Source organism: Zhihengliuella flava, assembly GCF_015751895.1.
Classification (GTDB): Bacteria; Actinomycetota; Actinomycetes; order Actinomycetales; family Micrococcaceae; genus Zhihengliuella; species Zhihengliuella flava.
On sequence record NZ_JADOTZ010000001.1, the window covers coordinates 1,206,564 to 1,319,645 of the forward strand.

107 protein-coding genes (2 of these 107 running past the window's edge) are annotated in these 113,082 nt (G+C 69.2%); 52 read left to right on the forward strand and 55 right to left on the reverse strand.

Translation table 11 applies throughout. From position 1 onward, the window contains the following. On the reverse strand, window positions 1-244 hold the 5' portion of the coding sequence (locus IW252_RS05515) for an amidohydrolase family protein (RefSeq protein WP_196835644.1). It extends 1,082 nt beyond the left edge of the window; only the first 244 of its 1,326 coding nucleotides appear in the window; the start codon lies at window positions 242-244; its stop codon lies off the left edge, out of view. Window positions 245-363: 119 nt separating this feature from the next. Between IW252_RS05515 and IW252_RS05520 the strand changes: the two genes are divergently transcribed. Continuing rightward, entirely contained in the window at window positions 364-735 is a 372-nt protein-coding gene (locus IW252_RS05520) for an RNA-binding S4 domain-containing protein (RefSeq protein ID WP_196835645.1), read from the forward strand. Window positions 736-768: 33 nt separating this feature from the next. Here the strand turns inward: IW252_RS05520 and IW252_RS05525 are convergent, their stop codons facing one another. Further along, window positions 769-1,272, reverse strand: coding sequence for a ferritin (locus IW252_RS05525; protein ID WP_196835646.1), 504 nt, complete (start codon window positions 1,270-1,272; stop codon window positions 769-771). Window positions 1,273-1,480: 208 nt separating this feature from the next. Here IW252_RS05525 and IW252_RS05530 point away from each other — a divergent pair, with 208 nt between their 5' ends. Next, window positions 1,481-3,085 (forward strand): cation:proton antiporter family protein, encoded by a 1,605-nt coding sequence (locus IW252_RS05530; RefSeq protein ID WP_331271455.1) that lies wholly within the window; start codon window positions 1,481-1,483, stop codon window positions 3,083-3,085. A 31-nt stretch (window positions 3,086-3,116) separates the two neighbouring features. Here the strand turns inward: IW252_RS05530 and IW252_RS05535 are convergent, their stop codons facing one another. Then, window positions 3,117-5,657, reverse strand: a complete 2,541-nt coding sequence (locus tag IW252_RS05535; protein ID WP_196837129.1) for a Tex family protein — start codon at window positions 5,655-5,657, stop codon at window positions 3,117-3,119. A 66-nt stretch (window positions 5,658-5,723) separates the two neighbouring features. On the opposite strand from IW252_RS05535, the gene IW252_RS05540 reads away from it, so the two are divergent. Further along, a complete protein-coding gene (locus IW252_RS05540) occupies window positions 5,724-6,071 on the forward strand; it encodes a hypothetical protein (RefSeq protein WP_196835647.1) in 348 nt (115 codons plus the stop codon). A gap of 48 nt (window positions 6,072-6,119) precedes the next feature. Next, complete coding sequence (locus tag IW252_RS05545; protein WP_196835648.1) at window positions 6,120-7,124, forward strand: LacI family DNA-binding transcriptional regulator; 1,005 nt, start codon at window positions 6,120-6,122, stop codon at window positions 7,122-7,124. On the opposite strand, the gene IW252_RS05550 is transcribed toward IW252_RS05545, so the two are convergent. Genes IW252_RS05550 through IW252_RS05560 form a run of 3 tightly spaced genes read right to left on the reverse strand, consistent with a single transcriptional unit; the run spans window position 7,121 to window position 10,460 of the window. Further along, a complete protein-coding gene (locus IW252_RS05550) occupies window positions 7,121-7,894 on the reverse strand; it encodes a TIM barrel protein (RefSeq protein ID WP_231365917.1) in 774 nt (257 codons plus the stop codon). The two genes, IW252_RS05545 and IW252_RS05550, sit on opposite strands and share 4 nt — an antisense overlap. Then, window positions 7,891-8,925 carry an inositol 2-dehydrogenase gene (iolG, locus tag IW252_RS05555; protein ID WP_196835649.1) on the reverse strand — a complete coding sequence of 345 codons (1,035 nt, stop codon included), beginning with the start codon at window positions 8,923-8,925 and terminating at the stop codon, window positions 7,891-7,893. Before iolG ends, IW252_RS05550 begins: the two co-directional genes overlap by 4 nt. A gap of 29 nt (window positions 8,926-8,954) precedes the next feature. After that, on the reverse strand, window positions 8,955-10,460 hold the full coding sequence (locus IW252_RS05560) for a sugar porter family MFS transporter (RefSeq protein WP_196835650.1): 1,506 nt from the start codon (window positions 10,458-10,460) through the stop codon (window positions 8,955-8,957). Between the two features lie 231 nt (window positions 10,461-10,691). On the opposite strand from IW252_RS05560, the gene IW252_RS05565 reads away from it, so the two are divergent. Together IW252_RS05565 and IW252_RS05570 are read left to right on the forward strand one after the other, a co-directional pair. Continuing rightward, entirely contained in the window at window positions 10,692-11,864 is a 1,173-nt protein-coding gene (locus IW252_RS05565; RefSeq protein ID WP_196835651.1) for a Gfo/Idh/MocA family protein, read from the forward strand. Then, on the forward strand, window positions 11,861-12,856 hold the full coding sequence (locus IW252_RS05570) for a sugar phosphate isomerase/epimerase family protein (RefSeq protein ID WP_196835652.1): 996 nt from the start codon (window positions 11,861-11,863) through the stop codon (window positions 12,854-12,856). The genes IW252_RS05565 and IW252_RS05570 overlap by 4 nt, the downstream gene beginning before the upstream one ends. Window positions 12,857-12,880: 24 nt before the next feature. On the opposite strand, the gene IW252_RS05575 is transcribed toward IW252_RS05570, so the two are convergent. After that, the gene (locus tag IW252_RS05575; RefSeq protein ID WP_196835653.1) at window positions 12,881-13,447 is read right to left on the reverse strand and encodes a TetR/AcrR family transcriptional regulator; all 567 of its coding nucleotides are present in this window, start codon (window positions 13,445-13,447) and stop codon (window positions 12,881-12,883) included. A 113-nt stretch (window positions 13,448-13,560) separates the two neighbouring features. Between IW252_RS05575 and IW252_RS05580 the strand changes: the two genes are divergently transcribed. Beyond that, window positions 13,561-15,111 carry an MFS transporter gene (locus IW252_RS05580; protein ID WP_196835654.1) on the forward strand — a complete coding sequence of 517 codons (1,551 nt, stop codon included), beginning with the start codon at window positions 13,561-13,563 and terminating at the stop codon, window positions 15,109-15,111. A 4-nt stretch (window positions 15,112-15,115) separates the two neighbouring features. Then, window positions 15,116-15,643 (forward strand): DUF1697 domain-containing protein, encoded by a 528-nt coding sequence (locus IW252_RS05585; RefSeq protein WP_196835655.1) that lies wholly within the window; start codon window positions 15,116-15,118, stop codon window positions 15,641-15,643. 90 nt (window positions 15,644-15,733) lie between these two features. Here IW252_RS05585 and IW252_RS05590 read toward each other — a convergent pair whose 3' ends face one another. The 3 genes from IW252_RS05590 to nirB are packed head-to-tail and all read right to left on the reverse strand — an operon-like array spanning window position 15,734 to window position 20,606. Next, on the reverse strand, window positions 15,734-16,849 hold the full coding sequence (locus IW252_RS05590) for a uroporphyrinogen-III synthase (protein ID WP_196835656.1): 1,116 nt from the start codon (window positions 16,847-16,849) through the stop codon (window positions 15,734-15,736). After that, a complete protein-coding gene (gene cobA, locus IW252_RS05595; protein ID WP_196835657.1) occupies window positions 16,846-17,901 on the reverse strand; it encodes a uroporphyrinogen-III C-methyltransferase in 1,056 nt (351 codons plus the stop codon). Before cobA ends, IW252_RS05590 begins: the two co-directional genes overlap by 4 nt. Then, window positions 17,901-20,606, reverse strand: coding sequence for a nitrite reductase large subunit NirB (nirB, locus tag IW252_RS05600; protein ID WP_196835658.1), 2,706 nt, complete (start codon window positions 20,604-20,606; stop codon window positions 17,901-17,903). Before nirB ends, cobA begins: the two co-directional genes overlap by 1 nt. Window positions 20,607-20,976: 370 nt before the next feature. On the opposite strand from nirB, the gene nirD reads away from it, so the two are divergent. From nirD to IW252_RS05620, 4 genes are all read left to right on the forward strand, one after another. Then, entirely contained in the window at window positions 20,977-21,345 is a 369-nt protein-coding gene (gene nirD / locus IW252_RS05605) for a nitrite reductase small subunit NirD (protein ID WP_196835659.1), read from the forward strand. Between the two features lie 17 nt (window positions 21,346-21,362). Continuing rightward, window positions 21,363-22,142, forward strand: coding sequence for a sirohydrochlorin chelatase (locus IW252_RS05610; protein WP_196835660.1), 780 nt, complete (start codon window positions 21,363-21,365; stop codon window positions 22,140-22,142). Window positions 22,143-22,413: 271 nt separating this feature from the next. Then, complete coding sequence (gene cspE / locus IW252_RS05615; RefSeq protein ID WP_196835661.1) at window positions 22,414-22,617, forward strand: transcription antiterminator/RNA stability regulator CspE; 204 nt, start codon at window positions 22,414-22,416, stop codon at window positions 22,615-22,617. A 180-nt stretch (window positions 22,618-22,797) separates the two neighbouring features. Continuing rightward, window positions 22,798-23,796, forward strand: a complete 999-nt coding sequence (locus IW252_RS05620; RefSeq protein WP_331271456.1) for an LLM class flavin-dependent oxidoreductase — start codon at window positions 22,798-22,800, stop codon at window positions 23,794-23,796. An 18-nt stretch (window positions 23,797-23,814) separates the two neighbouring features. On the opposite strand, the gene IW252_RS05625 is transcribed toward IW252_RS05620, so the two are convergent. Genes IW252_RS05625 through IW252_RS05650 form a run of 6 tightly spaced genes read right to left on the reverse strand, consistent with a single transcriptional unit; the run spans window position 23,815 to window position 29,197 of the window. After that, window positions 23,815-24,636, reverse strand: coding sequence for an IclR family transcriptional regulator domain-containing protein (locus tag IW252_RS05625; protein WP_196835662.1), 822 nt, complete (start codon window positions 24,634-24,636; stop codon window positions 23,815-23,817). Between the two features lie 16 nt (window positions 24,637-24,652). After that, window positions 24,653-25,306: a 3-oxoacid CoA-transferase subunit B gene (locus IW252_RS05630; RefSeq protein ID WP_196835663.1), complete on the reverse strand. Its 654-nt coding sequence runs from the start codon at window positions 25,304-25,306 to the stop codon at window positions 24,653-24,655. A gap of 10 nt (window positions 25,307-25,316) precedes the next feature. Next, the gene (locus IW252_RS05635) at window positions 25,317-26,015 is read right to left on the reverse strand and encodes a 3-oxoacid CoA-transferase subunit A (protein ID WP_196835664.1); all 699 of its coding nucleotides are present in this window, start codon (window positions 26,013-26,015) and stop codon (window positions 25,317-25,319) included. 8 nt (window positions 26,016-26,023) lie between these two features. Then, window positions 26,024-27,259 (reverse strand): thiolase family protein, encoded by a 1,236-nt coding sequence (locus tag IW252_RS05640; protein WP_196835665.1) that lies wholly within the window; start codon window positions 27,257-27,259, stop codon window positions 26,024-26,026. Between the two features lie 53 nt (window positions 27,260-27,312). Then, complete coding sequence (locus IW252_RS05645) at window positions 27,313-27,936, reverse strand: hypothetical protein (RefSeq protein WP_196835666.1); 624 nt, start codon at window positions 27,934-27,936, stop codon at window positions 27,313-27,315. A 49-nt stretch (window positions 27,937-27,985) separates the two neighbouring features. After that, window positions 27,986-29,197, reverse strand: coding sequence for a glycerophosphodiester phosphodiesterase family protein (locus IW252_RS05650; RefSeq protein WP_331271457.1), 1,212 nt, complete (start codon window positions 29,195-29,197; stop codon window positions 27,986-27,988). Window positions 29,198-29,350: 153 nt separating this feature from the next. Between IW252_RS05650 and IW252_RS05655 the strand changes: the two genes are divergently transcribed. Both IW252_RS05655 and IW252_RS05660 read left to right on the forward strand, forming a co-directional pair. Further along, window positions 29,351-30,139 (forward strand): alpha/beta fold hydrolase, encoded by a 789-nt coding sequence (locus IW252_RS05655; RefSeq protein ID WP_196835668.1) that lies wholly within the window; start codon window positions 29,351-29,353, stop codon window positions 30,137-30,139. Window positions 30,140-30,188: 49 nt separating this feature from the next. Then, the gene (locus IW252_RS05660) at window positions 30,189-31,286 is read left to right on the forward strand and encodes an enoyl-CoA hydratase/isomerase family protein (protein ID WP_196835669.1); all 1,098 of its coding nucleotides are present in this window, start codon (window positions 30,189-30,191) and stop codon (window positions 31,284-31,286) included. A gap of 6 nt (window positions 31,287-31,292) precedes the next feature. Here the strand turns inward: IW252_RS05660 and pcaDC are convergent, their stop codons facing one another. The 6 genes from pcaDC to IW252_RS05690 all read right to left on the reverse strand — a co-directional run bounded on the left by pcaDC (window position 31,293) and on the right by IW252_RS05690 (window position 36,953). Next, complete coding sequence (pcaDC, locus tag IW252_RS05665; RefSeq protein WP_196835670.1) at window positions 31,293-32,552, reverse strand: bifunctional 3-oxoadipate enol-lactonase/4-carboxymuconolactone decarboxylase PcaDC; 1,260 nt, start codon at window positions 32,550-32,552, stop codon at window positions 31,293-31,295. Continuing rightward, entirely contained in the window at window positions 32,545-33,984 is a 1,440-nt protein-coding gene (locus IW252_RS05670) for a lyase family protein (protein ID WP_196835671.1), read from the reverse strand. Before IW252_RS05670 ends, pcaDC begins: the two co-directional genes overlap by 8 nt. Before the next feature lie 18 nt (window positions 33,985-34,002). Next, the gene (gene pcaG, locus IW252_RS05675; protein ID WP_196835672.1) at window positions 34,003-34,581 is read right to left on the reverse strand and encodes a protocatechuate 3,4-dioxygenase subunit alpha; all 579 of its coding nucleotides are present in this window, start codon (window positions 34,579-34,581) and stop codon (window positions 34,003-34,005) included. Beyond that, window positions 34,582-35,394, reverse strand: a complete 813-nt coding sequence (gene pcaH, locus IW252_RS05680; protein ID WP_196835673.1) for a protocatechuate 3,4-dioxygenase subunit beta — start codon at window positions 35,392-35,394, stop codon at window positions 34,582-34,584. Window positions 35,395-35,557: 163 nt separating this feature from the next. Further along, window positions 35,558-36,307, reverse strand: coding sequence for an IclR family transcriptional regulator (locus tag IW252_RS05685; RefSeq protein ID WP_196835674.1), 750 nt, complete (start codon window positions 36,305-36,307; stop codon window positions 35,558-35,560). A gap of 22 nt (window positions 36,308-36,329) precedes the next feature. Further along, window positions 36,330-36,953 carry a helix-turn-helix domain-containing protein gene (locus IW252_RS05690; protein WP_196835675.1) on the reverse strand — a complete coding sequence of 208 codons (624 nt, stop codon included), beginning with the start codon at window positions 36,951-36,953 and terminating at the stop codon, window positions 36,330-36,332. Between the two features lie 102 nt (window positions 36,954-37,055). Between IW252_RS05690 and IW252_RS05695 the strand changes: the two genes are divergently transcribed. Next, entirely contained in the window at window positions 37,056-38,006 is a 951-nt protein-coding gene (locus IW252_RS05695; RefSeq protein WP_196835676.1) for an NAD(P)/FAD-dependent oxidoreductase, read from the forward strand. 319 nt (window positions 38,007-38,325) lie between these two features. Here IW252_RS05695 and IW252_RS05700 read toward each other — a convergent pair whose 3' ends face one another. After that, window positions 38,326-38,841: a thioesterase family protein gene (locus tag IW252_RS05700; protein ID WP_231365922.1), complete on the reverse strand. Its 516-nt coding sequence runs from the start codon at window positions 38,839-38,841 to the stop codon at window positions 38,326-38,328. A 144-nt stretch (window positions 38,842-38,985) separates the two neighbouring features. On the opposite strand from IW252_RS05700, the gene IW252_RS05705 reads away from it, so the two are divergent. Next, window positions 38,986-40,458, forward strand: coding sequence for an MFS transporter (locus tag IW252_RS05705; protein ID WP_196835678.1), 1,473 nt, complete (start codon window positions 38,986-38,988; stop codon window positions 40,456-40,458). Here the strand turns inward: IW252_RS05705 and IW252_RS05710 are convergent. Then, window positions 40,455-42,296, reverse strand: coding sequence for a glycoside hydrolase family 15 protein (locus IW252_RS05710; RefSeq protein ID WP_196835679.1), 1,842 nt, complete (start codon window positions 42,294-42,296; stop codon window positions 40,455-40,457). The genes IW252_RS05705 and IW252_RS05710 overlap by 4 nt on opposite strands. Before the next feature lie 340 nt (window positions 42,297-42,636). On the opposite strand from IW252_RS05710, the gene IW252_RS05715 reads away from it, so the two are divergent. From IW252_RS05715 to IW252_RS05735, 5 genes are read left to right on the forward strand one after another with little or no spacing between them, the layout of a single operon-like run. Then, window positions 42,637-43,419 (forward strand): DeoR/GlpR family DNA-binding transcription regulator, encoded by a 783-nt coding sequence (locus IW252_RS05715; RefSeq protein ID WP_196835680.1) that lies wholly within the window; start codon window positions 42,637-42,639, stop codon window positions 43,417-43,419. Continuing rightward, window positions 43,416-44,396: a 1-phosphofructokinase family hexose kinase gene (locus tag IW252_RS05720; RefSeq protein WP_196835681.1), complete on the forward strand. Its 981-nt coding sequence runs from the start codon at window positions 43,416-43,418 to the stop codon at window positions 44,394-44,396. The genes IW252_RS05715 and IW252_RS05720 overlap by 4 nt, the downstream gene beginning before the upstream one ends. 2 nt (window positions 44,397-44,398) lie before the next feature. Further along, the gene (locus IW252_RS05725) at window positions 44,399-46,474 is read left to right on the forward strand and encodes a PTS fructose transporter subunit IIABC (RefSeq protein ID WP_196835682.1); all 2,076 of its coding nucleotides are present in this window, start codon (window positions 44,399-44,401) and stop codon (window positions 46,472-46,474) included. Further along, complete coding sequence (locus IW252_RS05730; RefSeq protein ID WP_196835683.1) at window positions 46,471-48,180, forward strand: phosphoenolpyruvate--protein phosphotransferase; 1,710 nt, start codon at window positions 46,471-46,473, stop codon at window positions 48,178-48,180. Before IW252_RS05725 ends, IW252_RS05730 begins: the two co-directional genes overlap by 4 nt. 59 nt (window positions 48,181-48,239) lie before the next feature. Beyond that, window positions 48,240-48,518: an HPr family phosphocarrier protein gene (locus IW252_RS05735; protein ID WP_196835684.1), complete on the forward strand. Its 279-nt coding sequence runs from the start codon at window positions 48,240-48,242 to the stop codon at window positions 48,516-48,518. Between the two features lie 75 nt (window positions 48,519-48,593). Here IW252_RS05735 and IW252_RS05740 read toward each other — a convergent pair whose 3' ends face one another. Together IW252_RS05740 and IW252_RS05745 are read right to left on the reverse strand one after the other, a co-directional pair. Next, window positions 48,594-48,926, reverse strand: a complete 333-nt coding sequence (locus IW252_RS05740; RefSeq protein ID WP_196835685.1) for an AzlD domain-containing protein — start codon at window positions 48,924-48,926, stop codon at window positions 48,594-48,596. Then, window positions 48,919-49,662: an AzlC family ABC transporter permease gene (locus IW252_RS05745; RefSeq protein WP_331271458.1), complete on the reverse strand. Its 744-nt coding sequence runs from the start codon at window positions 49,660-49,662 to the stop codon at window positions 48,919-48,921. The genes IW252_RS05740 and IW252_RS05745 overlap by 8 nt, the downstream gene beginning before the upstream one ends. 79 nt (window positions 49,663-49,741) lie before the next feature. On the opposite strand from IW252_RS05745, the gene IW252_RS05750 reads away from it, so the two are divergent. After that, on the forward strand, window positions 49,742-50,218 hold the full coding sequence (locus IW252_RS05750) for an Lrp/AsnC family transcriptional regulator (protein ID WP_196835686.1): 477 nt from the start codon (window positions 49,742-49,744) through the stop codon (window positions 50,216-50,218). A gap of 84 nt (window positions 50,219-50,302) precedes the next feature. Here the strand turns inward: IW252_RS05750 and IW252_RS05755 are convergent, their stop codons facing one another. Next, window positions 50,303-53,905 (reverse strand): proline dehydrogenase family protein, encoded by a 3,603-nt coding sequence (locus IW252_RS05755; RefSeq protein ID WP_196835687.1) that lies wholly within the window; start codon window positions 53,903-53,905, stop codon window positions 50,303-50,305. 95 nt (window positions 53,906-54,000) lie between these two features. On the opposite strand from IW252_RS05755, the gene IW252_RS05760 reads away from it, so the two are divergent. The 7 genes from IW252_RS05760 to IW252_RS05790 all read left to right on the forward strand — a co-directional run bounded on the left by IW252_RS05760 (window position 54,001) and on the right by IW252_RS05790 (window position 61,343). Further along, entirely contained in the window at window positions 54,001-54,936 is a 936-nt protein-coding gene (locus IW252_RS05760) for a LysR substrate-binding domain-containing protein (protein WP_196835688.1), read from the forward strand. Window positions 54,937-55,016: 80 nt separating this feature from the next. Next, on the forward strand, window positions 55,017-56,510 hold the full coding sequence (gene putP, locus IW252_RS05765; RefSeq protein WP_196835689.1) for a sodium/proline symporter PutP: 1,494 nt from the start codon (window positions 55,017-55,019) through the stop codon (window positions 56,508-56,510). A 207-nt stretch (window positions 56,511-56,717) separates the two neighbouring features. After that, window positions 56,718-56,972, forward strand: a complete 255-nt coding sequence (locus IW252_RS05770; protein WP_196835690.1) for a hypothetical protein — start codon at window positions 56,718-56,720, stop codon at window positions 56,970-56,972. Window positions 56,973-57,097: 125 nt separating this feature from the next. Next, a complete protein-coding gene (locus IW252_RS05775) occupies window positions 57,098-57,361 on the forward strand; it encodes a GlsB/YeaQ/YmgE family stress response membrane protein (protein WP_196835691.1) in 264 nt (87 codons plus the stop codon). Between the two features lie 50 nt (window positions 57,362-57,411). Continuing rightward, window positions 57,412-59,130: a DUF1731 domain-containing protein gene (locus tag IW252_RS05780; protein ID WP_231365923.1), complete on the forward strand. Its 1,719-nt coding sequence runs from the start codon at window positions 57,412-57,414 to the stop codon at window positions 59,128-59,130. A 212-nt stretch (window positions 59,131-59,342) separates the two neighbouring features. After that, window positions 59,343-60,422 (forward strand): fatty acid desaturase family protein, encoded by a 1,080-nt coding sequence (locus IW252_RS05785; RefSeq protein WP_196835692.1) that lies wholly within the window; start codon window positions 59,343-59,345, stop codon window positions 60,420-60,422. A gap of 57 nt (window positions 60,423-60,479) precedes the next feature. Then, on the forward strand, window positions 60,480-61,343 hold the full coding sequence (locus tag IW252_RS05790; protein ID WP_196835693.1) for a Cof-type HAD-IIB family hydrolase: 864 nt from the start codon (window positions 60,480-60,482) through the stop codon (window positions 61,341-61,343). Between the two features lie 60 nt (window positions 61,344-61,403). Here IW252_RS05790 and fdhA read toward each other — a convergent pair whose 3' ends face one another. The 8 genes from fdhA to IW252_RS05830 all read right to left on the reverse strand — a co-directional run bounded on the left by fdhA (window position 61,404) and on the right by IW252_RS05830 (window position 68,916). After that, a complete protein-coding gene (fdhA, locus tag IW252_RS05795) occupies window positions 61,404-62,621 on the reverse strand; it encodes a formaldehyde dehydrogenase, glutathione-independent (RefSeq protein ID WP_196835694.1) in 1,218 nt (405 codons plus the stop codon). A gap of 148 nt (window positions 62,622-62,769) precedes the next feature. After that, the gene (locus tag IW252_RS05800; RefSeq protein WP_196835695.1) at window positions 62,770-64,353 is read right to left on the reverse strand and encodes a molybdopterin-dependent oxidoreductase; all 1,584 of its coding nucleotides are present in this window, start codon (window positions 64,351-64,353) and stop codon (window positions 62,770-62,772) included. Between the two features lie 45 nt (window positions 64,354-64,398). After that, a complete protein-coding gene (locus IW252_RS05805) occupies window positions 64,399-65,271 on the reverse strand; it encodes an anti-sigma factor (protein ID WP_196835696.1) in 873 nt (290 codons plus the stop codon). Further along, window positions 65,271-65,849, reverse strand: coding sequence for an ECF RNA polymerase sigma factor SigK (gene sigK, locus IW252_RS05810; RefSeq protein ID WP_196835697.1), 579 nt, complete (start codon window positions 65,847-65,849; stop codon window positions 65,271-65,273). The genes IW252_RS05805 and sigK overlap by 1 nt, the downstream gene beginning before the upstream one ends. 169 nt (window positions 65,850-66,018) lie before the next feature. Next, a complete protein-coding gene (locus IW252_RS05815) occupies window positions 66,019-66,705 on the reverse strand; it encodes a fasciclin domain-containing protein (RefSeq protein WP_196835698.1) in 687 nt (228 codons plus the stop codon). Between the two features lie 53 nt (window positions 66,706-66,758). Continuing rightward, entirely contained in the window at window positions 66,759-67,214 is a 456-nt protein-coding gene (locus IW252_RS05820) for a DUF4383 domain-containing protein (protein ID WP_196835699.1), read from the reverse strand. 209 nt (window positions 67,215-67,423) lie between these two features. Then, window positions 67,424-68,359: a DMT family transporter gene (locus tag IW252_RS05825; RefSeq protein WP_196835700.1), complete on the reverse strand. Its 936-nt coding sequence runs from the start codon at window positions 68,357-68,359 to the stop codon at window positions 67,424-67,426. Further along, window positions 68,356-68,916 carry a TetR/AcrR family transcriptional regulator gene (locus IW252_RS05830; RefSeq protein ID WP_196835701.1) on the reverse strand — a complete coding sequence of 187 codons (561 nt, stop codon included), beginning with the start codon at window positions 68,914-68,916 and terminating at the stop codon, window positions 68,356-68,358. The genes IW252_RS05825 and IW252_RS05830 overlap by 4 nt, the downstream gene beginning before the upstream one ends. Window positions 68,917-69,045: 129 nt before the next feature. Here IW252_RS05830 and IW252_RS05835 point away from each other — a divergent pair, with 129 nt between their 5' ends. Then, window positions 69,046-70,068 carry an LLM class flavin-dependent oxidoreductase gene (locus IW252_RS05835; RefSeq protein ID WP_196835702.1) on the forward strand — a complete coding sequence of 341 codons (1,023 nt, stop codon included), beginning with the start codon at window positions 69,046-69,048 and terminating at the stop codon, window positions 70,066-70,068. Between the two features lie 96 nt (window positions 70,069-70,164). Further along, entirely contained in the window at window positions 70,165-70,749 is a 585-nt protein-coding gene (locus IW252_RS05840; RefSeq protein WP_196835703.1) for a P-loop NTPase family protein, read from the forward strand. A gap of 326 nt (window positions 70,750-71,075) precedes the next feature. Here IW252_RS05840 and IW252_RS05845 read toward each other — a convergent pair whose 3' ends face one another. Beyond that, window positions 71,076-72,647: a GMC family oxidoreductase gene (locus IW252_RS05845; protein WP_196835704.1), complete on the reverse strand. Its 1,572-nt coding sequence runs from the start codon at window positions 72,645-72,647 to the stop codon at window positions 71,076-71,078. A 192-nt stretch (window positions 72,648-72,839) separates the two neighbouring features. Between IW252_RS05845 and IW252_RS05850 the strand changes: the two genes are divergently transcribed. After that, window positions 72,840-73,322 carry a hypothetical protein gene (locus IW252_RS05850; RefSeq protein WP_196835705.1) on the forward strand — a complete coding sequence of 161 codons (483 nt, stop codon included), beginning with the start codon at window positions 72,840-72,842 and terminating at the stop codon, window positions 73,320-73,322. Between the two features lie 7 nt (window positions 73,323-73,329). On the opposite strand, the gene IW252_RS05855 is transcribed toward IW252_RS05850, so the two are convergent. Then, window positions 73,330-74,595: an MFS transporter gene (locus IW252_RS05855; protein ID WP_196837134.1), complete on the reverse strand. Its 1,266-nt coding sequence runs from the start codon at window positions 74,593-74,595 to the stop codon at window positions 73,330-73,332. Window positions 74,596-74,786: 191 nt separating this feature from the next. Then, on the reverse strand, window positions 74,787-75,302 hold the full coding sequence (locus IW252_RS05860; RefSeq protein ID WP_196835706.1) for a hypothetical protein: 516 nt from the start codon (window positions 75,300-75,302) through the stop codon (window positions 74,787-74,789). Window positions 75,303-75,441: 139 nt separating this feature from the next. Between IW252_RS05860 and IW252_RS05865 the strand changes: the two genes are divergently transcribed. The 4 genes from IW252_RS05865 to IW252_RS05880 all read left to right on the forward strand — a co-directional run bounded on the left by IW252_RS05865 (window position 75,442) and on the right by IW252_RS05880 (window position 78,307). Beyond that, on the forward strand, window positions 75,442-75,969 hold the full coding sequence (locus IW252_RS05865) for a hypothetical protein (RefSeq protein WP_196835707.1): 528 nt from the start codon (window positions 75,442-75,444) through the stop codon (window positions 75,967-75,969). 108 nt (window positions 75,970-76,077) lie between these two features. Further along, a complete protein-coding gene (locus tag IW252_RS05870) occupies window positions 76,078-76,569 on the forward strand; it encodes a GNAT family N-acetyltransferase (protein WP_196835708.1) in 492 nt (163 codons plus the stop codon). 89 nt (window positions 76,570-76,658) lie between these two features. Further along, entirely contained in the window at window positions 76,659-77,708 is a 1,050-nt protein-coding gene (locus tag IW252_RS05875; protein ID WP_196835709.1) for a saccharopine dehydrogenase family protein, read from the forward strand. Next, window positions 77,708-78,307 (forward strand): TetR/AcrR family transcriptional regulator, encoded by a 600-nt coding sequence (locus tag IW252_RS05880; RefSeq protein ID WP_231365924.1) that lies wholly within the window; start codon window positions 77,708-77,710, stop codon window positions 78,305-78,307. Before IW252_RS05875 ends, IW252_RS05880 begins: the two co-directional genes overlap by 1 nt. A 22-nt stretch (window positions 78,308-78,329) precedes the next feature. Here IW252_RS05880 and IW252_RS05885 read toward each other — a convergent pair whose 3' ends face one another. The 7 genes from IW252_RS05885 to IW252_RS05915 all read right to left on the reverse strand — a co-directional run bounded on the left by IW252_RS05885 (window position 78,330) and on the right by IW252_RS05915 (window position 85,136). Continuing rightward, window positions 78,330-78,533 carry a hypothetical protein gene (locus IW252_RS05885; RefSeq protein WP_196835710.1) on the reverse strand — a complete coding sequence of 68 codons (204 nt, stop codon included), beginning with the start codon at window positions 78,531-78,533 and terminating at the stop codon, window positions 78,330-78,332. A gap of 161 nt (window positions 78,534-78,694) precedes the next feature. Further along, window positions 78,695-79,861 carry a Gfo/Idh/MocA family protein gene (locus IW252_RS05890; protein WP_231365925.1) on the reverse strand — a complete coding sequence of 389 codons (1,167 nt, stop codon included), beginning with the start codon at window positions 79,859-79,861 and terminating at the stop codon, window positions 78,695-78,697. After that, a complete protein-coding gene (locus tag IW252_RS05895; protein ID WP_196835711.1) occupies window positions 79,858-80,646 on the reverse strand; it encodes a ThuA domain-containing protein in 789 nt (262 codons plus the stop codon). Before IW252_RS05895 ends, IW252_RS05890 begins: the two co-directional genes overlap by 4 nt. A 35-nt stretch (window positions 80,647-80,681) precedes the next feature. Further along, window positions 80,682-81,569 (reverse strand): carbohydrate ABC transporter permease, encoded by an 888-nt coding sequence (locus IW252_RS05900; protein WP_196835712.1) that lies wholly within the window; start codon window positions 81,567-81,569, stop codon window positions 80,682-80,684. Between the two features lie 15 nt (window positions 81,570-81,584). Next, a complete protein-coding gene (locus IW252_RS05905; RefSeq protein ID WP_196835713.1) occupies window positions 81,585-82,568 on the reverse strand; it encodes a carbohydrate ABC transporter permease in 984 nt (327 codons plus the stop codon). A 12-nt stretch (window positions 82,569-82,580) separates the two neighbouring features. After that, the gene (locus IW252_RS05910; protein ID WP_196835714.1) at window positions 82,581-83,822 is read right to left on the reverse strand and encodes a sugar ABC transporter substrate-binding protein; all 1,242 of its coding nucleotides are present in this window, start codon (window positions 83,820-83,822) and stop codon (window positions 82,581-82,583) included. 90 nt (window positions 83,823-83,912) lie between these two features. Further along, the gene (locus IW252_RS05915) at window positions 83,913-85,136 is read right to left on the reverse strand and encodes a Gfo/Idh/MocA family protein (RefSeq protein WP_331271459.1); all 1,224 of its coding nucleotides are present in this window, start codon (window positions 85,134-85,136) and stop codon (window positions 83,913-83,915) included. A 143-nt stretch (window positions 85,137-85,279) separates the two neighbouring features. Here IW252_RS05915 and IW252_RS05920 point away from each other — a divergent pair, with 143 nt between their 5' ends. From IW252_RS05920 to IW252_RS13635, 4 genes are all read left to right on the forward strand, one after another. Further along, window positions 85,280-86,302, forward strand: coding sequence for a LacI family DNA-binding transcriptional regulator (locus IW252_RS05920; RefSeq protein WP_196835715.1), 1,023 nt, complete (start codon window positions 85,280-85,282; stop codon window positions 86,300-86,302). A gap of 1,500 nt (window positions 86,303-87,802) precedes the next feature. Then, on the forward strand, window positions 87,803-89,158 hold the full coding sequence (locus IW252_RS05925; RefSeq protein WP_331271460.1) for an adenine-specific methyltransferase EcoRI family protein: 1,356 nt from the start codon (window positions 87,803-87,805) through the stop codon (window positions 89,156-89,158). Next, window positions 89,155-90,342: an HNH endonuclease family protein gene (locus IW252_RS05930; protein ID WP_196835717.1), complete on the forward strand. Its 1,188-nt coding sequence runs from the start codon at window positions 89,155-89,157 to the stop codon at window positions 90,340-90,342. The genes IW252_RS05925 and IW252_RS05930 overlap by 4 nt, the downstream gene beginning before the upstream one ends. Before the next feature lie 860 nt (window positions 90,343-91,202). Further along, window positions 91,203-91,901, forward strand: a complete 699-nt coding sequence (locus IW252_RS13635) for an Ltp family lipoprotein (protein ID WP_196835718.1) — start codon at window positions 91,203-91,205, stop codon at window positions 91,899-91,901. A gap of 168 nt (window positions 91,902-92,069) precedes the next feature. On the opposite strand, the gene IW252_RS05940 is transcribed toward IW252_RS13635, so the two are convergent. The 6 genes from IW252_RS05940 to IW252_RS05965 form a co-directional block, all read right to left on the reverse strand. After that, window positions 92,070-93,716 (reverse strand): sulfatase family protein, encoded by a 1,647-nt coding sequence (locus IW252_RS05940; RefSeq protein WP_196835719.1) that lies wholly within the window; start codon window positions 93,714-93,716, stop codon window positions 92,070-92,072. Then, window positions 93,713-94,495 (reverse strand): ABC transporter ATP-binding protein, encoded by a 783-nt coding sequence (locus IW252_RS05945; protein ID WP_231366290.1) that lies wholly within the window; start codon window positions 94,493-94,495, stop codon window positions 93,713-93,715. Before IW252_RS05945 ends, IW252_RS05940 begins: the two co-directional genes overlap by 4 nt. Window positions 94,496-94,563: 68 nt before the next feature. After that, window positions 94,564-95,340, reverse strand: coding sequence for an ABC transporter permease (locus tag IW252_RS05950; protein WP_331271461.1), 777 nt, complete (start codon window positions 95,338-95,340; stop codon window positions 94,564-94,566). After that, window positions 95,337-96,161, reverse strand: coding sequence for an ABC transporter permease (locus tag IW252_RS05955; protein WP_196835721.1), 825 nt, complete (start codon window positions 96,159-96,161; stop codon window positions 95,337-95,339). The genes IW252_RS05950 and IW252_RS05955 overlap by 4 nt, the downstream gene beginning before the upstream one ends. Further along, the gene (locus tag IW252_RS05960; RefSeq protein WP_196835722.1) at window positions 96,133-97,119 is read right to left on the reverse strand and encodes an ABC transporter substrate-binding protein; all 987 of its coding nucleotides are present in this window, start codon (window positions 97,117-97,119) and stop codon (window positions 96,133-96,135) included. Before IW252_RS05960 ends, IW252_RS05955 begins: the two co-directional genes overlap by 29 nt. A gap of 16 nt (window positions 97,120-97,135) precedes the next feature. Beyond that, on the reverse strand, window positions 97,136-98,905 hold the full coding sequence (locus IW252_RS05965; RefSeq protein WP_196835723.1) for an amidohydrolase: 1,770 nt from the start codon (window positions 98,903-98,905) through the stop codon (window positions 97,136-97,138). Window positions 98,906-99,070: 165 nt separating this feature from the next. On the opposite strand from IW252_RS05965, the gene IW252_RS13715 reads away from it, so the two are divergent. After that, window positions 99,071-99,691 (forward strand): TetR/AcrR family transcriptional regulator, encoded by a 621-nt coding sequence (locus tag IW252_RS13715; RefSeq protein ID WP_196835724.1) that lies wholly within the window; start codon window positions 99,071-99,073, stop codon window positions 99,689-99,691. A 42-nt stretch (window positions 99,692-99,733) separates the two neighbouring features. Here the strand turns inward: IW252_RS13715 and IW252_RS05975 are convergent, their stop codons facing one another. Beyond that, window positions 99,734-100,687: a formylglycine-generating enzyme family protein gene (locus IW252_RS05975; protein WP_196835725.1), complete on the reverse strand. Its 954-nt coding sequence runs from the start codon at window positions 100,685-100,687 to the stop codon at window positions 99,734-99,736. Between the two features lie 56 nt (window positions 100,688-100,743). Further along, entirely contained in the window at window positions 100,744-101,478 is a 735-nt protein-coding gene (locus tag IW252_RS05980; protein WP_196835726.1) for a M50 family metallopeptidase, read from the reverse strand. Window positions 101,479-101,548: 70 nt separating this feature from the next. Here IW252_RS05980 and glsA point away from each other — a divergent pair, with 70 nt between their 5' ends. Further along, entirely contained in the window at window positions 101,549-103,348 is a 1,800-nt protein-coding gene (glsA, locus tag IW252_RS05985; RefSeq protein ID WP_196835727.1) for a glutaminase A, read from the forward strand. 12 nt (window positions 103,349-103,360) lie between these two features. On the opposite strand, the gene IW252_RS05990 is transcribed toward glsA, so the two are convergent. Beyond that, entirely contained in the window at window positions 103,361-104,020 is a 660-nt protein-coding gene (locus tag IW252_RS05990) for a pentapeptide repeat-containing protein (RefSeq protein ID WP_196835728.1), read from the reverse strand. A gap of 60 nt (window positions 104,021-104,080) precedes the next feature. Between IW252_RS05990 and IW252_RS05995 the strand changes: the two genes are divergently transcribed. The 6 genes from IW252_RS05995 (at window position 104,081) to IW252_RS06020 (ending at window position 110,275) form a co-directional block, all read left to right on the forward strand. After that, the gene (locus tag IW252_RS05995; RefSeq protein ID WP_196835729.1) at window positions 104,081-104,455 is read left to right on the forward strand and encodes a PH domain-containing protein; all 375 of its coding nucleotides are present in this window, start codon (window positions 104,081-104,083) and stop codon (window positions 104,453-104,455) included. Window positions 104,456-104,507: 52 nt separating this feature from the next. Next, entirely contained in the window at window positions 104,508-106,520 is a 2,013-nt protein-coding gene (locus IW252_RS06000) for a penicillin-binding transpeptidase domain-containing protein (protein WP_196835730.1), read from the forward strand. Window positions 106,521-106,786: 266 nt separating this feature from the next. Beyond that, the gene (locus tag IW252_RS06005; RefSeq protein ID WP_196835731.1) at window positions 106,787-107,539 is read left to right on the forward strand and encodes a hypothetical protein; all 753 of its coding nucleotides are present in this window, start codon (window positions 106,787-106,789) and stop codon (window positions 107,537-107,539) included. Further along, window positions 107,536-108,699 (forward strand): hypothetical protein, encoded by a 1,164-nt coding sequence (locus tag IW252_RS06010; RefSeq protein WP_196835732.1) that lies wholly within the window; start codon window positions 107,536-107,538, stop codon window positions 108,697-108,699. Before IW252_RS06005 ends, IW252_RS06010 begins: the two co-directional genes overlap by 4 nt. 154 nt (window positions 108,700-108,853) lie before the next feature. Next, the gene (locus IW252_RS06015; RefSeq protein WP_231365926.1) at window positions 108,854-109,309 is read left to right on the forward strand and encodes a DUF4190 domain-containing protein; all 456 of its coding nucleotides are present in this window, start codon (window positions 108,854-108,856) and stop codon (window positions 109,307-109,309) included. A 6-nt stretch (window positions 109,310-109,315) separates the two neighbouring features. Then, window positions 109,316-110,275, forward strand: coding sequence for a ribokinase (locus IW252_RS06020; protein ID WP_196835734.1), 960 nt, complete (start codon window positions 109,316-109,318; stop codon window positions 110,273-110,275). Here the strand turns inward: IW252_RS06020 and IW252_RS06025 are convergent. Beyond that, the gene (locus IW252_RS06025; RefSeq protein ID WP_196835735.1) at window positions 110,272-110,847 is read right to left on the reverse strand and encodes a TetR/AcrR family transcriptional regulator; all 576 of its coding nucleotides are present in this window, start codon (window positions 110,845-110,847) and stop codon (window positions 110,272-110,274) included. The genes IW252_RS06020 and IW252_RS06025 overlap by 4 nt on opposite strands. A 94-nt stretch (window positions 110,848-110,941) precedes the next feature. On the opposite strand from IW252_RS06025, the gene IW252_RS06030 reads away from it, so the two are divergent. The 4 genes from IW252_RS06030 to IW252_RS06045 all read left to right on the forward strand — a co-directional run. Further along, the gene (locus IW252_RS06030; protein ID WP_196835736.1) at window positions 110,942-111,325 is read left to right on the forward strand and encodes a DUF1304 domain-containing protein; all 384 of its coding nucleotides are present in this window, start codon (window positions 110,942-110,944) and stop codon (window positions 111,323-111,325) included. Window positions 111,326-111,351: 26 nt separating this feature from the next. Next, window positions 111,352-112,374 carry an NADP-dependent oxidoreductase gene (locus tag IW252_RS06035; RefSeq protein ID WP_196835737.1) on the forward strand — a complete coding sequence of 341 codons (1,023 nt, stop codon included), beginning with the start codon at window positions 111,352-111,354 and terminating at the stop codon, window positions 112,372-112,374. Window positions 112,375-112,451: 77 nt separating this feature from the next. Further along, window positions 112,452-112,889, forward strand: a complete 438-nt coding sequence (locus IW252_RS06040; protein ID WP_196835738.1) for a DoxX family protein — start codon at window positions 112,452-112,454, stop codon at window positions 112,887-112,889. 173 nt (window positions 112,890-113,062) lie between these two features. Then, window positions 113,063-113,082, forward strand: the 5' portion of a protein-coding gene (locus IW252_RS06045) for a DUF4352 domain-containing protein (protein ID WP_196835739.1). It continues 847 nt past the right edge of the window; 20 of the gene's 867 nt are visible here — the first part of the coding sequence; its start codon is at window positions 113,063-113,065; its stop codon lies off the right edge, out of view.

Genomic DNA, 113,082 nt, shown 5'->3' on the forward strand with positions numbered 1-113,082 from the left:
CGTCTTCGACCGCGTCCCCGGTGTCCGGGTCCACCAACGTGCCGCCCTCAATGATCATCGGAGCCGGGGACTGCGGCTGGCCCTTGTAATGCGCCGATTCGGGCGCGCGCGAGCGCGAGTCAGCGGCGGCGGCCGAGGCGGGCAGGAGTCCGATCCCGGCGAGCGCCGCGGCTCCGGCGATCACACTGCGGCGGGCCAGCGCGGCGTCGGGGGCGGGCAGGGCGTCGTGATCATGGGTGCACATAGGGGTGTCCTTGTTCTCGGGGCAGTGAAGTGTCCCGTCAACGTAGCACCGATCACACCATTTTGGTATCCCATATTTCGTGGCTCGTCATGTGCCGCGCACCACTAGAATGGTGCGCCATGAGCGAGCAGGTTCGAATCGACGCATGGCTGTGGGCCGTGCGCCTCTACAAGACGCGGTCGGCCGCCACCGCGGCCTGCCGGGCTGGCCACATCCGGCGCAACGGTGACCCGGTCAAGGCCTCCCAACCCGTGGTCCCCGGGGACACGATCCGGGTCCGCCAGCACGGGTTTGACCGCATTCTCGAGGTCACCCGCACCCTCGCCAAGCGAGTCGGGGCGCCCGTGGCCCACACCTGCTACATCGATCACACGCCCGCCCGGCCACGGGAGGTGGTCCCGCAGGTGCCGGTACGGGATCGCGGCACGGGCCGGCCCACAAAAAAGGACCGCCGCGAGATGGAGAAGCTCAAGAAGAACTTCAACCTCTAGCGCGGCGGCCCTCAGCGGTTCGGTCTGGGCGACCTACTGATCCGCTCCGTCACGCGAGCCGAGCTCGGCGTCGAGGCGGAGCAGGCCGTTGCCGTCCTCGCCGATCAGCTTGACGCGGCCGATGATCTCCCCCACGCTCGCTTCCTCTTCCAGCTGCTCGTCGATGAACCAGTGCAGCAGCGGCACCGAGTCGATGTCCCCCACCTCGTGCGCCAAGCGGTAGAGGCCGCGGATGGATTCGGAGACCTTTTCCTCGTGCGCCAGCGATGCCTCGAAGGCTTCGAGGACCGTGTTCGCGGTGACCTTCGGCGCGGCGATGTCGCCGATCTGCGCCTGCGCCGAGCGATCGGACATATGGGCGATGAACTTCTCGGCGTGGACGATCTCCTCGTCCGACTGCGCGCGGAACCAGCCGGCAATGCCGGGCAGGTCCTTGGCGTCCATGGCAATCGCCAGCTGCCGGTACACCACAGAGGCCTCCAGCTCCAGCGTCACCTGTTCGTTGAATGCGGTTTCAAGCTTTCCTGTCAGTTCCATGGTCCTAAAGTAGACCCGTTGTTTTACCTTGTCACCGCAGTTTGGCCTCACTGACCCACGGTGGCCCCAAATGTTCATGGAGACGTTTCCTTTTCCTTTTATGGCAGGCTCACCAAAGCTCGAACGGCCCACCGCATAGAGTGGGGCACAGACCACGTCGTCCCCCGCGGGGCGCGCGCGGCGCTCCTGGGACGGAACTGAAGGATCGGTGACACTCGTGCAAGACATCGCCGTCACGCTGCTCACGGCCGCCGGTTTGGGCTGGCTGGCCATGCTGTGCCGCGTTCCCCCGCTCGTGGGCTTCCTCGGGGCCGGGTTCCTCCTCGGTGGCCTCGGCGTTCAACCGTTTGACGGGCTGCAGTCACTGGCGGACATCGGCGTGACCCTGCTGTTGTTCACCATCGGCCTGAAGTTCAATATCCGCTCCCTGCTGCGGCCGGAGGCCTACGGCACGGCCACCGTGCATATGGCCCTGACCACGCTGCTCGGCATGGGGGTCGTCGGCCTGCTGGGGGTGCTCGGTTTCGTCGTCTTGGGAGACGATTGGCAGTCGCTCGCGCTCATCGGCTTCGCGCTCTCCTTCTCGTCCACGGTGCTGGCCGTTAAGGTCCTCGAGGAGCGCTCGGACGACGGCTCGTTCTACGGACAAACGGCGATCGCCATCTTGGTGGTCCAGGACATCGCCGCCGTCGTCTTCATCACGGCATCCAATGGCACCATGCCCAGCCCGTGGGCCGTGGCGCTGTTCCTGCTCCTGCCCGCCATGTGGCTGCTGCGCAAGGTGCTGGACCGGGTAGGACACGGCGAACTCCTCGTCCTCTTCGGGGTGGCCATGGCCCTCGGACCGGGTTACTTCCTCTTCGATGCCGTCGGCATCAAGGGCGACTTGGGCGCGCTGGCCATCGGCATGCTGTTCGCCTCCCATCCGCGGTCCACGGAACTGGCCAAATCCCTCTTCAGCGTCAAGGAGCTCTTCCTCGTGGGCTTCTTCCTGACCATCGGACTGGGCGATACGCCGACGTGGGGCGATGTGGCTCTGGCCGTGGTGTTGTGCACCGCGATCCTGCCGTTCAAGGTGATCGGCTTCCTCCTCTTGGGTCGCCTGTTCGGACTACGCAACCGCACCGCCGCCCGCAAGGCACTGGTGCTCAGCAACTTCTCCGAGTTCTCCATCATCGTGGCCGCCGTCGGCGTCTCGGCCGGCCTGATGACCGAAGACCTGCTGACCCTCATCGCCGTCGCGGTGGCCCTGAGCATGGTCGGGTCCTCACTGCTGAATGACCGGGCCCACCACCTGCCCAGCAAGATCGCCGCGCGGCTCAAGGAACAAAACGTCGCGCGGCTCCGCCCGGAGGACCGCCCGATCGATACGTCGGACGCCGACGTCGTCATCCTCGGTATGGGCCGGGTTGGACGCAGTGCGTACGAGAGAATTCACCACGATTCCCGGCTCCGCGTGCTGGGCATCGACAACGATCACGCGGTGGTGCAGCGCCTGCGCGAACGCGGCTTCAAGGTCATGGAAGGCGACGCGACGGACCTCGAGTTCTGGCATCGGCTGTGCTCGGGCGGGTTCGTCCAAACGGTCCTGCTCGCCATGCCGATCCATGACTCCAATACGTTCGCCCTCGACCAGCTCCGCGAGGCCGGATTTACGGGACGGATCACGGCCATGGCCCAGCATCAGGATCAGGTGGAGCACCTCAAGGCCGAGGGCGTGGAGCGCGTCTTCAACCTCTACGAGGGCGCGGGGCTAGCCCTCGCCGACCTCGCCCTCGCACCGGCCAAGCCGCCGCGGCCGCCCCGCGACTGAGCCGTTCGCCGGGCGAGCCCCTGGCGACGCTCTAGCCGAGGCCCGCCTGGCGGAGGGCTTCGGCCATCGCGGTGTCCGCGCCCGAGCTCTGCTTGGTGTTCTGCTGACCGCCGCGGCGCTGCCCGCCCTGCGAGCCACGACCCTTCTGGCCGCCGCCCTGCTGACCACCACGCCCACGGCCACCACGCTGGCCACCGCGGCCCCGCCCGCCACCGGAGGCGCCGGCGTCCTTCTGGTGCCCCTGGGCTGGGGCTGCGTCGCCGGGCAACGGATCGTCGAGGCGCAGGGAGAGTGCAATTCGCTTGCGGGACGTGTCCACCTCGAGGACCTTGACCTTGACCACCTGGCCGGAGGTCACCACCTCCCGCGGATCGGACACAAAGCGCTCGCTCATCGCGGAAACGTGGACCAACCCGTCCTGGTGGACGCCGAGGTCCACGAATGCGCCGAACGCCGCCACGTTGGAGACCGTGCCCTCGAGGATCATGCCGGGCGTGAGGTCGTTGATGGTTTCGACGCCGTCGGCGAGCGCGGCCGTGACGAACTCGCCGCGCGGGTCCCGGCCGGGGCGGGTCAGCTCCGCCATGACGTCGCGGACGGTGGGCAGGCCGAACGTGTCGTCGACGAACTGCGCCGGGTCGAGGCGGGCGACGGCGGCGGCACCCGGGCCGACGTCGTTCCGGGTGAGGCCGGCCGCGGCGAGGATGCGCTCGGCGAGGCCGTAAGCCTCCGGGTGCACGGCGGAGGCGTCCAGCGGATGGGAGCCCGTCACACGGAGGAACCCGGCGCATTGTTCGAACGCCTTGTCGCCGAGGCGCGGCACCTTCTTCAGTGCGGCCCGGGAGCGGAACGCCCCGTTGGCGTCGCGGTGGGCCACGATGTTCTTGCCGAGGGTCGGGCCGACGCCGGCCACGCGGGAGAGCAACGCGGGTGAGGCCGTGTTGACGTCCACGCCGACGGCGTTCACCGCGTCTTCGACGACGGCGTCGAGCGCGCGGTCCAGCTTCGTGGCCGTCAGGTCGTGCTGGTACTGGCCAACGCCGATCGACTTCGGCTCGATCTTCACCAGCTCCGCCAGCGGGTCCTGCAGCCGGCGGGCGATGGACACGGCACCGCGCAGCGAGACGTCGAGGTCCGGCAGCTCGGCCGCAGCCAGCGCGGACGCCGAGTACACGGAGGCCCCGGCCTCGGAGGTGATGACCTTGGCCGGCTTCGGCCCGCCGTCGGTCGCCGCCGCGTAGGCCGGGTTGGTGGCCAGGCGCGCCAGCAGGTCCGCGGCCAGCCGGTCCGTCTCCCGGCTGGCGGTGCCGTTGCCGATGGCGATCAGCGTGGTGCCGTGCTTGGCGGCGAGCTCCTCCAAGGTGGCCAGCGAGCTCTCCCACGCGCTGGAGGACTTGCCGGCGGCGTGCGGGTAGATGGTGGCGGTGTCCACCACGCGGCCGGTCCCGTTGACGACGGCGACCTTCACGCCCGTGCGCAGGCCCGGGTCCAGCCCCAGCACGGCACGGTTCCCGGCCGGCGCGGCCAGCAGCACGTCCCGCAGGTTCGCGGCGAAGACGCCGATCGCCTGCTCCTCCGCCGCATCGAACAGGCGCGAACGCACGTCCGTCTCGAGGCGCGTGAGCAGGCGGGACTTCCAGGCGAGCCGCACGGTCCGCCGCTGCCAGTCCGCCGCCGGCGAACCGGCGGGCGCGTTCGCCCCGATGGCGTGCGCGACAGCGGCTTCATACCCCGCCCGCGCCTCTGCGAGCGCGTCCTTGTCCCCCGGGTCCGCCTCGCCGAGCGTCAGCGTCAGCGCACCCTCCCGCTCGCCGCGCAGCAAGGCCAGCACGCGGTGGCCGGGCAGCTTGGCCACGGGCTCGGCGAAGTCGGCGTAGTCGGCAAACTTCGCCGCCGCCTCGCCGGATGCCGCGGCCGCGGAGCGGATGACACCGCCGCGCCACAGCCGCTCGCGAAGCGCGCCCACCAGCTCGACGTCTTGGCCGGCGCGCTCGATCACGATCGCCCGCGCGCCCGTCAGGGCGTCGTCCGCCGTGGGGACCGCCGTGTCCCCTTCCACGTCCGCGCGGACGTACGCTTCCGCCGTCGTGAGCGGGTCCACTGTGGGGTCGGCGAGCAGCGCGTCGGCGAGCGGTTCCAGCCCGGCTTCGCGGGCGATCTGCGCGCGGGTGCGCCGCTTGGTCTTGTAGGGCGCGTAGAGGTCCTCGAGCTCGGTTTTGGTGGTGGCCGCGGCGAGCGCTGCGCCGAGCTGATCGGTGAGCTTGCCCTGTTCGCTGATGGAGGCCGTCACGGTGGCGCGGCGGTCCTCCAGTTCCCGCAGATAATGCAACCGTTCCTCGAGTGTACGCAGCTGGGTGTCATCCAGCGTTCCGGTGACTTCCTTGCGGTAGCGGGCGACGAACGGGACGGTGGAGCCGCCATCCAGCAGCTCGATCGCGGCGCTGACCTGCCAGGGTTTGACGCCCAGCTCGGCGGCGATGAGGCGCGCCAGGCGGTCCGTCAGCTCGGCAGGGCTGGACGCGGTCTGCGGTGTGGCGGCGTGCTGGTCGGTCGGTGCGGGGCTGGAATTCATCACCGAACCATCTTGCCCTACTCGCCGGCATCCGGCCGGCACAGCAACCCCCAGTATCCTTGAGATATGCGCCGATTGACTGCCCTGGCCCTCACCGCTGCCGCCGCCCTCAGCCTGACCGCGTGCGCGCAGGTGCAGCAGGCCGCCGAAGACGCCGCGAATTCCGCCGCCTCCACGCTCACCGACGCCGCCAAGCGGGAGGCCCTCACCCGCGCCTGCGCTCCCATCACGGACGGAACGCTGAACGCGGACGACGTCGCCGTCCTGACGTCCCTGTTGGAGCCCGCCGAGGCCGCGGGGGTCCCGGCGGACCTGCTGTCCCCGCTGCGCGAGCTGGCCGACGCCGGCGATGCGGCCCCGCAGGCCGCGATTGACCGTGCCGCCGAGGCCTGCGAGACCGCGCTGGCCGAGTAGCGGACCAGCAGCCGGTGCGCCGCACCCCAGCCGGAGAAGACGAGACCCATGACTGAGCCCAAACGCGCCACGATTTACGACGTCGCCCGCACCGCCGGCGTGTCCAAGTCCTTGGTGTCGTTGGTCCTGCGCAACTCGCCCAACGTCTCGCCGGCGCGCCGGCAAGCGGTGCTGGAGGCCATCGAGCAGCTGAACTACCGGCCCAGCCACGCCGCGGCCTCCCTGGCCGGCGGATCCAGCCGGACGGTCGGCGTCGTCATCGACGATTACACCAACCTGTGGTTCGTTGAACTCCTGCGCGGGCTGCAGGATGGCCTCAGCGCGGCGGGCCTACGCATCGCGGTCTCTGACCGCACGCTCAATGCGCACATCGCCTCCGATCCCTTGGACGGCTTCCTCAGCACCCGGGTCGAGGCCCTCGTGCTGGCCACCGAACCCACCGAGTCCATGCGTATCCCGGCGAACATGCCCGTGGTGGTCGCGGGCAATCGCGCGATGAAGATCCCGGGGGCCGACGTCGTCGCCAGCGACGACCGGGCGGGCGCCCGGCAGGCCACGGAACACCTGCTGAGCCTGGGGCACCGGCGCATTGGCCACCTCACCGGTGGCGGCGGCGCATCGCAGCAGCGGCGCGAGGGCTACGAGCAGGCCATGCGCGCGGCGGGGCTCGAGGCGCTGGTCATCGCGCCGGGCTCGGCGACCACTGAGGAGACCGGCTACCGCGGCACGCAGGAGCTACTGACGCGGTTTCCGAACACCACGGCGATCCTGGCGGGCAATGACTCCATGGCCATGGGCGCGCTCGCCGCGGCCCGCGAGCGCGATCTGCAGGTGCCGGGCGAGCTCTCCGTGGTGGGCTACGACGCCTCCCCACTCGCGGCCACGCACCTGCTGCAACTGACCACCGTGGACAGCCTGAACAGCGAGATCGGCGCCGAGGTGGCCGCCGCCCTGCTCAGCCGATTGGCCGATCCGGCCCGCGAACCGGTCTCCGTCCGGCTCGCCCCGCGTCTCATTCAACGGCGCACGACGGCGGCGCCGGGCCGGCGCTAGGCGAAGGCCTCCCGGAACGCCTCCAAGGCCTGCTCGGGGTCCCCGCTGGCGAAGCCTTCCAGCCCGATCACCCCGGTGTAGCCGTGGCGGGCCAGGGCCGCGGCGATGGCCGGGTACCTGATTTCGCCCGTGCCGGGCTCGCAGCGCCCGGGGACGTCCGCGATTTGAAACTCGCCGACCCACGGCAGCGCCCGATCCACGAGGCTCAGCAGATTCCCCTCGCCAATTTGGGCGTGATAGAGGTCCAGGTTGAGCCGCACGCCGGGGTGGTCGACGGCGCTGATCAGCTCCAGCGTGTCCGCGGCCCGGGCGAAGGGGGTGCCCGGGTGATCCACGGCGCGGTTGAGGTTCTCCAGCATGAACGTGCGCCCGGCGTCGAGGGCCAGGTCGCCGAGGCGGCGCAGGGTGTCCGCGGCCCGGATCCAGTCGCCGCCGCTGACGCGCTCGCCCGGCGTGACCGGTAGCCCGTCGGGCCCGAGGCCGGTGCCGTGCAGGTTCAGGCGCGGCACGTCCAGCACCTCGGCCGCCGCGAGCGAGTCCCGCGCCGTCGCGATCAGCTCCGCCTGCCCGCGTTCGGTGATCAGATCCCCGCGCAGGTATCCCGTCATCGAGGAGAACGTGGCGCCCGTGGCGGCGAGCGCCGGGAGGTCCTTGCCGCTCCAGTCCCAGATCTCCACCTCGAAGCCGCGCTCGTCGAGCGCGCGGACCCGGTCCACGATGGGCCGATCCAGGAAGAGCATTTCCGCGCAGGCGGCGAGCCGGTAGCTCATGAGACCCCCGAGCCGACGCCAGCGCGCAGGTCCACAGGCACCGCGATTCCTTCCCTGGCCGATCGCTGAGCGGCGTCGGCCAAGAGGAGGGCCGCCCGGCCGTCGGTATAGCTCGGGCTGGCCGACTCCTCACCGCGTACCCGACAGATGAAGGCAGCGATCTCCGCCGCATACGCCTCGGCGTAGCGCTCCAGGAAGAACTCCTGATACGGCGGGCGGGCCTCCACCACGGAGGCGGTGGAGAGGGAGACCAGGCTGGTCGGCGCGTTGGCGACCTGCAACATCCCGCGGGCGCCGAAGGCCTCCAAGCGCTGGTCGTATCCCACGGCGCTGTGCCGGGAGTTGGTAATGGACACGAGGGCGCCGGAGCTGGCGCGCAACGTGATCACGGCGGTGTCGAAGTCCCCGTGCTGGCGCGCCCCGGCGTCGAACATCTGCGAGCCCGTGGCGCTGACCTCCACGATGTCCGGCAGGAAGAACCGGGCCATATCCAGATCGTGAATGCTCATGTCGCGGAAGATCCCACCGGAGACCCCCACGTACTCCGCCGGCGGCGCCGAGGGGTCCCGGCTGACGATGCTCAACTGCTCCAGCTCGCCGATTTCGCCGGCGGCCACGCGGGCCTGCACGGACGCGAATGCCGGATCGAAGCGCCGGTTGAAGCCGAGCGCCACCGGGACGCCGGCCGCCTGCACCTGGGGCCACAGGGCGTCCACGCGGGCCAGATCCAGATCAATCGGCTTCTCGCACAAAACGGGGACCGACGCCTCGACCGCCGCCTCGATGAGGTCCACGTGGGTGGGCGTAGGCGAGGCGATGACGACGGCGTCGACGTCGCCGCTGCGGATCAACTCGACGGGGTCCGCGGTGGCCCGGCCACCGTAGCGCTGCGCCGTCGCCCGCGCGGCGTCCACCATGACGTCGGCGACGCCGGTGAGCTCGGCATCGGGGTTGGCGGCGATCGTGGCGGCGTGGACTTGGCCGATGCGGCCGGTGCCGATGAGTCCAAAGCGCACAGGTGAGGTGTTCATGAGGGTGCTCCTAGCGGTGGGGGGAGAGTTTAGTGGACGGACTTGACGTCTTCGGGCGCCACCACATAGATGGCTCCGGTGGTGACGTCCTCTTCGAGGGCCTCCAGCGAGCGCCCGCGGGTTTCGGGGACCTGCGTGTAGACGAAGAGCAGGGCCACCGCGCCGATCGCGGCGAAGATGAAGAAGGAGCCGGTGATGCCGACCCCGCTGACGAGCGATGGGAAGTACAGGGCCAGCAGGCCATTGGTGGCCCACCCGAAGAACACGGAAATACCGATGCCCAGACCGCGCATGTGCAGCGGGAAGATCTCCGCGAGCCACACCCACACGGCGATGTTGAGGAACGTCTGCATGGAGAAGACGAAGGCGACGACGAGGATCAGGATGACCACCGGGCGCAGCGGGTGCCCGGCCGGGAGGACCATGGAGGCGACGCCGACGAGGCAGTGGCACAGCGTGGTCAACGAGAGGCCGATCAGGAAGGTCTTGCGCCGGTCGAGGCGGTCCATGTTGCGCAGGGCGATGAGTCCGCCGATCACGGCGACGACGCCGAAGGCAATGTTCGCCAGCACCGCCTGCTGGGCGCTCATCCCGGACTCCTCGAGCACGCGGGTGCCGTAGTACATGATCGAGTTGATGCCGGTCAGTTGCTGCGTCATGCTCACGCCGATGCCGACGAGCACGATCCGCAGGAGCCACTTGTTGCTCACGATGGCGCGCCAGCCGGCGACGTCCTGCGTGGCTTCTTCCGCGGTCAGCCGCTCGACCTCGCGCAGTTCGGCATCGGCTCGCTCCGGGTTGCGGACGGTGCGCAGGACGGCCGCCGCCTCCTCATAGCGCCCCTTCTCCACCAGCCAGCGCGGCGACTCGGGCATGCGCAGCATGCCGATGAACAGGGCAACGGCCGGCAGCGCGCAGACGGCGAACATCAGCCGCCAGACGCCATCCATCTGCCCGCCGAGGAGCGAGGCCAGGATCGCGTTGACCACGAACGCCGCCAACTGTCCGCTGACGATGGCCAGCTCGTTGCGGCCCGTGATCGAACCGCGGATTTCGTAGGGCGCCAACTCGGCCAGGTAGACGGGAACCACGGTTGAGGCTCCTCCGACGGCGAGCCCCAGCAGGACGCGCCCGGCGACCAGGATCGAGAACCCGGCGGTCGTGTGCGTGCCGGGTTCCGGGCCGCCGGGCGAGGCGACGACGAACACGGTGCCGACGAAGAACAGCACGGCGAGGAGCAGGATCGTCCGTCGTCGTCCGATCGCGTCGGACAGCCGTCCGCAGACCAGCGCGCCGACGGCCGCGGCAAAGACGAGCGAGCTGATGACCACGCCCAATTGCAGCAGGTTGAGGCCCAGCTGCTGCGCCATGGGGCCCTCGGCGCCATTGGCGACGCCGGTGTCATACCCGAAGAGCAGGCCGCCCAAGCAGGCGATCGTGGAGATCAGCCCGAGCCGGCGGCGGTGCGGGCCTCCGGTCAGCGGCGGTAGGTCGGGTGTGGTGGCGGAGTTCCCCGCCTCTTTGCGGCTCGGCATGTCCAGCTCCTTGGATGCTCGATGGTTTCACCGTGATGTGTCCTGCTTCACATTGTGGAGCGCTACAATTGTCTTGTCAATCTGTCATGCGAACTTCCTGACGAAGCGCTTGACCGACCCGCGGCCGCCGCTTACTCTCGTTTGGAGCGCTCCATAGTGATCCGCCTCACGAGGTCACCACAGCGCCTGACCATCGTCACGATCCACGCGACTACAGCCCGAGGAGGGCTCATGAACAACACCATCGGGATCGCCGTCATCGGCGCCGGCATGGCCGGACTGTCCCACATTGCCGGCTACCGCACGGCGCCGACCCTCTATGCCCCTGACCTACCGCCCCTGCGCTACGTGGCCGTGGCGGACGTCAATCGCGAGCTGGCCGCGCACGTGGCCGCGCGCTACGGGTACGAAAAGGCGCTCGGTTCATGGCAGGAGGTCGCCGCCGATCCGGACATCGACGTCGTGTCCGTGGTCATCGCCAACCGATTCCACCGCGAGGCCGTCGAAGGCCTCCTCGCCGCGGGAAAGCATGTCCTGTGCGAAAAGCCGCTGGCCGACACCCTCGAGGACGCCGAGGCCATGGCGGCCGCGGCGCGTCAGGCCGACTCGATCGCCCGGATCGGCCTGACGTTCCGCCGCACCCCCAGCATCGCCGCCATCCGCGACCTGATCGAGGACGGCACGCTCGGGAACGTCCTGCATTTCTCCGGGCGCTACTGGACGGACTACGGGCATAGCCCGCAGGCTCCCATGAGCTGGCGCTATCAGGGCGGCCCCGGCAGCGGCGCCCTCGCCGACGTCGGCAGCCACCTGTCCTACGTCGCCGAGTTCCTCGCCGGGGAGATCGTCTCCGTCAGCGGGGGCCGCTTGGCCACCGCCATCACCCAGCGCCACCTGCCCGCCGGAGCCGTGACGGGACACGATCACGGCCAGCTCCTCGAGGACACCGCACCCGTCGAGAACGATGATTACGCGACGTGTAGCGTCGAGTTCCCCGGCGCCACCGGCAGCCTCGAGGTCTCCCGGGTCGCGGCAGGGCACCCCAACACGTTGACCTTCGAGGTCTTCTGCGAACGCGGTGCCGCGCGCTTCAATCAGCTCACTCCCACGCAGATCGAGGTGCTCATCGCCGACGGACCGGGGGCCACCAACGGCTACCGCACCATCAACCTGGGGCCTCAGCACGCGTACGTGGCGGGCGGCCTCCCGATGGACGCCCCCGGCGTCGGGTTCGGCCAGAACGACGCGTTCAGCTACCAGGCCCGCGCCTTCCTTGACGAGGTGGCGGGGCTGGAAACGGCCCTGCCACCGAACGCCACCTTCGACGACGGCGTCCACAACATGCGCATCCTCGACGCCGTGGTCCAGTCGGCACACAGCAACGGAAAGAAGATCTCCCTATGAAGTACGGCGTCTACAACGCGATCCTGCACGACCGCTCGCTGCCCGAGGCTCTGCAGGTCATCAGCGACCTCGGCCTCACCGGGCTCGAGCTTAATACCGGCGGTTTCCTGCCGCCGACCCACGTGCCCAATATCGACGAGATCCTCACCAGCGACGCGGCCCGGGACGATTTCCTCGGCCACTTCGAGGGCACGAACGTCAGCCTCGCGGGGCTGAACTGCAACGGCAACCCCCTGCACCCCAACCCGCGGACCGGCCCCGTGCACGCCGAGGATGTGCGCCGGTCCGTGCGGCTGGCGGGCCGCCTCGGCCAGAGCCGGGTGGTCACGATGTCCGGGCTGCCCGCGGGAGAGCCGGGCGGCACCCGGCCCAACTGGGCGGTCAACGCGTGGAGCTCGGCCACCCTGGACCAGCTGGATCACCAGTGGGGCGTCGCCGCGGACTTTTGGGCGGAGATTGACGCCCTCGCCGGCGAGCACGGGGTCAAGGTGGCCTTGGAGCTGCACCCGCAAAACCTCGTCTTCAACCCGGCCAGCTTCCGCGAGCTGATCGAGCGAGCGGGCACCACCAACATCGGCGTGGAGCTGGATGCCTCGCACCTGTTCTGGCAGCAGATGGACCCGGTGGCCGTGGTGCAGGACCTGGGCCGCTGGGTGTTCCACGCGGCGGCCAAGGACGTGCGCATCAATCCGCACGCCGCGGTGCAAGGCGTCTTGGACAACAGCTTTCGCCGCCTGAGTGCGGACGAGCCGCGCACCCAGATCGGTGACCACGAGTGGGTCAACGAGTGGCCACAGCGCTCCGCGTGGGACTTCGTGGCCCTTGGCAAGGGGCACGACGTCGACTTCTGGGCCCGTTTCCTACAGGCCCTGCAGGAGGTGGACCCGGAGATGATGGTCAACATCGAACACGAGGACACCGAGCTCGGCCGCATTGAGGGGCTCGAGGTGGCCGCGAAGGTTCTGCACCAGGCCGCCGCGTCGCTCACCTAGAGCGGGGCTGCCTCCGGGCCACGGTCAGCGCTGGCGCGCGGCCGCGGCCCGGAGGACCTCCACCTGCTCCAGCACGTGTTCCACGCGGGAGCGGAAGTGACTGGCGGTGGACGCGGCGTCGCCCGCTCCGGGCAGGGCCGCGTGGTAGTACAGGCCGTCGCCGATCAGCATGATGGCCTCGGCCACCGCCTCGTCCCCCACCTCGTCGCGGATCAGCGCCAGCCACTCGTTATGAATCGCGGCGAGGGCATCCGTGGCCCCGGGATGCTGCGCCGTCGCCAGCCGCAGCACCGCGTTGAAGTAGGTGTCCACGTCCGACGTGGCCTCGAGCGAGCCGCGCACAAAGTAGCGTGCCGGCCCCTCGGGAGCCGCGGCCATGAGCTCCCGGTCCGCCGCCGCCGTCTCATGCAGCCCCTCGATCACGGCGTCCGCCAGCGCGTCTTTGCTCTTGAAGTGATACAGCAGCCCGCCCTTGGAGACTCCGGCGCGCTCCGCCACCGCGTCGAGGGTTGCGGCGCGCTCGCCCTCCCCGGCGACGATCTCACAGTATGCGGCAAGCAATTTCTCACGGGCGGCTGGGGGTCGGGGCATACGTGCCACTCTAGCGACTTCCCTCGCTTGCGTTAAACCGTCCAGACGGTACAGTTAAGGTCGAGCCGCCCCGCGGCTTCCTCCGTGACCCCACTGCATCGCCAGGAGCCCGCATGACTGAGCGCCTCGACACCGCCCCAGAGACCACCAGCACCCGCCGGTGGCTCGCCCTGGCCGTGCTCATGTTCCCCGTGCTCTTGGTCTCCGTCGACAACACGGTGCTCACCTTCGCGGTGCCGGCCATCACCCGCGCGCTCACCCCAGACGCTGACCAAGTGCTCTGGATGATTGACATCTACCCGCTGGTCCTCGCCGGGCTCCTGGTCCCGATGGGCAGCCTCGGGGACCGGATCGGCCGGCGCGCCCTGCTGCTCGTCGGCTGCGCTGGGTTCGGGATGGTCTCCGTTTTGGCGGCCTTTGCCCCGGACGCCTCGATGCTGATCGCCGCCCGCGCCCTGCTCGGGTTCTTCGGCGCCATGCTTATGCCGGCCACGCTCTCCCTCATCCGCAACATCTTCACCGATGACCACGAACGCCGCCGCGCGATCGCCATCTGGGCCACCGGCTTCTCCGGCGGTGCGGTCCTCGGCCCCGTCCTGGGAGGCTGGCTGCTGGAGCACTTCTGGTGGGGTTCCGTCTTCCTCCTCGCGGTGCCGATGCTGCTGCCCCTCCTCGCCGCCGGCCCCGTGCTGGTCCCCGAATCCAAGGACCCGTCACCGGGCCCGATCGATCCCGTCAGCATCCTGCTGGCCATCGGTACCCTGACTCCGCTGGTCTTCGGCATCAAGGCCGCGGCCAAGGGGCAGGAGCCGCTGATTGCCGTCGGCGCCGTCGCCCTCGGCCTCGCGTGTGGCTGGTGGTTTGTCCGCCGCCAGCTGGCGCGCGCCGCGAAGCCGGGGCTGAGCCCCATGCTGGACGTGCGCCTCTTCCGCAATCCCGTGTTTTCCGGCGCGCTCACGGTCAACCTGCTCAGCGTGTTTTCCATGGTGGGCTTCATCTACTTCCTGTCCCAGCACCTCCAGCTGGTGGCCGGCCGGTCTCCGCTGGACGCTGGCCTGTTCATGATCCCCGGCCTGGTCATCTCTATCGTGTCCGGCCTCGCCGCCGCCCAGCTGGCCCGCCGCTTCGCGGTGCGGGACCTCATGGTGGTGGGGCTGCTGCTCAATGCCGCGGCCTACGCGATCGTCGCCACGGTGGGGGCCACGGGGTCGGACGCGCTGCTGCTGCTCGGGTTCTGCCTGCTGGGCGCCGGCGTCGGCCTCGCCGAGACCCTCTCCAACGACTTGGCGCTCTCCGCCGTGCCGCCGTCCAAGGCGGGCGCCGCGTCAGCCATCTCGGAAACGGCGTACGAGGGCGGTTCCGTGCTCGGGACCGCGGTGCTCGGCAGCCTACTCAACGCGGCCTACGCCCGCGGATTGAGCACGACGGCGCCGCTCACCGAAGCGCAGGAAGTCGCCGCGGCCAAGACGCTGGGTGGCGCGCACGAGGTCGCGGAATCCCTCCCGGACGCCCAGGCCGCCACGCTGCTGGCGGATGCGGCCCACGCGTTCGATGCGGGCGTGGTGCTCACGGCCGGGATTGGCGCGGCGCTGGCGGTGGCGGCCGCCGTCGTCATCCACCGGGCGCTGCGCCCTGTTGCGGCGCCTGTTCCTGCGGCAGACTGAGCGCATGACGGAATTCGTGGCGTTTCTGCGGGGAATCAACGTCGGCGGGCGGCGTCCGGCCATGGCGGACCTAGCCGACTGCGTGCGCGCAGCCGGGATGACGGATGTGCACACCATCCTCGCCACCGGCAACATTCGCTTCGCCTCGGACGAGCCGGGCGAGGCCGTCGCCACCCGGCTTGAGGCCGCCATCAGCGAGCGCTTCGGCTTCGCCGCGCGCCTCTTCGTCAAGACCCTTCCGGAGCTGGCCGCCGTGCGTGAGGCCTGCCCTTTCGGGCCGACCGAGGTGCATGACGGCGTGGCTCACCACACGTACGTCACGTTCACCGCGGACGCGCAGACGGTGGCAGAGATCCTCGGTCAGGTGCCGGCGGGTCAGCGCCTCGCGGAGCACGGCGACGTGCTGTTCTGGCAGACGCCGAAGGGCAGCTCGCTGGATCACCCGGTGGCCAAGGTCATGAACCGCGCCCGGATCAAGGAGCGCACCACGACGCGCAACGTCAACACGCTGGACAAGATCTTGGCGCGCTAAGTCCTCGCCATGGAGCCGCGTCCCGGCCCTGACGCAGTCTTAACCATCAGCGCCGGATCGGTGGCTGCGAGGCCATGACGCGCCGACGTGCTAGACGTTCAGCCGGTATCCGCGCTTGATGACGGTGGCGACCAGCTGGGGCTCGGGCAAGGCTTGGCGCAGCCGGGACACCGCCATGTCAAGGGCGTGATCGCCCTGGCCCTCCGGAAGAATGGCGATCAGATCCGCCCGGGACAGCACGGCTCCCCGGGCCTCGGCCAGCGCGCGGAAGAGCACCAGCTGGGACGGGCCCAGCTCCACCGTCCGCTCGGCGAGCGTGACGCGGTTGCCCCGGAGCGTCAGCGGGCCCACCGCCGTCGTCAGCCGCTGCGTCCCGGCGGCGGAAAGATGTTCCACCACCTGGCGGATCATCGCGCCCATGCGGAACCGCTCCGGGATCAGCGGCTCGATCCCCACGGACTGCAGCGGATGAGCGGTCACCGGCCCCACGGTGGCGGCCGTGACGCTGGTCTGGAAGGCCCGGATCAGCTCCCAATACCGCCCCTGCTCGTGCGCGGCGGACCACAGGGCGTCCACGGCCGGCGCGGCGGTAAACGTCACCACGTCCAGCCCGCCGGCGATGATCGCGTCGATCAGTTTCTTGACCTGCTCCGCACTGCCCTCCGGTACCACCCAGCGGTAGGGGGAGACCGTGATGACGCGGGCTCCGGCGGTCTCGAGCCGCCGCAGGTCGTCCAGGTCGGCATGGCCATGCATCTGGATCGCCACCGTTTTGCCCGCGACCCCGCGCTCCAGCACGGAGTCCACCAGCGTGGAGGTGCGTTCGTCGTGGCTAATGCCGTCGTCATCAAAACCAGCCGCGCGCACCGCACCGCGCGCCTTGGGGCCACGGACGTGGATCGACGCGTGCTCCAGCGCCTCGGCCAGCGCATCGCCCTGCCCGTGCGCGTCCGCGGAGTCGATCCAACGGCGCATTCCATACGCCGTGGTGACCAGCACGTAGTCGGGGCGGGCGGCGATCAGCGCGTCCGTTTCTGCGAAGAGTTCGGCATCCTCCGCGATGGGGGCGATCTTCAGCACCGGCGCATGCAGAACCTCAGCGCCGCGGCGCTGCAGCGCCTCGATCAAGTCCGCGGATCGCCGATCGCTGGTCACCCCGATGCGGAAACCGGTCAGCGTGCCATCCGGTGGGCTCTGATCATTCACGCGTGCACGTCCTCCAGTGACCTGGCCGCTCCCCCAAACTCCGCGGTCAAGTGCTTCCAGTCGTTTCCCACGGCGACCACGTCGCCGATCACAATCACGGCCGGTGAGGCGCATTTGGCCTCGGCCGCCGCGAGGGCCAGCTTATCCAACCGGGCCACCGTGGAGCGCTGCTCCGCGCTGTACCCGCGCTCGACGACGGCGGCCGGCGTCGCCGGATCCATCCCGTGACGCCGCAGCCCGGCGATGGTTTGGGCCAGCGTGCCCACGCCCATGAGGATCACCAGCGTGCCACCGAGCCCGGCCAGATGCTCTAACTCGTCGTCGCTGAACGGCACGTGCCCGGAGGCGACGGTGAACATCTTGGAGACCCCGCGGTGGGTCACCGGGATGCCCACCGTGCCGGGCACGGCGACGGAGCTGCTGATCCCGGGGATGGTGGTCACGGGCACCTCGGCGGCCAGGCAGGCGGCCACCTCCTCGCCGCCGCGGCCGAACACAAACGGGTCCCCGCCCTTGAGCCGGACCACGGCGTGGCCGGCGAGCGCCGACTCCACCATCATCGCTTGGATCGTCTCCTGCGGCACCTTGTGGTGCCCGGGCGTCTTGCCCACGTCGATCAGTTCCGCCCCGGGGGCGAGGTCGGCCACCACACGGCCGGGGCCGAGGCGGTCGTAATAGACGACGTCGGCCGCGGCCAGAGCCCTGCGGCCGGCGACGGTGAGCAGGTCCGCCTCGCCCGGTCCGCCGCCGACGAGGGTGACGTGTCCGTGCTCAGCGGCGGGCTCCTCCGTGAGCAGCAGCGTGCGCTGTTCCCGGGCCACCGCGGGCAAGACGTCCCACCCGGGGTCGCCGTCGTCCACGCCCACCACCAAGCTGGCACGGCGCAGCGAGGGTCCCAGCAGGGCTAGTTCTGAGGGCACGACGGCGGTCAGCACGTCCGCGCCCGCGCTGCGGTAGCGCGCCACGGCGCGTCGGGCGGCGCCGGCCCGGCCGCACACGATGACGGTGTGGCCGCGCAGGTGGGCCGAGCCGAAGGCAGCAACGCCGTGCATCAGAGCTCACCGCCTGCCGGTGCACCGGCGCGGGCCGCGCCGACGGGAATGGAGGCGCCGAGGCTCACGGGGCCGGCGGGGCGCCGCTGGCCGCGCTCCTCGACATAGGAGAGGTCCTGGTCCTTTTGGTGTGGGGCGTTAACGAAGGAGCGGAAGCGGCGTAGGCGCTCGGGGTCCTTCAGCGTGGCGGCCCACTCGTCCTCGTAGCTCTCCACGTGGCGTGTCATGGCAGCCTCCAGTTCCTCGCCGAGGCCGAGGGAGTCCTCGACGACGACCGAGTGCACGTGGTCAATCCCGCCATCCAAGTCATTCATCCAGTGTGCCGTGCGCTGCAGGCGATCGGCGGTGCGGATGTAATACATGAAGAAACGATCGATGTACTTGATCAATGTTTCGTCATCCAAGTCCTTGGCGAGCAACACAGCGTGCGCCGGATTTGCGCCGCCGTTGCCACCGACGTACAAGTTCCAGCCGGCCTCCGTGGCGATGACGCCGACGTCCTTGGCTTTGGCCTCCGCGCACTCGCGCGCGCACCCGGAGACGCCCATCTTGAGCTTGTGCGGCGAGCGCAGTCCGCGGTACCGCAGCTCAAGGTCGATGGCCATCTTCACCGAGTCCTGCACCCCGTAGCGGCACCACGAGGAGCCGACGCAGCCCTTCACCGTCCGCAGGGACTTGCCGTAGGCCTGCCCGGATTCGAAGCCCGCCTCCACCAGTTCCTTCCAGATCTCCGGCAGCTGCTCGAGGCGGGCGCCGAACATGTCGATCCGGAGCCCACCGGTGAGCTTGGTGTAGAGGCCGTAGCGCTGAGCCACGTCCGCGATGACCGCGAGCTTCTCCGGGGTGATCTCCCCGCCCGGGATCCGCGGGACCACCGAGTAGGTCCCGTCCTTCTGCATGTTGGCCAGGGCGCGGTCGTTGGTGTCCTGCAGGCCGCCGAGATCCCCGTCCAGCGGGTGGGCATTCTGCTGGGAGGCCAGGATGTTAGCGATGGCGGGCTTGCAGAGGTCGCAGCCATGGCCGGTGCCGAAGCGCTCCATGACCGCCTCAAACGAGTGCAGATCCGCAAGGCGGATGGCCTCAAACAGCTCGGCGCGGGAGAATTCGATGTGCTCGCAGAGGGCCTTGGAGACCTCGACGCCGGAGGCGACCAGCTCGGTCTCGATGAGCTTCTTGAGCATCGGCACGCAGGATCCGCAACTGGTGCCCGCCTTGGTACACGCCTTGACCCCGGTGACGTCCTGCACCGGGTCCTGGCCCTCGCACGTGCCGCAGCCGCCGACCGTGTCCCGGATGGTGCCCGCGGTGACGTTATTGCAGGAGCACAGCACGGCGTCGTCGGGCAGCTCCGAGTCGGGCGCCTCACCGCCGGCGGCGGAGAGGTAGGCGCCGGGCTCCGCCGGCAGCTCGCGGCCCAGCAGCGGGCGCAGGGCCGTGTAGGGCGCCGCGTCGCCGACGAAGATGCCGCCGAGCAGCGTCTTGGCGTCGTCGGAGACCACCAGCTTTTGGTACACCCCGCGCGCCGGGTCCGCGTAGACCACCTCCAGCGCGCCGTCGGCCCGGGCGAAGGCGTCGCCGAAGCTGGCAACGTCGACGCCGGAGAGCTTGAGCTTGGTCGCCGTGTCGAACCCATCGAAGGCTGCCTCCCCGCCCGCCAGCCGGTCCGCGACGATCTCCGCCATGGTGTTGGCCGGGGCTACGAGGCCGATGCAGAATCCGCCAAAGTTCGCGACCTCGCCGACGGCCCAGACGTGCGGGACGTCCGTGGCACAGGCCTCGTCGATCACGACGCCGCCGCGCGGGCCCATGCGGAAGACGGGCGCGTAGTCGGCGGCCGGTTCCTGATCGGTCCCCACGAGTTCCTCGACGCTAGTGCCGGCGGCGGCCGCCGCGGCCTCGCGGGCGCGGCCATTGATGGCGCGGATGAGCTCATCGCGGGGCCGAACGCCGATGGAAACGATCACCAGGTCCGCGTCGATCACGCGACCATCGGCCATTTCCACACCGACGACGCGGTCCTCGCCGTCGACCTCCTCGGTCAGAACGGCCTGGGGGAACACGCCGCTGTGCACGGTGAACCCCTTGTTCTTGATGAGGCGACCCATGGCCTCACCCGCGCCCTCGTCCAACTGGGTGCCCATGAGCCACTGGCCGCCGTCGATGACGATGGGGTTGGCACCGAGGGATTCGACGCCGGCCGCAGCCTCGAGGCCGAGCAGGCCACCGCCGATCGTGACCGCGTTGATCCGGCGCCCGTACTTCGCGGTGAGCTCCTGGATCTGCTGATTAATGCCCCACACGTCCTCGAGGTACCGGTACACGTGCGTGTGTTCGTTGCCCGGGATCGGCAGGGTCGCGGCGTTGGACCCGGTGGCGAGGACCAGCTCGTCGTACGGGAACCGGCGCCCGTCCGCCGTCACGGCCTCTTGGGCGGCGAGGTCAAGGTCCACGACTCTGGCCTGGCGCTCCAGCCGGATGCCGTCCCGTTGCCACAGGCCGGCATCGAACGTCAGGTCCACGTCCGTCTGCGTCAGCGCCTTGGACAGGGCCACGCGATCGTACGGGACGTGGGCCTCCTCCGTGAGGACCGTGACCTGGGCGCCGTCGAGCCCGCGAGCGCTCATCGCGTCGGTGAAGCGGTGGGCGGCCGGGCCGCCGCCGACGACGACGATGCGGCGTGGGCCGGAGGTGGTGGGGGTGCTCATGGTGACCTCGCTTGGATCGCTGGTAGTGCGTGGTGTCAGGTGTGGGCGCCGCCGGAATCCCGCCGCGTCCGAACCGTGGGATCCACCCTAGGAACCGCGATTTGCCCGGCAGTGTCCGCGGTGTCACGCCGCAGCAACATCTTTGTGGCGGCGCGCGGGGCCCCGGGTGAGAACCCAGAAATACGCACGAAACACCCCGCTGTGGCCGCCGACGGGAGGCCGGGAACGGCCTCACGGGAGGATCGCTCACGCCGTGAGATGCGATTTACGCGGCCGAGACCTCGGCGGCGTCCTCGGCGTAACACGGCCTGCCTAGGCTCGTTGTCATCCCATCCCGAGCTGCCGAACGCACCGGCGGAAGGAGCCAGACATGACTGTTCTGATCAACGAGGACGTGAGCGTGACGACGTGGGCCCAGGCCTGCTGGTTGGACGATCTGAAGCCCGGCTGGGGAGAGGCCGCGTGGATTAACGGCCAGCAGATCGCCCTGCTGCGCTTCGCCGACGGGTCCCTGTTCGCGGTCACGCAGAAGTGCCCGAGGACCGGAGCCAATGTCATGGCGCGGGGCATCATGGGCAGCCGCAATATTAACGGCGAGCTGGTGCACACGATCGCCAGTCCGCTACACAAGGAGGTGTACCGGCTGGATACGGGCGAATGCCTGAATGCCGCTGATGTTGACCTGCTGGTCTACCCGGTGCGGGTGGTCGACGCCCGCGTCCTCGTCGGCCTGGAGTAATGATGGGAGCCCTCACCATGCCGCGGACCGACGCCACCCACCGCCCCGCCACCAACGACGCGTGGACGGGCTGGATCCCGCCCGTGGTCGCCGGGACCCTCGTCGCCGCCTCACACGGCACGGGCAGCCCGGCCGGCCAGCGAGCCATCCGCGGCCTCGTCGACGCCGTGCGCGCGGCCCGCCCCGAGCTGCGCGTCGAGGAGGCCTTCGTGGACGTGCAGACCCCCTCCGTGCCCACCGTGTTGTCCGGGGCCGGCCCGCTGCCGCGCGTCGTCCCGCTCTTGCTCTCCACGGGGTACCACACGCGCCATGACCTGGCGGAGGCCGCCCGGGAGGTGGAGGGCACCACGGTCACCCGAGCGCTCGGACCGGATCCTCGCCTCGCCGCGGTGCTGGCCCGCCGTCTTGAGGAGGCTGGGCTGCGGGCCGAAGATCAGGTCATCCTGGCCTGCGCCGGCTCCACCGACGCGCAGGGGGTGGCCGACTGCCACACGATGGCCTCGCTGCTCGGCGCCCACATCGGCCGGAAGGTGGAGCCGGCGTTCGTCTCGGCCGCGGAACCGACCGTGAACGACGCCGTTGCCACGGCTGCCGAGCGGGCGCGGCGGGGATTCTTCTCGCGTCGAGCGCGTCGCGGCCGCGTCGTCGTCGCCACGTACCTCATGGCGCCGGGACACTTCGCGGCCCGCGTGGCCGGCTGCGAGGCCGACGTCGTGTCCCAACCGCTCCTGCTCCCCGGGGCGGCCGTGCCGCCCGAACTGGTGGAGCTGGTGCTGGAGCGTTACGACCAGCCGTAGTCAGGCCAGTCACCTGCTGTTCGCTCCCCGCTATAAAAGGGAACGAATTAATGGGCAGGGGTATTTTCTTCGAGTTTTTTCGCGTACTGTTGCAGCTGTAGTAGTCGTAGTTTTTCACGCAGTATTTGCAGTGCCATGTCCTAGACGGGCTTGACCGTTGTAATCCGCGGTGAACTTCCCGCAGCTACGCGTAGGCCGCGAACCTTGCGGCCGTACAACCCGCGCACCAGCGTGCTTTGTCTCGCGTGCACCGTCTTGAAAGGACACAATCATGGCAACAGGTACCGTCAAGTGGTTCAACCCGGAAAAGGGCTTCGGCTTCATCGCTCCGGAGGATGGCTCCGCAGACGTCTTCGCCCACTACTCCGCTATCCAGTCCAACGGCTTCCGTTCGCTGGATGAGGGTCAGCGCGTCGAGTTCGACGTGACCCAGGGTCAGAAGGGCCTGCAGGCGGAGAACATCCGCCCGCTCTAAGTGAACGGCGCTACGCCCAACATTTAGCTTCCGCCTCCCGCTGAGCCCGCTCGGCTGAGGCACCACGGGCGCCCCACCATCACGGTGGGGCGCCCGTGGCGTTTAACGCGTCCGGGCAGTTGATCGGGTTGCGCGGGACACAGTGGGAATGAACGCGCCGGGGGCGGGGTTGGCACCGGTGTGAGTCTTCAGCTTTCAGTCCTCGATTTGGCCCCCATCCGCTCCTCGTCGCTGACGGAAGTGGGCGACGTCGCCGCCTCCTTCCGCGAGTCCGTCGCCCTGGCCCAGGAGGCCGAGCGCCTCGGGTTCCGGCGCGTCTGGTACGCGGAGCACCACAACATGCCCTCGATCGCCTCCAGCGCCACCAGCGTGCTGATCGGCCACGTGGCCGGCCAGACCTCCACCATTCGCCTCGGCGCCGGCGGCATCATGCTGCCCAACCACTCCCCGCTGGTGATCGCCGAGCAGTTCGGCACGCTGGCCACCCTGTACGGGGACCGGATCGACTTGGGCCTCGGCCGCGCCCCCGGCAGCGATCAGCTCACCTTCCAGGCGCTGCGGCGCGACCCGGCCTCCGCCGAGTCCTTCCCCCACGACGTGCTGGAGCTGCAGGCCTATCTGGGCACCGAGTCCCGGATTAAGGGCGTCAACGCCTATCCGGGCTACGGGACCAACGTGCCGCTCTACATTTTGGGTTCGAGCCTCTTCGGCGCGCAGTTGGCGGCCCAGCTCGGCCTGCCGTACTCGTTCGCCTCCCACTTCGCCCCGGATGCCTTGCAGCAGGCCGTGGCCGTCTATCGGGAACACTTCCAGCCGTCGCCGCAGCTGGCCGAACCGTACGTCATTGCCGGCGTCGGCGTGGTGGCCGCGGACACCAACGCGGAAGCCAACGCACTGCTGGAAGAGGTGCGGCGGGACCGGGTGCAGCGGTTCCTGGGGCGGAACCGCACCGAGCCGTTCACGGAGGAGGAGCTGGACATGGTCATGGCTTCCCCGGCCGGGGAACAGATCCTCAACATGCTCAAGTACACCGCGGTCGGCGATGCCGCGGCGGTGGGCGAGTACCTCGAGCAGTTCGCGCGCACGGCGGACGCGGACGAGCTCATCACGGTCCAGTCCCCGCTGGGCGCGGACGAACGCCTGAACTCGTTGCGCTTGACCGCCGCGGCCGTCCGGTAGCCGCGCGCGTGCCACTGCCTACCGCTGCAGGCGGAGGGCCTCCTCCACCTGCTCGGCCGCGGCACGCAGGTGCGGCAGCAGGTCCTCGACCCGCTCCGCGGGGGCCGCGCCACCCGCGCCACCGGCGGACATCGAGACGTTGACCGCGGCCACCACCCGCCCGTCGGGACCGCGGACCGGCACGGCCAGCGAGCTCAGGCCGAGCTCCAGTTCCTGATCCACGAGGGACCACCCCTGCTCGCGGACGCGCGCGAGCTCGGCGGCCAGCCGCGCCGGATCCGTCAGCGTGTGAGGCGTCAGGGCCTCGAAGGGGCCCGCGGCAGCCAGGGCCGCGGCGTCGTCGTCCCCCTCGCCGTGGGCGAGCAGCACCCGCCCCATGCTGGTGGCGTAGGCCGGGAACCGCGTGCCCACGGAAATGCCCACGCGCATGATGCGCCGGGTGTGCACGCGGGCGATGTAGACCACCCAGGCGCCATCCAGCACGGAGGCGGAGGCGGATTCGCCCACGGCGGCGGAGAGTTCCTCCAGCACGGGCTCGGCCAGCTGCGGCAGGTCGTGACTGGAGACAAACGCGTAACCGAGCCGCAGCACCCGGGCGGTGAGCTCAAAGTGCTTGCCATCCGTGCGCACGTACCCGAGGTCCGTCAGGGTCAGAAGGAACCGGCGGGCCGTGGCCCGCGTCAGCCCCGTCACCCGGGCCACGTCGGTGAGCGTCATGGAGGGGTGGTCCGCGCCGAACGCACGGATCACCTCGAGTCCGCGCTCGAGGGATTGGACAAAGTACGACGACGGCGGCTCGGCCGCCGCGGCCGTCGGTTCGGGGGCGTCTGTGGCGGGCATGAGCGTTAGCGTACCGTCACGCCCGGGTGAGTTCGACCGGGATGCGGGCGGCCAGCTCCTCGAACGTGGTGCCGTGGACGGAGCGGACCGTGACGGCGCCGTCGCCGAGGAGGAACACGGCCTGCTCGGTGTAGATCCGGCTGACGCAGCCGAGGCCCGTGACCGGGTACGTGAGCGCCTCCACGAGTTTGGAGTCTCCCGCCTTGGTGAACAGGCTCATCATCACCCACGTGGCCTTGGCGCCGATGGCCAAGTCCATGGCGCCGCCGACGGCCGGGATGGCGCCCTCGGCGCCGGTGTGCCAGTTGGCGAGGTCCCCCGCGCCGGAGACCTGGAACGCGCCCAGCACGCAGACGTCGAGGTGCCCGCCGCGCATCATCGCGAACGAATCGGCGTGGTGGAAGTAGCTGGCGCCGGCCAGCTCCGTCACCGGGATCTTGCCCGCGTTGATGAGGTCGCCGTCGACCTCATCCGCGGCGGCCACGGGCCCCATGCCCAGCATGCCGTTCTCCGTGTGGAGGGTCACGGACTGCTCGGCCGTGAGGAAGTTGGAGACGTTGGTGGGCTGGCCGATGCCCAGGTTGACGAAGGCGCCGGCGGGGATGTCCGCCGCGACCATCCGGGCCATGTCGTCGCGGCTCAGGGCCGTGTCAGTCGTACGCACAGTCATGACGAGTTCCTTACTTCTGCTTCGGCGTCAGCGCCGGGGTGGGGCCGGAGTCGATGGTCACGAGCGTGTCCACGTAGATCCCCGGGGTGACCACGTGTTCCGGGTCGATCTGGCCGACGGGGACGATCTCCTCGACCTGGACGATCGCCTGTGCCGCGGCCGTGGCCATGATGGGGCCGAAGTTCCGGGCCGTCTTGCGGTAGGTCAGGTTGCCGAACGTGTCCGCGCGTAGGGCCTTGATCAGCGCGAAGTCGGCGCGGAGGGGAGTCTCGAAGACGTACCCGACGCCGTCGATCTCCCGTGTCTCCTTGCCCTCGGCGAGCATGGTGCCGTAGCCCGTCGGGGTGAAGAAGCCGCCGATGCCGGCGCCCGCGGCGCGGATCCGCTCGGCGAGGTTGCCCTGCGGGACGAGTTCCAGCTCGATCTCCCCGGCGCGGTAGGCCTTGTCAAAGTGCCACGAGTCCGACTGCCGCGGGAAGGAGCAGATCACCTTCTTCACGCGGCGTTCCTTGATGAGCAGCGCAAGGCCCGCGTCAGCTTGCCCGGCGTTGTTGTTCACCACCGTGAGATCCCCCGCGCCGGACTCCAGCAGCGCGTCGATCAGTTCCATGGGCTGGCCGGCGTTGCCGAACCCGCCGATGAGCACGGTGGAGCCGTCGGTGATCTGCGCGACGGCGTCCGCAGCGTGCTCTGCGATGCGAGGTGCCATGATTACTCCTACTTGGCGTTGACGTTTTCGATGACGACGGCGATGCCCTGGCCGACGCCGATGCAGAGGGAGGCGAGGCCGTACCGGCCGCCGGAGGCCTCGAGGCGGCGGGCCAGGGTGCCCAGCACGCGGAGCCCGGAGGCGCCGAGCGGGTGGCCGATCGCGATGGCGCCGCCCCACGCGTTGACGATGTCCGGGCTGCGCATCCCGGCGGCGCTCCACTGGTCCAGGCAGGCGATGGCCTGCGCGGCGAAGGCCTCGTTGAGCTCCACGGCGTCGATATCCGCCCACGTCAGCCCGGCCCGGCGCAGGGCGAGGTGCGCGGCCTCGACCGGGGCCTCACCGAAGTACTGCGGCTCGTTGGCGAACGTGCCGCGGCCGATGATGCGCGCCAGCGGGTCCATCCCCAGCACCCCGGCGGCCGCCTCCGAACCGAGCCAAGCGGCCGAGGCGCCGTCGTTCATGGGCGAGGCGTTGCCCGCGGTGACGGTGCCGGTCTCCGCGGACCGGAACACGGTGCGCAGGCCGGAGAGGGTCTCGGCCGTCGAGTCCGCGCGGACGGTCTCGTCCCGGGTGACCTCGCTGGAGCGCCGGTCCGCCGGCGGGACGGGGACCACCAGGTTGTCGTAATGCCCGGCCTCCCACGCCGCGGCGGCGCGCTGGTGGGACCGGGCGGCAAACTCATCCTGGGCCTCGCGCGGGATGCTGTGCTTCTCGCGCAGCTGCTCCGTGGCCTCGCCGAGGGACACGGTCCACTCGGCCGGCATCTGGGGGTTGACGAGGCGCCAGCCGAGCGTGGTGTTGGCGAGCTCGAGGTTGTGCATCGGGAACGGGCGCTCGGTCTTCGGCAGGACCCAGGGCGCGCGGGACATCGACTCGACGCCGCCGACCAGCATGAGGTCCGCCTCCCCCACCTCGATCTGGCGGGAGGCCATGAGCGCGGCGTCGAGCGAGGAGCCGCAGAGGCGGTTGACCGTGGTGCCGGGGATCGACGTCGGCAGGCCGGCCAGCAGGGTCGCCATGCGCGCCACGTTGCGGTTCTCTTCGCCGGCACCGTTGGCGTTGCCAAAGATGACCTCGTCGATCGTGCCGTCAGCGATGGTCTGCGCGTCGGGGCCGGGGGCGCGCTCGAGCAGCGCTGCGATCACGTGGGCGGCGAGGTCATCGGGACGGTGCCGGGAGAGCGCGCCGCCGATTTTCCCGAACGGCGTGCGAACGGCGTCGTACACATAGGCGTGCGGCATGAAATCTCCCTCGGCGTCCGGGGCACCACACCCCGCATGTTCGTCATGCGCACTTATGTGCGCTCATTGAACTTTATCGCGAATCGAGGTGAGATGCCAAGGAGATCGCGCAGACCTAGAGCTGCGCCAGCAGGTCCTTCCACACGGCTTTCCAGCGCTCTGCCGCGGCGGGGTGGGCCAGTTGGCCCGTGCTCGACGGAGATCTTCGCCTTGCCGGACGCCTCGGAGATGGAGATCGACGCGCGCGTGCCATCGGCAAAGTCAGCACGCCAATAGCACCACTTGTCCGTCTCGCTCTGACGGGCCGCGCCGTCGAGCGCCACTCCCCCTAAGCCGCCGGCGGCGTCGGCCCGCGTCACGGCCTCGGCGAGCGCAGAAAGCGCCTCGCGCCGGGATCCAGCCCGGGTCTTCGACGCCGAGGCGGCGAACGTCCCGTCCGCTTTCTGCCCCGGCACGCGCCGTCCCACGTGCTGCTCGAAGGCGATGGCCACCGCTTGGGCCCACCAGCCGGGATTCTTGAGCTCCGCGGGCATCTGGGCCACGGCCAGTTCCGCGATCTGGGGGTGGGGAAGATCGCCGGCCCCGGCCGCGCTCAGGAGGCTCACCCAGTCGTCCCACGCGCGGTGCGTGGCCTTCTCGATGGCCGGTGTGTTGGATGCCTTGGTGGTGTTCGCCATGCTCACAGCGTAGCCAGTCTCCGCGGCGCGGCCAGGGCCCTGCCGAGGACTAGTTGCCGAACGTGTCCAGCAGGCGATCCTCGGCGGAGAACAATCCCAGGGAGTCGCCACCGTTGTTCAACACCGCACCACCACCGTTGTAGTAGGCGTCCGGGCTGTTGGTGCCGCCGGCGGAGTACACGCGCAGGGTAGCGCCGGGCTCCAGAACATACCCCTCGCCCACGCGCAGCACATTCGCCGCCGCGTCGCGGAGGTAGTAGCCGGAGACGTCCACCGCGGCCGGTCCCTCATTGACGAGGACCACGTGCTCGCCGTACTCGTCCTGGGTATCGGATCCCGGAGCGTCATTGACGGAGTCCATAATGCTCACCCCGCGATGGCCGGGGAACACCGGCACGCCGTCAAGGTGACGCTCCAGCTGGATGGGGAAGTCCCCCGTGATGCGCTCCACGCCGAGCTCCAACATGTCTTCCATCGCGTCCACGGTGTTGACGGTGTACACGCCGATCTCCAGGCCCTGGACCTGGACCCGGTCCACGCCCTCCTGATCCAACGCGCGGTAGTTGGTGCCATAGGAGTCCACGTACTCGGCCATGCGCGCGATCTCCTCCGCGGAGGGGATGGTCCCGGAGAGCTGCTGCAGGGGAATCTCCGGGGCCAGCTCGGCGAAGCGGACGTTCGAGTCCGCGTCGAAACCGATGACCTCCACCTTCTCCGCCGCGACCAGCCGCTGCCACTGCGGCTCGGTGGCCAGCGCCTCGGCGACCACGGCCTCAATGCCGGGCGAGTTCACCGGGGACTTGATCTCGATGTAGACACCGGTCTGCGTGGTCGCGATCCGCGCGGCATCCCGCAGGTGCGGAATGGGCTCGCCGGCGAACGGCGGGCCGAAGTAGGAGCCGGCGTCCAGCTGCTGCAGCTCGGCCCACGTAAAGGACGTGATCGGATCGTTCACACGGTCGGGAAAGACCTCGGCGACGTTGGTGGTGCGCGCCGGGGTGTTGTCATGGAAAAGAAAGGGGACCCCGTCCGCGGAGAGCTGCACGTCCACCTCGAAGAAGTCCGCCCCGGAGGCGCGGCCGTCCTTGAACGCGGCCACGGTGTTCTCCGGCGCGGTCCCGGCGGCGCCGCGATGGCCAATCATCACGGGCTGCCCGGACTCCTCCGTCGGGGCGTCATCGGCGTGGACGGGTGCGGCGGTGACGGCCACGGTCGCGGCGGCGAGGACGGCGGCTATGCTGCGGGCTGAGCGGTATTTCACGGGTTCTCCTTGACTCACAATGATCTTCGCCCCCAACGACTCCCCCATCCCACCGGCTCGGGGTAACGTGCAGGCAAGGGCCACATGAACGCTGGCGAACATCCTCGCCGGCCGGGCCGCCGGAGCAGGAGTCACCGCACGTCAGGAGTTCTCATGTCCGTCCCGCAGCTCGCCGCCACTCGCTGGTCCGCCCCGGATCCGTCCCGCCCCACCCTGCTGTTGGGGCCCTCGCTCGGCGGCACGGCGGCAGCGCTGTGGCACCGCGCGGTACCCCACTGGGAGAAGGACTTCACGCTGGTCGGCTGGGACCTGCCGGGGCACGGCGAGTCGCCGGCGGCGGGAGCCGATTTCAGCCTGGCGGAGCTAGCCACGGCCGTGGCCCGGCTCGCCGAGGAGCACGCCACGGGGGACGTTCGCTACGCGGGCGTCTCGATCGGCGGCGCCGTCGGCATCCAGCTCGGCATCGATCACCCGGAAAGGTTCTCGGCCCTGACGATCATCTGCTCGGCCGCGCAGATCGGCACGCCGGAGGCCTGGCATGAACGCGCGGCGCTGGTGCGGGAGGAGGGGACGGCCGCGCTGGAGGCCGGCTCCCGGCAACGCTGGTTCACCCGCCGCTTCCTCGCGGAGCATCCCGAGCACGCCGAGGCGGTGCTGGGATCCCTGCGCGCCACCGACCCGGGATCCTACGCCTTCGCCTGCGAGGCGCTGGCCGGTTTCGACCAGCGCGCCCAGCTGGGTCGCATCACCGCACCGCTGCTGGCGGTGGCCGGCGAGCACGATCCCGTGTGCTCCCCCGCCGACGCCGAAGCCCTGGCGCGCGGGGCCGCCACCGGGCGCGCCGTCGTCGTCCCCGGCGTCTCCCACCTGGCGCCGCTGGAGGCGCCGGAGGCCGTCGCCTCCCTGGTGCGGGATCACGGCCGCCCCGCCGCGCGCCGGTAGGGTGTCACGTGAACGACGCCGTCGGCGCCCCGAACGCGCAGGAGGAATCATGGCCGCCCCCGCAGAGCACGTCCTCGCCCAGCTGGCCGGCCCGCTGGGCCTCATCACGCTGAACCGCCCCGACAAGCTCAACGCCCTGACCGAGGACATGGTCAACGCGCTGGGCGAGATCCTCACCGCCTGGGTGCACGACGACGCGGTGAAGGTGGTGGTGCTCGCCGGCGCCGGGGACCGCGGGTTCTGCGCGGGCGGGGACATCAAGGGGTTTTACGAGGCGATCGCCGAGGACCGGCACGCGGACTTCTTGCGGTTCCTCTCCCGCGAGTTCGAAGTGGATCAGCTGATCGCGACCTACCCCAAGCCCGTGGTGGCCTTCATGGACGGGCTGTGCATGGGCGGCGGCGTCGGGCTCGCGGGGCACGCGGGAGTGCGGATCGTGACGCCGCGCTCGCAGGTGGGGATGCCGGAAGCGAAGATCGGCTACAGCCCGGACGTGGGCGGCACGCACCTGCTCGGCCAAGCGCCCGGCCACCTCGGCGAATACCTCGCGGCCACGGGGGAGGCCATGGGCGCCGGGGACGCGATCGATGCCGGCTTCGCAGATTTTTGCATGGCCGAGGACGGCTTCGACGACCTGCTGGCCACCCTCCACGATCTGGCCGGCGAGGAGGTGGAGACCGCCGTCGGCATGGGCCCGCAGTCGGACCACATCGTCGCGGCCCTCGAGGTCCTGCTCGCCGTGCAGCCCCCCGCCGAGACCCGCCGACTCGGCGCGCAGCAGCCGTGGATCGACGCCGCGTTTAGCCGGGACACGCTGCCGGAAATCCTCGCGGTCCTCGACTCGCTCCCCTCCCCGCAGGCCACGGCCGCCGCCGAGGCCGTGCGCGCCAACTCACCGCTCTCCGTGGAGACCGGCATCGCGGCGGTCCGTGCGGCCCGGGCGGAGAACTTCCTGCCGGACGCGTTCGCCCGTGAACTGCGCATTGCCGAATTCCTCATGAACTACCCGGACCTGCCGGAGGGCATCCGCGCCCAGATCATCGACAAGGACCGCAACCCCGCCTGGTTCGCCGCGGAACTGACGGCCGAGCACCGGCAGGCGATGGCCGACGTCGTCCACACCGAGCCGGGCACGGCCGGCCCGTAGCCGGCCTCAGGCCTCGCCCACGCCCGAGCCGTCCTCGCGATACTCGGCGAGCACGCGCTGGCCGATCTTGAACGCCACGTTGGCGGCCGGGACCGAGCAGTAGATCGCGGCCTGGAGGAAAATCTCCTTCAGCTGTTCCTCGGTCATGCCGTTGCGCAGGGCGGCGTGGACGTGCATTTCCAGCTCCTCCCAGTAGCTTCCGGCGATCATGGCTGTCAGCGTCACCGCGCTGCGCGTGACGCGGTCCAGCCCGCCGCGGGTCCAGATGGTGCCCCACGCGTAGCGGGTGATCATCTCCTGGAAATCCGCGGTGAACGGGTCGATGTTCGCATTCGCCCGGTCCACGTGCGCATCGCCGAGAACCTGCCGGCGCACGCCCATCCCGGCGTCGTACGGGTCCCCCGGCAGGCGCGCCGATTCGGTGCTGGTTTCGGCGCTGACGGCACCGCTCAGGAAGAAGTCCGTGAGGAGCTCGGCGACGGCGGCGGGGTCCTCCACCGGCGCCAGATGCGCGGCGGAGGGCACGACGGCGGCGCGCCCGTTGGCCACGCCGCTCGCCAGGGTCTCGGCGTCGGCGGGCGGGCACACGGCGTCGTGCGCCCCGGCGATCGCCAGGACCGGCGCGGTGATGGACCCGAGCGAGCCGGTGAGGTCGTAGCCGGCGAGCGCGGCGCAGGCGTGCGCGTAGGCGTGGCGGTCGGCGTTCTGGAGCACGTGCAGCAGCGCGGTGCCGGCCTCCGGGTTCTGCTCGAGGAATCCGGGCACGAACCAGCGCTCGGCGGAGCCGGTGACCATGGTGGGCGTGCCGGCCGCCGCCACGAGCGCGGCCCGTTCCCGCCACGCCTCGGGCGTCCCGATCGTGGCGGCCGAGCAGATGATGGAGAGGGCGTCGAACGCGTCGGGGGCGTCGTGCCCCAGCTGCGCGCCCACCGCGCCGCCGATGGAAACGCCGGCGTAGAACAGCGGGGCCTCGCCGGCGGCGGGCACGCTCCCCTCGCCGCGCAGGCGGTCCACGAGCGCCAGCACGGCCACGGCGAGCTCTTCCATCGTGAAGTCGGCGGTGGACGGTTCCGCTCCGGCGTGCCCGGGCAAATCCCACCCGATCACGGTGAAGCGCTCCGCGAGCCGGACGGCGGTGGACTGCCACAGCGCGGCCACGCCGGTGCCCAGCGAGGGCCCCACGATGAGGGTCGGCTTTGGCGTCGCGCCGGCAGAGTCCGCGGTGGGCGCGGTGAGCAGGGTGGGGCGCAGGGCGAGGTCAATCATGCAGGTTCAGCTTCCGGTAGGCGTCCAGGTGGGCGTCGATGAGGGAGTCGGCGGTGCCGAGGTAATCGGCCGGGTCCAGCAGGGCCTCGAGCTCCGCGTCGGTCACGGCCTCCCGCGGAACGGCCTCCCGCAGGAGCGCCCCGAGCGGTTGGCCGGTGGCCGCGGCCGTCTGGACCAGCTCGGTGATGGCGGCCTTGCCGGTGACAGCCGCACGGTCGGCGTGGGTCAGGCGGGCGTGCGGAGCGAGCCGGGCCATGATCCGCTCGCTGACCACCAGCGCTCCGGAGAGCTCGAGGTTGGCGCGCATCCGCTCCGGGTGCACGCGCAGGCCGGCGGTGAGCTCGGCGAGCTGTTCGGCCGCCCCGCCGGCGGTGCGCAGCAGCGTGCGCAGCGCCGACCACTCGGCGTGCCAACCGCCGTCGGGCCGCTCGTCGTTGGCCGCCCCGACCGCGGTGTAGAGCTGGGCGAGGGACGACGGCGCCGCCAGCGCCGCCTGCTTGAGCGTCACCGCGAGGACGGGGTTCTGCTTTTGCGGCATGGCGGAGGAGCCGCCGCGCCCCGCGCCGGTCGGCTCGCCCAGCTCCCCCACCTCGGGGCGGGCGGCGAACAGGACATCGTTGGCGATTTTGCCCGCCGCGGCGGGCACGTCGGCCAGCGCGGCGCCGAGCCCGGTCACCGTCATCCGCTGGGTATGCCACGGCGCGCCCGGGTCCGCCAGCCCCAGCCGATGCGCCAGCGCGGACGTGAGCTCCGCCGTCGTGATCTGCGCCCGCTCGCGGTCCAGGTAGTCGGCGAGCGCGGCCTGCGTCCCGGCCGCACCGCCCCACTGCAGCGGCAGCGTCGCGACGGCGGCGCGCACCCGGTCGGCCGCCGTGGCGACGCCCGAGAGCCACCCGGCGGCGCGCAGGCCGAACGTGGTCGGCACCGCATGCTGGGTCAGCGACCGCGCCACGCACAGCGTGCCCCGGTGTTCCTCGGCCAGCCGGGCCAGCGCCGCGGAGGCGTCCGCCACCTGACCCACGAGTGCCCGGCCGGCGCGTTGGGCCACGAGCATCGCGGCCGTGTCCATGATGTCTTGGCTGGTGGCCCCACGGTGCACGACGGCGGCGGCGGCCTGCACTTGTTCCTCGTCAGCCCCCGCGGCCCGGGCGTGGTCCCGCGTCCGGGCGCGCAGGTCCCCGAGCAGCGGGATCAGCACGTTGGCCCCACCCCGGACGCGCTCAGCGAGGCAGACGAGGTCGTACTCCCCCACCGCGGCAGCCGCGGTCACGGCCTCCGCCGCACCCTCCGGGGCGAGGCCGGCGTCGGCGAGCGTGGCCACCCAGGCGGCCTCGACGTCGAGCAGTGCCTGCACGTACGCGGAATCCGTGGTGTGCGCCCAGGCGTCCCCGCCGGCGGCCACCGGATCGAGCAAGGAAAAATCAGCCAACATGGGCTCCAACCTACGCGCTTAGGATTCGCGCGGGTAGGCCAGGAACACCGTCTCGCCCTCGCCCTGCAGCCGCACGTCGAAACGCAGCGCGCCGTCCGCCTCCCGCTCGGCGATGAGCGTGTCCCGGCGTTCGGCGTCGACCGCGTTCAGCAGCGGATCCGCGGCGAGCGCCTCGGTGTCCTCCGGCAGGTAGATCCGGGTGAAGAGGCGATTGGTCAGCCCGCGGGCGAAGAGGGTCAGGGCGATGAACGGCGCCTGCCCCTCTTCCGTGGGGCCGGGGTTCACGGTGGTGAACGTGAAGTGGCCGACGTTGTCGACGGCGGCGCGGCCGAACCCGGTGAAGGTGTAACCATCCCGGCGCAGCGATCCGGTCTCCTGGGAGACGACGCCGTGTTCGTCCGGCTGCCAAATCTCCAGCAGGGCGTCCGGGATGGGGTTGCCGGCGCCGTCGGTCACGGTGCCGTGCAGGCGGATGGAGCGCGGGTGGCCGGGGGCCAGCAGCTCCGAATCCTTCTCATAGGGCAGCGCGTACCCGAAGAACGGGCCGACCGTCTGGCCGGGGGTCGGGACCAGCTTGAGGTCTGGGGCCTGAGCCATTTAGTGGTCCTCCTCGTCTGCGTGGGCATCGCCCAAATCCGATTCCATCCAGGTGCGGTTGCTGCCGGTCAGGACGATGTCCCAGTTGTAGCCGGTGGCCCACTCGTGGCTGGTGATCGAGTGATCGTAGGTGGCGACCAGGCGCTCGCGGGCCTTCGGGTCCACGATGGTCTGGTAGATCGGGTCCAGCGAGAACAGCGGGTCCCCGGGGAAGTACATCTGCGTGATCATGCGCTGGGTGAAATCGGTCCCGAAGAGGGAGAAGTGGATGTGCGCCGGGCGCCACGCGTTGTGGTGGTTCTTCCACGGGTAGGGGGCCGGCTTGATGGTGGTGAAGCTGTACTCGCCGTTGGGGCCGGTGATCGCGCGGCCGACGCCGGTGAAGTTCGGATCCAGCGGGGCCGGGTGCTGGTCCCGCTTGTGCATGTAGCGCCCGGCCGCGTTGGCCTGCCAGAGCTCAATGAGCTGCCCGCGGACGGGGCGGCCGTCGCCGTCGAGGACCCGCCCGGAGACGACGATCCGCTCACCGATGGGCTCGCCGTTGTGCTGGATGGTCAGGTCCGCCTCCAGCGGGTGCACGTCCCGCTCGCCGAACGCCGGCGCCCACAACTCGATGGTCTCCGGGTCCGCGAGCTGCAGGCTCTTGGTGGGGTGCCGCAGGAGGGAGGACCGGTACGGGGGAAAGTTCAGGCGCGGCTGCGTCTCCGTGGTGGATTGGGCGGCATAGTCCTCGCCGATCTGCTGAATCTCTCGGGACAGCGTCTCTTGCGAGTCCATGGTCGCCGCCGGGTCAAGTGCGGGTTGCTGGCTCATGTGTGCTCCTCGGTGGACCGGCGGTGAGGGCCGGCGGCCTGTGGTGCCTCGGTCGGTGGTGCACTGCCAGTGAAGCGAACCCGCCCGCCCCTGCTCCAGCAGAATCCCATTCAATGGGACGCGAGATCCGCAGGCGATGGGCTGACAGTGCGCCCGCCGCAGGTCAGTTCGGTGCAGCACCCTCCTGCAGCGCACGCCCGATGCCCCGCGCCGCTGTCATGAGCGCCATCGCCACCACCTGCAGAGAGTCCGAATCCCGCGGGATGACCACGCCGATCGCCGCCACCGCGGCGCCGTCGGGCCCCAGCACGGGTGCGGCCGCCCCCGTCGTCGTCGGGTCAATCAACCCGTCAAAGGTGGCGTAGCCGCGCCGCCGAATCTCGGCGAGCTCGCGGCGGACGTCGCCGTGACGGGCCGCGAGGAGGCCCTCATGCCGGCCGATGTAGCCGGCCTGAACCGGCGCCGGCGCGAAGGCCAACAAAACCATCCCCATGGACGTGCGGTGCACGGGCAACCGGGAGGCCACCGAGGCGTTGTTGATCGCGGCGCCAGGCCGTGAATGACGCTCGAGGATCAACACCTCGTCCTCATGCAGGACGGAGAGCTGCACATGCTGGCGCAGCAGCTGATTGAGGTCCTCGAGGAACGGCATGGCGACCTGGCGGAGGTCCCGGGTGGCGGAGGCCCGATTCGCCAGCTCCCACAGCCGCACGCCGAGGCGCAGCGTGCCGTGTTGCCGCGTCAGGAAGCCGACGGCGAGGCAGTCCTGCACCAACCGGTAGGCGGTGGTGCGCGGCAAGTCCGCGCGCTCAGCGATCTGGGCGACCGTTAGCTCCGGACGGTCAGGCGCAAACGCCTCGAGGACGCGCACCAAGCGGTCCAGCAGCTTCTCCCCCGAGCTCGAATTGGCCATGCGCCGATCCTACTGGGCGGGCCTACAGCTGACTCACGTGGGTGCGCTCGCCAGCCTCACTGAAGAGGGCGAGCAGTTCCACGGCCTGCGGCGAGGCGGCGTCGAACCAATGAGGGGTGCGCGTATCAAACTCCGCGGCCTCGCCGGGCTGCAGCCGGAATTCGCGAGCGTCCTGCCCCACGCCGAGGACCAGCCGGAGCTCGCCGGCGATCACGTACATCCACTCGTGCCCCGGGTGGCTCTGGGGACGCGGGGCACAGGCGCCGGAGCGCCCCGGCAGGATCTGCTTGTACACCCGCATGCCGGGCCCCTCCCCGGCGGCGCCGCCCACGACGCCGTGGCTGAGCGGCAGGATGGTGGTCTCCCCGGCGCGGACCGGGCGGATGTGCACGCGGGGATCACCGATGGGCGGGGCACCGACGAGGTCGTCCAGCGGGACCCGATAGTGGCGGGCCAGCGGCAACAGCAGCTCCAAGGTGGGTTTGCGGCCGCCGGATTCTAACCTCGACAACGTGCTGACGGAGATGCCCGTGGACTCAGCCACCTCGGCGAGCGTCAGCCCGCGGCCCTGCCGCATGAGGCGCAGGCGGGAGGCCACAGCGTCGAGCGCTTGGCGGTCATGATCCGGATTCTGGCACTCACTCATGGGCCCCATTTTGCCATAACGGCAAACCCTCTTGCCGCGAGAACTCCTGTGGGTTCAGAATTAGTGAGAAGCCTTCTCAATTATTACGACCAAGGAGTCACCATGGACACCACCTATGACGTCGCCATTCTGGGCGGATCCTTCGCGGGCCTCGCCGCCGCCGTCGCGCTCGGCCGCTCGCTGCGGCGCGTCGTCGTCCTCGATGCGAGCACCCCACGCAACGCGCCCTCCCCGGGGGCGCACAATGTGCTCGCGCAGGACGGCGCCGCCCCCGCGGACCTGATTGCGGCCGCTCGGCGCGACGCGGGAAAATACGGCGTCGAACTGCGCACCGCCGAGGTGGCCTCAGCGGAGGGGTGCCGTGACGCCCCCGGCGAGGCCTTCGGCGTCACCCTCACCACCGGAGAACGCCTCACGGCGCGCCGCCTGCTGATCGCCACCGGTACGGTGGACCAGCTGCCGCAGATCCCGGGGCTGGCCGAGCACTGGGGCACGCAGGTGCTGCACTGCCCGTATTGCCACGGCTGGGAGGTGCGCGGGCAACGGATCGGCGTGATTGCCACGCATCCGATGGCCTCCCACCAGGCCCTGCTCTTTAGCCAACTAGGGCAGGTGGATTTCATCCTGCACGGCGAGGACGCGGCCGCCCACCTCACCGCGGACCAGCGCGCGGACCTCGCCGCCGCGGGCGTGAGCCTCGTCGAGAGTCCGGTGGCGGAGGTGACCGCGGACGGCACCGGGCTGACGGGCGTGCGGCTGGCCTCCGGCGAGCACCGGGAGTATGGCGCGCTGACCGTGCAGTCCCGACTTGCCGCGCGTGCAGAGGTGTTCACGCAATTGGGCGGGACGGTCAGCGAGAACCCGATGGGGACGTTCATCGAGACCGACCAGCGCCAGGCCACGGCCATTCCCGGCGTCTGGGCCGCGGGCAACGTGGCGGATCCGGCGGGCAGCGTGGCCCACGTGGCCGCAGCGGGTACTACGGCGGGCGCGGCCTTGAACGCGGACTTGATCGCCGCGGACGTCCGCCTCGCGCGGGCCGGCTCGGCCTAGCCCACATCACACGGCCCCGTTCTTCACGCCGCCCAGTCCGGCAAGGCCCGCCAATCCGCGGGCGGCAGACCGAAGAACGGGGCAGTTTGCGCGCGCCCGGCCGCTTCCCAGCGGCAGGTCAACAGAACAGCGGGGCAGTTTGCACGCTCACCGACTCGGAGCGGATGTCCGGCTCGCGCGGGCCGGCTCGGCCTAGCCTGCATCACACGGCCCCGTTCTTCATGCCGCCCAGGCCAGCAAGGCCCGCCAATCCGCGGGCGGCAGACCGAAAAACGGGGCAGTTTGCGCGCGCCCGGCCGTCACCGCCTGAGCGCCGGGGTCACCAGCGGCTTGGGGCCGCCCGGCGCGCGCTCGGCAGCCGCGTGTCCTCGAGCCACCCCTCCACCCACGCGGGCGCCTGCAAATCTGCGGGCGGCTCGACGCCAAGCGTGGCGATCACCTGTTCCATGGGCACCGGCCCCTTCGGCCCCTTGAAGCGGGCCGCGATCATCCCGGTGACGTAGACCTCCCCGTCCACCACGACGCGCTGCTCGAGGAACGCGTGCCGTTCGTCGTACCCCACGATTTTGGTTTCCACAGCAAACTTGGTGCCGAGCGTGACGGACTTGCGGAACCGGATGGTCTCTGCCTGCACCACGGGCAGCCAGCGCCGCTTCCAGATCTTGTTCCACACGCCAGCGCGCAGGAGCAGGTCAAACCGCCCTAAGTCGAAGATGGAGAAGTACATGCCGTTGTTGATGTGCCCGGCGTAGTCGATATCCGTCAGCGTGGCGCGCATGGGCATGCTCCCGACGTCGTAGAGCCCCAGACGCGAGCGCCGGCGCCAGGTAAGCATGAGCAGAGTCAACCGGAAGATCATGTGCATACCGCCACATTACTCGCCAGTAACCTTGACGGAAAGAGTCTGGTCCGCGCGGCGCAACACGCTCGCCCGCAAGACTGATTGACAGAACTCAATCAGAGGCCGGAGAATCTCCCTATGCCACCGCAGTCCCCTCCGCGCCGCACTCTGCCCCGAGCCCTGCGCCCCTTCGCGCACCGCGACTACTCCATCCTGGTCTCCGCCATGGTGGCCTCCGTCTTCGCCCACGGCATGTGGGCGGTCGCCATGGTCTATCAGGTGCGCGCGCTCGGCGGCGGCCCGGCGCAGCTCTCCGTGGTGGCCACCGCCACGAGCTTGGGCCTGGTGGGACTGGTCCTCGCCGGCGGCATCGTCGCGGACCGCTACTCCTGCCGGAAGATCATCATCGCGGTCGAGTGCCTCTCCCTCGTGCTCATGAGTACGACGGCGGTGCTCGCCCTGACGGGCGCCCTGCGCCTGTGGCACGTGGCCGTGGCGGGCCTGTTCATCGGGGCGGGGGCCGCCTTCTTCTTCCCGGCCTATTCGGCACTGCTACCGCGCATGCTGCCAGCGGAGGACCTACTGGCCGCCAACGGGATCGAGGGCACCGTGCGGCCCGTCCTCCAGACCGCCGCCGGGCCGGCGATCGCCGGCATGATCGTTGCCTCCCTGAGCCCGCCGTACGCGATCGCGGGCATTGCCGCATGCCACCTCGTGGCACTCGGAGGGCTGAACCTCATCAGCCGCAACCCGGCGTATGACCGGCACCGGGATGCCGCCGAGCCGGTGCCGCCCGACGCGATGCCGGCCACCACACCGCAACCCGACCCGGCACCGGCGACCGGGCCCATCACCGGCATCATCCCCGTCGTGGACCCCGCCACGTCGACGCCGCTCTCCCCGCTCCACGACTCCGGGCCGACCACCGCGGCGCCGCCGGACGAGCCTCAACCCAAACCCGAAGACGCGCCAGCGCGGGCCAGCAGCGTGCTGGCGGACCTCAAGGAGGGCTTCACCTACACCCTCGGCACGCCCTGGCTGCTGTGGACCCTGATTTTCGCCGTGGTCTCCGTCGTCAGCTTCATCGGGCCCATTGAGGTGCTGCTGCCGTTTGTGGTGAGCGATCAGCTCGGCGGAGACGCGCAGACCTTCGGATTCGTGCTCGCCGCCTTCGGGATCGGCTCCGCCGTGGGGTCCATGCTGACCGTCTCGTTACCCATGCCGCGGCGCTACCTCACGGTCATGGTGGGCGTCTGGGCGTTGGGCACCCTGCCGCTGGTCATCACCGGATTCGTCACCGAGGTCTGGATGCTGCTGGCCGCCCTGTTCGTGGTCGGCGTGACCGGGGCGGTGGGCAACGTCATCTGGGGCACGCTGCTACAGCGCCGCGTCCCGCCGCGGATGCTCGGGCGCATCTCCAGCCTGGACTTCTTCGTCTCACTGGCCCTCATGCCCGTGTCCATGGCGATCGCCGGACCGCTCGGCGAGGTGATCGACCTCTGGATCATCTTCGTCGTCGCCGGATGCGTCTCCCCCGTGGCGGGACTCGTCGCCTGGCTGGCGGGGCGGATGCACGAGGATGAGCTCGCGCACCCGCTCCGCGCGCGCTAGGCGCCGGCGGCGGCGTTGATCGCGTCTGCGGCGCGGATCAGGCCGAGGTGGGAGAAGGCTTGCGGGAAGTTACCGGCCATGCGCCGGTTCCCCGTGTCATACTCCTCCGCCATGAGGCCCAACGGGTTGGCGTAGCCGATGAGCTTGTCCATCAACGCGCGGGCCTCCTCGAGCCGGTCCGTGCGGGCGTACTGCTCCACCAGCCAGAAGCAGCACGCCAAGAACGGATGCTCGCCCGGGGGCAGTCCGTCGAGCCCTGAATCCGTGCGGTAGCGGAGGATGAGCCCCTCCTCGTCCACCAGGTCTCGCTCCAGGCGCTCCACGGTGCCAAGCATCTCCGGCGAATCGTAGGCCGTGAAGCCCACCTGGGGCAGGACCAAGAGGGAGGCGTCCACCTCCGTGCCGCCGTAGGTCTGCGTGAAGGAATTGATCTCCCGGTTGAAGCCCTGCTTCATGATCTCCGCGGCCAGATCATCCCGCCGCTTCTCCCACAGCTCCGCGTCGCCGTCGAGCCCGTGCTCGCGCACCGCGCGGACGCCGCGGTCAAAGGCGGCCCACATCATGACGCGCGAGTGGGTGAAGTGCTTCTTTTCGCCGCGCATCTCCCAGATGCCGTGGTCCGTGCGGTCATAGTTCAGCTCCACGTAGGAGAGCAGGGCCTTCTGCAGCGGCCAGGAGAAGTGGTCCTCGAGCCCGCCCATGTTGCGCAGCTTCTCCAGCGCCACCATGACCTCGCCCACCACGTCGCCCTGGTACTGGTCCACGGCCCCATTGCCCTCGCGGACGGGGACGGCGCCCTCATACCCGGGCAAGTGGGTGAGCTCGCGCTCCGGCAGGCGGCGCTCGCCGGAGAGCCCATACATGATCTGCAGGTCCTCGGGGTTGCCCGCGATGGCCCGGAGCAACCAGTTGCGCCACTGCACGGCCTCCTGCTGGTAGGAGTGCGTCATCATCGCCTCCAGCGTCAGCGCGGCATCCCTCAGCCAGCAGAAGCGGTAGTCCCAATTGCGCTCGCCACCGAAGGACTCGGGCAGCGAGGTGGTGGGCGCGGCCACGATGCCGCCCGTCGTCTCGTGCGTTAGGGCGCGCAGCACCAGCAGGGAGCGTTGGACCATCTGGCCGTAATCGTGATGTTCGGGCACGTCCCGCGCCCACGAACGCCAGTAGGACGCGGTGTCCTGCAGGGCGGCGCCGACGTCGATCCGATCCGGCACCTGCCGGTGGGACGGGTACCAGGAGAGCTCGAAGTCCACGACCTCGCCGGCGGAAATCAGGAAGTCGCCCTCGTGCTGCAGCCCGTTGGCGCGCGGCAGGCGGTCGCCGTGGAGGACGAGCGCGTCCGGGCCGCCGACGGCGACGATCGACTTGCCGCCGCGGCTGGCGATGCCGTGCCGCCGCACCCAGGGAACGACGTCGCCGTAGTCCAACCGGAAGGAAATCTCCTGATGCATGCGGACGCTGCCGGCGAGGCCCTCGACGCGGCGGATCAGGCTGGCGCGGTGCGCGCCAATGGGCATGAAGTCCGTGACGAGGGCGTGGCCGGTGGACGTCTGCCACAGGGTGCGCAGCACGAAGGTGGAGTTGAGGTAGCTGCGCTCCACCACCACCGGGGTGTCCTCATCGTTCGCGTCGACGCCCGCGGCGGAACTGCCATTGTCCGGCGCCCCTGCCGGGGCCAGGAGCCATCGGCCGTGCGTCGGGTCGCCCAACAGCGCGGTGAATTGCGCGCCCGAATCGAAGCGGGGGAAGCACAACCAGTCCACGGATCCGTGGAGGGAGACCAAGGCTCCGGTGTGCAGGTCTGACAACAGGGCGTAGTCCTCGATGGGTGATGCCATTGCACCAGACAACCGCACCGGCGGCGCTGATGCAAGGCCCGCCACGCCCCGTTGCGGCGCCGGCTCACCCCCGGAATGACGGGGGTGTAACCGACGTGTTGCGCGCAGGGAACGGGGCCGGGTGATGCAGCGAACACCGCCGCGGGTGCCGCTCGCCCTGAGGCCATCTTGAGCCAAGCCCCACCTACCCATTTGTCTGTTTATGTGGGAATGGGCACCCACCCCCTTGACGTTGCCACACATTCGGGCATAAAGTCATCGAAACACAGATTCATGTGACGCCCGTTACGCCATCACGCCGCTGGCCGCACCGGGCTCACCCCGCACAGGCAGGAGGCGCATGTTCGCCGAAGAACGCCACCAGCTGATTGCCGCGCTGGTCGCCGAACACGGAAAAGTGACGGTCGCTGATCTGGCCGCCCGCTTCTCCATCACCCGGGAGACCGTGCGCCGCGACCTAGCGCAACTCGAGCGCACCGGCACCCTGCGCCGCGTCCACGGCGGCGCCGTCGCCAGCACCTCCGCCAGCACCACGGAACAGAGCCACGTCACCCGCACCACGCTGCACGCCGACGCGAAGCAGCGGATCGCCGACGCCGCGCTGGACGTGCTCCCGTCCGGGGACGTCTCCGTGGTGCTCGACGCCGGCACCACCACCGAGCTCTTCGCCTCCGCTCTGGCTCATACGGCCAGCAACCGCGCGGGTGAGCTGCTGGCCATCACGCACGCGCTGCCCGTCGCCGCCCGGCTGGGCGCGGCCGAGGAGTTTCAGCTGGAGATCGTCGGCGGCCGGGTCCGGGGCCTGACCAGCGCCGCCATCGGCCCTCGCGTCGTGGAGCACTACGCGGCGCTCCGCCCGGACATCGCCTTCGTGGGCACCAACGGCCTCTCCGCCGGGTTCGGCCTGAGCACCCCGGATGACCTCGAGGCGGCGGTCAAGACGGCGATCGTCGATTCCGCGCGCCGCGTCGTCGTGCTCGCCGACTCCAGCAAGTTCGGCGCCGAGGCGTTGGTCCGCTTCGCCGCGCTGGACGCCGTGGACACCGTCATCACGGACGCCGCGCCCGGCGGTGAACTCGCCACGGCCCTTGAGGCCGCCGAGGTGGAGGTGGTGCTGGCATGATCGTCACCCTCACGGCCAATCCCAGCCTGGACCGCACCATTGAACTGGACGCACCGCTCAGCCGCGGCGGCGTGCAACGCGCCGTCTCCACCTCCGCGCAGGCCGCCGGCAAGGGCGTCAATGTTTCCCGCGCCATTGCCACCGCGGGCGCGGACACGCTCGCCGTGCTCCCCGGCGACGCCCGCGATCCGCTGATCACCGCCCTGACCGCGGACGGGTTGCCCCACCGGGCGCTGCCCATCGGCGCGGGGCTGCGCAGCAACATCACGCTCACCGAGCCGGATGGCACCACCACCAAAATCAACGAGCCCGGCCCGCACCTCGACGCCGAGGCGCAGGAGGCGCTCACGCGCCTCGTCACCACCGCGTCCGACGGCGCCAGCTGGCTGGTGCTCGCCGGTTCCCTGCCGCCCGGGGTGGGCGCGGAGTTCTACGCGCGCCTGACGGCGGCCCTGCGCACCCGGCTCGGTGCACGGTGCCCGCGCATCGCGCTCGATACCTCAGGCGCTCCGCTCACGGCCGTGCTTCGGCTCGCCGAGACCGACGGCCCCGCCGTCGTCCCCTCCCTGCTCAAGCCGAACGCCGAGGAGCTCGCGGAGATCGTCCCGGGCACCTCCGAGGCGGAGCTGGAAGCGGACCCGGCGCGCGCGGCCGCGGCGGCGGCCCGCCTGATCGAGGCGGGTGCCGAGGCGGTGCTCGCCACGCTCGGTGCGGCCGGGGCCCTGTTGATCACCGCGGACGGTGCGTGGCACGCCACCCACGCGCCCGTCACCGCCCGCAGCACGGTCGGCGCCGGGGACTCCTCCCTCGCCGGATTCCTCCTGGCCCACGCGGCCGGGGCCGCGCACCCCGACTGCCTGCGCCGGGCGGTCGCCTACGGAGCCGCGGCGGTCTCGCTGCCCGGCTCCACCATCCCCTCACCCACTCACACCACCGAGGACGCCGTGAGCGTCACGGACCTGACCACCAAGGATTGACCATGACCGATGCACCAGGGACCGCAGCCACCGGCCCACAGGATCTGATCACCGCGGAGCTCGTGCGCCTCGACGCTGACTTGGGCGCCGATTCCGCCGCCGTCATCGACGCGCTCGCGGCCACCGTCGCCGACACCGGCCGTGCGCAGGACGCCGCCGCGCTGGCCGCCGACGCGCAGGCCCGCGAGGCGAAGACCGCCACGGGCGTGCCCGGCGGCATCGCCATCCCCCACTGCCGTTCGGCCGCGGTGACCGTGCCGACCCTCGGCATGGCCCGGCTGACCCCGCCCGTCGACTTCGGTGCCAAGGACGGCCCGGCGGATCTGGTGTTCTTCATCGCGGCCCCGGCCGGTGCCGACCAGGATCACCTGAAGCTGCTCTCCAAGCTCGCCCGCGCGCTGGTCAAGAAGGACTTCACCGCGGCCCTGCGCGCCGCCGCCACGGAGCAGGAGGTCGTGGACCTGGTGCTCGGCGTCGTCGCCCCCGCACCGGCCGCCACGGACGCGGGCACGACGACGACGGCGCCCGCCGCGGCGACGTCGCCCGAGCCTGCCCCGGCCGGGGGCGCAGCGACCCGCGCCAAGCGCCTCGTGGCGGTGACCGCGTGCCCCACCGGCATCGCCCACACGTACATGGCGGCGGATTCGATTGCCCAGGCGGCCGAGGAGGCCGGCGTGGAGATCGCCGTGGAGACCCAAGGCTCCTCCGGCTCCACGCCGCTGGACGCCAAGGTCATCGAGGCCGCCGACGCCGTGATCTTCGCCGTGGACGTGGACGTGCGGGACCGCGCCCGGTTCGCGGGCAAGCCCGTGATTCAGGTCCCCGTCAAGCGCGGCATCGATGAGCCGGCGGAGCTGGTGGCCCGCGCCGTGGCCGCGGCGGACGACCCGCAGGCCGCCCGCGTTCCGGCGGCCTCGGGCTCTGCCTCCAGCGAGGGGCAGTCCACCGGTGAAGGCCGCGAGAGCGTTGGCGCTGCCCTGAAGCGCGCCCTGCTCACCGGCGTCAGCTACATGATCCCGTTCGTCGCCGGCGGCGGCCTCCTGATTGCCCTCGGCTTCCTGCTCGGCGGGTATGACATCACGGACGTCGCGGACACCATCCTCACCGAAAACACGCTCTTTGACCTGCCGGAGGGCGGGCTCGCCGCCTACCTCGGGGCGGTGGCCTTCAAGATCGGCGGCCTCTCCATGGGCTTCCTCGTCCCCGCCCTGGCCGGTTACATCGCCTACGCGTTCGCGGACCGCCCGGGCATCGCGCCCGGCTTCACCGCGGGCGCCGTGGCGGGCTTCATGGGCGCCGGCTTCCTCGGCGGCATCGTCGGCGGCCTGATCGCCGGTGTGGCCGCCAAGTGGATCACGTCCTGGTCCGTCCCGCGCTGGCTGCGCGGCCTGATGCCGGTGGTCATCGTCCCGCTGCTGGCCTCCATCATCGCCTCCGGCCTGATGTTCCTGTTCCTCGGCGGCCCGATCGCCTCCCTGACTGAGGCGCTGAACGCCTGGCTGTCCGGCATGACGGGCACCGCAGCGGCGGTGCTCGGCCTCATCCTGGGCCTCATGATGGCGTTCGATCTGGGCGGCCCGGTCAACAAGGTAGCCTACTCCTTCGCCGTCGCCGGCCTGAGCGCCGGTTCCCTCACCGAGAACCCGGCCCCGCTGATGATCATGGCGGCCGTCATGGCCGCGGGCATGGTCCCGCCGCTGGCCATGGCTCTGGCCACCGCCATCGCCCCGCAGCAGTTCTCCCTCGCCGAGCGGGAGAACGGCAAGGCGGCCTGGCTGCTGGGCGCCGCCTTCATTTCCGAGGGCGCGATCCCGTTCGCCGCGGCGGACCCGCTGCGCGTAATCCCCGCGTCGATGCTCGGCGCCGCCACGACGGGCGCACTCATCATGAGCTTCGATGTGGTCAGCCAGGCCCCGCACGGCGGCATCTTCGTCTTCTTCGCGATGGACGGCACCTGGCCCCTGTTCATCGTCGCCACCGTCATCGGCACCGTCATCTCGGCGGCCGCGGTGCTGGCGCTGAAGAAGTTCGCCCGCTCCTCCGCCCCCACTGAGCCGGCAGCAAAGGTTGCAGCATGAGTACCACCACCGAACCCACCGCCTTCGCGGGCGTCGGCGTCAGCGCCGGGCGCGTGATTGGGCCGGTCCGCCGCATGCCGGAGCCGCTGGCTCCCCCCGCCGATGGTGCGCCCCTGCCCGACGGCGCCAGCGCCGAGGCCGAGTCGGAGCGCCTCACGGCCGCCACCCAGGCCGTGGCCGCAAACCTCAAGGAGCGGGCCGCGCACGCCACCGGCGACGCCGCGGCCGTCCTGAAGGCCACCGCGCTCATGGCCGCGGACCGCACCCTGCTGAAGTCCGCCACCCGCCTGGTGGCTTCCGGCACCAGCGCCGAATCGGCCATCTGGGAGGCGGCCGACGCCGTCGCCACGCAGCTCACCGCCCTCGGCGGGTACATGGCCGAGCGCGCCACGGACGTGCTGGATGTGCGCGCCCGGATCGTCGCGGAGCTGCGCGGCGTCCCCGCCCCGGGGATTCCCGACGCGGACGAGCCGTTTGTCCTCTGGGCGGTTGACCTCGCCCCCGCGGACACCGCCACCCTCGACCCGACCAAGGTGCGCGCGCTCGTCACCTCCGACGGCGGGCCGCAGTCCCACACCGCGATCATCGCCCGCGCGCTCGGGCTGCCTGCCGTCGTGGCCGCCACTGGCACGGAGGCGCTGGCCGACGGGGACCTCGTCTTTGTCGACGGCATCGATGGTGCGATTGTCCGCAACCCGGGGTCCGCGGAGGAACAGCTCGCCGAGGCGTACGCCAACCGGGCCGAGCTGCCCGCGTTCGACGGCGCCGGGCGGCTGGCCGACGGCACCGAGGTGCCGCTGTTGTCCAACGTGGGCAGCGGGGAGGACGCCGTGGCGGCCGCGGCGGCGAACGCCCAAGGCGTCGGGCTGCTGCGCACCGAATTCTGCTTTCTGGGCAAGGACACCGAGCCGGACCACGAGGAGCAGGTGGCGGCCTACCGCGCCGTATTTGAGCAGTTCCCCGGGCGCAAGGTCGTCGTCCGTACTCTGGATGCCGGCGCCGATAAGCCGCTGCCGTTCCTCACCGACGATTCGGAACCGAACCCCGCTCTCGGCGTGCGCGGCTACCGCACGGACCTGGCCACGCCGGGCGTGCTCTCCCGCCAGCTCGCCGCCATTGCCGACGCCGCCGAGGCCACCGCAGCGGACGTGTGGACCATGGCGCCCATGATCTCCACCCCGGCCGAGGCGGAGCGGTTCGCGGCGCTGTGCGCCGAGGCGGGCCTGAAGACCCCGGGCGTCATGGTGGAGGTTCCGTCCGCGGCGGTGCTCGCCCCGCAACTGCTGCAACGCGTCGAGTTCGCTTCCATCGGGACCAATGACCTGACGCAATACACCATGGCGGCCGACCGTCAATTGGGCGCCCTCGCCGAGCTCAACGATCCGTGGCAGCCCGCCGTGCTGCACCTCATTCGGACCACGTGCGACGGCGGTGCGGCGGCCTCCGGTCGCCCGGCACCCAAGCCGGTGGGCGTCTGCGGCGAGGCCGCCGCGGACCCGGCCCTCGCCGTCGTCCTCGTGGGCCTCGGGGTCGCGACGCTGTCGATGAATCGGCGGGCGCTGCCCGCCGTGGCGGCGATCCTGCGGACCGTGGATGCCGCCACCGCGCGGCGCCTGGCGGACCTGGCCCTCGCGGCCGGTTCAGCCACCGAGGCCAAGGCCGCCGTCCGCGCCGAGCTGCCGGACCTGGACCGGTTCGGCCTCTAGAGTCAGCACCACCTCAGCTCATCCCCCTCAGAACCAACCGCACACCCAAGGAGAACGTCATGGCAGAACGTACCGCCACCATCGCCAGCCGCGTGGGCCTGCACGCCCGCCCCGCCTCGATCTTCGCCGAGGCGGCCGCCGAACAGCCCGTCGAGGTCACGATCGCCCTCGAGGGCGAGGCCCCGGAGGAGGCGCTGGACGCCTCCAGCATCCTGTCCCTCATGGGCCTCGGCGCCGAGCACGGCACCACCGTGGTCCTGCGTGCCGAGGGTGAGGGCGCCGACGCGGCTCTGGAGACTCTGGTGAAGATCCTCGAGACGGATCACGACGCCGAGTAGAACACCCCCGCCAGCCCCTGGACCGGCCCAGTCGCCGAGCCGGGGGCTGGCGCGTTTAAGCGCTCGCGGCCCCGCTCATGTGGTGTTCGCGAGCACCACGAACACTACGGTGCCGGCGCTAACGCTCAGCAGCGTTCGCCGGCCCGAGGCGAGGTGAACCACCGCGGTGACGGCCGCAGCACAGGCGGCCTGCCACCAGAGGTGATCCTCCGCCTCGCCCGCAGCCGCCTCGAGGAGCGTACTGGCGGCGAGGATCGCCAGAATCCCAGCGGGTAGCCACAGGCCCAAGGCCTGGACGAGGCGCGAGCGTCGCAGGGGCTTGAGCATCGCAAAGGGCACGGCGCGCAGCGCGAAGGTGATGACGAAGACGGTGGCGAGCACCGCGATGAAGTACCCATGATCAGCCACGGAACCACCGGACCAGAGCAAACCTGAACACCAAGGACCCGGTAAACAACAACAGCGCCACGACCAGGGCAGAATCCGGCGTCAGCAGCACCGCGATCGCAAAGCTTGCGGCCGCGAGAACCAGCGTCACCCCGTGCCGCGCCGACCTGCAGGCGTCGAGGGTCAGCGTGATGAACAGCGCGCACAGGGCGAACCCCAGCCCCCTGATGGTGCCAGGAATGAAGTGGGCCAGGAAGACGCCCAGCAGCCCTCCGCCCACCCAGTAGGTGTGGAACGCAACTTGCATGGCCAGCAGCCGGCGCCCGGTCCAGTCAGCCTGCCGGGTGGCCGTGACAGCGTAGGCTTCGTCGATCAGCGCGTAGACCGAGTACAGACGGCCCACCCTGCTGCGGACGACGTACAGGGGAAAGGTGAACGCATAGAAGACATGCCGGAAGTTCACCAGCACGGCCGTGACGGCGATTGTCGCGAGCGGGGCGGCAGCGGCCAGCAACCCCACCACGATGAGTTCGAGCGATCCGGCAAAGGCGGCAAGGGAGAGCCCCGGGGCCAGCCACCATGGCAGGCCCGCTTGGACCACCAAGATCCCAAAGGCGACGCCGATGGGGACCATGCCGAGGCCCGCCGCGAAGGACGCCCGAATGCCCTCGCGGATCTCGCCGCGCGGACGCGAGTGGTCCGCGGAGGCCGGCGGCAGGTGGGCCGCCGGCAGTAGTTCACGTTGATCGTTTCTCACCACTCAAATATTTCGCAATCTCCCGGGCACGCGATAGCAAAGATTGCACTCAAGAAAGCAGGAGGCGCAATATTTGATCATGGATCAAACGGATCAAGCCATTATCAAGGCCCTCCAAGAAAATGGGCGGCTTTCCAACGTCGACCTCGCCGAGCGGGTGCATCTCACGCCCGGCCCCTGCCTGCGGCGGGTCCACCGGTTGGAGGCGGACGGCGTCATCGCCGGATATCAGGCGCACATCAATCCGGCCGCGGTGGGCCAGGCTTTTGAAGTCCTCGTGGATGTGGACCTGACCAACTCCACGCAGATTGTGGACCGTTTTGAGTCGATGATGCTGGCCCGCCCGGAAGTCTTGGAGCTGCACCGCATGTTCGGCTCGCCCGACTACTCCGTCCGCGTCGCCGTCGCGGACCTCGACGAGTTCGAGACCTTCCTGACCTCCACGATCATGGACACCGAGGGCATCCAGCGCGTTAATTCACGCTTCCCCATGAAAGTCCTCAAATCACTCCGGCCGCGGGCGGTGCCGCTCGGGCAGCGCGGCTCGGCCCGCTGAATCGGCCGGGCACACAACAAAGCGCCCCGGACCAGAGTCGGTCCGGGGCGCGGTGTTGTTCTCGTTCTACCTAACCACGGCAGCTCAGGCGGTCACCTGGATGACGTCGTCGCTCAGGTGGTCCGGCGTTCCGAAGCGGTGCGCCGTGATGGACACGGCCTGCTCGTGCACGAACGGCAGCATCTCCACGCGCCCGGCGGACGTCACCGGCTGCGAGTAGATCGCCACGATCGGCGCGCCCTCCGCGGCCTCATAGGCCGCCGTCGTCGCGGCCTCGAGGTCCTCGGCGATGAGCCGGATGCGGCTGGAGGCGTGCGGGCCTTCGGCCGCGCCGAGCTGAGCCAAGCGCAGCTCCCAGTCCTCGTTGTTCTCCTCGACCACCCGCACGCCGGCGTTCTGCAGCGTGGTGAGCACGTCGTCGGAGACGTCCTCCACGGACACGGTCACGCGCCCGCCCGGGGCGGTGTGCCCGTGGCCCTGCCACACGGTCAGGCCCGCGCCGACCACGCGGAACAGCTCCGCGACGCGGCGCTCGTTGGGCTCCCCGCCGAGGCGGATGGTCACCGGGACGGGGCGGTAGCGGAACAGGTTCCGCTCGGCCTGCAGGCCGGACGGGTCCCGGGTGGCGCCGAACTCGCGCTCATACTGCACGACGTCGTCGGCCAGCGCCGCGGCCAACCACCGGCTGTGCTCCTCGCCGAGGAGGCCACGCGCGGCGTCCAGCAGCGCGGCCGGGGCGCCCGCCACGGCGGCGCCCATGGACTCGAGCGGCTGATCCGTCCAGTTACCGAGGCCCACCAGGTAGTTCGGTCCGCCGGCCTTGGTCGTCGCGCCCACGGCGGACTTCTTCCACCCGCCGAAGGCTTGGCGCTGCACGATGGCGCCCGTGATGCCCCGATTGACGTACAGGTTGCCGGCGTCCACGTGCTCGATCCAGTACTCGAGCTCGGCCGGATCCTGGGAGTGCAACCCGGAGGTCAGGCCGTAGTCGGTGGCGTTGACGTATTCAACGGCCTCCTCGAGGGTCTCCGCGGTCATCACACCCAAGATGGGGCCGAAGTACTCCGTGAGGTGGTACTCGCTGCCCGGCTGCACGCCGATGCGCAATCCGGGGGTCCACAGCTTGCCGGAATCGTCCAACTGCTTCGGCTGGAAAATCCAGCGCTCGCCCTCGCCCAGCTGCGTGAGCCCGCGCAGCAGCTTGCCCTGCGCCGGCTCGATGATGGGCCCCATCTGGGTGTTCGGGTCCGAGGGGTAGCCCACCTTCATGGATTGGATGGCGTCCAGCAGCTGGTCGCGGAAGCGCCGGCTCTGGCCGATCGTGCCCACCAGCACCACGAGGGAGGCGGCCGAGCACTTCTGCCCGGCATGGCCGAACGCGGAGTACGCCACGTCCTTGGCCGCGAGGTCGAGGTCCGCACTCGGGGTGACGATGATGGCGTTCTTGCCGCTGGTCTCCGCGAGCAGCGGCAGATCCTTGCGGAAGGAACGGAACAGCTCAGCCGTTTCATACCCGCCCGTGAGGATCAACCGATCCACGGCGGGGTGGCTCACCAGCTGGGTGCCGAGCTCGCGCTCGGAGAGCTGAACCAGCTGCAGCACGTCGCGACCAATCCCGGCCTCGTCGAGCGCCTCCCACACGGCGTGGACCATGACGGACCCGGTGCGGGCGGCCTGCTTGGCCGGCTTGATGATGACGGACGCGCCGGAGGCCAGCGCGGAGAGCACGCCGCCGCACGGGATGGCCAGCGGGAAGTTCCACGGCGGGGTCACCACGATGAGCTTGCTCGGGTGGTACTCGGCGCCCTCCACCGTGTCCAGCTCACGCGCCAGATGCCCGTAGTAGTGGGCGAAGTCGATGGCCTCGGAGACCTCCGGGTCCCCCTGATCGAGGGTCTTGCCGCATTCGCTGGCCATGACTTCCAGGAACTCGGCGCGGTGGTTCGCCAGCTTCACGCCCACGCGGTCCATGACCTTGGCGCGCTCGGCCCCGGAGAGCGCCGCCCACTGCTCGGCGGCGGACAGGGCCGTTTGCACGGTCTGCTCCACCTGCTCGGCCGAATCCAGCGTGTGCTCGCGGATCAGGTCGTCACCGAGCTGGGAGTCCGGCACCCGCGCCAAGATCTCCTTGCCCCACTCGCGGTTGCCCGGCAGGTCCGGGTCCGTGTCCGGCGTGTTGCGGAAGCCGGCCTCGAAACGCGCGGCCGCGGCGTCGTCGTACGTTTCAAGCTCCGTGGAGCGGTCCTGGACGCGGTGCGGCGGCGGAACGGCGCCGTTGGCGAACCGCTCCGAATCGAGCTCGTCGAGGGAGGCGAGGAAGCGGTCCTTTTCCCGCTGGAAGAGGTGCTCGTGCTTGTCCAGCTCGAACACCGCGGACATGAAGTTTTCCTCGCTGGCGCCCTCTTCGAGGCGGCGAATGAGGTACGCGATGGCGACGTCGAACTCGTTCGGGTGCACCACCGGTGTGTAGAGCAGCAGGGAGCCCACCTCGCGCTTGACGGCCTCGGCCTGTCCCGTGGCCATGCCGAGGAGCATCTCGAACTCGAGCTCCGGGATGCTGCCGGGGCGGCGCGGCGCGGACTCAACCCCGCGGACCTCGGCGAGCAGGTGCGCCAGCGCGATGTCGAACAGGTTGTGCCCGGCCACGCCGAGGCGCACGTTCTTCACCCGTTCCGGCGTCAGCGCGTAGTCCAGCACCGCCTTGTAGCTGGTGTCAGAATCCTGCTTGGAGCCCCAGGTGGCCACCGGCCACTCGTGCAGGTCCGCGTCCATGGTTTCCATGGGCAGGTTGGCGCCCTTAACGAGGCGCACCTTGATGGGGGCGCCGCCGGAGGCCACGCGCTCGGCGGCCCAGTCCTGCAGGCGGATCATCGCGCCGAGGGCGTCCGGGAGGTAGGCCTGCAGCACAATGCCTGCGGGGACGTTCTTGAACTCCTCACGGTCCAGCAACCGGCCAAACACAGCCATGGTGAGCTCGAGATCCTTGTATTCCTCCATGTCCAAGTTGATGAACTTCTGCGGGGAGTAGGAGGCGGCCTGCCGGTACAGCGGAGCGAGCTTCTCGACGATGTGCTCGACGGCGTCGTCGAACGCCCAGTGGTTGTGCGGGGCCACCGTGGAGGAGACCTTGATGGAGACGTAGTCGACGTCGTCGCGCGCCAGCAGCTTGGCGGTGCCGGCGACGCGGCGCTCCGCCTCACGCTCGCCCAGGATCGCCTCGCCGAGGAGGTTGATGTTCAGGTGCGTGTTCTCGCGGGTGATCTTGCGGATGGAGGGCCCCAACTTGCGGTCCGTCGCATCCACGATGAGATGCGAGACCATCTGACGAAGCACCTTTTGCGCAATCGGTACGACGACGTCAGGCAGCACGGGCGCGAGTTTGCCGCCCAGTTGCATGGCTGACTTCATATACCACGGCAGGAAGCTGGGCACCATGGGCGCCAGTTCCGCCAGTTTGCGTGCGGCCACGGAGTTGTCCTCCGGGCGCACGACGCCGTCAACGAACCCGACCGTGAAGGCCAGACCGTTCGGGTCCTTGAGAACGCCCGCCAGCCGCTGCGCGGCCGGATCTGCGGGCACTTCCGCGGCTTCGCTCAGCCAGCGGCGGACGAGGGCGATGGCGTCATCGGCCAGGTCCCGCGGGCGCACCTGCTGTGCGCCCGCCTCAGGAGTGGAGTGCAATGTCATGCAGATGATTATGGGCGAGAGTAACGCGCCGCAAAAACGAAGAATTCCGACGAGTACAGTTAAGGAAAACCGAACGATGCGAACGGGGGATATTCGTGCTCGATATTCGGCGGCTCAGGCTGCTTCGCGAACTCAGTATTCGGGGCACCATCGTGGAGGTTGCGGCGGAGCTGAACTACTCCCCGTCGAGCGTCTCGCAGCAGTTGTCAGCGCTGGAAAAAGAGGCCGGAGTGGAACTGTTGCGCCGCGCCGGACGCCAGGTCCAGCTCACCCCGCAGGCGCAGGTTTTGGTGGCCCACGCCGAGGAGTTGCTGGCCTCGCTGGAGCGGACCGAAGCCGCCCTTGCTGCGAGTCAAACGGAGATCACCGGAACCGTCAAGGTTGCCGTGTTCCAAACGGCCGCTCTGGCCCTGATGCCCAACACGCTCCGCCGCCTGCGCGAGGAGCACCCAGACGTGCGCGTGCAGATGTACCAGCACGAGCCGGAAACGGCCCTGCGGGAGACGTGGGTGCGGGAGTTCGATTTGGTCGTTGCGGAGCAGTATCCCGGGCATTCCGCACCACATTTTCCCGGCCTGGACCGGCAGCCCCTGCTACGGGATGCCATCCGGCTGGCGGTGCCCCATCACCCGGACACCCCGGAGGGTTTTTTCCGGGTGGACAAGCTGGAGGATGCGGCCCCGCTGCCGTGGGTCATGGAGCCGGCCGGATCGGCCCTGCGGCACTGGGCCACGCAGGTGTGCCGACTGGCCGGATTCGAGCCCGACGTGCGCTATGAAACGGCGGACCTGCAGGCGCACGTCCAACTGGTGGAATCGGGCAACGCCGTCGCCCTCTTGCCGGACCTGATTTGGACCCAGCGCGAGCCCGGCGCGCGCATGATCGAGCTGCCCGAATGGCCCCGCCGGGAGGTCTTCACAGCGATCCGTGATTCGACGGCGTCGAACCCGGCGGTGGCGGCCGTCCGGGCCGCGCTGGAGGAGGAAGCGACACTCCTCGCCGCCGAGGCGGACATCATCTCAAACATGTAACGGTTTTATCACGATGTGATACAGGCTACGCGGCAGGGTGTCATACTCAGAAGCTGTTCATTCCGCCAACTGAGGACATAATGACTGATACAACGTTCCAGACCATTGCGATCATCGTGTATTTCGCCGCGATGATCGCAATCGGTGTGTATGCCTATCGGCAGACGTCCAACCTTGACGACTACATGTTGGGCGGACGCCGTCTGAAGCCGGGAACTGCCGCACTTTCCGCTGGCGCGTCCGACATGTCCGGCTGGCTCCTCATGGGCCTGCCGGGTGCTATCTACGCTGGAGGCCTCGTGGAGGCGTGGATTGCTGTCGGCCTGACCATCGGCGCGTGGCTGAACTGGAAGTTCGTCGCGCCGCGTCTGCGTTCCTACACCGAGATTTCCAACAACTCCATTACGGTCCCCTCCTTCTTGGAGAACCGCTTCCGTGACAAGTCCCGCCTGCTGCGCATCATTGCCGGCGCCATCGTGCTGGTCTTCTTCACGTTCTACGTTTCCTCCGGCATGGTCGCCGGCGGCACCTTCTTCGAGGCCTCCTTCGGTCTGCCCTACATCTGGGGCATGCTGCTGGTCGCCGTGGTGACGCTGAGCTACACCCTGTTCGGCGGCTTCTTGGGCGCTACGCTGACCGACGTCGCGCAGGGCCTGCTGATGCTGATCTCCCTCATCCTAGTGCCGATCATTGCCTTCTTCATGATGGGCGGCGACGGCCTGGCCGCAGGCATCGAGGCGGCCAACGCGGAGGCCGGCGTCAACCGCTTCTCCATGGTCGGCGGCATCACGGCCATCGGCATCATCTCCTCGCTGGCGTGGGGCCTCGGCTACTTCGGCCAGCCGCACATCATCGTGCGCTTCATGGCCCTGCGCTCCGCCAAGGATGCCAAGGTGGGCCGCCGCATCGGCATCAGCTGGATGATCCTGACCGCGCTGGGCGCCGTCTCCGTGGCCTTCATCGGCCTGGCCTACTTCACCAACCAGGGCACCCCGCTGGATAACCCGGAGACGGTCTTCCTGGACATGTCCCAGATCGTGTTCCACCCGCTGATCGCCGGCTTCGTGCTGGCCGCCGTCTTGGCCGCCATCATGTCCACGATCTCCTCGCAGCTGGTGGTCTCCTCCTCCGCCCTTGTGGAGGACCTGTTCCTCATGACGGGCAAGGAGCTGACCCCGAAGCAGCAGATCATCTACGGCCGCCTCGGCGTGCTGATCATCGCCCTGATCGCGGGCCTCATTGCCCTCGACACGGAGAGCAACATCCTGGACCTGGTCGGCTTCGCCTGGGCGGGCTTCGGCGCCGCCTTCGGCCCGATCATCCTGCTGGCCCTGTTCTGGAACAAGCTGACCGCCACGGGCGCCCTCGCCGGCATGATCGTCGGCGCTGTGGTCTCCTTCGTGTGGGGCAGCTACCTCGAGGGCGGCATCTTCGATCTCTACGAGATCGTGCCGGGCTTCATTCTGGCCACCTTGGTTGCGGTGATCGTTTCCTCGATCTCCCCGCAGAAGAACAAGGAGATCTTCCAGGAGTTCGAGACCATGACCAGCGAGATGGAGCAGATCAAGAACTAACGTTCCGCTCCACTGGCGCCACCGCGGCGCCGAGCAATCTCCTCAGCGGCGGGCCGCTCGTGATGCGAATCACGGGCGGCCCGCCGTCGTCTTACCCGCCCCTCACCGGGCGGAAACGGACCCGAAACACAGTGCCGGTTATCTGGGATGACACGGTCCTCGCCGCGCGAGCGGCCACTCCGCCCCGTCCCACACCAGGAGCACATCATGAACGAATCGGCTATCCGGATCAGCGACGTCACCACCCTCGTCCTCGGGGACCTCGTCGAGGTACGCCGCTTCGGCGAGGTTCTCTACGCGGGCCACATCGAGGCGATCGCCCAATCCATGGGCGTCGCCTGGGTGCGCGATCACGTCACCGGCGCCCGCGCCATGCTGCACGGCACGGTTTTCGACGTGTTCATGCTCCGCCGCGGCGCCGGCGTGGCACAGCCCTCGGCGGCTAGGCTCGCGGCCGCCTAAGGAACGCGGCGCAAGCGTGAACTCAATTTCTTTGCACCATATCTGCCCAGATCAGCCATGATTCGCTACGCTCACCCCTAGGAGTCCTGACAACCCGTCGGGGCCGAACAGAAAAGAGGTACATCATGGGCTTCTTGAGTTGGATTCTGATTGGTCTGATCGCGGGCGCCATCGCCAAGGCGATCCTTCCGGGCAAGCAAGGCGGCGGCTGGATCGCCACCCTGCTCCTCGGGATCGTCGGCGCTCTGCTCGGCGGCTGGATTGGTAGCGCCCTCTTCGGCGCGTCCACCAATGATGGCTTCTTCGACCTCGCCACGTGGATCTGGGCCATCATCGGTTCGCTGATCGTGCTCGTGATTTGGGGCTTCATTAGCAAGAAGCGCGCCTAGACGGCGTCATAGCGCTGCGGACCCCACGCCGCTAACGCTACTGTGGCGTTATGGCGTGGATCCGAACCCAAGAGCACTTCCTGGCGCTACCGGCCTCGTCCGTCTGGGCGATCGTCGGCAACCCGGCCAGGCTGCCCGAATGGAACCCGGCGGTCGCTTCACTGCGGCCGTCGGGTTCCCTCGCGTCGAACGGCGCGCAACCGGCCGCGGAGTCCGCTGACGAGGCCATCTCCCGGGGCACCCGCCTCGCCTACATTCCCAACCCGCCACTCATCGGCGCGGTCCACACACGCACGGCGCCGGACGCCGTCGTCACCGAACTGACGCCGCCGCGGCCGGACTCAACACCTCGACATAGGGCACCACGGGATCAAAGACAGCACGACGGCGGCGCGGCCACTTCCAGCGCAGGCAGCATGGCGTGGCGCCAGCAGCAGCCTGGCGGCGGCTTGTTGGCCCGTTGGGAAGTCATCCCGCACACGGTGCGCACACGGACGAACGACGGCGAACCCACCGACCTGCCGGGAACACTGCTGCGGCAGCGCATCTCGGTGGACGGCGCCCTCTCCCCCCTGTTCGCGGAGCTGGCCGCCAGACCGCTGGCCTCCCACTTCGCCGAAAACTGCGCGCGGCTTTACGCGCTGATCACTGCCGAGCACACGGGTAGCGCCACGCCCGCCGAGGCCGCCGAGTCCGCGAACCCGTCTGGGGCGACCCCGAAGCGCGGACGGCGCAGCAAGCGTGCGGCCGCGGCGCCGTCGTCCTCTGCTGCACACTCCCCGCCAGTAACTCCCGCCGCAACAGAATCCACATCAGCCGCCTGCACCAGCCTGAAGGTGGTGATCCCGGGCGGCACCGGCTTCCTGGGGCGGCACCTGGCCGCGGACCTGATGACCCGCGGACATGACGTGGTGCTGCTGACGCGCAACCCGAACCCGGCGCTTCCGTTCCGACAGGCGGTGTGGGACGGGCGGACGGTGGCCGAGTGGGCCGGTGAACTAGAAGCGGCGTCCGGGCAGCGCGTCGCCGTCGTCAACCTGGCCGGCAAGCTGGTGGACGTGCGGCCCACCCCGCTCAACGTTGAGGCGCTGCGGGATTCCCGCGTGGACTCCACGCGGGCGCTCGTTGAGGCGAGCCAGCAGCTGCCGCGCCCGGTCGAGGCGTGGGTGCAGTCCAGCACCACCGCGATTTTCTCCGACGCGGGAGACGCCCGATTGACCGAGGATTCCCCGCTGCCCACCACCGCGGGTGCGCTGCCGCAGATGACCGGCGTCGCGGAGCCGTGGGAACGGGCGGCGGCTGGCGCGAACACTGAGCGGCTGCATGTGCTGCGCACGTCGATTGTGTTGGAGCAGGAATGCCCCGCGTATGACCGGCTGGCCGGGCTCGCGCGCAGGGGCCTCGGCGGGCGCGTGGGGTCCGGCCAGCAGTGGTTCTCCTGGATCCACTTGGCCGACTGGCTGGCGATCGTCCGCGGCATGCTGGGTCTCGAGGAGACGGTGGTGCCCTCCGGCATCGTTCACGCGGCCGCCCCGGAGCCGGTCCGCAATGACGAGCTGATGCGGACGCTGCGCGCCGCCCTGGCCCCCGTGAAGTCGGTGGCCGTGAGCACGCCGGCGCCGCTGTTGCGCCTCGGCGCAGTAGTCCTGCGGACCGATCCGGAGCTGGCCCTCACGGGGCGGCACGTCACTTCCCGGGTGCTCGACGACGCCGGGTTCGCCTTCCAGCACCGGGATCTGGCCTCGGCCCTGCGGGCGATCGTCAGCTGACCCGCCGGCTCGCGCGTGTCCCGGATTACCAGCGGACTGACAGCCCATTCTGGGCGAAATGCTCTGTGCAGCGGCTGTTTCCTACCGTAGAGTAGAAGGACCTTGGCCTTTCAGCCGCGCTTTATGTCTACCGGCGCGGCGGGCCGTTACATTCAAGATCGTCTGCGTCGGATGCGCCTTCGGTTTTCTCACCACCAAGGACGCAGTACCGCATGACGAATACCGCCGTCTCCGACGGCCCCGCACCCAAGCAACGGACCCGTACCCGCGCCACGAGCGATTACTCGCAGCTGCTCAAGCAGGTGCGCAACGCCGGTCTCCTGAACAAGACCCGCGGCTTCTACCTCTGGCTGCTCGGCGGCCTCTTCACGGCGCTGGTCGCCTGCGGCGTGACGTCCGTGCTGATCGGGCATTCCTGGTTCCAGTTGCTGGTCGCCGCCGGAGTCGGCATCCTCCTGACCCAGATCGCGTTCGTCGGTCACGAGGCCGCGCACCGGCAGGTGTTCAACAGCCACAAGACCAACGAGTGGGTGGGATTGGTCCTGTCCAATCTCTTTGTGGGCCTGTCCTTCTCCTGGTGGAACAACAAGCACAACCGGCACCACGCCAACCCGAACACCATCGGTTCGGACCCGGACATTGAGGACCCCGTCGTCGCGTTTACCCCGGCTGCGATGGCCGAGCGCCGCGGCGTCCTGAAGTGGATCGCGGAGCGCCAAGGCTACCTGTTCTTCCCGCTGCTGTTGCTGGAGGGCCTGAACCTGCACCGCGACGCCCTGCAGACTGTGTTCGGCCGCGGCAGCGTCAAGCGCCGCCCGCTGGAAATCGTCACGCTCGCCGTGCGCCTGCTCATCGTTCCGGCCCTGCTGTTCGTGTTCCTGCCGCCGGGCATCGCCGCGGCCGCGTGGGGCGTGCAGCTGGCGGTGTTCGGCGTGTACATGGGTGCCTCGTTCGCCCCGAACCACAAGGGCATGCCGATGCTGACGGAGAAGGGCACCCTGAACTTCCTTAAGCGCCAGGTCCTCACCTCGCGTAATATCCGCGGCAGCTGGTTTAACACCTCCCTTATGGGCGGCCTGAACTACCAGATCGAGCACCACCTCTTCCCGTCGATGCCGCGCCCGCACCTGGCGAAGACGCAGCGCATCGTCTCGGCGTTCTGCGCTGAGAAGGGCATTTCCTACACGGAGGTCTCCCTCGGCGAGTCCTACCGGCAGGTCATCGCCTACCTGAATCGGGTGGGCCTCTCGGCACGCGACCCGTTCGAGTGCCCCATGCAGTCGCTGCGCTGACGCGCCGTCGGCACCGTCCGCGAGGGCGCCGTTTGCCATAAGGGTCATAATGGGTGGGTGACTACCCCAACCGCACCGACGCCCACCGCCCGTTTCGAGTCCACGCCAGAGTTTGGCCTGCTCCTCGACGTGGACGGGCCCATCGCGTCCCCGGTGACCCGGACTGTCGCTATCGAATCGATCGGTCGGGACCTGACCGCGATGGCCAACGCCGGCGTGCCCGTCATCTTCAACACCGGCCGCTCGGACGCCTTCATCGCGGAGCAGGTAGTGCCCGTCCTGCGCGCCTCCGGCCTACTGCCGGGCGCCCCCGTGTTCACGATCGCGGAGAAGGGCGCCGTCTGGGCCGCCGTGACCCCGGGCGGGCTCGGCGAGATCAAGGTGGACCGGGAGCTGACGCTCCCCCGCGGGCTGTCCGACGACGTCCGCGCCTTGGTCGCGGAGCGGTTTAGCGCGCTGATGTTTTTCGATGAGACGAAGCGGGCCATGGTCTCCGTGGAGATGACGGTGGGCGCCGACGCGGACGAGTACCGGGCGGCGCAGCGGGATTTTGACGCGGCCATCCCGGAGCTCCTCGCCGCGCACGGCCTGGATCAGGTGCGCATTGACCCCACCATTATCTCCACCGACATCGAGCACGAGCGGCTCGGCAAGGATCTGGGAGCCGCCCGGACCATCGACCTGCTGGCGGAACGCGGCATCGAGGCCCGCGGCTGGTTCACCATGGGCGATTCCCGCACGGACTACGCGATGGCGGATTGGCTGCACGAGCGCGGCCTCAACGTGGCCCACGTGGACGTGCGCCCGGCGGACGGCATCCCGGAGTCTGCTTACGAGGTCCTGACCTCCGCCACGGAAGCCATCCACGACGAGGCGGGGGCCGAGTTCCTCGCCCAGTGGGCCACCCGCATCCGCGCCTAGCCGCGCGCCGCGGCCGGCGAGTGTTCACCACACCCGTCGGCCACGAGCAAGCGCTCCGCCCTAGGCGCCGAGGAATCCATGAGGGTCGAGAACGTACTTCGTCGCGGCCCCGGCGTCGAACTCCGCGTACCCGCGCGGGGCGTCGTCGAGCGTGATGGCCTTGGCGTTGACGGCCTTAGAGATGGGCGCCTTGTCATGCAAGATCGCCATCATGAGCTGCCGGTTGTACTTCATGACCGGGCACTGGCCGGTGGTGAAGGACAGCGACTTGGCCCAGCCCGTGCCGAGCGAGAGGGACAGGGCGCCCTTCTGCGCGGCTTCGTCGATACCGCCCGGGTCGCCCGTGACATACAGCCCCGGAATGCCGAGCGCGCCGCCGGCTGCGGTGATCTCCATGAGGGAGTTCAGGACAGTCGCCGGGGCCTCGTGGGAGGCGTCGTCGCCGTGGCCTCGCGCCTCGAAACCCACGGCGTCGATACCGCAATCGACCTCCGGAACGCCCAGAATCTGCTCAATCTGATCCTTGGGGTCTCCCTTGGACACGTCCACCGTCTCGCATCCGAAGGAGCGGGCCTGGGCCAGACGGCCCTCGTTCATATCGCCGACAATCACGACGGCGGCACCCAGCAGCTGGGCCCCCATGGCCGCCGCCAACCCCACGGGGCCAGCGCCGGCGACGTACACGGTGGAGCCGACCTCGACGCCGGCAGTGACCGCACCGTGAAAGCCGGTCGGGAAGATGTCGGAGAGCATGGTCAAGTCCATGATCTTCTCGAGCGCTTGGTCCCGGTCCGGGAACTTCAGGGCGTTCCAATCTGCATACGGCACCAAGACGTACTCAGCCTGGCCGCCGACCCATCCGCCCATGTCGACGTAGCCGTAGGCGCTGCCGGGGCGATCCGGATTCACGTTAAGGCAAATCCCGGTCTTGCGTTCCTTGCAGTTGCGGCAACGGCCGCAGGAAATGTTGAACGGAACGGAGACGATGTCCCCGACCTTCAGGAACTCCACGTCTCGGCCGACCTCAACCACCTCTCCGGTGATCTCATGGCCAAGAATCAGTCCCTCGGGGGCAGTAGTACGGCCGCGGACCATGTGCTGGTCCGAACCGCAAATATTGGTGGCGACTGTGCGGAGGATGACTCCGTGTGGAACCTTTCGGCCCACATTGGCGGGGTTCACCCCCGGCCCATCCTTGAGCTCGAAGGTCGGGTAGTCGGTGTCGATGACCTCGACGACACCCGGCTCCTTGTAGGCAACAGCTTTGTTTCCTGACATGGGCATTCCTTTCGATATCCCTGCTGAGTCACCCTCAGGCTATGCCCACATGACGCACATCACAATGGAGGATCGAGCGCACTTTCTGCCCAGTGCTGTCCGGAATTAGTGGCCAAATGTGTTTCGTGGCGGCAGCTCTCCCCGCCGGTTAGTCCTCCGTCACCGTAAAGTCGATCCGGTGCCACCCGGAGGCGCCGTTAGGCACCGGGTCCGCGCGGTCGGAGGTCTGGACGTTGCCGTCGCCGTCAGTGGCGCGCACGGTCACGGCGTGCCGGCCCGGCGTCGCGTCGGACCACGTGAAGGACCACTGCCGCCACAGGTCGATGCCGCCGTCGGCCGCCAAGTCCGCCTGCTGCCACGGGCCGTCGTCGAGCTTGACCTCCACAGCGGAGATCCCGCGCTGCTGGGCCCAAGCGGTGCCGCCGATCATGACCTCCCCGGCCGGGACGGACGCGAACGAGCGCGGCACGTCCACCCGGGAAGCGAGCTTGATGGGCCCCTTCTCCGACCACCCGCGGTCCGTCCAGTACGCTCGGTCATCCGCATAGCGGGTCACCTTCAGCTCGGAGAGCCACTTGGTGGCGGAGACGTACCCATAGAGCCCCGGGACCACCATGCGGACGGGGAACCCGTGCTCCGCGGGCAGCGGCTCGCCGTTCATGCCCACCGCGATCAGGGAGTTGCGGTCATCGGTCAGCGCCTCGATCGGCGTGCCGGCGGTGAAGCCGTCCACGCTGCGGGAAAGCACCATGTCCGCGGAGGGATCGACGCCGGCGCGTTCCAGCAACCGGCGCACCGGCAGGCCCAGCCACCGGGCATTGCCCGCCAGATCGCCGCCCACGGGGTTGGACACGCACGTCAGGGTCACGTCCGCCTCCACCAGGTCCTCGGCCAGCAGGTCGTCAAAGCTCAGGTCCAGTTCCTGATCCACCAGCCCGTACACCCGCAGCCGCCACGTGGAGGGGTCGACGCGCGGGACGGAGAGCGCGGTATCGATCCGGTAGAAATTGGCGTTGTCCGTGACGAACTTCGGCATGCCCGGCACCGGGCTGGAGACGCCGTCGGGCAGGGCGGGGGCCGGGGTGGCCGGGGCGGGCAGGCGGATGGCCTTGCGGATCGTGTCCACGCCGCCGCGGATGCCCGAGGCCGCGCGGCCGCCGATCAGCAGTGCCGCCCCCAACACGGCACTGCCAGCGGCGCCCAGCATGAAGCGGCGCCGATCGGTGGACGCGGCCGGGGCGCCGGCGTCGTCGTTCCCGTCCGTGGCGCGGGCCTCGGCCGGAGCGTCGGCCGCAGCGCGGGCCCACGTGGTCAACCAGCCCAGCACCAGCACGCCGGCGAGGGTGCCAGCCAGGGTGGGGACGGCGTCGAACAGCGTGGTGGCCGCACGGGAGATGACGACGGCGCTGGCGCCGAGTCCCAGCACCGCCACGGCGAGCTGCGCGGCCGTCCGGTGCTTTTTCGCCAGCAGGCCGAGGCCCGCGGCGAGGAGGAGGACGACGAGGAACATGGTCGCGAAGAGCGCGATCTTGTCATAGACGCCGAAGAGGGCGATGGCCGCGTCCTTCACCCACGGGGGGATGATGTCGATGAACGCGCCACCGATGGAGACCAGCGGGGCCGAGGGCGCCGCGAAGAAGTTGGAGAGTGCCTGGGCGAGCCCGAGGAGTATCAGTGCTGCGGCGATGCCAGCGAGCATGAACCGCCATCCGGAGCGGAAGAACTGTGCCATGTCAGTGACCCTTTCGTGAAGTACGTGGGCCGGCACCGGTGCGGACTAGAGTTCGCTGAGCACGATCGGATCGGTGGTGGGTTGTTCTGATCCGGTAGCGGGCTCGACCGTAATGCCGATGTGGGTAACGCCCTCCATGGACCCCTCGAGCATCTTGGGCTCGCGCCCGGCGGCCTGGGCTGCGCTGAGCATGCCCGCCGGCGCCGCGCCCTCGTCGGAAATGAGCCAAAGCTCGTAGGCGCGATCCTCGGGGAGTTCGGGTAGGGCTGACGCGCTGAGGATCATCTTGCCCTCGGCGGCGGAGTAGCTCAGGTGAACTTCTCCACCCTCCGCGGAGGGAAGATTGGCGATCTTGGCGTCTGATGCGGTCAAAATTTGGCCGGCCATCTCCTGATAGTGGAGGGACTCGGCGAGTTGGGCTTGGGTGGAGTCCAGCTCGTTCTGCTGGACCATGACAACACCGGTGAGGACGCCGGTGGAGAGCAACAGGACGGTGGCTGCTGCGGACAGCAGACGCATGGTGTGCTGCTTGCGCCGGTAGTCGGCGAGGGACACCACCTCGGCCTCAGCCTCCTCCTCCGCCACCGTTTCCGGTGCCGGGACGGGCTGGGCCGGGCTGGTGGACTCCGCCGCCGGGGAGGCGGCGACGCCGGGCGCTGCCGGGGCGGACTCGGCGGCCTCCTGCGGGGGGAGCTGCCGGGTCTGCCGAATGGCGACCATGATGTTCTGCTTGGCCCGCGGCGGTGGGGCCTGTTCCCCAGCGGCAACCGCCAGGTGCGCCGCGGTCTCCGACAGGCTGCGCGCTTCCTCGGCGGCCTCCGGGTTCTCACCCAGGTAGGCCTCCAGCTCGGCGCGTTCGGTTTCCTCGAGGGCGTTCAGCGCCCACGCACCGGTCATCGAATGCTTGTGGTCACTCATCACGCCACCCCCAACCTGTCTCTCAAAATGATCATTCCGTCACGAATACGTGTTTTCACTGTCCCCATGGGAACTTGCAGCAGTTTCGCCACTTCCTGATGGGTGTAACCCCCGAAGTAGGCCAACCTGATCGCGTCCCGCTGCATCTGGGTCAGCGTCTCGAGCGCCTTCAGGACCCGTTCCATATCCGCCTTCAGCACCGCAATGTCTGCGACGTCATCGGTGGATTCCTGGAACTCCTTGATCCCCTGGGTCAGGTCCCGCTCGGTACTGGCCTGAGCGGCCCGGACCCGGTCCACGGCCCGCCGGTGAGCCACCGTGCAGATCCACGATCTGGCGGAGCCCCGCTGGGCGTCGTAGCGTGTGGCGTGCTGCCACACCTCAACGAAGACTTCTTGGAGGACTTCTTCGCTGAGCCCGGGATCCCGGACCACTCGCTTGATGAGGCCGAAGACCAGCCCCGCGGACTCGTCGTAGAGCGCTTCGAAAGCGTCCTCATCGCCGAGGGCCACGCGGGCCAACAGTGCGTCGAGGGAGGCGCGCTCGGGCGTGGTCCGCTCTGTACCTGGAAGTTTCATCACTCCCATAGTTCCATACACGGCGCCCATGCCTCTCACTTCCTTAGCTATCTCCCGTGTCGATCCCGGCGAGGATTCGCGGGTGGCCACCCAGCGGGTCCGCGGGGTCCGACGCCAGGGGCTCCGTACGCTACTGCGCCGGAGCCCCCGTTGCCGTGTGGCCGGCGAATTACATATCGTCCGAGGCCGGCATCAGGACCTCATCCACCAGGTACACGGTGGCGTTGGCCGTCTGGACACCGCCGCAGATGACGTTGGCGCCGTTGACCGTCAGCTCATCGCCCTCGCCGGCAACCTCAACGGTGCCGCCCTGGACGGTGGTCTGCTCGCCGGCGATCTCATCCGGGGTGATCTGGCCGGGGACGACGTGGTAGGTCAGCACGTTGGTCAGCATGTCGGCGTCGCTCACCACAGCGTTCAGGTCCTCTTCGGGGATGGCGGCGAAGGCGTCATCGACCGGGGCGAAGACCGTGAACTCGTCGCTGTTCAGCGTGTCCACCAGGTTGACGTCCGGGTTCAGCTCACCGGAGACGGCGGAGGTCAGCGTGGTCAGCAGCGGGTTGTTGGACGCTGCCACGGCCACGGGATCCTGGGCCATGCCCTCAACCGAGCCGGCCCCGTCCGGGACCTCCTCAGCGTAGGCGGAGCAGCCCGGGCCGACCAGGTTGGCGGCCGGATCCATCATCTCCGACTCTTCGCTCTCCTCCGTCATGGGAGCCTCCGAGCTCATCGGGGCCTCGGACGTCGCCGAGGACTCCATGGGCTCCTCCTCCATGCTGCCGCTGGAGCAGGCCGAGAGGGCGAAGGCTGCGGTGGCGAGGACGCCGAAAACGGGAAGCATCTTGTTCTTGTACATGGTGTTCTCCTATTCAGTGAGGTGAAACGTGGGTACTACTGGTTGGTCTGTGGTTAAGCCGTGGCCGTGTGGGCTGGGCTGCGGCGGCCCAGGATGAGGCCGAGGGCGATCATCCCGATACCGAGGCCGAAGTGCAGGATGTTGTCTGCACCGTTGACCGGTACGAAGTTGGCGGGGCTACCGTGGGGAACCAAGACGCCGTAGACGCCGAGGACCAGGTAGATCACGCCGCCCCATACCAGGTAGCGGACGGCCATCTTGCCGCTGCGGCCCGCCATGAGGCCGACGACGCCGAACAACAGGTGCACGGCGTTGTGCAGGATGGAAACTTGGAAGAGGCCCAAGAGCATGGCCTCCGAATGGTGAGAGGCGAAAGACAGGTCGCCGACGTTCGTGGTGATGCCGGGGACGAAGCCTAGGATGCCCACCAAGAGGAAGACTGCGCCGACCGTACGGGCCGCCAAGGCAACCGCCGGACGTTGCGTCCTCTGAGCTGCGGAAGTAGTCATCTCTCGCTCCTTGTGTTGTGTTGTCACCGCCGTTGCGCGGTCACATCAACAATTCGGAGCGGTGGGGAATCCGGATTGGAGAAATCTCAAAAAAGTTTGCTGCCCGCCCCGGGCCAGGCCCCTTCGGAGGGTCAAGATCCGCGCCATTGCAGGGAAGTAGCCGCGTTGGTGGGGCGCAAAAGTTTTTGGAATCCGGCGAGAAATCCGGCTCAGCGGGCGCCGATGGGCGCCTCCGACGGCGTCGGCACGTCCGCGGCGGACCGCCCGGAGGAGAGTCCGACGACGAGGATCGAGGCGCAGATTGCGGCCAGGCCCGCCCAACCCAGCGCCGGGAGGCGCTCTCCGACGACGGCGACGGCCAGCACCGCGGCCACGGCCGGCTCGGCGAGGGTGAGGGTGGTGGCGGTGCTCGGGGCGATCCGGGTTAGGCCAAACCCGAAGAGGACGTAGCCGAGGAACATGGGCACCAACGCCATATAGGCGCCGACGGCGAAGGCTTGGGGCGTGGCGAGCAGCGGGGCGCCCGTGAGCACCAGCACGGGCAACAGGGCGGCTCCCCCGAGGCCGAAGATGGAGCCCATCGCAGCGGCCCGGCCGATGCCCTGCCCCATGAGGCGGTGCGCGCCCCAGGAGTAGAGCGCGTAGGTCACCCCGGCGACGAGGCCGAGTCCCACGCCGGCCGCGGTAGCGCCGAGCTCCTCCGGCGCCTGGCCCAGCTTGGCCGCGCAGAGGACCGCGGCGCCGGCGATGCCGAGGACCGCGGCGGCCTGCCACGCGGGGCCGAGCCGGCGTCGTTCGAGAATCCGTTCGAGCAGGCCGGAGGCGATGGGGGCCGAGCCCAGCGAGACCACGGTCCCGATGGCGACTCCGGCCAGGTGCATGGAGCTATAGAAGGCCAAGGGATAGATGGCCACGCCGAGGGCCCCGGCGATCACCACCGGCCGCGCCGCGGCCAAGCGGGCGCGCTCGCGCCGCAGGGCGGGCAGGGCGATCAACCCCTGCAGGATCCCGCCCACGCCGAGGGCCGCGGCCCCCATGGCGAGGGGGCCGACGCCCGGGGCCAACGTGGCCGCGGTGCCCGTGGTGCCCCACAGCACGGCGGTGATGAGGACGGCGACGACGCCGGCGAGCGCGCCGTTCCTCACGGGCGCGCCAGCAGGCCGGCGGCGAGAGCGCGCGCGTGTTCCAGCCGGTCGGGGGAGGCTTCGAGGCCCGCCCGGGCAACAGCGCCCTCGAGCAGGAAGCTGAGGTGTTCGGCGAGCCCGGCGGCCCGATCCGGGCCGGCCAGGTCCGCCACGGCGTCGGCCAGGAGCTGCTCTACCTCTTCCTTGTGGGCGCGGACGGCGGCGCGCTCCGGCGACCCGGCGGGAAACTCGGCGGCCACGTTGAGCAGGCCGCACCCACGGAATGCACCCCCGGCGGTGGGGTGCGCGTGGTCTAGATAGGCGTCGAACACGGCGAGGGCGCGTTCCTGCGCGGTGTGGGCTTGAGCGGCCCGTGCCCGGTACAGGGCTAGCCACTCGGCGTGGCGGGCCTCGATGTAGGCGCTCACCAGCTCCGCCTTGGAGGAGAAGTTGTTGTAGAGGCTCTTCTTGGCCACCTGCGCCTCCGCGGTGAGGGTGTCGATCCCCGTGGCGTGCACGCCGTCGCGATAGAAGCGGTGCGCCGCCGCGCTGAGCAGCCGATCCCGCGCTGCACCCATGCTGGCCTCCTTGCTGCGCCCTGCCGTCGTCGTACCCCATCACCGTAGTAGGTAGATCTGTCTACCTACAAACGGATCACCCCGCCCGCCGGGAGGAATACCTGCCAGCGCGCCCCGGTTGAAGGGGGTGTGAAAAACATCGGATTCCTCTCCTTTGGCCACTGGACGGACCACCCGCAGTCGGGCACGCGCAGCGCCTCCGACGCGCTGCACCAGGCGATCGACCTGGCGGTGGCCGCGGAGGAGCTCGGCGCGGACGGCGCCTACTTCCGCGTCCACCACTTCGCCCAGCAGTACGCCTCCCCGTTCCCGCTGTTGGCCGCCATCGGCGCGCGCACCGAACGCATTGAGATCGGCACGGGCGTGATCGACATGCGCTACGAGAACCCGCTCTACATGGCCGAAGACGCGGGCGCGGCGGACCTCATCTCCCGCGGCCGCCTGCAGCTGGGCATCAGCCGCGGCTCGCCCGAACAGGTGATCGACGGCTGGCGGCACTTCGGCTTCGAGCCGGCCCCGGGGCAGACCGACGCGGACATGGGCCGCGCGCACACCGAGCGCCTGCTGGAGGTGCTCACCGGCGAGGGCTTCGCCGAGCCGAACCCCCGCCCCATGTTCCCGAATCCGCCGGGCCTACTCCGCGTGGAGCCGCACGCGCCCGGCCTGCGGGATCGCATTTGGTGGGGCTCCGGGTCGACGGCGACCGCGCAGTGGGCCGCGCGGCTCGGGATGAACCTGCAGTCCTCCACCCTGAAGGACGATGAGAACGGCAAGCCCTTCCACGTCCAGCAGGCCGAGCAGATCGAGGTGTACCGGCAGGCGTGGAAGGAGGCGGGCCACGAGCGCGAGCCGCGCGTCTCCGTCAGCCGCAGCATCTTCGCCCTAGTGGATGAGAGGGACTGGTCCTACTTCGGCCGGGACCGCTACAGCTCGGACCAGGTGGGCCATATCGACGAGAAGACGCGCGCGGTGTTCGGCCGCTCCTACGCGGGCGCCCCGGACGAGCTCGTGGCCAAGCTCGCCGAGGACGAGGCCATCGCCGCGGCGGACACGCTCCTACTCACCGTCCCCAACCAGCTGGGCGTGGACTACAACGCCCACGTCATCGAATCCATCCTCAAGTACGTGGCGCCGGAGCTCGGCTGGCGCTAACGCGCCCCGGCCGGGCGCTTCTCGTCGCTACCAAACCAGCACGGTGCGACGCCGTCGCGCACCGCCCGCCTGCCGACGGCTGGTAGCGTCTGGCTCGTGCTCAGTGCCCGCGATCCGCTTCCGTTTCGCCCGCAACGCGTCGTCGTCGCAGGCGTTTCCGGGGTGGGGAAGACGACGTTGGCTGGCCGGATCGCGCGCTGCCTCGACGTCCCGCACACCGAGATCGACGCCCTGTACCACGGCCCGGACTGGGTACCGCGAACCGAATTTCTGGACGACGTCCGCGCGCTGGTGGCGCAACCGGCCTGGGTGACGGAGTGGCAATACTCCACGGCGCGGCCCCTCCTCACCGAGCGAGCGGAGCTGATGGTGTGGCTGGACCTGCCCTTCGCCACGGTGACGCTCCCCCGCGTGATACGCCGGACGGTGCGACGACGGCTGCGGCGCGAGGAGCTGTGGAACGGGAATCATGAGGGCCCGCTCCACACCTTGTTCACGGACCGCGAGCACATCATCCGCTGGGCCATCTCAACCCGCACCAAGTACCGCACGCGAGTCCCTCAGGCCGACGCCGACCACCCGCACCTCACCGTGGTGCGCCTGCGCTCGCGCCGCGAGGTGGAACACTGGCTCACGGGACTTCGCGAGCCGAGCCGCGGAGCGAACCGTCAGCGTGGGTAGTCACGAACCGCTGCCGCGACCCATTGGGTCGTCACTCATTGCTGTTGCTCCGGGTTGGGTCGTCAAGAAATGCTCCGGAATCACCCATCTGGGACAACTTTTGACGACCCAACGTCAGCGAACCGCAGTTCTTCACGACCCAACGTCAGCGAACCGCAGTTCTTGACGACCCAACGCCGTTGGGCGTCCCCCGAGTAGACCGGTGGATTGAGCGCTCCCGAGACCGGCGACCGGCTGCGCGCAGGCACCGGGGCACCAGCGCGGGAGTCTCCCACGCCCGTGCCCCGGTGCCTAGCTGCCTGGTGCCTCTCTCACCTAGCCGCCGCTTAGGCGTGAGCGGCCTGCTCCTCCACGGCCACGGACTCCAGCCCCAGGTCCTCGAGGAGGAACCCGGCGCCCTTTTCTCCGATGAGGATGGACGGCGCGTTGGTGTTACCCGTGGTGATCTTGGGCATGATGGACGCGTCGATCACGCTGAGCCCCGCGATCCCCTTGAGGTTCAAGCGCGGGTCCACCACGGCGTCGTCGTCCGTGCCCATGCGGCACGTGCCTACCTGGTGGTGGTAGGTCACCACGTTGGCGCGGATGTACTCCTCCAGCTCGGCGTCACTCTGCACCTCCGGCCCCGGGTACACCTCCTGGGCGCCCCATCCCTCGGCGAGCGCCGGCTGCGCCATGATCTCGCGGCACTGCTTCAGGGAGAAGAGGAAGGAGTCCATGTCCTCCCGCTCGCTGAGGGCGCCGAGGTCGATGCTCACCGCGTCGTCCAGGCCCGGGCCGGACAGGCGGATTTCGCCGCGGCTCTTCGGGGACACGATCCCGGAGTGCAGCGTGAACGCGGTGCCCTCCACCGGCTCCATGCCCGGTGAATACATGGGCACGGCAAAGAAGATGGGTTGCGTGTCCGGGACCGGCTTCTCCGGGCTGGACTTGGCGAACAGGTGGGTCTGGGACACGGACACCCCGGGCACCGGGGCGGGCACGTCCCGCGTGGTGGTCTGGCCGATGACCGGCGCCAGGAGGTGATCGTGCAGGTTCTTGCCCACCTGCGGGGAGTTCAGGACGACGTCGACGCCGACCTCCTCGAGCTCGCTCGCCGGGCCGATGCCGGAGCGCAGCAGGATCTGCGGGCTGCCGAGGGCGCCCGCGGCGAGGACCACGTGATCCGCGCGCAGTTCGGTGAGCTGCGCGCCGGCGTCGTTGCCCACCCGGTAGCGCAAGCCCACCGCGGCGCCGTCCTCGACGATCACGGAGTGGACCTCCGCGCCGGTGACGATGGTCAGCCGGTCCCGGACCGGCTTGAGGTAGGCCTTCCACGTGTTGATGCGGATGCCGTCCTTGATGTTGACCTGTTCCTTAGAAACGCCCTCCTGGGACTCGCCGTTGTAGTCCGGGTTGAAGGGGATGCCTGCTTCGACGGCGGCGTCGACGATGGAGCTGTGGATCTCGTTGAGCTCGTAATCGTTGTCCACCGGGATCGGGCCGCCGGTGCCGTGCAGGTCAGAGGCGCCGCCGGAGAAGTCCTCCATGGCTTTGTAGACCGGCAGGACGTTGCTCCACGCCCAGTCCTGCCCGCAGGTTTCGGCCCAGCCGTCGAAGTCCTGCGGCGCGCAGCGCACCCAAATGGTGGCGTTCAGCGCGTGGGAGCCGCCCATGACCTTGCCGCGCGGCAGGTGCATCGGGTTATTGGCCGTACCGGCCATGGGGACCGTGTAGTAGTCCCAGTCGTCCGGGCTGTGCCACAGCTCGCCGAGGCGTCCGACGTCGTGAATCGCCGGGTTGGTGTCCTCACCGCCGGCCTCCAGCAACGTCACGTTCGCCCCGGCGTCCACCAAGCGGCGGGCTACCACTGAACCGGCGGATCCGGCCCCCACAACAATCACGTTCTTCGTGCTCATGACTCTCTCCTGTCGCCATTGGCTGGTTACCCGCCAGTTTTCCGTGACCGCACCGCTCCCCCTAGTGATCTAGAGCACACTTCTTAGCACGGAGTGCACGCCGGGTCCTGCGCCGAGCGCGGCGCGGCCCAGCCCCTCTAGTGACGCGCATCGCTTCGTGGAACACTGGATGCACCAATCGAGGGGGTTGAGATGTCGGCGTTGCTGACCAGCCGTTCCGCGGCACAACAGAAGATCGCGCTGCCCGGCGGGCAGATCCTAGACCGGATGCTGCGCCTGATCATGGCGGGCACCGGCGGCGGAATCATCTACGGCGTGGCCACGCGGGCCAGCGTCACCGGGTGCTCCACGGTGGCCCCGGCCGACGGGGAGGGCACGGGGCAGGCGTTGACCGACTGCGTCGCGGTGACCATGGAGCCCAGCGGGTGGGTCTACCTGTTGATGGCGCTCACGGCGATCGTCCTCGCCAGCCGCGCCCTCTATAACTCACCGAATGAGGCGACGGCGGCGGCCCTCTTGCGCACCGCGGGCCTCGTCGTCGGGCTCATCCCGGTGGCGGCTTGGCTCATTTCCCTCGCGATGTTCATGATGATCGATCCCACCGGCTCCGAGGCCGGGCAGCCGCCGTCGATCTTTGTGCCCTTCGCGGACATCGAGGTGGATCTGCAGGGCTAACTGCGCCCTAGACCAGCCCCATCAGCTTGCGGGTGCGCTTGCGCTCGATGATGAGCATGATGAGCCCCAGCAGCCAGAGCGGCATCATGGTGGCGAAGGCCCACCGGAAGGCGTCTAGCGTGTAGTCCTCCGGGCGGGAGGCCCCCATGAGGTCGAGGGCCATGCCGATGAACAGCACGGCCAGGAGTGCGGCGAGGAAGCCACCCACGTTGGTGATGCCGGTGGCGGTGGAGAGCCGGTTCTTGGGGTTGTGGGCTCGGGCTTGATCGAAGGCAATCATGGACGCCGGCCCGCCGATGCCCATGGAGACGGCCACGGCGAACATCAGCCACAGCGGCGCCTGCCCCGGCCACAGCAGCACCGCGCCCCACGCCACCATTTGGATGACGACGGCGGGAACCACCAGGGCGAACGTCCGCCGGGTGGGGATCCGGGCCGAGAGCAGCCCCAGCACGGGGCCGCTGATGATGCCCACCAGCACCAGCGTGGAGGACACGGCCTGCGCCTCGCCGGCGCTGAGCCCCTCGCCCTCCGTCATGAAGGGGAAGCCCCACAGCACCACAAACGCGGTGGCCGCGAACGGCGTCGAAAAGTGGGACCAGAAGGCTAAGCGCGTGCCCGGGTGCGCCCACGCGGCACGGATGCCCACGCGCGTATCCATGGCCGAGGTGACCACCTCAATGGCGCCGGTGTTGGTGTCCACGGACACGTCGGCGTCGTACTGCTGCGGATGGTTGCGCACCAGCAGGAGTGTGAGCACGGCGAACAGCACGCCGAGTCCCGCCACGGAGCCGAAGGCCAGCGTCCAGCTGGTGGCGTGCAGGAAGGCGGCGAGGGGGATGATGGCCACGATCTGGCCCAGCTGGCCGATAATGCCGGTGAGCTGGACCATCAGCGGGTTGCGCTGGGCGGGGAACCACGTGGCGATGAGGCGGAGCACTGAGGGGAAGACGGCGGCGTCGCCGGCGCCCACCAGCATGCGCGCGAAGACGGCGATGCCGAGGGTGGGGGCAAAGGCAATGGCCAGCTGGCCGAGGGCCATGAGCACCATGCCGATCACCATGATGGGGCGGGCGCCGAAGCGATCCAGCAGCAGGCCCACGGGGATCTGCATGGAGGCGTAGACCACCAGCTGCAGTACGGCGAGGAGGGAGAGCATGGAGGCGTCGGCGGCGAACCGCTCGGCCGCGTCCACCCCGACTGCGGAGAGCGAGGTGCGGTTGACGATCGCCAGCACGTAGCCGGCCACCGCCACGCACCAGATGGTCCACATGCGCCAGCCGGGCGCGCCAGTTACGGTGCTCACTTCCCGTGACTCTACGCCGGTGGCACGCGCGGGGTCTATCGGAGCCGTCACATGTCAGCCCGCCTCACGCGGGTGGCGGCGCAGGCGGAGTACGACGGCGGGTGCCGGCAGGATCAGCTGGGCCTCGAAGTGCGCAGTGCCGGCCGCAGCTGCAGCGATCAGTACACGTGCAGGCTCGCCCCATAACCGAGTGGAATTCCCGTGCCAGCAGCCCAACACTGCAGCACCTCGATGGCCTGCTTAGACGTGAGGAAATGTTCCGGTTCAAAGCGGTCAGGCTGATTGGGGGCATCCTCAGAGGCCACGGTTGGCCCGACCCGCCAGTTATACGTACCCCAGCCGTACTCATGTGTGTGCTGGCCCAGATACCCGATCTCTAGAACGAATTCGTCCTGGCCGACCTCGGTGATCTGCACGTATTTAGTGCCGTTGTAGTCCTCGACGGCGAGGTTTGCTTGTTGCCCCACCAGCCTCAGCACCAGGCCTTCGAGTTGGTGCGCCGATTCCACCTCATGCCATCCCGATTCATTCCACGAGCGGCTGATTTGCCACCACAAGCCGGGTAGGGGCGTCGTTGAGAGCAACAGCTCAAAATGCTCCACAAAGTCGTTGCGCGCATCCTGTTGTAGTTGTTGGAGCTGGCCGGCTCTTTCCACTGTTCCCTGCACGCTCATCAATGCGCCTCCTCGAATTTCCCATGGTCCTTGTACCGAAGAATACCCGCACGACACCACTCGCCTTCTAGATAAGTGTGGAATTCACATTCCAGCTTTCCTAACGTGTGCCTTCCAGGAGCTAGAGTGAAATTCATCGATGAGCCGGCAACCGGCTTGCTCAGGAAAGAGTTGGGGAATTCTAATGACATCAATGCGTGCGCCCGAACCGCTGCGGGATCCGAAGCCACAGCTTTCCACGCGAGAACGGTACGATTTTCGGCCCCTCACCCTGACTTGGCAGGAAGCGGCGCACGATGCCGTCGAGGCGCTGCTCAGCCGTGACCCGCACATCGTCCCCACTTCGGAATTCCTCGAGGGCTTCAAGTGTGCCCCCGAAGAAATTCTCAGCGAACTTGATGAGCACGACTGGGACGAGCTCTTTTTCCAGGATTACTTGGCCAAGAATCGGCAGTTGCTACGAGAAGGTGCCACTCCGCCATTCAAGGACGCCGATCTCCTCCGAACGAAACAGGCAATCATGGCAAACTCTTCCCGTCAGCTCAATGGAATCATTAAACAAATACTTGCAGGCGCACAAACAACCACTGTCAGGACGTGCGAGGGCATGCACCCACCCCAAGGTTTACGCCCGCCGGTTGCCTCGCCTGACGAAGCATCCGATTAGCGACCAGCAGCGGACCCGCGCCGCATGGCCTCGACGCCGACCGCGGGACGCCCTGGTGCTAGCCTGCTGGCACTCGCATTAAGCACTCTGCCTTCAGGAGGCATCCCCATGCAGATTCGACTCGAGCGGGCGCAGGACACCGACGCGATTCGAGCGTTGATCGAGGAAGCGTTCGTGCCCGTGGAGCACAGCGACGGCAGTGAACCTCGCATTGTGGATCAGTTGCGCCGTGACGGGGACCTCACGCTGTCTTTGGTAGCGGACGACGGCGGCACGATCGTCGGCCACATCGCCTTCTCCCCCGTCAGCGCCGGGCGGGCGATGACGGGCTGGTTCGGCCTTGGCCCGGTCTCGGTCGCACCCCACCGCCAGGGCGAGGGCATCGGCCGCGCCTTGATCGAGGCCGGGCTGGCCGCCCTCCGCGAGCGCGGTGCCGCCGGCTGCGCCCTCCTGGGCGACCCGGCGCTCTACAGCCGGTTCGGCTTTGCCAGCGGCGCGCTGACCTACCAGGGCCTGCCCCCCGAGTACATCCAACACCTCACTCTGGACGGCTCGGCCGCTCCCCACGGGGAGCTGACGTACGCGCCGGCCTTCGGGTAAACGCCTCCACCTGACTGCCGGACCGTCACCGCAGCCACACCGACGCCCCCCACCTCGACTTAATAGGTCATTTGACCTAAGTTGTGGCTATGACTGACTTTTTGCAGCATTCACCCACGGGCCCTGTGCTCATCGTCGGCGGCTACGGCACCGTGGGCAGCGCCCTCGCACGCATGAGCGCCCCCGCGTGGCCGCTACTGATCACTGGCCGCAATCTATCCAAGGGCCAGGCGCTCGCGGAGGAACTGGGAACCACCCTCCGCCGCTGGGATCTAAAAGATCCAGAACCATTCACGGCAGCACCGCGAGCCATCGTCAGCACGGTCAATGACCCCGATGACCGGGTTCTGCGCGCCGCAGCCACTGCGGGCATCCCCTACGTGGACGTCACCCGCTGGACCAGCCGCATGATGAAAGCGGCCACCACCGCCGCCCACTTGGACCCGAGCGCGCCCGTCGTACTGTCCTCCGGCTGGATGGGCGGCGTCGTCAACCTGGTGGCGGCCTCCCTGAGCGAGGAACTCGGCGGCGCAGACCGCGTGGACGTCGCCATTCGGTATGACGTCAAGGATCAGGCGGGCGTGGATTCAGTCGACTTCATGGACCGCCTAGGGCAGGACTTTGAGGTCCGGCGGGACGGAACGCTGACCACGGTCAGCCCGCTGTCCGACGCCGGTTGGGTGGACATTGGCGGGCATCGCACCCGGGTGGCCCGCCTGGATACGCCCGAACAGATCACGTTGCCCATCACGCTGGGCATCGGGGAGGTCACCACCCGCATCGGCTTCAGCTCCCGCGCCGCCACCTCCGCGCTCCTCGCGGCGAAGAAAATGGGGCTTTTCCGCTGGGGCCGCGGCGAGCGGTGGACCGGCCTGCGTCGATCCCTGCTCTACTCCCCCGGGCCGGGCGGGAGCGCCATGATCCGTCTCGATGCCCAACGTGCCGGAGAGCGCCGTTCGGTGATCATCACGGACCCCGCGGGCCAGGCGCACCTGACGGCACTGGGCGGGTATTTGGCACTCCAGCAGGCCTTGGACGCATCGACGAGCGCTGGCGTGGCTTTTCCCGAATCCCGGCGGGATCTTGCCGGCGCGCTCGCGACGCTGGCCGCGCACCACGTCTCGGTGGTGCCCGCCTGATGGCCACTAAAGGAGAATTGCGCCGCGAATCCCTGCTGGACACCGCCGAACATGTGCTGGTCACCGCAGGCAACGCCAATGCGTCCATGCGCAGCTTCGCCGCTGCCGCCGACGTGCGGATGGGCCACCTACAGCACTATTTCCCGACCCGCTCGGACCTCATGCAAGCGGTCCTCGAGCGGTTCATGCGCCGCTCCTTGGCCTCCATGCGTCAGGCGACGGGCATCGATCTGGAACAGGAGGACGACGCCCCGCTCACCAGCGCTGACACCCAGCGCATCGCCACGGCGTTGCTCGAGGCGCAATGCGAGCCGACGACGGCGCGGCTGTACGTGGAGATCTGGGCGATGGCCGCTTCCGATGAGTCCATTGCCACCGAGCTGCGGGGCTTCTACGCGAGCTACGCGAAGCACGTGCGGCGCGTTGTGGAGCGAGCCCGGCCGGAGCTCAGCCACGACGCCCGGGACGCCAAGGCGCACTCCATCATTGCCCTGCTGGAAGGCGCCGTGATCTCCGGCGCAGCGTTCGCCGGGCTCCGCTCGGCCGGGACGGACACCGAGATCATCGGGGCCATCAACCACCTGATCCACGGCGCTTAGCGAGGAGCCGAAGAGGGGCCCGCTACGTGCGGCCGCCGAAGGTGCCGGTAATGAGCGCGTAGGACTCAGCCATGGCCCGGGCCCGCGCCGGGTCCGGTTCGTCTTGGATGCGCCCCAGCAGATGCTCGCGCGTCTTGAGCTCTTGGTACTTGAGGACGTTCTTCAGCTTCTCGATGTCACTGTTCTGCGCGCCCCGCGTCTTGTTTTCGAACGGCTCTGTTGTCATGTTCTGCTCCCGCCTCGGAAAGTGGTGCGTTGAACGAACTCTACTGCTGGCGCCGCGACCACGCTCCTCCATCCCCCACCGCTGACGAGGAGCGGGCTGCCTGTGGACATGCAGACGTGTCCACAGACAACCCGCTCCCCGGTCCGCATCGGCCGGGCGGCCTACCCGACGGGTAGCGTCACCAGCCCTTCCACGTGCGCCCGCACCTCGGGCCGGTCCTCGGCGGCGAGGGCCTCGCGCAGGGAGGCGATCAACACGTCGTCAATGCGCACGCGCTCTCCCGATTCGGCGGAGGCGACGGCGGCCTCCACCATGGCCAGGCTGCGCAGGTTCTCCGCGGCCTCCGTCTCCGGGCTCCGGCCCGTGCGCAGGCAGTCGATGAACTCGGCGAGCGCCCCGGCGATCTCCTGCTCCCGCGGCACCACCTCGGCCTGGCGGGGCTCGCCCGCTCCAGCAGCGGTGCTGCCCGCGCCGGCCACACCCTCGCCTGCGCCGGGCACGTGCACCGTGGGCGCGTTGTCCCCGTCCCAGAGCGCGGTGCCGCGCTCGGCGCTGATCCGCCACTGCCCGTTCCAGCTGGTTTCCAGCCCGGGTGCGCACCAGCTGCCGGAATAGGTCAGCCGGGCGCCGCCGTCGAACTCAAATACCGCCTGCGCGTTGGCCGCCCCGCGGTACCAGGACCAGCCGGGGTTGTGCTCCTCGCAGTACACCGACACCGGGTCCGCGCCGATCACGCGGCGCGCGGCGTCGAAGTGGTGCACCGCCATGTCCACCAACAGCACGTGGTCCATCTCTTCCCGGAACCCGCCGAAATGCGGGGCCTTGAAGAAGCCGCAGTCCACGGCGCCGATCTCCCCCAGCTGGCCCACCTGCCCCACCAGCGCGTCCAGCGCGGCGAAGTAGCGGCGGGACTGGCTGATCATCAGCAACTGCCCGGCCGCGCGGGCGGCCGCCGCTTGGCGCAGCGCCTCGGCCACGGTGGGCGCGGCCGGCTTTTCGCACAACACCGGCAGCCCCGCGAACAACGCCTCCTCGTTGACCACCCGGTGGGCGGCCGGCACGGTCACGTTGACGACGGCGTCGGCCCCGGCCCGCGCGGCGACCTCGGCCACCGAGGTGCCCAGCACGACGTCGTCCGCCCCACCCGCGGTGAGGTCGGCGAGCGCCGCGCGGGCCGTGTCCAGGTTGAGATCGACGACGCCCACCAGTTCCGCCGCCTCGCTAGCGGCGATGGTGCGCAGCCAGTTGCGGCCCATGCCGCCGGCACCGACTTGGACGAGGCGCAGCGGCCGGTCGGCCGGCAGGCGCGGAGTTGCGAGTCCGCTCAATTCTCCATCGCCCCCTCGTACCCGTGGCCGTTGTAGAAGTCCTCGCGGTCATACCGCAGCAGCGTGGGGGTCTGGCGTTCCGGGCGGAGGCTCTTGGCCCACTCCACCCCGTTGGAAATCACGCGGCGGACCTCCTTCTGGTGGTACACGGGGTAGTCCTGATCGCCCGGGCTAAAGTAGAAGATCCGCCCGTGGCCGCGGCGGTAGGTCATGCCGGAGCGGAACACCTCACCGCCGGTGAACGTGGAGAGGAACACCAGCTCGTCCGGGGCGGGCACATCAAACTGCTCGCCGTACATCTCCTGCGCCGGGATGATGAACGGGTGCGGGATCCCGCGGGCGATCGGGTGGGTGGGATCCACGGTCCACACCAGCTCCCGGTCGTCCTTGGAACGCCAGCGCAGGGTGCACGTGGTGCCCATGAGCTTGGTGAAGATCTTGGACCAGTGCCCGGAGTGCAGCACCAGCAGGCCCATGCCGTCTAGGACGTGGCGGTGCACGCGGGCGACCACCTCGTCGTCGACCTCGGCGTGGGCGGCGTGCCCCCACCACACCAGCACATCGGTGCCGGCGAGCAGCTCCTCGGTGAGCCCGTGCTCCGGGTCGTCGAGCGTGACGGTCTGGACCCTCGCCCGCTCGCCGAGGTTTTCCTCGATCCCTTCCTTGATGGTGGTGTGCATGCCGTCCGGGTAGAGGTCCCGGACCTTCTGTTGGACTTGCTCGTGGCGGTTCTCTCCCCAGACAACAACGTTGATGGGGTAGTCGGGCGTGGTGGTGCCGTGCACGGTGGGCTCCTTAAGTCAGGTGGTGGTTGAAGCGGTCACTTGACCGCGCCGCCGGTGGCCCCAGCGGCGATGAATTTTTGGGCGATGAGTAGCAGGACGATGGCGGGCAGGGAGGAGAGCACCGCGGTAGCCATGACCGCGCTCCAGTTGGACACCTGGGTGCCCAGGTACTGGTAGATGCCCAGGGTCACCGGCCGCAGCTCGTCCGTAGTGGTCAGGGTCAGCGCGAACAGGAAGTCGCTCCACGCGAAGAGGAACGCGAACAACCCGGCGGTGACGACGGCGTTGCGGGAAACGGGCAGGGCGATCGCCACGAACGCCCGCACGTGCCCGGCGCCGTCCACCCGCGCCGCCTCGAGGATCGATGGCGGCAGCCCCTGCATGAACGCGCGCAGGATGAGGATGGCGAACGGGATGGAGTGGGAGGCGTCCGCCAAGATCAGCCCCACCGTGGAGTTCAGCAGGCCCACGGAGTTATAGGCCGCGTAGAGGGCGTTGGCGATCACGATGCCCGGAATCATCTGGGCGATCAGGATGATCAGCAGCGCCGCGTCGATCCAGCGGTAGCGGAACTGGGCCAGCGCGTAGGCGGCCGGCGTCGCGATCGCCAGGGACACCACGACGGCGCCGAGCGAGATCACGATCGAGGTCACCAGGTTGCCGCCTTGGTCCGCGATGGCGGTGCGGTAGCCCTCGAAGCTCGGGTTCCAGGGGATGAGCCCGGCGTTGAGGGTGTTGCCCGCCGGCTGCAGGGAGGCGTTGATCATCCAGTAGACGGGGAACAGCATCAGGCCCACGAACAGCACGCCGAGGGCGGTGTAGAGCAGGTTGGTCCTGGAACGGGTGGAGGTCGGCCGGAAGTCGGGCCGCTGCGCCACGGGCAGCGCCGGGGCGGTCCCGGCATCAAGTGATGGACTGGTCATGAGAGTTCTCCGTCTCTAGTTGGCCTGCCGGCGCGTGGAGCGCAGGTAGATCAGCGCGAACACCAGGGAGATGAGGATCAGCACGTTGCTAAACGCGGCGCCGACGCCGAACTCGAAGTCCACAAAGGAGGACTGGTAGGAGCGAATGGCGATGGTCTGGGTGGAGTTGGCGGGCCCGCCGTTGGTCAGGCCCAAGATGATGTCGATGACCTTCAGCGTGTAGACCACGCCGAGGACCAGCACCACGGAGATGACGCCCTTGAGGTTCGGCAGGGTGATGTGCCAGAACGCCTTCCACCCGGTGGCGCCGTCCAGCGCCGCCGCCTCATACTGCTCCTCCGGGATCTCCTGCAGGCCCCCGTAGAGGATGGTGACGTTGAACGGGATGCCCACCCAGATGTTCACCAGGATCACGGCCAGCAGCGCGTAGTCCGGGCTGGTCAGCCACGGGATGGCGCTCAGGCCCACGGCCTCCAACCCGCGGTTGAGCACCCCGCCGTCCAGGTCCATGATGGAGCGCCACGTGGCGCTGGCGACGATCAGCGGCAGCAGCCACGGCAGCAGCAGGATGGCCCGCAGGAACCCGCTGAGCGGGAACTTGCGGTGGAAGAACACGGCCAGGGCCATGCCGATCGCGAACTGCCCGGCGATGGATCCCACCGTGAACACGGCCGTGTTCCACAGGGCGGGCACGAACAGCTGGCTGCTCATGGCGGTGACGTAGTTGCCGAACCCCACCCACGGGGCCTCGCCCGTGAAGAACGTCTGGGTGGTGTAGTCCTGGAACCCCATGATGAGGTTCTTCACCACGGGGTAGCCGAAGAACGCCACCACGTAGACGGCCGCCGGCGCAATGAAGAGGAACTTGACGACGTCGTCCCGGCGGATCCGCCGCGCCCGCGGCGGGCGCTTTACCGGGGTGGGCGCGGTGCCCGCCGCGGCAGCCGGGGCTGCCGCGGCGGACGGCGCGGCGCCGTCGTCAACTGCGTGTTGGTGCATGACGGCCATGGTTTAGCCCTGGCCTGCCTGCTCGAACGCCTCCTCCGGCTCGGCCTGCCCGGTCAGGGCCAGCTGGATGCCGGTGTAGATGTCCGTGGCGGTGGCCGGCCACTCGGTGCCGAGCTGGCCGGTGCGGGAGCGGGCGTTGCGGACCTGCTCGGCGAAGGCCTCCATGGAGGGGACGTCCTCGACGTAGCCGTCGATCAGGTCCGTGCGGGTGGGCACCTTGTAGGTGGCGTTGGCGATGGCCATCTGGTTTTCGTCATTGGAGATGCACTCGACGAACTCGGCGGCCTTGGCCTGCTTGGCCTCGTCCTCGGTGTTCGGCACGGTCCACACCTCGCCGCCCAGCGGGGCGATCGGGGTGGCGCCCTCCTCGTTCACGGGCACCTGCACGGAGGCGTATTCCACGTCCGATTCCTCGAGGGACGGGATCTGCCACGGCCCGTTGACCATCATGGCCATGTTGCCGGCGACGAACTGGTCCTTCACGTCCGCCTGGGACCAGTTGACCACGGATTCGGAGGCGGAGCCGGAGTCCACCAGGTCCACCCAGAGCTCTAGGGCCTCGGCGGCCTCCGGGCTGGTCAGGTCCGTCTCGTCCGCACCGTTGGTCCACATGAAGGGCAGGAACTGCCACGCGCCCTCATAGGTGGCGACGGCGGAGAAGCCGATCCCGTAGCGGTCCCCCTCGGTCAGCTGCGCGGCGGCCTCCTTGAGCTCTTCCCACGTGGTGGGCGGCTCGATGCCGGCCTCCTCCAGCATCTCGACGTTGTAGAAGAGGCCCAGGGTGTTGACCACGGGGCCCAGCCCGTAGACCTCGCCCTCGTAGGTGGCGGCCTCCAGGATGCCGTCGGCGAACCCGGAGGTGTCCACGCCGTACTGGCTCAGCGGGGTGAGCCCGCCGGTCTGGGCGATCTCCTGCACGTCCGGGTTATCCAGCATCAGCACGTCCGGCAGGGTGTTGGAGGAGGCGCGCTGCAGGACCTTCTGGATGAGGTCCGCGCCGGGCATGGCCTCACGCTGGATCGTCACCCCGATCTCGGTGCCGCAGGCCTCGATGGCGTCCTGCCAGAGGGTCTTCTCCGGTTCGTTGTTGTAGTAGTCCAGCACGGTGAGGGTCTCGACGTCCCCGCCGCTGGCGGCGTCTCCCCCGCCGCCGCACGCGGTCAGGGCCAGGGGGACGACGGCGGCCGTGGCGGCCAGGGACAGCAGTCGCCGGTGAGTGCTGCGCTGGGTGGGCTTCTGGGTCATGGTTCTCTCCTTCTGAGGTGGCGGCCCGCCGGGGCGGGCCAGCGATGGTGATCGAGCGGTGCGTGAGTCGGTAAGGGCTGGGGCGGGTCTCTAGTGCGGCACGGGCGTGGCGCGGGAACCGTCGGCGGCGCTGGCCTCGACGGCGGCGAGGACCTGCTGGACGTAGGCGCCGTCGTCGAACGTGGGCTCGGGCGCCCGGCCCGCGGCGAGGGCGCGGGTGAGGCCCACGGCCTGGTGGATGAAGGTCTGCTCGTAGCCAAGCCCGTGGCCGGGCGGCCACCAGGCGCCGGCGAACGGGTGGTCCGCCTCGGTGACGTGGATGCGGCGGAAGCCGGCCTCGGCGGCGGGGAGGGTGTGGTCGTGAAACCAGAGCTCGTTGAGGTTCTCGAAGTCGAAGTACACGGAGCCGGCGGAGCCGTTGATCTCCAGCTGGATGGCGTTCTTGCGGCCGGTGGCGAACCGGGTGGCCTCGAAGCTGGCCAGGGCGCCGGATCCGGTGCGGCCGATGAACAGCGCGGCGTCGTCGACCGTGACCTGGCCCCGTTCCTCGCCGGCGGCGGTGGCGGAGAGCCCGCCGGAGGCGCTCGGCAGGGGGCGCTCGGTGACGAAGGTTTCCGTCAGGGCGCTGACCTCGGCCAGGCGCTGGCCGGTGACGAACGCGGCCAGGTCGATCAGGTGGGCGCCGATGTCCCCGAGGGCGCCGGAACCGGCGCGATCCTTCTGCAGGCGCCAGACCAGCGGAAAGTCCGGGTCCACGATCCAGTCCTGCAGGTAGCGGGCCCGGATGTGGCGGATGGTGCCGAGCCGGCCGGCTACGACGAGCTGCTGGGCGTAGGCGATCGCGGGCGTGCCGCGGTAGCTGTAGCCCACCATGGCGTGGACTCCGCGGCCGGCGGACTCGCGGGCCGCCGCCACCATGGACTCGGCCTCGGCGATGGTGTTGGCCAGCGGCTTCTCGCAGAGCACGTGCTTGCCGGCCTGCAGCGCGGCGATCGCGATGGGGGCGTGCAGGTCGCCAGGGACGCAGATGTCGATCACGTCGACGTCGTCGGATTCGATGAGCCGCCGCCAGTCGGTCTCCACGCGGGCAATGCCGAAGCGCTCGGCGAACTCACCGGCACGGGTGGCGTCCCGCCCGCAGACCGCTGTGACCTCGGGGCGCAGCGGCAGGTCGAAGAACTTCGGCGCGCTCTGCCACGCCTGCGTGTGGATGCTGCCCATGAACGAGTGGCCCGCGAGGCCGATGCGTAGGGGCGGGCGCTGGGCGGATGCGGCCGGTGATTGATTCTCCGGCGGGGTGACGGCCTGTTCCACGGCTCCTCCTGTTCTGGTGTCTCTGGCTCGGTGGGATTTCCTGCTGAGCGGTTAAGCGCTTAACCTGTTGATTGAAGAGTATGGAGTGGCTCACGTCACACTGTCAAGAGGGCGGATACTGTGGAGCCGGAGAGGAGGCGTTCATGGCCACCATGCAGGACGTTGCGCAGCACGCTGGCGTATCTATTGCCACCGTGTCCTTTGTGCTGAACGGGACCAAGGCGGTGTCCGAGCCGACCAAGCGGCGCGTCGAGTCCGCCATGGCCGAGCTGGGCTACCGGCGCAACCCGGCCGGCAGCGCGTTGGCGCGCGGACGCACGGACATCATCGCGCTGCTGTATCCCGCACTGCAGCGGCAGCTGCACGCGACGGCGACGCGGTTCTTCACCAGCGCGGCGGAGCGGGCGCAGGAGCGGGGGTTCAGCCTGGTCATGTGGCCGGCGGCCAACGAGGCGCAGGAGATCGATGCGCTGACCAAGAGCGGGCTGATCGACGGGGTGCTGCTCATGGAGGTGCAGCTGGAGGACGAGCGCGTGGAGGCACTGCGCCGGGGGACGACGCCGTTCGCGCTCATCGGCCGCACGCAGGACCCGACTGGCCTGCCGTTTGTGGACATCGACTTTGAGCAGACTGTCATCTCCGGCCTTGAGGAGCTGGTGGCGCGCGGGCACACCAGCATCGCGTTCATCTATGACCACTCCGGGCCCACCACCCTGCACGCCTACGGCGCCATCGCCCGGGCCAGCCGCACGTTCCGGGACACCATCGCGCAGTCCGGATTAAGCGGGGTGACCGTGGACTGCCGGGAGAATCCGCGGGCGGGACGCGAGGTCGGTGAAACCTTCCGCGAGCGCTACCCGGACGTGACGGCGGTGCTGATTATGAACGAGCTGGCGAGCCCGGGCTTCATGACGGGCCTGCGTCAGGCGGGGACCCAGGTGCCGGAGGATCTCGCGGTGTTATCCCTCGTCTCGTCGGACACGGTGGCCTCGATGTCAGACCCAGAACTCGCGTTCATGCGTGCCCCGGCCGAGGAACTCGGAAGGCTCGGCACGGACGCGGTGATCGACCGCATCACCGCGCCGGATTCGCCGTTGCCGAACACGCTGGTGCCGTGTGAAATGGTCAACGGGAATTCTCTCCCTAGACTCACTGAACAGGCATAGAAATACGCGCCGCCCCTTCCATAGCCGCGCGAAATCACGTTCAGCAATATTCCATTAAAACCGCGCAGCAACGTATCTTGCCATGCCTCAGTGTTCACTATCTATTAGTGGCCCAAATTTGCACTCATGACACCCAGCCGTCAATCGGTCGACACAGTACACTCCACGCATAACTTCAAACCACCGCTTGAAAGAGAAGACCACACAGTTCACCTAAAAGCCTCGCAAAATATCGGAGCATCTAACATATTCCTCACCAGCCGAGTAACCACGACTGATTCGAGACGAACGGCTGGACATCCATGCTTGTTCTAGGAATTTGGTAGCATTCGAAGACAACTCGCACGAGCGAGAAGATTTCCAACTTGGGGGGCAACATGCGTCAGGACCTCGCCACGGCGACTTCACACTTGGAAACCGCTACCGGCCGGGGTGCCTCTAACATACACGGCGTTGAGAATTACCTTAGGGACGGAGAGACGGTTTACGCCGTTGCGCTCGTTGGTATTTTCAACTCGCATGCAGTTGCGGTCGTAACAGATACACGACTCTTCATTACGACCTCAAACGTCATATCTCTTCCCATTGTCCGCACAACGCTGAACGCCACACAGAGTCAAGACGTCGTCCACACAGTGATTGGCCACGCAGGGGCATCTTACGAAATAAGCTTCTACAGTACGGCCTACGGCCAGTGGATCGACGGTTTCATTCGCGCGAAGAACGGCCAAGAACCCCGAGGAAAGTTCGAACCACTACAGGTCGAACAGAAATTGGATACTCCCGATACTCTTGCAGGACAATCCCACGACAAGCAAGCCCCTGGAAAGGGCCACAATAATCCTGCACTAGGATGCCTTGGTATTCTCGCCGTCATTGTTTTGGGCGCTTTCCTCTTTAGTTCATGTGACGAAGGTGGATCAACACCGTCCCCTAATACCAGAGAAGCTGAGCGTATGTGCGAAGAATCCATTTCGGGCGCCTTGAGAGCGCCGTCAACGGCTTCATACAGCCACCGAGTGCAAACACATAGCACGAACGCAAATGACTACAGAATATTGGTTGATGTTGACGCGCAGAATGGTTTTGGTGCCATGGTTCGTGAAACTTACAGCTGTAAGCTCCTCTGGCATCCGAGCACGCGAAGTTGGGACCTCACGAGTGTCACTCAGCAACCGTTCTAAGTGACGTGCATCTACACCACCTGGCCACCTAACCCCTTCGACCCAGAGCTAGAACTGAACCCAGGACGGTTCAAGCCAGGTTCACAGCCGGCCGCGTAGCGGACGCCCCATAGCCGATCTCCGAGCTAGCGAGGAGACCGGCCTAACTCTCGGTGAGGTCCCGTGACCGACCTCGCTCTACGTCCAGATAGGATCGGCAGAAACGTCGCAGTTCAAATGACTCGGCAACAGCACTGCGCTCTTGCGTCTCGTGTACGCGAGCTAGGCAAGAGCACATCGCGCCACCGGGGGAATGGTGTCGCAGAAGGGGTACTCAGTGGCAGAGAAGAGTAGGAACTCGAGCCTCACGGCTGCGAAGAAGGCAAAGAACGATGAGTTCTACACGCAGTGGGCGGACATTGAGCGCGAGATGAACGCCTATCTCGAATACGACCCTGATGTATTCCGCGGAAAGACTGTCCTACTGCCTTGCGATGATCCTGAATGGAGTAACTTCGCCAAGTTCTTCGCGCTGCATTTCTCGGACTACGGACTGAAGAAGCTCATCTCCACCAGCTATGCCCCGAACAGCAACCCGAACGTGAAGGACGTGTACGCACCAACGCTGTTTGAGTTTGACGACCCAAAGTTCGATGAGACGAAGACACGCGAGAATGGGAAGAAGTTCGTTCTCGATGCAAACGATCTCAACGGCGACGGGCGAGTAGACATCGACGACCTCACCTGGGAGTACCTAGAAGGCGATGGCGACTTCCGCAGTCCAGAAGTGACGGAGCTGCGCGACGAAGCTGACTTCGTGATCACTAACCCACCGTTTTCACTCTTCCGTGATTTCCTGGGTTGGCTTGTCGAGGGAGACGTGCGGTTCTCCATAGTCGGCAACAGCAATGCCATTACGTACCGAGAAGTGTTCCCCTTGATCAAGGGGAACAAGCTCTGGAAGGGTGCCACAGCAAATTCCACGGACATGGTGTTCGGCGTCCCTAAGGGCACTGCGGTCAAGGAAGCAGACAGACAGAAAGCCGAACGGATGGGGTACGCCTCCAATGATGAGTACGACTTCACGCGCCTCGGAAACTCGTGCTGGTTCACAAATATTGAGCATGGGCGACGGCATGAGCCTCTGCAGCTGATGACAACAGCCGATAACGCTAAGTTCAGCCGACACAAGGACGTACGCGACTCCAACTATGCAACGTATGACAATTTTGAGGCGATCGAGGTTCCGTACGTAGATGCCATCCCCAGTGATCACCAGGGCATCATGGGTGTTCCCATCACCTTTCTCGATAAGTACAACCCTGATCAGTTCGAGATCCTCGGCACTACTGAGGGCGACTACCCTGCCACGAAGAAGTATGCGAAGAAGAAGCGTGTCGTGAACGGGGTCCCCCAGAAGTCGAACACAGGAACAATGAGTGGAGTCATCCGCGAATCTGAATTCGGTAAGGGCACCTACTTCGATGTTGGCTACCCAGTCCGCGCCGTGTACAAGCGCATCCTCATCCGTCACCGCAATGAGGCCAACGGCAATCTCCGTGTTGTGTTCGGCGAAGGCACAGGACTTCAGGACGTCGAAGTCGAGTCGCCTAATAGCACGGTTAACGTTCGCAAGGTCACGGACGAACAGGGCAACACTCGGCTGGTTGCCGAAGGGGGGAGCGCGGAATGAAGACCACATTGAAGCAACACACAGTTGCCGCGGTCACCAAGGGATTCGTCTACAACGAACTTGAAGCTAAGGGCCTCTATGGCCTCTCAGGTTCTCTCGTTATCCAGCCTGAGTATCAACGCAACTACATCTACGGCGACGGTAAGAAGGACGTTGCCGTCATCGAATCGCTGCTTAAGGGCTACCCGCTCGGCCTGATCTACTTCAACGACGCCAGCGCAGCGTTCAGCGACGGCAAGGACCACTTCGAAGTGCTGGACGGCCAGCAACGCATTACCTCCATCGGCCGGTTTGTCACTGGCAAGTTCGCCATCAAACGCGGTGACCGTGAACAGACGTTCTCGTCTCTGCCCGCCGAAGATCAGGCACTCATCATGGACAGCCAGCTGCTCGTGTACGTGTGTGAGGGCACGGAAGGTGAGATCAAGGAGTGGTTCAAGACGATCAACATCTCCGGTGTCCCGCTCAACGAACAGGAACTATTGAACGCCGTCTACTCGGGACCGTTCGTCACAGCGGCCAAGGCAGAGTTCTCTAACTCAGGCAACGCCTTGCAGCAGAAGTGGGGCGCGTATGTAAAGGGTGATCCCAAGCGCCAGGAGGTGCTTGAAACGGCTCTGGAGTGGGTCTCTGACTCGAAGGGCCAGTCAATCGAGCGGTACATGGCCGATCACCGACACGATTCAGCCATCACGGAACTAAAGACGTACTTCACCACGGTCATCGACTGGGTAGGGGGCGTGTTCACGCGGAGCCCTGACCCGGAGATGCGCGGGCTTCCGTGGGGTAAGTGGTACGAAGAGTACAAGAACACGGCCTATGATCCGGGCGCTCTCGAGGCCCGGGTTCAAGAGCTGCGCGAGAGCGAAGCTGTGCGGGACCGAAAGGGTATTTACCCCTTCGTGCTCGGCGGCGAAGAGGACACTCGCCTGCTCAATGTGCGGTTCTTTGAGCCCTCCACGATTAAGGCTGCCTACAAGCGTCAGACGGCGGACGCGAAGTCCCAGGGGATCTCTAACTGTCCCTTGTGCGCGGTTGGCAACAATGCCAACAAGACTAAGATTTGGGCGCAGAAGGAGATGGACGCCGATCATGTTCACGCGTGGTCAAAGGGTGGGGCCACCACCGCCGAAAACTGCGAGATGCTGTGCATCACGCATAACCGCGCCAAAGGGAACAGGTAACTGTTCCGGCTGTAAAACAAGGGTTCATGGCCACCAGCGCCGCTTCCTGGATTCCAAGGGTTCTGCACGTGTTCGAGCCTGACGACATGGACATTCGGTCATGGCCGGCAGAAGGCCGGCCTTTCGTCCTCGTCCCCGACGGCGGCACGTTCCGGTTCGGTCGCGCTGCTCGCTGGAAGGATGAGCAAGTCCTCGTAGATTTCCCGGCTCGTACGCTGAATGCGTTCGAGAACAACAGCACATGGCTGCATATCTCTCAGCTAGAGCGTGTGCCTGGGATGATGCCGGAGTGCGCAGCTGCGCGCACCGGGTACGACGCTTTTGACGTGCTGTGGAAATCTGACCGGTGCCCCCTGGCCACGGCCCAAGCGAGTCTTAGAATCAGCTGCATGGACCTAGACCTAATGAATCAGCCACTATCGGAGCCGCCAAAGCAGCGGGCTCTTGTCCTCCCGCGCGCTCCGATTACGTGCGTGATATGCGGTGCTCAGGTGCCCCCAATGAGAGTGGTGGGCGCCGCTCCCCCAGTGCTGACCCGATCTGCTCGGACGAGTGCTGGGATGCTCTACGGGAGGAGCTGCAGATTGCGAGCGTGCCCAAGCACATCACGCGCGATGAGGCGATTCTCCGGCTCCACGTTGAAGGCAAGCCAGGGGAGAAAATCGCGGCGTGGTTCGGCCTCACTCCCCCGTGGGTGAAGAAGATTGTTCGTCACCAGCTCGATCCGCCCCGCACATCTGACGCTCGACGTCCCGCACCCAACCCATTCTGTGAGGCCGGCCACATAGCCTTCCCTGACCGGCCACACACCGGTTTCCGCCACTTCCCAGGCGGGATCATCACCACCGTTGGGGGACCTCATGAACACCACCATCACCACGCGGAGGCCGCGGGCCTCCGCCCGGCGGGCGCTCACCGCGCTCTTCGCTTCCGCCGGCCTGCTGTTCGCCATCGCGGCGTGCGGGTCCGGCTCCACGGAGGACGACGGCGCCGCCATCGCCTCCGCGTCCATCGACGCCGCAGCCGCGTCCGAATCCGCCGCTGCAGAAGAAGCCGCCGCGTCCTCGAGCGCCGCTGCCGAGTCCTCCCGTGCCGCGGAGGAGTCCGCCAGCGCGGCCGCCGAATCCTCCCGCGCCGCCGCCGAGGCCGAGGCCTCCCGGCAGGCGGAAGAAGAGGCCGCTGCGGAGGCCGAAGCTGAGGCGTCGCGAGAGGCTGCCGAGTCCGCTGCCGCGGCCGCCGAGGCCTCCCGCCAAGCCGAGGAGGAGGCCGGGACCGTCAGCCAGCAGAACGCACTGCGCAGCGCCAACAGCTACCTGGACTTCACGGCGTTCTCCCGCACGGGCCTCATCGATCAGTTGATCTTTGAGGACTACTCCGCCGAGGACGCCACGTGGGCCGTGGACCGGGTCGACGTCGATTGGATGGAACAAGCTGCGCAGTCGGCACAGGACTACCTGGACTTCACGGGCTTCTCCCGGCAGGGGCTGATCGACCAGCTGATTTTTGAGGGATTCACCCAGGAGCAGGCCGTCTACGGAGTGGACCAGACCGGGCTCTAGGCCAGGCGGCCGGGGCCCGCGTGCCCAGCCCCGGGCCACTGGCATCGCGGATCACTACATCCCGGGGCACCGCACCGCGGGACGCAGCACCGCGGCGCCCCCTGCACAACACGGAGGCCGTGGGGTCCCGCCCGGTGGCGGGTTCCCACGGCCTCGTCGCGCGTGCGCCTACGCGGACGACGTCGGGGCCACGCCTGTGTCCGCCACGGAGGCCATCGCCTCCAGCAGCGCCACCTGCAGCTCGCAGCGCAGCTCGGCCGCGGCGGGGTCCTCGGCGAGGTTGTGCATCTCCTGCGGGTCCGTGAGGTGGTCATAAACCTCCACCTCGGCCGAGCCGAAGTAGCGCGTCATCCGCCCGCGCGGCGTGAGCACCGTGCGGATGGTGATCGGCGCCGGAAGCCCCTCCGGGGTGAACGGCTGCTCCTCCTCGATGAGCAGCTCACGCCGCCACGCGGCTGAGGCGTCAGCCTCCGCTCCGGCCGCTGCGCCGTCGTCCGCTAACAGCGGCACTAGGCTGCGGCCCTGAATCCCGCGGAACGGCTGCGCCCCCGTGATCTCCAGCAGCGTCGGCGCCAAGTCCGCCGTGGAGACCAGCTCGCCGCGGCGCCCGGCCGCGACGCCCGGGCCGGCGATCACCAGCGGCACCCGCGTCACCGCCCGGTAGTGCACAAAGTGCTTGAGCATCAGGCCGTGATCGCCGAACACGTCCCCGTGATCCGCGGTGAACACCACCACCGTGTTCTCCGCCTGGCCCGTCTCCTCGAGGGCGGCCAGCACGCGCCCCACCTGATCATCCACGAACTCGATCTGCCCGTACTGTGCGGCCATGGCCTGCCGGTACTGCGCCTCGTCCGCGGCGAAGGACATGGTGGGGTCCGGATCCGGGGTCCCGCGGCGCTCCGCCATGAGCCGCACGTGCTCCGGCGAGCGCGCGTGATCCTGGTGGAAGCTCTCCGGCAGGGGCACGTCCTCCGGGCGGTGGCGTTGGGCATACTCCGCCGGCGGCGCGAACGGGTGGTGCGGGTCCGGGAAGGACACGAACAAGAAGAACGGGTCCTCCTGCTCCGCCGCCGCCCGAATGCGCGCCTCGGCCCGCTCCCCCACGTACGCGGTGGGGTGCTCCGACGCCGGGATCGCCGAGGTGTAAACCTGCTCCCACGCGGAGGAGACCCGGCTGCTCGCGCCCGGCCCGCCGTGGCCCGGGTCCACCCCGCGCTCGCGCGCCCAGTGCCGCCAATGGCCGCCCGGGGCGTCGCCGTGGCCCACCACGAGGTCCACGTCCTGGTACCCGTAGTAGTCCGCCGGCAGCGGCAGGGGGGCGGCGTCGTGCCGGGCCCGGTCCTCCTGCAGGTCCCAGCCGGGCTGGCGTTCGCGGACGACGGCGTCCGGCGCGGCCGCATCCGCCAGCAGCGGGGAGGTGGCGCGGATCTGCTCCAGCTGATCCGGCTCGAACTCCCATCCCATGTTCTGGTGGTGCAGCTTGCCCACCGCCGCCGTCCCGTACCCGTCCCGGGCCAGCTGGCGCACCACCGTGCTGGCGTCCGGATCCAACGGGATCCCGTTGCACCGGGTGCCGTGGGCCGACGGCCAGCGGCCCGTCAGCAGGCTGGCCCGGTTCGGCATGCACGTGGGGCTGGTGACGTGGGCCTCGTCGAAGACGCGCCCGCGGGCGGCCAGCGCGTCGAGGTGTGGCGTGCTGACGTGGCGGTCCCCGCCGAAGCCCAGGTGATCGGCCCGCAGCTGATCGGCGATGATGAACAGGACGTTGGGCCGGTCCGTGCCCCCGGGTCCGTCAGCGCCGCCGGGGCGGCTCACTGCTGCGCCTTGCGGATCAGGGACAGCGTCCGGGAACGCAGCTCCGCGAACTCCGGCAGCGAGCGGGTGGCGATCTGGTCCCGCTGCCCGGGCAGATCGACGTCGATCACCTCCAGCACGCCGGCGGGTTTGCCGCCGATCGCCACAATGCGGTCCGAGAGATAGACGGCCTCGTCGATATCGTGCGTGACCACCACGATGGTCATGCCGAGCTTGTCCCGGATGGACAGGCACAGGTCCTCCAGCTCAAAGCGGGTTTGGGCATCCACGGAGGCAAACGGCTCGTCCATCACTAGCACCTCCGGCTGGTAGGCCAACGCGCGGGCGATCGCCACGCGCTGCTGCATGCCGCCGGAGAGCTGCCACGGGTACTGCTTGGCCGCGTGGGACAGGCCCACGGCCGCCAGCGCGTCCTCGATCCGGTGGGCCACCTCCGCCTTCGGCAGGCGCATGTGACGCAGCGGCAGCTGCACGTTCTTCTCCACGGTCAGCCACGGCATGAGGGAGCGGGAATAGTCCTGGAACACCAGGGCCATCTCCGCGGGCGGGCCGTCCACGGGCTTGCCGTCGATGTACATGGCGCCGCCGGTGGCCGGATGCAGCCCGGCCAGGCACTTCAGCAGCGTCGTCTTGCCCACGCCGGAGGGGCCCACGATGCAGGCCACCTCCCCCTGGTCCACGGAGAACGTGAGGTCCCCGATGATCTGCTTCTCCTGCTCGCCGCGCCCGTAGGACTTGGCGAGGTGTTCCACGCGCAGGCGCGGTTCTGACTGAGTCATGGTGTCCTCCCGGAGGGACGAGGTGTTGGTGCTCTGGACGGAGCCAGCGGTGGCGGCCGTGACAGTGCTCATGCTGCATGCTCCTGACGTTTTGATCCGATGTACCAGGCCAGCGCCCGCGAGCGCACGGCCTCGAAGACGAGGTTGGCGGCGAACCCGAGGAAGCCGAGCAGCAGGATGCCGGCCCACATGTCCGCGGAGAGAAAGCTCTGCTGCGCCAGCAGGGTCATGGCCCCGATGCCCTGGGAGGAACCCAGCATTTCCGAGGCGATCATGACGATGAAGCCCACCTGCAGGCTGACCTGCATGCCGGCGGCGATCTGCGGCCCGGCCGAGGGCAGGTAGACCCGCAGCAGGCGCTCGCCCCGGGTCAGCCGGTAGACGGAGCAGACGTCCTTGAGGCCCGTATCCACCGCGCGGATCCCGTCGATCGTGGAGATCATGGTGGGGAACGTGGCCGCCAGAACAATGGAGGTCACGCGCATCTCCTGACCGAACCCGATCAGCGTGATGAGGATGGGGATCAGCGCCACCGGCGGGATGCCGCGGATGAAGTGCAGGGCCGGCTCGAACATGGCCCGCAGCACCGGCACCGTGGCGATCACGAACCCGAGGAGGACCCCGAGCACGACGGCGATCAGGTAACCGGTCAGCAGGTTCTGCAGGCTGGGCAGCACGTCGGAGGCGAACCGGTCGAACAGCCACAGCTCCTGGAAGCGCTCCAGGATGGTGGACAGCGGCGGGAAGAACGCGTTGGTCGAATTCGCGGACATCCCCCACCAGAGGGCGATCACGGCCACCGGCGTTCCGATGCCGAGGATGAGGTTCAGCGTGCGGCGGTTCACGGGGTCTCCTTCCGGAAGGAGGGGTGCCAATGCAGGACGCGGCGTTCGACGGCGGAGCTGGCCCACTGGGAGGCCACGCCGAGGATGCCGAGGACCAGCACCAGCGCGTACAGCGTCGGGTAGAGCCCGCCAGCCTGAGCCTGATAGATGCTGCGGCCGAGCCCGGGGGCGCCGCCGAGCAGGCCGGCGACCACCACGATGATGAGCGAGGCGGGAGCGGAGACGCGCACCGCGGTGCCGATGAACGCCGTCGCACTGGGCAGCACAACCCGCCACAGCGTCTCCGGGCCGCCCATTCCGTAGGAGCGGGCGGTGGCCAGGGCCACCGGGTCCGCGTCCCGCACACCGGCGATCGCCTGGATGGACACGGTGAGCAGGCACCCGGCGACCACGAGGAAGAGGGCCATCTGCGAGGTGGGGCCGAACACCATGACCGCCAGCGGCAGGATGACGATCGGCGGGATCGGCTTGAGGAACTCGGTGATCGCCAGCGTCGCCGCCCACACGGGCTCAAACATGCCGATCAGCACGCCCAAGATCACCCCGCCGACGACGGCGAGCGCGAGGCCCGCCGCGGCGCTGGCCACGGTGATCCCGGTCTGGACCCAGAACTCCTCGGTGCCGAACAGGCTCACCAGCGCGCCGAGCGTGTCCGTGACCGTGGGCAGCCCGGTGCCGAAGGCCCCGGAGGCGGCGGCGAGCTGCCACGCGCCCAGGAGGATCAGGGCCCCGGCGGCGCCGAGGACGGCCTGCGCGGCCGGGGTCTCGACGTCGATCCTCCGGGCCGGCGCGTTACGGTGCGTCGTAGATGAGGTTGTCATCCAACTCCACCTCCGACTCCAGGTAGCCCAGCTCCACGAGCGAGGTGTTGACGGCGGAGATGCTCTCCTCGGTCACCTCGGTGGGCCAGTAGGTGTCCGCGCCGGCCTCGATCACCGCGCGGTCCACCTTGGTCAGCTCGGCGGCCTTGTCCAGGGCCTCTTCAAAGTTGTTGTTGGCGTACTCGTTGGACTTGTTGATGGCCCGGACGAATCCGGCGGCGGCCTCCGGGTTGTCCTCGGCGAAGGAGCCGGACGCGACCCACAGGCCGACGGCGCCGGGGCCGAAGAACTCGACGCCGGGGGACGCGATGAGCTGGTGGCCGGACTCGGCGGCGTTGCTGGTGAACGGGGAGACCAGGCCGGCGGCGTCGATGCGCCCCTGCTCCAGCGACTGCAGGGCCGAGGAGAAGTCCAGGACCATCCAGTTCACGGTGGAGGGGTCCCCGCCGGCGTTCTGGATGGAGTTGGCGATGGTCACCTCCAGCTGGGCGTTGCGGGCCGGGACCGCGACGGACTTGCCTTCCAGATCCGCCGCGGATTCGATCCCGCTGTCCGCCGCCGCGTAGAGCCCCGTGTCATCCACCTGGCTCTTGTCCTCCATGTCCGCCGCGTCAGCCGGGTAGCCGTCCGCGGCGGCGAGGATCTGCAGGTCCACGCTCTGGGAGAGCCCGTTGAGCAGCGGGATGGACGGGGTGTAGGTGATGTCCATTTGGCCGCTCTGGGCGGCGGCGATGCCGGCGGGCGGGTTGGCCACCACGCTGGTTTCGATCTGGAGTCCTTCTTCCTCGAAGTACCCCTGCTCGACGCCGAGGGCAATCGCCGCATCGGAGCCAATACCAATGGTGCCGACACTCAGCGTGGTCATTTCTCCCTCAGCGGCTGGCTCGTCCGCTCCGCAGGCCGTCAGTGCTGCGCCGAGGGCGAGGACTGAACCGAGGGCCACAATGCGCTTGTTCATGTTCTTCTCCAATGGGTCAATCGTGCGTGTGATGGGTGGTTGAGTGCCGGTAGACGATGCGTCCACCGGAGACGGTGAGGGCCGTGGGATTGTCCAAGAGGTCCCGCGGGTCCTCGGGCAACGGCCGGGTCAGGACGCAGAGGTCGGCGAGCTGGCCGACGGCGACCTGGCCCTTGTCCGCCTCCGCGTGGTCTTGCCAGGCCGGCGTGCCGGTCATGAGGGCCAGCGCGGTGCGCAGCGGGATGCGCTCGGCGTCCTCGGCTCCCGGGCCGGCGGTGGTGTCCCGGGTGGCGGCCGCGATGACGCTGTGGCGCCAATCGGGTGAGGTGACCGGCGCGTCGGAGGCGATGTTGGCTGGCAGGCCCGCCTCCAGCGCGCTGGCCAGAGGTTGGTGCCGGGTGAAGCGGTCCTCGCCGAGCACGCCGAGCATGAGGGCGCCGGCGGCGGCGCGGATGGCCGGGTTGGTGCTGTAGCCGATCCCGTGCTCGCCGAGGCGGGCCATAGCGGCGTCGTCCGTGAACGCCCCGTGGATCACGTAGTGCCGGCCGTCGCGCGGATCGGCGGCCTGGGCGGCCACGATCGCGTCGACGACGGCGGCGGTGGCCGCGTCCCCGGTGGCGTGCACGCCGACTTGGAGGCCGGCGGAGTGCACGGCGGAAATGATCCCGTTCAGCTCGGCCACGCGCGCGTCGTCGTCGTCACCCTGAATCACCAGCTGGCCGTGCTGATGCCCGCAGGGGGTTTGGTAGGTGTCGCTCATCCAGGCGCTGCCGGAGCGCGGGGTGCCGTCCGCGAACACCTTGACGCCGCCGATGCGCAGCTGCAGCGGGTCGATGTTCCGCCCGTCCAGCAACCGGGGCAAGCCCGAGGCCAGTCCCTCCCGGGTGGCCTCCGCGGAGGCGCCGCCGGTGCCGCTGAACAGCAGCAAGGCGGTGATGCGCAGCGTCAGCTCGCCCGCCTCGGCGAGGTCCGCGAGCAGCTCGAGCGAGGCGTCCGTGCACGCCCCGCTGAGCAGGCTGGAGCCGGCCGGGCCCAGCCCGGGCTCGGTGAGGGAGGTGATGCCCATGGCGTGCAGGTCCGCTTGATGCCGCAGCACCGCGTCCTTGACCAGGGCCCGCGGCAGGGGCGGCAGGGCGTCCCCGGCCAGCGACATGGCCGCGTCCGCGAAGTGGCCGTTGGCGCGCCCCGCGTCGTCGCGGGAGACGGTGCCGCCCACCACGTCCGGCGTCGTATACAAGTCCAGCTGTTCCATGGCCGCCCCGTTGAGCAGCAGCTGGTGGCCGGTTTGATCGTAGGCGGCCACGGGCACGTCCGGGCGGGCGGTCGCGAAGAACTCCGCTCCCCCGTCGCCCAAGACGGCCGCGTCCCAGCCGTGGGCGCGGATCCAGCCGTCGTCGCCCGGCTCATACGTGTTCAGGAGCTCGACGACGCCGGCCCACGTGGTGGCCGTACCGAGCGGCGCGAGGCCGTAGCGGGCGACGGCGCTGGCGACGAAGTGCAGGTGGCCGTCGTTCAGGCCGGGCAGGATGGCCCCGCCGCGGGCATCGATGATCTCGGTGGCGTCGCCAGCGAGCGCTAGGACCTCCGCGCCACCGACGGCGACGATGCGGTCCCCGGCGACGGCCACCGTGCTGGCCTCCGGGGCATCACCTGCTTCCGTCACGGCCCCATAGCCGCCGGCCGCTGCGGGCACCGGGAGCACCGGGACGTGACCGCCGGTGATGATGAGCTCTGGCGTAGCAACGTGCATGCGCTTCTCCTCCTTGACGAGTGGTGTGACTGCCACCACACTCTTGAGTATGTCGCATGACTAAGTCACTTGACCAGCTTTTGTGAGAAGATTTTTAAGCTCACACCGTGAAATCCCCGTCATACCGGGGTAGGCGCGCACCGATGCGGCCCGAAATACGCGGACGCATAGGATTGGGTGGCCGAAGAGAAGGAGAGAGTTGTGGGTAGGGTTTCCGCTGCCGACCGCAGCCAACAGTTCGTCGAAGCCGCCGCGCGGGTCATCGCCCGCGAGGGCGTCACGGCTGCCACCACACGGCGCATCGCGCAGGAGGCGGACGCTCCCCTCGCCGCCCTGCACTACTGCTTCCGCAGCAAGGATGACCTGCTGCTGGAGGTGTACCACCACCTCAGCCGGGACTACGTCCGCCAGTTGGATCCGCTCCCCGCCGAGGCCGGATTGCACGAGGCCGTCAGCCTGCACATGCGCCGCATCTGGAAGCGCATGCTCGCCTCCCCGCACGAGCAGATCACCACGTTTGAGCTGCTGCTGCGCGGTCAGCGCATTACGGACGAGAAGGAGCGGGAGGCCGCCCTGGCCGTCAATCGGCAGATGTATGACGCGTGGATTAGCTCCACCGCCTCCATTTTCGACGCCGGCGCCCGGCACTCGGGCATCACCCCCGCCACGGACACCACGGTGGCCGCCCGCTTCGCCGTGGCCGGCATTGACGGCATCAGCATCCAGCACTTTTCCGACCCGGATGAGGAACGTTCCTGGCAGATGATCGACGAGCTCATCGAGTCCCTGCAGGCGCTCCTGCGCCCCCGCGACGACGCCTGAGCGCGGACGGGGGCGCAGCCCAGAGGCGGTCGGCGGCCCCGGCTAGAGCGCCACGGTGCGGAACCCGCAGTTCCCCGAGGAGGACTCCGCCGTATTCGCCGAGCGCGCCGCCACCCGGTACCGGTGGCAGTACGAGTCGTGGCACAGGTAGGAGCCGCCGCGCATAACGCGCCCCGTCCCGAAGGAGGGCCCCGGCGGGTTCTGGACCGGGGAAATCTTGTAGTACTTGGGCATGAACCAGTCGGCGCACCATTCCCAGACGTTGCCCGCCACCTCATAGAGCCCGTAGCCGTTGGCCGGGAAGGACCGCACGGGCGCGGTGCCCGCAAACCCATCCCCCGCGGTGTTGCGGGTGGGAAACTCGCCTTGGAAAATATTGCAGCGGTGCTGGCCGCCGGGCGTCAGCTCGTCGCCCCACGCGAAGCGCGCCTGCTCGAGGCCGCCGCGGGCGGCGTACTCCCATTCGGCCTCCGTGGGCAGCCGGCGGCCGGCCCAGCGGCAGTAGGCCAACGCGTCGTCGTAGGACACGTGCACCACCGGGTGATCCGGGATCTGCTCCCACGAGGAGTCCGGGCCGGTGGGGTGCGCCCAATCCGCGCCGAGGACGTTGAGCCACCACGGCGCCCCCGCGGCTGAACCGGCCACGGCCGCCGCGTCCGCCGTGGAGAGGAGGTGGAACACGGCCGAGGAACCGTAGCGCTCCGCGTCGGTGCGGAAGCCGGTCTCCGTCACGAACCGCGCAAACATCGCGTTCGTCACCGCGGTGGCATCCATCCGGAAGGCGTCCACTTCGACCGGGTGCACCGGCGTCTCGCCATCGCTGGCGTACCCCTCACCGAACGGGTCCCCCATGAGGAAACGCCCCCCAGCGAGCGCGACGTCGTCGTGCACCGCAGCGCCCTGGGTCCCGGGTGCGTCCGGGCCGGGCTCCGGCGTGCCAGCGGCGGACGCGGCGTCGCGGGACGGAGTGCAGCAGCTGTGCTTCGGCTCATCCATGCTGCCAGTCTAGGGCCGGCCGCGGCCCGCCTCAGGCCGGCGACGCCCGCCCAACGTCAGGTAAGCCCGGCAATCCGCAACAGGCTATGACCCGCCCAGAACGCGCCGCCCCAGATCACCAGGGCGAACCCGGCAAGCCATACAACGGAGGGCACCCCGCTGGCCGCGCGGAGCAGGTAGGCGTCCGAGGTGGCGCGGTACCGGCCGCGCACGTGGACGGAGACCACCTTGAACCAATCCCGCACCGAGCCCACGCACAGCCCGATCCCGAGCACCAACACCGCCAGGGAGACGATCCACGCCGCGCCCCACACCACGAGGGCCTGGGCCGCGGCGGCGCACGCCACGGCCACCACCGCGCCGGTGAGGTTGCGGATAAACACGAGGGAGACCAGCAGCACGAGCGCCCCGATGGACAGGGCCGCGGACGCCCACCCGGCCGCGGCGGCCCATACCATCGCCGCGCCCGCGATCGCCGGGGCGGGGTACCCCCAGAACCCCGCCCAGATCTGCGAGGCCCGGCCCCGGCCGGCGCTGATCATCTCCCCGGAATGGTCCAGCCGCAGGCGGATCCCGCGGACCAGCCGCCCGGTGGTCAGGGCGGCGACGGCGTGGCCGAGCTCGTGCACGTACGTCACGTAGAGCCCAAAGAAGCGCCAGGTGAGGCGCGGGATGGAAACCGCGACGGCGGCGGCGAGCACCAACAGCACCACAAGCGGTTCCAGCGTCAGCGGCTCGGCCCGGGTAAAGCCGTCCAGGATGGCATCCCACCACCGCGAAATCTGAGTCATCACAGAGTGAGCGTAACCAATCCCGCTGTGCTGGCCCGCGCACGGCCGCGCCGGGCAGTAGGCTCGGCACATGCGCTCACCCATTGAGGACTACCTGCAGGCGCTCCACGACGAGCTGACGGAGCTGACGGACGGGCGGCCGTTCCAGAACATCCCGGCCATGGCCGAAGCCAATCCGGACGCGTTCGCCATCTGCCTCGCCACCGTGGACGGGCACGTGTACGAGGTGGGCGACTCGCGGGAAGAATTCACCATCCAGTCCATCTCCAAGCCCTTCACCTACGGGCTGGCGCTCGAGGATCACGGGCAGGGCGCGGTGGATCAGAAGATCGACGTCGAGCCCTCCGGCGACGCGTTCAATGAGATCTCCCTAGCCCGGGACACGGGCCGCCCCGCCAACCCCATGATCAACGCCGGAGCCATCGCCGCCACGTCCCTCATCAAGGGCTCGGGCGGCCGGGACGGCTTCGCCCGCATCCTCGACCTGCACGCCCGGTTCGCGGGCCGGCAGTTGAGCGTCTCGGAGCGCGTCTACGCCTCGGAGGCCGCCACGGGATACCGGAACCGAGCGCTGGCGGACCTGTTGCGCAGCTTCGACATCATCGAGGATGATCCGGCCCACCCGGTGGAGAACTACTTCCGCCAGTGCTCCATCCGGGTCAACGCCCGGGACCTCGCGCTCATGGGCGCCACCCTCGCCAACGGCGGGCGGCAGCCGGTCACGGGCGAACAGGTGGTGGAGATGGACACGGTCCAGCGGATGCTCTCCGTCATGCTCACGTGCGGCATGTACGACGACGCCGGCGCGTGGACCAGCGCCGTCGGCCTCCCCGCCAAATCCGGGGTGGGCGGCGGCCTCATGGCCGTGCTGCCGGGGCAGCTGGCCATCTCCGTGTATTCGCCGCCGCTGGATGAGCACGGGTCCTCGGTGCGCGGGATCGCGGCCACCCGGCGGATCGCCTCGGAAATGAGTCTGCACTTCGTTCAGGCGGCCCGGATCGGCCGTTCCGTCATCCGGGAGCATTACCCGATCACGGAGTCCCCGTCCGGGGTGCGCCGGAACCAGGAGGCTACGGACGTGCTGGCCCAGCACGGGCACCGGGCCCAGCTGGTGCAGTTGCACGGTGACCTCCTCTTCGCCGGCGCGGAGTCGGCGGCCCGGCACATCAGCGCGCTCGACGAGGAGGTGGAGATCCTCCTGCTGGACGTGCGCCGGGTGGACGAGGTCAACAAGGTGGCGCTGCGCATCATGGAGCAGCTGCGGGACCGGTTCGAGGCGGACGGACGGCAGCTGGCGGTGATTGATTCGGGCGGGCGGCTCGCCGAGGTGCTCGAGGACGGCCCCACCCCCGTGTTCCCGGGCAGCACGGAGGCCATCGAGTGGGCAGAGGAGCGGCTGATCCGCGCCTATGGCCGGCGCGGCCTCATCCCGCGCACGGCCACCTTGGCCGAGTTCGCGGCGCTGGCGCCGCTGACGGAGGAGGAGGTCAGCGCGCTGGATGCGCACATGGAGGATGTGGAGTACGACGACGGCGACCTGATCCGGCGTTCCGGCCAGAAGTTCGGCGGGATCTACTTCATCACCTCCGGTGTGGTGGCCTCCAGCACCCTGCACGACGGGCACCGGGTCCGCTACGCGACGCTAGGCCCGGGCATGACGTTCGGGGAGATCGCCCTCGGCGGCGGCGCGCCCGTCCGGGTCCGGGCCAAGGGGCCCGTGCGGCTGCGGCTACTGACCACAGAGGCGATCGAACGCATCGAGCGGAACGAGCCGTCCCTGGCGCTGGCCTTGTGGAAGGCGGTGGCCACGGACGCCTACGCGCGGGTGGAGCAGAACCTGCAGGAGGTGGCGGTCCGCGTCCGGATCTAGGACGGGGGCGCGTTAGCCGACCCGCAGGCCCAGCTGGGCGGCGAGGGCCGGGGCCAGGTCCTGCAGCTGGAACTCGTCGATGGTGGCTCCGGCCAACCCGGAGAGCCCGGAGATCGCCCGCAGCTCGGCACCGCGCAGGTCCACGTCCGTCATCCGCGCCTGGTCCACGGTCAGCGTGTCGATGCGGCAATCGCTGAACCGCACCCGCTCCAGCCGCGCCCCGGAGAGGTCGAGGTCCCCGAGCACGAGGCCGCGCAGCTCCACGTCCCGCAGGCGCGCGTGGCGGAGGTTAACGAAGTCCAGCTTGCCGCCGTCGAACACGGTGGCTCGGAGGCTGGCCCCGGCCAAATCCGCCGAGCCGATGCGGGCGCCCGTCAGCGCCGTGTTGGTCCACGCCGAGTCGGGGGCCTCCAGCGTGGGGGCCTGCAGTTCCGCGATGCGGCAGTCCGTGAAGGCCGCCCGCGTCAGGGCTGCCCCGGCCAGGCGCACCCGGCGGAACGTGCAGCCCGTATACACGGTGTCCTCCAGGTCCACGCCCGCGGCGTCCTGATCCGCGAACCCGAGGTCCTCCGCGCGGCCGTCCAGATCCAGCGCCGCGAGGTCGCCGGTCTCGCCCGGATCGACGTCGGCAAAGGCGGGCAGGCGCGGGGGCTTCGGGGCGGCGGAAGTCATACGGCCAGACTATCGGGCACGCGGGGCCAACCTGTGGGTCCCGCGGTCTACCGTGGGCTCATGATCGATTTCAACAACTCGTCCTTCGTCAAGCTCGCCCCCGCCGACGCAGAGGCCACGGCGCAGGAGCTGGCCGGCCTGCTCATCGAGGGAGAGCGCGTCGCCGCGGCCTTCCGCGGCATGCGGGACTACGTGGCATTCACGGACAAGCGCCTGATCGTGGTGAACGTGCAGGGCATCACCGGCAAGAAGAAGGACTTCACCTCCCTGCCCTACAACAAGATCCAGTCCTTCTCCGTGGAGACGGCCGGGACGTTTGACCTCGACGCGGAGCTGGACCTCTGGTTCAGCGGCCTCGGCAAGGTGCGGCTCGAGTTCACCAGCTCCGTGGACATTCGCTGGATCTCTCAGTTCATCGGTTACTACACCCTGTAGGCCGCGCCTGTTCGGCCTTCACCACCACCTGCAGGATGGATACTATCGACCCATGCGCCCCGTGTCTCGAAACGTAGCGGCCCTCACCACCGCTTCCCTCCTGGTCGCCTCGCTCAGCGCGTGTGGAGAGCAGCGGCCCGCGCCGGACGCCACCGCGGAGGCGCTCGTGGCCGCGCTCACCACCGGGGACTTCAGCTCGGTGCCGCTGAACGGCACGGACGCAGCGGCGGCAGGCGACGCCGTCGTGCAGGCTTTCGAGCCGCTGGCCGGGCTGGAACGAACACACCAGCTGCTCGGCGTCGACGTTCCGGAAGAGACGGACGCGGCGGAGGAGCCGGCGGCGACGGCGCGGATCGAGACCACCTGGGACGTGCCGGCCACGGAGGACGACTTCACCTACACCACCACCGCGGAGCTCACCTACGACGCGGAGGCCGAGCGCTGGGAGGCCCTCTTTGGCCCGGAGGTGCTGGCCCCCGGGCTGACCGCTGGCGGCTACCTCGCGGATTCGCGCACCCCCGCGGCGCGCGGAGACATCCTCGGCGAGGGCGGACAAACCCTCGTCACGGAGCGGGACGTGCTGAACATCGGGATCGACAAGGCGAACCTCAGTACCGAGGCGCAGCCGGCGGCCGCGCGGGAGCTGGCCGAGCTCGTCGGGATCGACGCGGACGCGTACGTGGATCAGGTGGCCGCGGCGGGGCAGAGCGCGTGGGTGCAGGCCATCACCCTGCGCGCCAACGATCGGGACGTCACGGACGCGCAGCTCGCCGCGATCGACGGCGTCCTGGTGCAGCAGGGCACGCTGCCACTAGCACCCACGCGGGAGTTCGCCCGGCCCGTGCTGGGCACGGTGGGGCCGGCCACCGCGGAAATCGTCGAGGCCTCCGAGGGGCGGATCGCCGCCGGGGATGTCACCGGGCGCTCCGGGTTGCAGGCCAGGTACGACGAACAGCTGGCCGGCACCGCGGGCCTGAGCATCGCCCGCTACACGGAGGACGGTGAGAAGGCGGAGGAGCTCTTCGCCACCGCCCCGCAGGACGGAGCGGACGTACAGACCACCCTCGATGCGGACTTGCAGACCGCGGCGGAGACCGTGCTGAACGGCGCCGCGGAGCTCGAGGACGTCCCGTCCGCGCTGGTGGCCATCCGCCCGTCGGACTCCGCGGTCCTCGCCGCCGCGTCCGGCCCCGGCAGCGGCGGCTACAACACCGCACTGCTGGGCCAGTACGCCCCGGGCTCCACGTTCAAGGTGGTCAGCGCGTTGGCCATGCTGCGCGGCGGAGCCACCGCGGACTCGAGCTTCGAGTGCACGGAGACCACCACCGTCAATGGGAAGACCTTCAAGAACTTTGACGCCTATCCGAGCGCCGCGCTGGGCCCCATCCCGCTCTCCGAGGCGCTGGCCCAGTCCTGCAACACCGTGTTCGTCAACGCCGGAGCCGACGTCGGGGCGGCCGCGGTGGCGGATGCGGCCGCCGCGCTGGGGCTCACCGGGGAGGACACCACCGGCACCGGCGCGTTCCGCGGGTCCGTGCCGGCGGATTCGGAGGGGACGGAGCTGGCCGCCAACATGATCGGCCAAGGCGTCGTGCTCGCCTCGCCGCTGGGCATGGCCACCGTGGCGGCATCCGTCGCCGCCGGGCAGACCGTGCAGCCGGCCCTGGTGCTCGACGCCGCGGACAGCGACGACGAGGCGGACGCCTCGGGCGCGGCTGCAGAGTCCGGGACCGCGGACGCCTCGCCCACCGCCGAGGCCGACGCGGCGCCGTCGTCCTCCACCCTGGCCGCGGAGGAAGCGGAAGCGTTGGCGCAGATGATGGGCGGGGTGGTGGACCACGGCACCCTGACGCTGCTGCAGGACGTTCCCGGCGAGCCCGTGATCGGTAAATCCGGCACGGCGGAGTACGACGACGAGCAGAACGCGCACGCGTGGACGATCGCGATCCAGGGCGATCTGGCGGTCGCGGCGTTCGTCGAAACCGGGGACGGCGGATCGCGCACGGCCGGCCCCCTGGTCCGGGACTTCCTCACGGCCGTCCAGGCGGAGACGGACCAGAACTAGCAGGCATTTCCCGAGCGCAACACAGCGTCCATACAGGCTCGGTCAGTAATGTCGTAGACACCTTCCTCTCAAGGTGCGAGTGATGAACACGGGCCCCAGCCATCCCCCCTCCGGCTGGGGCCCGACTCATGCCCGGGGCCCTTGGCGCGGGCCATGACCCGACCACTCCCCTACCCACGGGGCGCCTGCGGGTCTATCCTGAACCCAACCTCGGGGAGCGCGCCCGGCGAGCGGGCACCCTCGGGACCTGGCGGATGGGGGCCCGCATGGCACGGCAAACGGCGCTCGGCGAATGGGCTTGTCCCTGCACGGACCGTGGGCTGCAGGCCACCCTCTCCTGCCCTACCTGCGGAGGCCGCGGCTACCTCAACTACAACCCGCACACCGTCGCTGCGCCGGGCGTGAACCCGCTGAACATCGCCACGGACGGCCGGTTGTGGGCCATCGGTCTCCGCAACACGGCCGTGGCCCTGTGCCTGCTGATCATCGCGGCCGGCCTGCTCGGCGCCGTCATGATTGTCTCCACGTGGTGGATGGCGGCACCGGGCCTGTTGCGGAGCGCGGCCCAAACCCTCCCCGCGTCCTGGGTCGCCCGAACTCCCGACGACTCGGGTGCCCCGTGGGTTATCTTCGCGCTGCTGGCCGCCCTCGCGCTCGTCGTCTTCCTGCTGCTGACCCGGCCCGCGCGCCGGGCGAGCAGCCGGTTCGGTCGGCTCGGCTGGACCACCACCCGCGCCCTCCTCACCGTTCTCGCCCTGGGGCTGGCGGTCGCCGTCGCCGGCATTGCCGCCGGAGCGGACCTGGCCGAGCCCGCCACCACCGGCACCTATCTGGGGCTGAGCGCGCAGGCGCCGACGGGCTTCACCGGTCAGGTCCTGCCGACCGACTCCCTGTGGGCACTGGGCTGGGTCACCGGCGTCGTGCTGCTCTGGGGCGGCTTCAGCGCGTGGCGGCTCCACCGCCGATGGCGCGAACGTCAATCACCGATTCACCCACCCATCACCGAGGTCCCGTCATGACGCCCCACCCCTGCCGCTGCCTCGCCGTCGCCGGCGCGTTGGTTCTCACTGCGAGCACCCTCGCCGCCTGCTCCTCCTCGTCGGGCGACTGCCCACTCACCGGGGACACCATCGCCGACTACTTCGTGACCGAGTTGAACTCGGCCGAGCAAACGGTGGTGGAGACCGAGGATGAGGAGTTGCCGGAATTGTGCCTGTATCAGCGCACCTTTGCCGACGCCGAGGAGGGCACGTACGCGCGCATCGGCATCAGCGTGGGCTTCAGCGACACGTTCACCGAGGAGGACTTTGCCGCCCGCGTGGCCGACTTTGACGCGGACTCGGACGAGGACACCTACGTCGAGGAGGTCGCCGGGGTGATGATGACCGTCGACGAGGCGCGCGGAGCCGGTGCTGTGATTGACGGCGAACACTACTGGGTGGGCTGGACCGACTACCGGGATGGCCAGATTCATCGCCCGGCTCTCGCCAAGGACACCACCGGGGCTGACGCCGCACATGTGGTGCGATTGCTCATCCTGACCGGCGCCGGAGCCGACGAGGAAGGGTGGATGTCCGCGGGCGACTCGGCCTCCGGCACGCCGCAGGACACCTCGGCCGCGGCCGCTGATCCGGCCGACGCTGCGGCCGCTTCGACCGATGCCGCCGACGAGGACTGGGGCAACGAGACCAGCGATGACGACGCGGCCGGCGGGGTGTGGGCGGACGACGCCGACGACGAGGCGCCCGGCTACGCGCCCTTTCCCGAGGCCCCGGAGCAGATCGGCCCGCTGCCGGGCAGCGAAGACGACCCGGTCGAAAGCGGCGGGTCCACCGAGTGGGACGGCGGCGAGGTGGGAGGCGAGGCGGACCACGAGCTGGTCGGCACGGTCCTCGCGCCGCCGGATCCGATGATCGCCGTCTTCGAGCTCTGGGAGACGCCCGGCTACCCGGACTGCGCCATGGTGGTGGCCGGGACGCCCTGCGTCGGCGGGGCCGTGATCTACGACGGCGCCGTCATCATCAACGCCCTGCGGTCCCACATCTCCAGCGGAGCGGACGATTCGACGCGGGATACGGCCGTGTTGCTCGAGCCGAACGCAGATGGCACCTGGACGGTGGCCCGGTATTGGGAGACTGAGAACCCGCTGGACGAGTTCCTCCCGGCGTGGGCGTCCTAGTCAGCTGGCGCCCCGGCTGGCCACGCTCGTTGTCCACAGCAGGGGCCGACCGCGGGCCGACGAGCACCCCGCGCCGGTAGGCTGACGTCAACGCCGTGCAGCGTGAGGCGCCACCGCGCCGCGCAGGATGCCGACCGCAGGAGAAGGAGACCGCATGAGCACGCCACAATCCGGGGCATCGGACCCGCAGCAGCCGCACCAGCACCAGCCGGGGGCGCAGCAACCAGGCCAACAGCCCGGTACGCAGCAGCCCGGCTACCACCAATACGGCTACCCGCAGCATCAGCCCGGCCCGCAGTACCCGCAGGCCGGCGCCGCTCCAGCCGGCCCCTACGGGCATCCGGGAGCGGGGTACCCGGCGGGCATGCGGCCCACCAACACTTTCGCCATCATCTCCCTGGTCTCCAGCTTCTTCATCGCGGTCGTGGGCATCGTCTTTGGCCACCTGGCCCGCAAGCAGATCCGGGAAACGGGCGAGGCCGGGGACGGGCTGGCGATCGCCGGGCTCATCATCGGCTACGTGCACCTGGGGTTCTGGATCGTCTTCGGGCTGATGTTCCTCATCCCGCTGTTCATGATGCCCTTCTTCATGACCCTCGCCGTCGGCTAACCCGCCATGCCCGCCCCGCCCGTCCCGCGCGTCACCGTGATCGGTTCCCTCAACGTGGACCTCGCCGTGACCATGCAGCGCCTGCCCGCCCCCGGTCAGACGGTCCTGGCGAACACCCTCGCCGTCTCCCCGGGCGGCAAGGGCGCCAACCAGGCCCTCGCGGCGGCGCTCAGCGGCGCGGAGACCGCGCTGATCGGCGCCGTGGGCCGGGACCAACACGCCAGCGTGGCCCTCGAACTGCTGCGCGGGGCCGGTGTGGACCTGACGGGCGTGGCCACGGTGGACGGGCCCACCGGAACCGCCCTGATCCAGATTGACGCGGATGGGGAAAACTCCATCGCTGTGGTGCCCGGTGCCAATGCGCTCGTCGGCGTGGAACGGGTCCGCGGACTCGGCCGCCTGGGCGGCGTCGTCGTCCTCCAAGGAGAAATTCCGCCGGAGGCCCTAGACACCGCAGCGGCAGCCGTCCGGGCCACGGAGCACGACGGCGGCGCGCCGGCCCGCTTGGTCCTAAACCTCGCGCCGGTGGTCCGCGTCGCAGAATCCACGCTCCTGACCGCCGACCCGCTGGTGGTCAACGAGCAGGAAGCACGCGCGCTAGTGGGCCGCGGCGGCGAGCGGGCGTCCACGCCCGAGGGCGCGGCCCGGGCCCTCGTGGGGCTCGGGGTGCGCAGCGCGGTCATCACGCTCGGCGCGGCCGGGTGCCTCGTCGCCGAACCCGGTAGCCCCGGCTCGTCCGACGAGCCGGCCGAACTCGCCGTGCGGTGCGAGCGGATCGACGCCGTCCCGGCCACGCCGGTGGACAGCACCGGCGCGGGAGACGCCTTCGTCGGGGCCCTCGCCGCCCGGCTGGCGGCGGGCGATTCGCTCCGCCACGCGGCGGCGGCAGGGAACGAGTTCGCGGCCCGCTCCGTCACCCGCGCCGGGGCGCAGGCCTCCTATCAGCCTGAGCGCCGCGCCCGCTAATCCACCAGCTCCAGCGCCGTCTCGAGGCTCCGCAGCGCCACCGCGTGATCGACGCGGGTGAGCGCAAAGGCGGAGGTCACCAGCGCGGTCACCGCCTCCGCCACACGCGCCCACTGCTCCGGCTCGGCGCGCGGATGACGCGCGCTCACCCCGGCGTACAGTGCGGCGCGCAGCTCTTCCCGGTAGGCCGCCACGGCCTCGCCCACCGCGGGCTCCATGGCCACCGGCGCCCCGGCCGTATTCATCAACAAGCACCCGTACCGCCCCGCGGCCGCGTCCGGGTCCGCGAGCGCCGACTTCACCCCGCGCAGGTAGTCGACGACGGCCTCGCCGTCCACGTTGTCGCCGGTCATGGGCCGCAACCGCGGGGCGATGACTTCCTGCAGGTAGCTGCGCACGGCGGCGTCGAACAGGCCCCGCTTGCTGCCGAACGTGTTGTACAGGCTGGACCGGCGCAAGCCCGTGGCGGCCTCCAGCTCGGGAATCGCCGCCGCCTCATACCCCCGGCGCCAAAACACCTCGCGGGCGGCGCGGGCCGCCACGTCCGTGTCAAAGGTCTGCACTCGCCCCACGCGGGCCTCCCACCATCGCTCTTTGCGTACCGTTCGTTCCAGTATATATTGGAATGGTCAGTTCAATAATTCGTTTCCCGAGCCAAGGATCCCTATGATCATCGCCGGCCTCACCCTTGCCGCCCTCGCCGCGGGGCTCCACGTGGTGATCTTCTACCTTGAATCCCTCGCCTGGACATCCCCGCGCGCTCGCGCCATCTTCGGCACCACCGAGGAATCGGCGCGCGCCACGCGTGAACTGGCCTTCAATCAGGGCTTCTACAACCTGTTCCTCGCGATCCTCGCCGGAGCAGGCGTCATCGCCACGGCAGCCGGCGCCACCACCGTGGGCCTCACGCTCGCCTTCGCGGGCCTGGGGTCCATGGCCGCGGCCGCGGCGGTGCTCGCGCTGAGTTCACCGGACAAGCGCGGGGCGGCGGCGCGGCAGGGGATCCTCCCGGCGGCCGCCGTCGTCGTGCTGCTCCTAGCTCTCCTGTAACACCCACCACAGAAAGTCGAGGCCCCATGCCTGAGACCACCCACGCACAGAGCACCCAGATTCAGCTGGCTTCCCGCCCCGAGGGCTGGCCGACGGCGGAGAATTTCCGCACCGTCACCGTCGACCTCCCGGACCTCGCCGAGGGGCAGGTGCGGGTGGCCAACGAGTTCGTCTCCGTGGACCCCTATATGCGCGGCCGGATGTCCGCGGCCAAGAGCTACGTCGCCCCGTTCGAGCTGGGCGAGGTCATGACGGGCGGCGCCGTGGGCCGCGTGGTGGCCTCCCGCGCCGCATCGCTCCCGGAGGGCACCCTAGTGTTGCACCAGCTCGGCTGGCGGGACGTCGCTCAGGCCGACGCGGACGCGTTCCGCGCGGTCCCCGAACTCCCGGACGCCCCCTCCTCGCTCTACCTCGGAATCCTAGGCATGACCGGCCTGACGGCCTACGTCGGCCTGACCGAGATTGCCCCCGTCCAGCCCGGGGAGACCGTGTTCATCTCCGGCGCGGCCGGCGCCGTGGGCACCGCCGCCGGGCAGATCGCGCGCCTGCTCGGCGCGGCCCGCGTGGTGGGCTCGGCCGGCTCGGCGGAGAAGGTTGCACTGCTCACGGACAAGTACGGGTTCGACGCGGCCCTGAACTATAAGGACGCCCCTGTCCGGGAGCAGCTGCCGGCCCTGGTGCCGGGCGGGGTGGACGTGTTCTTCGACAACGTGGGTGGGGACCACCTCGAGGCCGCCATCGACGTGATGAACGATCACGGCCGCCTGGCCCTGTGCGGGGCGATTTCCCAGTACAACGCGCAGCAGGCGCCGCAGGGCCCGGACAACCTGGTCTCCTTCATCAAGTCCAGCCTGTCCATGCGCGGCTTCACGCTGGGGAACCACCTCGACAAGGCGGGCGAGTACAACCAGCGGATGAGCCAGTGGTTTGCCGACGGTGAGATTCGCTACGACGAGACGGTGGTGGACGGGATCGAGAACGCCGTCGACGCGTTCCTGGGACTCATGCGGGGCGCCAACACGGGCAAAATGGTGGTCCGCACGGCCTAGCCGCCGGGGGCGTCGGCAGAGGCAGCGTGAGGTCACATTTAGTTGAAGCTTCAATATAACTGTGATGGGCTATCCCCATGAACACCGCGACACCCGCTACGTCTGCCGCCCGCCTGCTCCTTCGCCTCGCCATCGGCGCCCTCTTCGTGGCGCACGGCCTGCAGAAGTTCAACGAGTACACGCTCGCCGGAACCGCCGGCGCCTTTGCTCAGATGGGCATTCCTGCCGCCGAGGTGGCAGCGCCGATCGTAGCCAGCATCGAACTCGTCGGCGGAATTCTCCTCATCATCGGATTCCTGACCCGACCCGCCGCGTTCGCCCTAGCCGCCATCATGGCGGGAGCGCTCTTCATGGTCCACCTGGGCTCGGGGGTGTTCGTGGAGAACGGCGGGTTTGAGCTCGTCCTGGCGCTCGGCGCCGCCGCCCTGGCCTTGGCGCTGGCAGGGCCGGGCAAGGTCTCGCTCGACGCCGCCCTGTTCGGCCGCCGCAACAACGCGCTGGCCCAGCTGGCCTGATCACCGCCGCACCATACTGAGCCCCGTTCTGCGGAACGGGGCTCAGTTTTTTGTCTGGGTACGACGACGCCGGCGCCGTCCCGTTCCTATTGTGTGGGGGTGCCCCGCAAGGATGATTCCGTACCGCGCGAGGCTTTCGCGCGGTCATCATCACTGAATCCTTGGGGGAACTCATGAGTCAATACACCGCGCC

Coding starts and splice junctions, on each gene's coding strand:
- IW252_RS05710 (WP_196835679.1), bottom strand. CDS start 42,296: ATGGCATCACCCATCGAGGACTACGCCCTGTTGTCAGACCTGCACACC.
- IW252_RS05535 (WP_196837129.1), bottom strand. CDS start 5,657: ATGAATTCCAGCCCCGCACCGACCGACCAGCACGCCGCCACACCGCAG.
- IW252_RS06010 (WP_196835732.1), top strand. CDS start 107,536: ATGACGCCCCACCCCTGCCGCTGCCTCGCCGTCGCCGGCGCGTTGGTT.
- IW252_RS05660 (WP_196835669.1), top strand. CDS start 30,189: ATGGCCGCCCCCGCAGAGCACGTCCTCGCCCAGCTGGCCGGCCCGCTG.
- nirD (WP_196835659.1), top strand. CDS start 20,977: ATGACTGTTCTGATCAACGAGGACGTGAGCGTGACGACGTGGGCCCAG.
- IW252_RS05855 (WP_196837134.1), bottom strand. CDS start 74,595: ATGTGGACCATCTGGTGCGTGGCGGTGGCCGGCTACGTGCTGGCGATC.
- IW252_RS05870 (WP_196835708.1), top strand. CDS start 76,078: ATGCAGATTCGACTCGAGCGGGCGCAGGACACCGACGCGATTCGAGCG.
- pcaDC (WP_196835670.1), bottom strand. CDS start 32,552: ATGATTGACCTCGCCCTGCGCCCCACCCTGCTCACCGCGCCCACCGCG.
- IW252_RS05690 (WP_196835675.1), bottom strand. CDS start 36,953: ATGAGTGAGTGCCAGAATCCGGATCATGACCGCCAAGCGCTCGACGCT.
- IW252_RS05955 (WP_196835721.1), bottom strand. CDS start 96,161: ATGACAACCTCATCTACGACGCACCGTAACGCGCCGGCCCGGAGGATC.
- IW252_RS05885 (WP_196835710.1), bottom strand. CDS start 78,533: ATGACAACAGAGCCGTTCGAAAACAAGACGCGGGGCGCGCAGAACAGT.
- IW252_RS05725 (WP_196835682.1), top strand. CDS start 44,399: ATGACCGATGCACCAGGGACCGCAGCCACCGGCCCACAGGATCTGATC.
- IW252_RS05930 (WP_196835717.1), top strand. CDS start 89,155: ATGAAGACCACATTGAAGCAACACACAGTTGCCGCGGTCACCAAGGGA.
- IW252_RS05540 (WP_196835647.1), top strand. CDS start 5,724: ATGCGCCGATTGACTGCCCTGGCCCTCACCGCTGCCGCCGCCCTCAGC.
- IW252_RS05730 (WP_196835683.1), top strand. CDS start 46,471: ATGAGTACCACCACCGAACCCACCGCCTTCGCGGGCGTCGGCGTCAGC.
- IW252_RS05750 (WP_196835686.1), top strand. CDS start 49,742: ATGGATCAAACGGATCAAGCCATTATCAAGGCCCTCCAAGAAAATGGG.
- pcaG (WP_196835672.1), bottom strand. CDS start 34,581: ATGGCTCAGGCCCCAGACCTCAAGCTGGTCCCGACCCCCGGCCAGACG.
- IW252_RS05625 (WP_196835662.1), bottom strand. CDS start 24,636: ATGCCCGCCACAGACGCCCCCGAACCGACGGCCGCGGCGGCCGAGCCG.
- cspE (WP_196835661.1), top strand. CDS start 22,414: ATGGCAACAGGTACCGTCAAGTGGTTCAACCCGGAAAAGGGCTTCGGC.
- IW252_RS05670 (WP_196835671.1), bottom strand. CDS start 33,984: ATGTTGGCTGATTTTTCCTTGCTCGATCCGGTGGCCGCCGGCGGGGAC.
- IW252_RS05655 (WP_196835668.1), top strand. CDS start 29,351: ATGTCCGTCCCGCAGCTCGCCGCCACTCGCTGGTCCGCCCCGGATCCG.
- IW252_RS05990 (WP_196835728.1), bottom strand. CDS start 104,020: ATGACTTCCGCCGCCCCGAAGCCCCCGCGCCTGCCCGCCTTTGCCGAC.
- IW252_RS05575 (WP_196835653.1), bottom strand. CDS start 13,447: ATGCCCCGACCCCCAGCCGCCCGTGAGAAATTGCTTGCCGCATACTGT.
- IW252_RS05910 (WP_196835714.1), bottom strand. CDS start 83,822: ATGACCCAGAAGCCCACCCAGCGCAGCACTCACCGGCGACTGCTGTCC.
- IW252_RS05560 (WP_196835650.1), bottom strand. CDS start 10,460: ATGCCGAGCCGCAAAGAGGCGGGGAACTCCGCCACCACACCCGACCTA.
- IW252_RS05945 (WP_231366290.1), bottom strand. CDS start 94,495: ATGACTCAGTCAGAACCGCGCCTGCGCGTGGAACACCTCGCCAAGTCC.
- IW252_RS05815 (WP_196835698.1), bottom strand. CDS start 66,705: ATGTACAAGAACAAGATGCTTCCCGTTTTCGGCGTCCTCGCCACCGCA.
- IW252_RS05520 (WP_196835645.1), top strand. CDS start 364: ATGAGCGAGCAGGTTCGAATCGACGCATGGCTGTGGGCCGTGCGCCTC.
- IW252_RS05905 (WP_196835713.1), bottom strand. CDS start 82,568: ATGCACCAACACGCAGTTGACGACGGCGCCGCGCCGTCCGCCGCGGCA.
- IW252_RS05780 (WP_231365923.1), top strand. CDS start 57,412: ATGGCGTGGATCCGAACCCAAGAGCACTTCCTGGCGCTACCGGCCTCG.
- IW252_RS05715 (WP_196835680.1), top strand. CDS start 42,637: ATGTTCGCCGAAGAACGCCACCAGCTGATTGCCGCGCTGGTCGCCGAA.
- glsA (WP_196835727.1), top strand. CDS start 101,549: ATGCGCTCACCCATTGAGGACTACCTGCAGGCGCTCCACGACGAGCTG.
- IW252_RS05775 (WP_196835691.1), top strand. CDS start 57,098: ATGGGCTTCTTGAGTTGGATTCTGATTGGTCTGATCGCGGGCGCCATC.
- IW252_RS05630 (WP_196835663.1), bottom strand. CDS start 25,306: ATGACTGTGCGTACGACTGACACGGCCCTGAGCCGCGACGACATGGCC.
- IW252_RS05850 (WP_196835705.1), top strand. CDS start 72,840: ATGTCGGCGTTGCTGACCAGCCGTTCCGCGGCACAACAGAAGATCGCG.
- putP (WP_196835689.1), top strand. CDS start 55,017: ATGACTGATACAACGTTCCAGACCATTGCGATCATCGTGTATTTCGCC.
- IW252_RS05980 (WP_196835726.1), bottom strand. CDS start 101,478: ATGACTCAGATTTCGCGGTGGTGGGATGCCATCCTGGACGGCTTTACC.
- IW252_RS05695 (WP_196835676.1), top strand. CDS start 37,056: ATGGACACCACCTATGACGTCGCCATTCTGGGCGGATCCTTCGCGGGC.
- IW252_RS06000 (WP_196835730.1), top strand. CDS start 104,508: ATGCGCCCCGTGTCTCGAAACGTAGCGGCCCTCACCACCGCTTCCCTC.
- IW252_RS05700 (WP_231365922.1), bottom strand. CDS start 38,841: ATGCTTACCTGGCGCCGGCGCTCGCGTCTGGGGCTCTACGACGTCGGG.
- IW252_RS05645 (WP_196835666.1), bottom strand. CDS start 27,936: ATGGCGAACACCACCAAGGCATCCAACACACCGGCCATCGAGAAGGCC.
- IW252_RS06030 (WP_196835736.1), top strand. CDS start 110,942: ATGATCATCGCCGGCCTCACCCTTGCCGCCCTCGCCGCGGGGCTCCAC.
- IW252_RS05820 (WP_196835699.1), bottom strand. CDS start 67,214: ATGACTACTTCCGCAGCTCAGAGGACGCAACGTCCGGCGGTTGCCTTG.
- IW252_RS05635 (WP_196835664.1), bottom strand. CDS start 26,015: ATGGCACCTCGCATCGCAGAGCACGCTGCGGACGCCGTCGCGCAGATC.
- IW252_RS06020 (WP_196835734.1), top strand. CDS start 109,316: ATGCCCGCCCCGCCCGTCCCGCGCGTCACCGTGATCGGTTCCCTCAAC.
- IW252_RS05545 (WP_196835648.1), top strand. CDS start 6,120: ATGACTGAGCCCAAACGCGCCACGATTTACGACGTCGCCCGCACCGCC.
- IW252_RS05860 (WP_196835706.1), bottom strand. CDS start 75,302: ATGAGCGTGCAGGGAACAGTGGAAAGAGCCGGCCAGCTCCAACAACTA.
- nirB (WP_196835658.1), bottom strand. CDS start 20,606: ATGAGCACCCCCACCACCTCCGGCCCACGCCGCATCGTCGTCGTCGGC.
- IW252_RS05570 (WP_196835652.1), top strand. CDS start 11,861: ATGAAGTACGGCGTCTACAACGCGATCCTGCACGACCGCTCGCTGCCC.
- IW252_RS05865 (WP_196835707.1), top strand. CDS start 75,442: ATGAGCCGGCAACCGGCTTGCTCAGGAAAGAGTTGGGGAATTCTAATG.
- IW252_RS06040 (WP_196835738.1), top strand. CDS start 112,452: ATGAACACCGCGACACCCGCTACGTCTGCCGCCCGCCTGCTCCTTCGC.
- IW252_RS05735 (WP_196835684.1), top strand. CDS start 48,240: ATGGCAGAACGTACCGCCACCATCGCCAGCCGCGTGGGCCTGCACGCC.
- cobA (WP_196835657.1), bottom strand. CDS start 17,901: ATGCACGGCGTTGCTGCCTTCGGCTCGGCCCACCTGCGCGGCCACACC.
- IW252_RS05580 (WP_196835654.1), top strand. CDS start 13,561: ATGACTGAGCGCCTCGACACCGCCCCAGAGACCACCAGCACCCGCCGG.
- IW252_RS05830 (WP_196835701.1), bottom strand. CDS start 68,916: ATGGGTGCAGCGCGGGATCGGCTGCTCAGCGCGGCGGCGCACCGCTTC.
- IW252_RS06005 (WP_196835731.1), top strand. CDS start 106,787: ATGGCACGGCAAACGGCGCTCGGCGAATGGGCTTGTCCCTGCACGGAC.
- IW252_RS05585 (WP_196835655.1), top strand. CDS start 15,116: ATGACGGAATTCGTGGCGTTTCTGCGGGGAATCAACGTCGGCGGGCGG.
- pcaH (WP_196835673.1), bottom strand. CDS start 35,394: ATGAGCCAGCAACCCGCACTTGACCCGGCGGCGACCATGGACTCGCAA.
- IW252_RS05975 (WP_196835725.1), bottom strand. CDS start 100,687: ATGGATGAGCCGAAGCACAGCTGCTGCACTCCGTCCCGCGACGCCGCG.
- IW252_RS05755 (WP_196835687.1), bottom strand. CDS start 53,905: ATGACATTGCACTCCACTCCTGAGGCGGGCGCACAGCAGGTGCGCCCG.
- IW252_RS13635 (WP_196835718.1), top strand. CDS start 91,203: ATGAACACCACCATCACCACGCGGAGGCCGCGGGCCTCCGCCCGGCGG.
- IW252_RS05685 (WP_196835674.1), bottom strand. CDS start 36,307: ATGGCCAATTCGAGCTCGGGGGAGAAGCTGCTGGACCGCTTGGTGCGC.
- IW252_RS05640 (WP_196835665.1), bottom strand. CDS start 27,259: ATGCCGCACGCCTATGTGTACGACGCCGTTCGCACGCCGTTCGGGAAA.
- IW252_RS05705 (WP_196835678.1), top strand. CDS start 38,986: ATGCCACCGCAGTCCCCTCCGCGCCGCACTCTGCCCCGAGCCCTGCGC.
- IW252_RS05960 (WP_196835722.1), bottom strand. CDS start 97,119: ATGAACAAGCGCATTGTGGCCCTCGGTTCAGTCCTCGCCCTCGGCGCA.
- IW252_RS06035 (WP_196835737.1), top strand. CDS start 111,352: ATGCCTGAGACCACCCACGCACAGAGCACCCAGATTCAGCTGGCTTCC.
- IW252_RS06015 (WP_231365926.1), top strand. CDS start 108,854: ATGAGCACGCCACAATCCGGGGCATCGGACCCGCAGCAGCCGCACCAG.
- IW252_RS05900 (WP_196835712.1), bottom strand. CDS start 81,569: ATGACCAGTCCATCACTTGATGCCGGGACCGCCCCGGCGCTGCCCGTG.
- IW252_RS05610 (WP_196835660.1), top strand. CDS start 21,363: ATGCCGCGGACCGACGCCACCCACCGCCCCGCCACCAACGACGCGTGG.
- IW252_RS05875 (WP_196835709.1), top strand. CDS start 76,659: ATGACTGACTTTTTGCAGCATTCACCCACGGGCCCTGTGCTCATCGTC.
- fdhA (WP_196835694.1), bottom strand. CDS start 62,621: ATGTCAGGAAACAAAGCTGTTGCCTACAAGGAGCCGGGTGTCGTCGAG.
- iolG (WP_196835649.1), bottom strand. CDS start 8,925: ATGAACACCTCACCTGTGCGCTTTGGACTCATCGGCACCGGCCGCATC.
- IW252_RS05800 (WP_196835695.1), bottom strand. CDS start 64,353: ATGGCACAGTTCTTCCGCTCCGGATGGCGGTTCATGCTCGCTGGCATC.
- IW252_RS05995 (WP_196835729.1), top strand. CDS start 104,081: ATGATCGATTTCAACAACTCGTCCTTCGTCAAGCTCGCCCCCGCCGAC.
- IW252_RS05880 (WP_231365924.1), top strand. CDS start 77,708: ATGGCCACTAAAGGAGAATTGCGCCGCGAATCCCTGCTGGACACCGCC.
- IW252_RS05525 (WP_196835646.1), bottom strand. CDS start 1,272: ATGGAACTGACAGGAAAGCTTGAAACCGCATTCAACGAACAGGTGACG.
- sigK (WP_196835697.1), bottom strand. CDS start 65,849: ATGAAACTTCCAGGTACAGAGCGGACCACGCCCGAGCGCGCCTCCCTC.
- IW252_RS05920 (WP_196835715.1), top strand. CDS start 85,280: ATGGCCACCATGCAGGACGTTGCGCAGCACGCTGGCGTATCTATTGCC.
- IW252_RS05720 (WP_196835681.1), top strand. CDS start 43,416: ATGATCGTCACCCTCACGGCCAATCCCAGCCTGGACCGCACCATTGAA.
- IW252_RS05565 (WP_196835651.1), top strand. CDS start 10,692: ATGAACAACACCATCGGGATCGCCGTCATCGGCGCCGGCATGGCCGGA.
- IW252_RS05805 (WP_196835696.1), bottom strand. CDS start 65,271: ATGAGTGACCACAAGCATTCGATGACCGGTGCGTGGGCGCTGAACGCC.
- IW252_RS05770 (WP_196835690.1), top strand. CDS start 56,718: ATGAACGAATCGGCTATCCGGATCAGCGACGTCACCACCCTCGTCCTC.
- IW252_RS05550 (WP_231365917.1), bottom strand. CDS start 7,894: ATGAGCTACCGGCTCGCCGCCTGCGCGGAAATGCTCTTCCTGGATCGG.
- IW252_RS05845 (WP_196835704.1), bottom strand. CDS start 72,647: ATGAGCACGAAGAACGTGATTGTTGTGGGGGCCGGATCCGCCGGTTCA.
- IW252_RS05785 (WP_196835692.1), top strand. CDS start 59,343: ATGACGAATACCGCCGTCTCCGACGGCCCCGCACCCAAGCAACGGACC.